Genomic DNA, 115,343 nt, shown 5'->3' on the forward strand with positions numbered 1-115,343 from the left:
GCATGTTGCAGTGGGGCCAGTGTTATAGCCGGCGCTGATCGTTCCCCCTGCAGCGTGACCCGCATGCGCACCACCAAGGTCCGCTCCGGTCGCGCCCGGAAGCACATAATCGCAAAGCGATGTGCCGAAGCCCGGCTTCGAGAAGACGATCGGGTCCGACGGATCCGACGCGGCAGTGAACGACGTGGCTGCCGGAGCGACATGCTGCGCCATTGCAGGACTCATCGCCGTAGCGCTGATCAGCGCGGCCATGCAAAGCATGGAAAGCTTCTTCATGATTATTCCTTTCCCATATTCACGGCTAATTCTGCCGCTTTCAAATGACTGCTGAGCCGAATTGCCCTGCAATCGCACCACCCCTCGCGAGGCGATTCCTTGATTTATGAGATCCACGCCCTCCCCAACTTCTCGGCGCGGACGATCACCTTCCACGCAATCGACCGCAAAATTGGGAATGGTCGCTATGGAATGGATCAGAACTGCTTGGTGACGTTAAACCCGATAATTCTGGGATCGAGAGTGAAGACGTTGGTCGTCAAACCGCTGTCATCACTGTTCAAAAAAGCGTCGGTGATCGGAGTCTTGTTGAAAAGATTCTTCACATAGAATTGCATCGCGAAGCCGCTATCGGGGCGTTCGAGCGTAATCGAGACATTTGCATTATCCCAAGCCTTCAGTCGGTCGGCGACGGTGTTATATACCCGGGCCCAACTCTTTGCCTGGCGATAGTAATCGCCTCGTAGCGTTAGATCCCAGTCGTCCAGCGGAAGTGTGTACTGAGCCCCAAGATTGAATGTCCAATGCGGCGAGTTAGGCAGCTCGTTTCCGCCAAGATCGGCATCAAATCCCCTACCCTGGTTCGGTGCATCAACGGCTGGATCGTAGGTCACTCCCGTAAGGATACTGAACAGAGAGCTCGGGTTGTAATTGCCAATCCACGATCCCCCGCAAAGCGGGACCAAATATGACGTCGTAGAGCTTCCAAAGGGGCTGGAGAGGATTTGTTCCACCACTGATTTCGGCGCAATGCAGTTCGATGCAAGCTGCATCCAGGGCTTCACGACCATCCACTCGTCGTTGCCCTGGGTCCGGTTCATAACATCGATCGACGTCATGCCGTTGGCAATGCGCGTTCCGAGATAACCCAGATTGGTGTTGACCCGGAACCTTGGAGAAGGGCGCCAGATCATCTCAAGCTCGGCGCCCCAAATTTCGGCATCGAAATTTTCGTTCAGCGCCAGACGATCGACAATCTGCGAGACCTGATAGTCTTTATAATCATAATAGAAAGCATTGGCGTTTAGCGTCAGCTTGCCGCCGTCGAAAACATTCTTGGTGCCGATCTCGAACGCATTTACGCTCTCAGGACGGAAAGTTTCTGGCTGCGGGAAAAATTGCAGCATCTCCGGATTTCCATCGATGCTCGGCGGGTTTGCACCGCCGCCCTTGTACCCTCGTGAATATGACGCATAAAAGAGGCTATCGTCGGTAATCCCAAGATCGGGGCTCCAATCAACCACGAAACGTCCAGTCACCCGACCCCACTTTTGGACGATATCCGGCGAAATTCGATAGCCGCGCCCGATATATCCACTGCCGGCAAATCCGGACGTCAGAAGCAATTGCGATTTGATCGGTGTCGCCGTTTTTTTGTCGTCAGTATACCTCAGGCCAGCTGTCACTTTTAGATTGTCGGTCGGCTCCCAGTAAACCTCGCCGAAAATCGCCTTCGACCGAGTTTGAGCCAAATTCCGGCTTCGGAAATAATTATGACCATCGCCATCGATCTCCGAAATTGGATTGGGGTCGATATAGATGCAGGGCTCCAGTGGGTCACCGGTGTTACACGGGTTTACAGGGTTTCCTGCTGCACCATCGTTGAAGATCCCTGTCGCAATTGCGGTGAACGCATTGCTGAAAACATAGTAATCCTCATCGATCTTAAATTTCAGATAATTCACCCCCAGATTGAAATTCAGCGGACCGTCGAACGACGATTGCAGCCTCAATTCCTGATACCACTGGTCGCTATGAGATTTCACCATATCGACCGCGATCAAACGGTTCGAAGAGCCCAATTGAGGATCCACGAAAATTCCCCCGGGCGTAATTCCGTCCGTGGGATTTTGGATATTTCTCGTCAGATAAAGACCAGCGGAATCGTTAAAAACGGGCCCGGAATTGAAGCGATTGTAATCCTGCGTCGAATGATAAAAATCCTTCGTGTACGCGGTCTGACTGGTGAACGTGATCGTTGGAGATACATCGAATTCAACATTCAGCTGATAAACATCATTTTTCGCCCGGAACGTCGGATCATAAGCCGTCGCGATCTCACGCAAATTCTTCGACTGCGTCAGGCCAGCATAAGGGTCGTTGCCCATCAGATAAATCGGTCCGCCGACGAATTGGCCATTTACGACGCGTCTGCCGAGCAAGACCTGTGTCGATGCGGCTTGAACATAGGGCAGCGAAAGACCGTTCGGAACGCCATAAGCCTCATCGGTATAAAGCGATCCTGGCACGCAACCTTGACTGAGGGCTCCCCGGGGCAACGGGAGATTGCTTATATCGACGGTCCCAACACTCGTCGGCCCCGGGTCATTATGACAGAGCTGCTTCCCCGTCCGAGACCGATTATCATCTTCCTCGAAGTGCTCCCAAATCGCGTTCACCCGAAAACGATCGCTTGGCTCCCAAGCAGCGCTAACGCGCGTCGACCAAAGATCTCGTCCGTTCACATTCTGATTTGTAAGGGTATTGAAATCATACCCCTCACGCTTCGTCCAGGCGCCGGCAGCACGCACGGCCAGCGTGTCGCCCAGCGGAACGTTCAACATTCCGCTGAGGCGCGTGGTTTCATAATTGCCGACTTCACCCTTCACCCAACCATCAAAATCGCCGAGCTTGGGCTTGGCCGAGATCATATTGACGACGCCGCCCGTCGCATTGCGGCCGTAAAGTGTGCCCTGAGGGCCGCGCAGCACTTCGACGCGCTCGACGTCGAAATATTCCTGCTCGAATAGGCGATTGCGGAGCAGCGGCGTGTTGTTGAAACTGATCGCCACGGCTGGATCGGACGTAACCGAGAGCGCCTTCGTACCGATGCCACGGATCGAGAAATTGTAGCTGGCGAAATTGGTTTTCGAGAAGCTGACATTTGGAACCGCCCGAACCAACTCGCTGCCGCCCTCGATCTTCTGTTCGTCCAGGGACTTTGCCGAGAATGCCGACACCGAAATCGGCACGTCCTGAAGCGCCTCGGTCCTCTTTTGCGCCGTAACGACAATTTCCGACCCGTCAGAGATATCCGTCTTGGACGCCGACGTCGCCGGCGCAGGAGGCGGCGCGAGTGCGGCAGCCTGCTTCTGCACTGCCACGACTGTTATTATGCCTGACCCAGCAGGGCCTTTTCGCGTCGTGAGACCGGTCCCCGACAACAGTGCTCGAAGCGCACGGTCAACGGGCATGCTTCCACGAACGGTGTTCGTGCGCTTCCCACGCACCGAGACACCGTTCGCCACCAACTGGATGCCGGCCTGCTTCGCAAACAGAGGAATGCTTTTTTCTGCGGGCTGCGAAGGGATATCAAATTTGCGGGTCTGCGCTTGCACCGGGCTGGCAACCATCATGGCAGCTACGGCCACCACACTCGTCATACTGTTTACAGAAAAGTTCGACCTAGCAAAACCCGGCATTCCAGCTTCTCCCCCATATATGAGGAGCCACTTTTGCACCCCTCTAAGTATATAGGATGCACGGCGGGATTTTTTCCGATGCTTGGGGAAGAAAAATAATTACGTACCAGATGGTACCAGTCGCGTTTGATTAGCCGTAAGTTCCACACGCGCACCAATAAGAGCGGCTATGGACTTCGCAAAACCTTCCGGATTATCTGTGCGAAAATATCCGACAATGGGCGTCCGGCTCAGAACGGGATCTTCCACCACCAATTGATGGCGGTTGTATCGGTTAAGTTCCGCAACTGCATAAGACAGCGGCTCGCCATTAAGCGCGAGCCCTCCCGAGCGCCATGCAAGCGCGCGCTCAATCTCATCGTCGGCCGCGACGGCAACAATCTTCGATGCGGATACTGGGACGAAGCTTCGCTGACCTCCCTTCAACCGAGTTCGCTCAGATTCGCGGCCTACTCGCCATGTTTCCACCACGCCCTTCGTCACGAGCACGTCGACGCCATCTTCGTGGCGTCGGACGGAAAAGGCCGTTCCGATTGCTTTGACGCGCACATCGCCCGCGTCCACAATGAACGGTCGAGATTTGTCATGGGCGACTTCAAACCAAGCTTCGCCATCTTCCACGACGACATGGCGCTGTGCGGGCTCGAGAGTCACAGTAATCCGGCTAGCCGTGTTTACCGTCGCGATTGATCCATCCGCCAGCGGAAGCTTGCGAACTTCTCCGACCGTCGTCGAGAACGCTTCGTTCGACGGCATCATGAACATCGCGAGGCCAGCCGCAATCGGCGCAACAATGAAGCTGGCTAACAAAAATTTTCGCCGCCTGAATCGAGGGTGTGCAGCCGGCGCATCGTCATTCGCAGGGGCTTCAGCTCCCGGCTCGCCTAAAGCCCGCGCCCGATCCAGATAGACTAGTGCGGCTTCTGCGCGCAGCAGTGCCCCAGATCGCCTTCCATCCTCGGCCAGCCAAGCATCGAACTCGATCTGGTCGGAGGTATCTAGCTGCCCACGATCTCGCCGGATTGCCCAACGCACGGCAGCGTCTTCATCCTCTGCCATGATGGTCTCGTATCTCGTCATCGACTTTTCTAATTGAAGTTCGCTGCTCGGAGCAGTCATCTGCGATCGCTTTCAGGATCAGCTTCAGGCCCCGCATCGCTTGTTGCTCAACGGTATGTTCGGCAATTCCCAAACGCTCAGCGATTTGACGTTGGGGCACCCCTTGAACTCGACGGAGTTCGAAAATCTCTCTGCACGTCGCGGGGAGATCCTCAATCAGCTTCCTGACGCGCTCAAGCTCTCGCCTGGCTCCGGCCCGTCGTTCCGGTCCCGGATCGTTATCCTCGATCGCCAGCGTCTCCGCCTCCGTCAGACTATCGATTGCGACAATTCGATTTCGGCGTATGCGCTGAAGAACAACCATTCGTGCCGTCGTGAACAGATAAGCTCTTCCATCTCGAATATGTGCAATGCTTTCTAACTGAGCGATCGCGAGGTAGGCGTCCTGGACGATATCGTCGATTTCTTCCGCAGACACCGCCATCCACTGCAATCTCGAGCGAAGTGATCCCTCGTGCGGAATCACGTTGCTCGCCACCCAGGCGATGATATCAGATCGGCTTTGGGCCAACCTTCGTCCTTCCTTCCTCAACAAATCATCGTCATATACAAAGATGCACGGCGCGACGAATTCCGATGCTTTGACCTCAGTAAGTCGAAAAAATATCCATAACACGACCTCGCCCATATTCGGCTCAGCGCTCATTGATGAGGCCAGATTGCGACGGTTGCGGCGATGCTTGGCGGACAGTGCACCGGGTCAAAGCGAGTACGGCCTGTGGTTTGCGAGCCGCACGTCGCGCGAAGCTCAATTTGCATCTGCCAACGTCGAGCAAGCGCCAACAGCTATCGCATCGCTCGATTTGCTCAAAAATAGCTGAGAGATCGCTGTTGCGATGCTTAACAACCGGATCGACACGGCAACTTCGAGGACGCGATCAAAGGGCATGAATAGCAGACACGCTAACGCCCGTTGCTATGAAGTGCGCGACCGTAGTAACTTGGGCCCAGCTTCCGGCGATCACAAACTCACGCTCGGCCCCCAAGGGCACCAAAACGCATAGGGGAACCTTGTATTCATTCCGACAACGCCGCTAACTCGTTGATTTATAACACCGTGAACAAAAGGTGATTTGTCGGAACGCCCATTGAAATCATTGGATTTTCTATGGACTCTTCTCGATTCCCGCCAGCAGATCGGCTGACGCAGCGCCCCGAAATGGAAGAGAATGGGAGACTGGCATGAACTTTGAATGGGCAAAGCAGTGGATCAACTCGTTCGTCGACGTCGATGCCGCAATGGAATATTATGCGGACGACTGCGATTTCAGGGACTTCCCGCTCGAGCACATCTTCCTCAACGACAAGGCAGGACTTGCGCGGGCTTTCATACCCTTTGGAAATTCGGATCCGGAGAATGGCAGGGGCATCCACAGTTTCGAGGTCACCGAATTTCGCGGCGACGAGAAGTCGGCGATAATCTTGTGGCGCTGGACCGCGCGCGAGTGCGACAGCTTTTTCGGTCTTCCAAACCCCGGACGAGCCGAAATCAGCACCGTGGGGATGAGCTATCACGAATATCGCGACGGCAAGATCGTACGGGAATATGTCCATTCCGATCAAATCCACGTCGTTCAGGCACTCGGCTATCCGGTGTCTATTCCGCACTATTGGAATGATCAGGATTTCGCCTGAAATCCGCCAAACGAGTTGGCGCGCTCGCCGCGCCGCTATCTCCCAAGCACTGGCCGGGCACGAGATGCCCGGCCGATTTTTTCGGCAACTGGGCATCTGTACGCTGCGGATGCCGCAACCGGTGCGCCGCGTCGAACTGCAAGCGGCTCGGTCGTGAACTAGGTCGCCCGATCAGTCGGCACCCGAAAGGCCGCCATATTCCTGCTGCATTCCTGCTGCAGCGCTGGCTGCCCTCCCCGCGCGGCGCATCCAGACGCAGCGGGAATTCGTCACGCAGCAGCGTGGCTGTTGAGGTCCGGGGCCATGCCTTCCGGTCCGGATCGGCCTCGGCCGTACTCGCAAGCAGGAAATCGGACAGTTCCTGCTGCGCGCTGCGGAGGTGATTTAAGAGCTTCTTGCGAGTGATGTAGCCGCCGACCAGCGCAGCGGGCATAGGGTCAGGACCCATTAATTGCACGTTCGAGACGTCGAAATGGAGGTCGAGCGGCAAGCGAGCCCCCCGTTTGTAGCGCTGATCTGGATCGGGCCTACTGAAGTCTGCCTTGAAGGTTTGCAAGCCGGCGCTGAATCTTCTGGTCCTGCGATTTTGCGAGCGAGGCCTGGGCAGCGCGCAACGATGCTTCGGCTGCTTTCGTGTCGCCCCCTCCAAGAGCAATTTCACCCATCGCCAGATCGACGATACCTCCGAAATCCGGCTGGCCGGTCAGTTCGGCGACTTTTTTCCTGTCCAGCCCGGCCAGCAATTCGCCGGCCTGTGCGTAATCGCGATTGGCCAACAGGCATTCGGCCGCGTAGTAGCGGATTGCGTGAGTGAGGGGATAATCCGCGCCAAACGTCTTACGGACGCTGCGCAAGGCCTGGGATGCGAGCTCCGCACCTTTGCGGCGCTGCCCTGTCTGGCAAAGAGCCGAGGCATAATCGATCTGCCCCACCAGAGCCTGATGCGATTCCGGTCCGGCCTGCGCCGACGCCCCTTGCCACACGTAGCGGGCCTCGTTCGCCGCGTCTTCGTAACGCCCCAGGGCGGCAAAGCTTTCAAATCGGGTTGAGCGCAGGGCGAGGGTGAAGCGATGGTTGGCGCCCAAACGCTGCTCCATTGCTGCAAGCAAGGGCTGGCTGTCCCTAATCACGTCATCATGCTTGCCGAGCATCGACAATGCGTTCAGCCGGTGCTGGCGCGTGACGAGGGTGTCGGGATGGTCAATTCCTCGCACGCGTTCGGATTCGGCAATCGCTGCGCGCGCCAGGGGTTCGGCAGCCTCGGGCCGACCAAGGCGCATCAGCACGAGCACGAGCGATGATTTGGCTTTCAGAAGCTGGGTTGGCGATGCGGCCTGTCGATCGCCGGTGCCGATGGCAACAGCCCGCCGAAATGCGCGCTCGGCCAGCGCCAGGTCGGCCATATAGCCATAGGCACCTTCTGCCTGCGCGAACGCGAAGCCGACCTTGCCTCGCTCGGCGCGCGGTCCAAGGCGCTGGCGTTCCGCAGCCAGCGCGCGGCCGGCTTCCTCGAGGCGTTCGGCTTGGCCCGAAACGCTGTTCATATGGGCCAGCGCCAGGCGGCCAAGCACGGCATCGTCGCTGTCTGCTTCGCCTGCCTGACGGAACAGATCTGCGCTTCGCGCGAACTCGGATCGGGCGGTGTCGAACTCTGCGCGGCCGTAAAAGGCCCGGGCCAGCGCTCCGTGAAGCCGCGCAGCAATGCCGGGTTGACCCTGATAGCGCCGTGCGATGTTCGCGCTCGCGCGTTTCATCGCTTCCGCCACGGTTTCGTCCGCCGCATTGGCGCGGGCGGGATCGACGCTGCCCAAGACATCTTCGGCGATGAAGCTGTAGCTGGTGTCGGCCAGCCTTTGCGCGGCAATGGCCTGATTGCGCTGTGTCCAGGCATAGGCCCCGAAGCCACCGCTCGCGACCAGCCCGACGACGAGACTGCCGACGGCCGCCCGGATCCACGGCCGACGTTGCGCACGCCGAGCCTCCGTTTCTTCCCGCGCGGCCAGTTCGGCCGCTTGCCGCGCCGCCGCTGCCAGATTGTCGCGCCGCCTTTCCAGCTGTTCGATCCTGTCGGCGAGCTGGTCTGCGCTGGCAATACGCTTTGCCGGATCGCCATCGGCGGCCTGCCGGATATCCTCGCGCAGCAAGGGATCGGCCACGTCATCTTCCCAACCCGGCGCCAGAGCCCTGGCAAAGTCGCCGACAATGAGCTGATACAGGATCAATCCCAGCGCATAGATGTCGCTCTTCGCCGTCGGCGCGGCGTCGGCGGCCAGCTCGGGCGCGCGATAGGCCAGCGTACCCGAACGGGGTTCGTCCTTGCCGTCACCGGTGTCGAGCGAACCGGGGTTGGTGATGTTGAAATCATCGAGCACGGCATCGTCGATCAGGCGCCCGCTCCCGAAGTCGGCGAGCCGGATGACAACGTCTTGCCCGCTATACGCGATCAAGATGTTGGCGGGCTTCAGATCCTTATGCAGCACACCGAGTTGGTGAATGCTTGCAACCGCGCGTGCGATGCGAGCAGCAACATCCAGGCGTTGGTCGAGGGGGATGGTCTTGAGATCACCGGCTGCATCGGCCCAGGCGATCAGGTCATCGCCGCCATAGGCATATTCCAGAAAATAGGGCGAAGCCTCGAAATTCCATTCGAGCAACGCAGGAAGCGGGGCCTCGCTGCCCATCCCGGCAAAGACGACGCGCGACAATGCGGCTTCGCGTTTGAGCGCCCGCAGCCGATCGGGAGCGTCGGCAAATTTGAAGACGCGATGCTCGTTCGTCTTGTCGTGATGCCCAAGCCAGACATCGTTCGCGCCGGTTTCGCCGAGCGCGCGCGTGAGCTTCCATTGCTTGCGCCCGGGAACGCCATCGCCCGCCTTGAAGACAAAGCGCGGCGCGAGGGGCGATTCGACGCTTTCGACCTTGACCGTGCAGGTGAGACGGTAGCCGACGCGCGGTACGGTTTCGACGATATTGTCCTGCCGCGTGCCGAGCGCCTTGCGCAGTTTGGATATCGCGGTGGGCAGCGAACCCTCGACCACGGTGATCCCTGGCCAGACCGCATCGAGTATCTCGTCCTTGGTGACGACCTCACCCGCGCGCAGCAACAGTTCATGGAGCACCTCGAGCGGCTTGCCTTCCAGCGCGACCGCCGCTCCGTTGACCCGCAACGTCCAGCTTGCCTCGTCGAACTCTGCCCCGGCGAAAAACCAGCGGCGGCGACGACGACGAGAACCACTGTCAGACGGCATAAGCTTTCCCCCTGCTATGACTTTAGAAATTCTTGAGAATCCCATCAAGACTTTTGGGTGGCTGCCGACCATTTGTCGGGGGTGGCTTTAATCGAGAGGGGCGATGCGATGGCTAAAGAGGCTCATTTTTCCACGACAGAGACTGAACAGGGTGTGCAGTTCGACGTCGTTCCGGCGTCGATGCCAGCGTCTTTTGGATGCATGATGGCCTTCCTTTACATGATAGCCGGGATTGGCGGGCTGGTCGCGCTGAGCGGACTGGTTGCCGGCGGAGAGGGTGGGGGCGCCTTGGTCGGGGGCCTGTTCGTAGCGGCCGTTCCCGTTGCGGGAATCCTGTGGTTCAAGCGGATGAACGCACGATATGAGCGTGTTCCGGTGCAGATGGTCGTGAACGGCAACGGCATCACGATCGGCGCGCGCTTTTTTCGATCCGAAGACATCCGCGAACTGGTCGTGAAACTGCCTTTCGATCATGGCGGTGCCGAAATGACCCAGTACCACAGCGGCGTAGCCAGCACCGCAGGTGCCGCCACGGGCATGGAAATACGCAATCGGTCCTATGCGCTGATGGCGCGTCTGAAGTCGGGCAGCGCGAACGAGGTTTTGGCCTTCGGCCTTACCTACAACGTCGCCTGCTCCCTCCTGACCGACGTCAACGCAGCGCTGTCCGGAAAATACTGACCCGCTGAAAAGGGAGTGAGCAAATGGAACATCCTGTGAGGAAAGCCAGCGCAGAGCGCATTGTCGCAAGGCTGCTTTTGTCTGGAGCCTTGCTGCATCTGACCGCCTGCGGTCAGCCAACAGCTGAAACCCCCGACCAGGCCACCAAAACTGCGGCATCCGACCCGGCGGCAGCAAAACAGACCTCAAGGCCTTTGCCCCGACATATCCTCGCCTGGGCAGCGAATATGCGCCGCGAATGCCTATCGGTTGGCGGGACACCTCAGCTCACCTCGGAGCCAGTCCCCCAACTCGTGGCCGATTTCAACAGTGACAGGAAGGAAGACTTTCTGATCCCTGACGGGTTCATGCAATGCGACGGCGCGCTGACCTATTTCACGTCAGGGCAGGTGCCGAACTACACCATCTTCGTGTCCACCGAAAAAGGCCATGACGAAACGGGCATTTCCTCGCTCGATGTCTCTGCGGCAAAGTTCAGCGGTCGCGACGTTCTGATCCTGTCGACTGGTGGGCCAGGCGCATACGAACGACCTTATGACCGCTATGCCTTCGGATGGGACGGCAAAAAAATGGCGCCATTGGCATTCTACGATGCAAAGGGAGGCCGGGTTAACGAGGATGGTTCGCCATGGCGTAGCGGCGCGGCGATATCCACGGCCTTCCCACCCATCCCCAAAGGCTATTATGCTGCTAACATGAGTTGCGCACGGGCGCACAGCGCCCAGGCGGCAAGCGACGGACCCGCCAGCCTTGTCCAATTCGATGACAGTGCGCTGACATGGTTCGATGGCGGTCCGGAGATCCGAGGTTTTGAATCGCTCGGAAACAATCGTTTCCGCATTCGCGCCCGCTCGTACGGCAATGGCGATGACACCAAAGGGACGAGCGCAGATTTCGTCATTCGGGTCACCGGCGCGTCAACTTTTGTCACCGAACCTGGATCATTCCTCTTCGACGGACAGGAAAGCTTCATTCACTGCCCTACCAACACCGTGCCGAAGGCCGTGCGGGACTGGTTCGAGGGCTGATGTGGGGCATGGTGGAAAGTACCGCCATTGGGAGCGATATATTCCTTAAAACACGGTGGCAGCCCCGGCAATGCGACCCAACCGAAGGTTGAAGGAGCCTCGACCGGCAACCGTTTGCTGCACCGGAACGCAAATCACTGAACGAGGAGATGCCTGTGAAGCACCCTATTGCACTGACGACGACGATCCTCGCGCTTGCCGTATTCGGTGCCTTGGCGCCGACCGCCTACGCAAAGCCCGCGCCCGCGCCGATTCCGATGACGCCCGGCCTGCCTCTTGCGGAAGGCGCGTGGGTTGACGTCAAAAGCAAATGCAACAGTGCGCAAGAGACCTGGGTCTATAACGGCACGACCTTTGGCAGTGCCAACCTGAACCCCTACGTGGGCAGCGGGTTCGACCCGGTCGACAATCTTGTCCGGATGAAGGACGGGTTTATCCGTATCAACGGCGGTCCGTGGGAGATCAAAGCTCTGCCCGACGGCCGGGCAATCGTCCGGACCTATTCTCTTGCCGAGGGGGAGATAGATCGGAGCATACTGCGCCGATGCGAGCCTGCCACCCTCCCCCCAACCGTGCGGACCAGTGTCGAGCGGGGTCTTGTTCGCACGGCCCGGCACCCGGTCTACGTGCCGGGCCGTGCGAACGGGAACTGGACCATCGCCCTGGACGGAACGACAAAGGCCGCGCAATTTTCGGGCGACGGGTTGATCGAGACATTCGCCCTTTCCTGCAGGGACGGCAAAGACGCCGGCCCCGACAAGGTCCAGCTCAGCCTGCGCCTTACCAAGGCCGCGCCGGTCACCGCTACCAGACTGGCACTTGTCTACCACGACGGGGGAAGCCTCGCGCTATCGACCGCGCTTTATCACCTTGCCGAAGGCGACCGCTGGATTGGTCCGGCCGATGACGGCCTCGCCGATACGCTCGACATATCGAGCCGCATCATCGTCGACATGGGGCCGGCGGGAGCCGAAGAGATACCTCTCACGGGCTCAAGCGCCGCCATTCGTCAGGCACTGGCCTCGTGCTGGCGTTCACGACGTTGAGACAGGGGGAGCAAAAATGAAGCACAACGACCAACTGGCGCGAAAAATGGCACTTGTCCTGACGCCTGCTTTGATCGCGGGCGCATCGCCCGCCCATGCCGCCTGGCAATCCGCCCGCACCGACGGCGGCATGGCGGCCTTCAACAATGACGGCAAGCCCGCGGTTCCCGCGCTGATCGCCACCTGCCAGAAAGGAACGGTGTTTCTATATGTGAACCTAGCCATGGACCCGGAACAGGAAAGCCGGACGATTGGTTTCAAAGGGCAGTCGAGCGCCCGCACGAGCGACGAAAGCTTCGTTCGCGATGCAACCACCGGAAGCTGGGTTACAAGGCCCAGTGCCGCGACGCTCGCATTGTTCAACGATGACGAGTTCACGCTATCCGTGATGCTGAACGGCCTCAGCATCGCGGGGGTCACAACCCAGGGATATAATGACCAAGGACCCGACCCCCAGAAAGGGGTCAATGCAGCCCTGCGTCCCGTGTTTGCGGCTTGCCCCGGCTGGCGCCAGCAGAGCTCTGCGGCGCTTGCTCCGGCATCGGTGGAGCAGCCAAGCGACGGCAAGAAATCCAAGCGGAAGAAAGCCGTCAAGCCGATGCCGCCCAAGCCATTGCCGCCGACACCGATATCCGGACCTCGAGCACAGGCTGCCAGCCCACCCTCGCGCATTCCCCTCGCGATCGGCTACTACGCTTATGTCGAGGGCACATTTTCAACTTGCGCTAAACCGGTGATCACGCCGCGGTACTTCGACGGGACGCGCTTTTGGGAAGAGTCGGACCTGACCGATCCGGATCATAGATATTCATCGCAGTCCGTAAAATGGGAAATGGTCGCCCCGAACCGCTTTCGCATTACGTTGCGCGATCGTGACGAGAACGGCCAGTGGGGTCGGCACCTTTCGTTCAGTGAATATGTTATTACCGGTCCGCAGTCCTTCACGTTCATTGGCACGATCGGCGCGCCGTTGACCTTCAACGAGAGGCACCAGCTTTGTACGCCGTCCCAACTTCCGGCCAAGGCGCGATGGTACAAAGAACGGCCGTAAAGACGTGCATCTGTCGGACACGGTCGGCGCTCTGGGTGCGCTCGCTCTTGCCATGAGAATGTCATGCGAACCAGTAGCCGCATCGAGGGCGGCGGATCGGCCGCTTGCTGTTGGCCAAGAAAAAGCCGGCGTCCCAGCGCACCAAAGTCGCATTCGTCCGCAGTGACCTGACGAACCGCGTCGCGTCATCGACGGCCAAGCCGGGTCGTTCGGTCCGTTCGCGCAGCGCGTCGACGGTGACGGTGACGGTCTTTAGACCCGCTTCTGACAGTCCCTCCGCGATCGGCACGCCTGACACACGCCTGCCCCGACAACGTCGCACGCCATGTCGCGTATCAACGGCTGCACGGCGATCGCAGAACGACGCCGTGCCGACCAGATCGACTGGCCGGTTCGGAGATCGCGATGATGCGTCGCCGACGCGCGGCTCACTCAGGCAAGGTCGCGAACTTTGGGTTCGCGTGCCCAGTGGCGCCTCGTTCCGACATCGGCAAATTTGTCGATCGCAATGACGCCGCCGTCCTTTTCGACCCCGGCCTTGTCGAGCAGCTGCTGCGTTGCGTCGTCATGTGCGATCGTCTTGCAATGGCCAAAGGCATCCATGAACCACTGAACCGCCGCGCCCTGCTCCGACAGCGCCTTGGCCTGTTCGTCGGTGAGGATCGACGCGACCGCGTCGAACAATACCGACGGCGAGCCCGCGAGCTGGCCGTCGGCCTTGAGCGTGCCGCCCTTCACCTTGATCCCGCCAACCTTGGGCGCAACGAGAAAGGCGGTACCACCGGCACCTTCGATAACGGCTTTCAACTTGTCGATCGCCGCCTTATCCGACCCCTCGGCGAACAGGATCGCGACCTTGCGGCCCTCCATCGTGTCGTCGGCATTTTTCTGGATCGAAAGCGCATCGGAGGGTTTGAGATCGACTGGCGCGCGCGCGGCCTTTTCCTTTGCCGGCAGGTCGATCGCGAGGCCCGCCGCGACACGCTTGGCTAGATCCTCGTCGATGTTGCGTACCTGCCCGACGACGCGCGCCCGGACATGATCGAGCGTCACCTTCGACAGCTCGAACACCAGCGCGGAGGCGATATGCGCCTGCTCATTCTCGGTCTGCGACAGATAGAAAAGCCGCGCCTGACTGAAATGATCGGCGAACAGCTCGGCGCGGATGCGCAGTTTCTGTGTTGGATCGTTGCGCTCGTCGTTCGTCGCGAACGTCGTGAAGCCGGCCTCGGCGCTCGCGCGCGGTCCGCCATTCTCGCCCGCCTCGGCGAGGCTGTTGGGTTCATAATTGGCGCGCCCGGTCGGGACGAGCGTCTGCATCATCCCGTCGCGCTGGAAATTGTGAAACGGGCATTTGGGAGCGTTGATCGGAATCTGATGGAAATTGGTCGTCCCCAGCCGCGACTTCTGCGTATCGAGGTAGGAGAAGAGCCTGCCCTGGAGCAGCGGATCGTTGCTGAAATCAATACCGGGGATGATATTTGTCGGCAAGAAGGCAACCTGCTCAGTCTCGGCGAAGAAATTGTCGACGTTGCGGTTGAGCGTCATCCGACCGACGATCTCGACAGGTATATCCTCCTCGGGGATCAGTTTAGTCGCATCGAGCACATCATAGGGCTGCTTCTCCGCAAACGCCTCGTCGAAGACCTGCACACCGAGATCCCACGCCGGGAAATCGCCCGCGTCAATTGCTTCGAACAGGTCGCGGCGGTGGAAATCGGGATCGGCACCGGCGATCTTGACCGCCTCGTCCCACGTCGTCGACTGGATGCCGAGGACCGGCTTCCAGTGGAATTTGACGAATTTCCCCTCGCCCTTTTCATTGACGAAACGGAAGGTGTGGACGCCGAACCCCTCGATCATGCGGAAGCTGCGGGGGATCGCACGGTCGGACATCGCCCACATGATCATATGCATCGCCTCTGGCATCAGGCCGATGAAATCCCAGAAGGTGTCGTGCGCACTCGCCGCCTGCGGATAGCCGCGGTCGGCTTCCATCTTAACGCTGTGGACGAGGTCGGGGAATTTCATCGCGTCCTGGATGAAGAAGACCGGGATGTTGTTGCCGACGAGGTCCCAGTTGCCGCTGTCGGTATAGAGCTTGACCGCAAAGCCGCGCACATCGCGTGGGGTGTCGACCGAACCCGCGCCGCCCGCGACGGTCGAGAAGCGGACGAAGACGGGACAGGTCACGCCCTCCTTTTGCAGGATCGATGCCTTGGTAAGACCGGGGATCGCCTTGGTGCATTCGAACACACCGTGCGCGCCAGAACCACGCGCGTGGACGATCCGTTCGGGAATGCGCTCATGATCGAAGTGAAAGATTTTCTCGCGAAGGACAAAATCCTCGAGCAGCGTCGGCCCGCGCTCCCCGGCGCGCAACGAATTCTGGTTGTCCGATATACGATGCCCGAAATTGTCGGTAAGATAGGCGGCCGGATCGGCGACCCCATCTCCGACGTCCTGATGCAACTCATCGCCATTGCCCCGGCTGTCGGTCGGCGTAATCTGACGCTCTCCCGGCTGATGGTCGCGAAGGGTGTGGTCGGTCGCAGGGGACGGCGTAGGCTTCTTGGCCATGATCGGTTCCTTGGGTCTGAGGAGATTGAGTCTTCAACCCCCCGCTCGCCGCTAAGTTTCGCCGAGCTCTGCATTCCGTCCTAATTCTGGTCGGCCATCACATGCCCGTCCTGTTCGCGGAGCCAGTTGTGGAGACGCGTCGCCGCCATCGCGCCCTGCCCCGTGGCGACGCTGATCTGGTCCAGGCCTTCCACGACGTCGCCCGCCGCATAAACGCCGGGAAGCAGTCCGTCCGAAAAGGCGCTGAACGGAATACAGCCGTTAGGATCGGTCAGCGGCCCCAGCATGGCGGCAAGTTCACTGCGCGGCGTCGACCCTAACGCGGGATAGACCGTGTCGAACCGGCGCGGCGCGGCTTCCCCCTCGATGGCCACAAGCATCGCGTCCTCAGTAGCTTCAAGTCGCAGCACCCGGCCTTCGAGAACATCGACACCGCTCGCCGCGAGTTCGCGCCGCTGCGCTTCGGTGAGCGCAACCTGCCATTTCGGGATCAGCGTGACGTCGCTCGAATATTGCCGCAGGAACATCGCCTCCGCGGCGCCATGCACGTCGGAGCCGAGGACCGCGATCCGCTCGTCGCTATGTTCGAAGCCGTCGCAGATCGGGCAATAACGTAACACGCCGCTTTGAACCGCCGCATTATGATCGCCGCTGTCGAGCTGCGCCAGATTGGTATCGACGCCGGTCGCGAGGATCAGCCCGCGCGCATCGATGGTCGCACCGCTATCGAGCCGCGCACGAAAAAGTGCTCCGTCCTCGTCCCGAGCGATCTCGACGACACAGCCCTCGACTATCTCGGCGCCGTAGCGCACCGCATGCTCGGTCATGCGCATAAGGAGATCGGCCCCGACAATCCCGTCCGGAAATCCGGGGATGTTGCGCGAACGCGGGACCCAAAGGGCGCGCGAACGCCCGTCATGTACGACGCGCACCCGTCTCCGGTAGCGCGCGAGATACATCGCTGCGGTCAATCCGGCAGGCCCCGCGCCGACGATCAATATATCGAGCGCCGCCCCTTCGCCGGCCGAAAGCGAATTCATCCTACGGCCCGTGCCGAATAGTCCATGGCGGCGAGGATTTCCGAAATCGCGACGAACGCAAAGCACACCGAGCTGTCGGCCACACCATAAGGCAGGAAAATATCGTCGCCGACGCGGATCGCTCCGCAGGTATAGACGACATTGGGGACATAGCCCTCGCGATCCTCGTCGGCGGCAGAGAGGATGGGGTTGGCCGTCCGGCCGATGACCTTCGACGGATCGGCCTTGTCGAGCAGCACCGCGCCAATCGCATATTTGCGCATCGCGCCGACGCCATGCGTCAGCACCAGCCAGCCTTCGTCCAATTCGATCGGCGCACCGCAATTGCCAATCTGAATAAGCTCCCATGGGAAGCGCGGCTCGAGCAGCAATTCGCCGCCCTCCCAATGATCGATCGTGTCCGATCGCAGGAGATACAGATTCTTGCCATCCTGCCGACCAATCATGCAGAACTGCCCGTCGATCTTGCGCGGGAACAGCGCCATGCCCTTGTTGCGCCCTGCCCCGCCCTTGATCGGGGTCAGCGTGAAATCCTTGAAGTCACGTGTCCGAAGCAGCTCCGACTGAATGTCGCGGCCGCTATAAGCCGTGTAGGTCCCGACCCACTCGCTCTTGCCGCTGTCGCGCTCGAACTCGAGCAGCCGCAGATCCTCAAGCCCGTTGCGCTGCGCCTCGGTGATCGGGAAAATCACCGTACCCGAGATCGTGCTGTCCTTCTGGCGATAGAGCGATACGACATCACTAGGCTTGTCTTCGCGGTGCGGACCCAGCATCGCTGCGGTGGCAAAGCCCGGTTGCGGCAGCAAGGTCAGTTCGCGGTCGCGAGTGATGATCCCTTCGCGAAAGGCGATCGTCGAAATATGCCCCTCGCCGACCGCGCGCAGCGAAAGCAGGATACGGATGCATCCTTCCTGCAGCCCGCTCTGATCCGGATGACGCACGACGCTGGGGTTCATCAACGCGGCCGCAGCATAGCTATATTCGTGACAGAAATAGGCGCCGATCAGCAGCCGGGTTTCGCGTTTGAGTGCCAAGCCTTCGAGTCCAAGTTTGGGTTCGATCTCGTCGAAACGATCCTCGAACACCTTTTCGATCTGCCAATGGCGATCGGCGAAATCGCGCAGCACGACGCTGAGTTCGGCACGCACCGTTCGCGGATCGAGCGCAACAATCTCACGCGCCAGCCGCTGCACACGCTCGAGATCGGGGCCCGACGCCTGCCAGGCCAGATGGAAGGGCCGCACGACGACGCGCGTCGGATCGGCGTGCAACCGCAATTCATGCTGGACGAGATGCAAGCTAATATCCTTTCAGCCGACCTTACGGACGAAATCCCGAATGGCATAGGTCGCATGCTGATAGGCGAGAACCGACTCCGCGCCCTCATTCAGATTGAGCCCCCGCGGATTTATGCCGTCCTTGCTGGTGCCCGTGAGCGCATCGCCGACGATTGCGCCGCGATCATTGGCCCCGGTAAACCATTCATAGGCCCGTCGCGCGTGCGCCAGCCAGATATCGTCGCCGGTCACGTCATAGGCGGCCGAAGCGGCATCGATCGCCGCCCAGACTTCAAGCGGTTGCTGGTCGAACGGCCGCGGCAGCGCATAGGCATAACCAAAACTGTCTGACCCGACGGGGCGATAATGACCCTGGGGCATAATCTGAACGTCGTTGATCCACCGCAGCGCCTCGACGCCGCACGCCGTGACGTCCGGACGCTCCAGCCGCACACCCGCGCGCAGCATCGCTTCGGCCAGGCGGCAATTGTCATAGGCGAGCACCGCTTCGAACCATCGCCAGCCAGGTCGCGCTGCGGCTCCGTATAGCGCGAGCAGCCGGTCGGCGCCGCTGCGCAGTAACCGGTTCGCCAGATCATGCTCAGGATGCGCCGCGAGCACGAAGTCGGCGCCGAGCATCGCAAAGGCGATCGCACGCGGCGACCCGAAATCCAGCGCGGACGCCGCGGTATGCTCGAACAGCTCAAGCGCCCACTGCCGCAGCCCCGGTTCGCGCGCATCGCGCGCCGTTGCGCCGAGTGCCCAGAGGGTTCGCCCGCAGCTATCCTCGGACCCCACATCCTCGAGCCAGTTGCGTCCGAAGCCCATGAAGTTGCGAAATTCGCCGCGGTCCGGGTTCCAGGCGTGCTGCACAAACGAAGCAAAGACCGAAGTCAGTTGCCCGCACCGGCCGAGCGCATCGTCGTCCAGCCGATGCATCAGCATCAGCGCGCGCGCATTGTCATCGACGCAATAGCCGTGTGCGCGATCGGGGATCATGTGAACGCTGTGCTGCAAGATGCCAGTATCGTCGCAAATGCGCAGGAAGCCGGCGATGCCGATCCGGTCGGGAATGGGCCCAGCTTTCGGCACGACGCGGCTCTCCGCGATCAGCGCGCAGGTGCGCTCCGCGAACACCGGCCAGATCATCTCGCGGCCGCGGTCATAGGCGCGGCGTTGCAGTGTGCGCAGCCGGTCGGCGTCGCCGAGCAGATAGCGGATCTCGTTCGCGATCGCTTCGCTATCGTTGAAGGGTACCAGCACGCCATGATCGTCGGCGAGCAGCTCAACCGCATGGACATAGGGCGTCGAAATCACGGCCTTGCCCAGCGCCATCGCATAGGAGAGCGTGCCCGACGTCGACTGCTGGGCCCCGGTATAAGGCGTCACATAGATGTCGGCGGCTTCGAGAAGATCGAGCAAATCGTCGGTGTCCATGAACGCATTGATCCAGCGGACATGCGCATCGACCCCGAGCGAGACGGCGAGCGCCTGGAGCCGGTCGCGATAGGCCTCGCCTTCATGCGCCAGCAGATTGGGATGCGTGGCACCCGCGATACAATAGAGGAACTCGGGGTGATCTTCGACGATCGCGGGCAATGCCTCGATAACCGCCTCGATCCCCTTGCCCGGAGACAAGAGCCCGAAGGTCAGTGCGACCTGTTTGCCCGCGAAGCCGAACTGCGGCTTGAACTGCGATGCGCGGCCAAATGGGCGGTCGGGAACGCCGTGCGCGACAAGTGCTATTTGATCTTCATCGGCCTGATAGACGCTGCGCAGCAGATCGCGCGAGCGTTCGGACATCACGACGAGCTTGGTCGCGCGCGCTATCAGACGATCCATGACGCGGCGCTGATCGGCGTCAGGCTTGGCGAGCACCGTGTGAAGCGTGACGATCAGCGGCGCGGAGACCCGGTCCACGAGTTCGAGCACCATATCTCCCGCCAGCCCGCCGAAGAGGCCGAACTCGTGCTGCAGCCAGACGATGTCGGCGCAGCTCGCCTCGATCTGTTTCGCCGTGTCGATGAAGCTGTCGACGTCGCCCTCGGTGATCGCGGCACGAACCACCTGGTCGAATATGGTCGGGGTCGCTGCGGGTGCCATCGCATAGACATCGACGGCTATCTCCGGCGCCGCCGCCGCGAGCGATGCATGGATATCGGCGGTGAAGGTCGCGATGCCGCAGCGCCGCGGAAGGAAACCGCCGATCAATGCGAGCCGGATGGTCGGCGCGACTGAGGGACGGAGCGATTGGCAAGCCTCAAGGCCTTCGTCGAACGACGTGCGATCGGGAGCTTCGTACACAGGTTTTACCTTCCAAAATGAAGCGGCAGAAGGCCTCACCCAAACAGATTGATTATGTTGGGACGCGCGGCGATTTAGCTGCGGCGCGTCCGGAAATAGAACAAATCAGCGGGGCTTTGGTTCCGCCGGACACCACTCCGCGCCAAAACCTCGGTCATTTCAGGCAAGTGATGATCGATGCGATAACCGCCAGCGTTTCGAGCGGATCGCGCACACAAATCGTGTCGAGCCCGAGCGTTTTTGCGGGATGACCATTGCCGCCGGGGAAAATTGCGTCGCCGATAAACATCATCGCGTCGAGCGGGATGCCGCTCTCATCGCGGAGTCTGATCAGCCCATAGGCCTTGTCGACCCCTTCGCCGGTGATGTCGATCGACATCGCGCCGCCCCTGTTGATCGATAGGCCGGGAAGACGCTGGCGAAGGTCATGCTGGATGATATTGCGCTTCGCAAAATCCGGATCCCATTTCTCTCCTTCGCGTCGATTGGCGCTTGATGGCCGGCGCCAAGAAGGTGATCTGGCTGCGCTTCGCGGTTCTCCGGCCGACGTGAATCGTCCGATCAGGATATGTCACAAAACGAAGCAAGTCCCGCAATCTATTGAGAAATACGCCACGGTCCATCGCGATAACCTCACCGATGACGAGGAATATGCTGGCTTAATCACGCCGCGGAGTCAGCATGGCGAGTAGGTCGAGGTTAACCTCGCCGCAACAGCAAGGGGTCGCTCGCCATGTCAAGTCTGTACATTTCGCCCGCCGGATCCGGAGACAAAAGCGGTCGCGACGTCAACAATGCGGCCTCAATCGGTTCGCTCAACACGCTGATCGGCAAAGCGGGTCCGGGGGGGGAGGTTTTGCTGCTGGCCGACCAGGGCGACTATAATGTCAACGGCATCCTCGGCATCACGCGCGGCGGTGCGGACGGCCAGCCGGTGGTTGTGCGGGGCATCGATTCGGACGGCAACGCCATGGCCGCGCATTTCACTGGTTCGCGCCCCGCCGACTGGCAGGCGGGCGATGCCTCCGGAAACGAGCTGTTCAAGCTCGGTACGGGGGCGGACAATCTCGAATTTCGCGATCTGCGGATCGATAATGTCGGCACGGCCTTTCGCGTCACCGCCGATATCGCCAATCTCCATATCGAGGATGTTGACGCGAACAATGTCCGCCGCTTCTTCGAAGATTATGCCAGCGCGCCGTCGGGCACTGCGACGATCACCGGGCTGACGATCCGTGACGTCGACGTGCAGGGGTTCTCCCGAACGGCGATCCGCCTCCAGTACGATACCAATAATGTGGTGATCGACAATGTGACCGCGGACATGGCCGGACAAACGGGCGACGACCTGCCCGCGGGCGTCCATCTCGACGGCACCGTCCACGATGTCACGCTCAATCGGGTGGTCATGGAGAATATCCAGAGCACCGCCGGCGCCTATTATAACGGCGACGGCTTCGCGACCGAGCGCGGCGTCTATGACATACGCTTCATCGACACGGTCGCGCGCGGCAATAGCGACGGGGGCTACGACCTTAAGTCGAGCGACACATTGATCGTCCGCGGGCTCAGCGAGGAGAATGGTCGCAACTACCGATTCTGGGGCGAGGCGACGATGATAGATTCGGTGGGCCTGAACCCGGTGCTGCGCGGCGGCATCTCCGAACAGAATCAGCTCTGGCTCGACGACGACGCCAACGTTACCGTTATCGGCGGGCGCTTCGACGATGCCGGATCGCGCACCAAGGTGATTTCCTCGCATGGGCGGCTCACCCTGCAAGGCGTCGAGATCACCCGTTCCGAACTCTCGACGCTTGCTACCCGCGATTCACTCCCCGGCCTCGACGGCATCGAGACAATCCGCGAAACGCTCACCGTCGATCGGGGCGCCGCCTCGCCCGGCGCGACCGGATATATCGCGTTGATTCCCCTGCCCGTGGTTCCGGCGGCGGATGCGCTGTTTGGCACCGCGCGCGATGACATCTTCCTTGTCGACGACAGCGGCGACCGGATCACCGAGGGCGCCAAGGCGGGGTTCGACCGGGTCGAGACGACGCTGGGCAGTTACACGCTCGGGGACAATGTCGAGGCGTTGATCCGCCGCGGCGCTGCCGATTTTGTCGGCAATGGCAACGCACTGGCCAATGTGATGATCGGCGGGGCGGGCAGCGACGCATTGAACGGGCTCGGCGGCAACGACGAGATCGCCGGCAATTCGGGCGATGATATACTCGCGGGGGGCAATGGCGAGGATCTGCTCTGGGGCGAGGCGGGTGCCGACATGCTGATCGGCGGTTGGCAGTCGGACACGCTCTCCGGCGGCACCGGCGCGGACCGGCTGGTCGGCGACCAGGAATGGCTGAACAGCCTGGGCGCCAATGACCGGCTCGACGGCGGCGACGATGCCGACCTGCTGATCGGCGATGCCACCAATATCTATGGCAGCGGCAAGGGCGGCAGCGACCGGCTGACTGGCGGCGCGGGGAACGACATATTGATCGGCGACGGCGACGTGATGAGGGATAGCGCCAAGGGCGGCGCGGACACGCTGGAGGGCGGCGACGGCAATGACTGGCTCTATGGCGACGGCCGCGAGTCTACCGCAACGGTCGCGGGTGGCGCGGACAAGCTCTACGGCGGCAGCGGCACCGACCATCTGATCGGCGGTGGCGGCAACGACCTGCTTGCGGGCGGTGCAGGCGCCGACTGGTTCGTCTTCGCGCCTGGCTCGGGTGCCGACGAAATCAGCGACTTTACCTCAGGCGCGGACCATATCGATCTCAGCGCCTTCGACATCGCCTATGAGCAACTCGCATTCATGTCGAGCGCCGACGGAACCCGCATCACCATGGGGACGGACAGCATCTTCGTCCGCGGCGCGCAGAGCTTTTCGCCCAATGATTTCGTCTTTGGCTGAGGCTCAGCCGAACACGAAGTCCGCCTGATCCAGCGCGGTGACGCCGCGCACGAAGATCGTATCGGTGCCGCCCAGCTGGATCGTCACCCCCGCGCTGCTCGTGGTGAAGCGCAGCGCTTCATAAGCGATATCGAAGGCGCTGAGGTCGATCCGGTCGGACTCGCCGCCGCCGCGGGTGAAGTCGGTGATCTCGTCGGCGCCCGATCCGGGCGCGAAGACGAAGCGGTCGCTCCCGCCGCCGCCGGTCAGCCTGTCAGCGCCGCCGCGCGCGCCAGCCGCCATAGTCATCGCGTCGCCGACCAGCACGTCGTTGCCGAGCCCGCCGATCAGCGTGTCGGCGCCGCCAATCCCGCTTGCGGTCATGCTCATCCCGTCGCCGACCAATATGTCGTCGCCGTCGCCGCCATCCAGCGTATCCCGCGCGGCAAGCGACGAGACCCATTCGGTATCACCAACCAGAAGATCGTTGCCCGCGCCGCCATAGAGCCGGTCGGTCTGCTGGCCGCCGTACAGCGTGTCGTCACCATCCTCGCCGGCGAGCATATCCTCGTTCTTCCCGCCATCGAGCCGGTCCGCGCCAGCGCCTCCGCGCAGCGTGTCGTTGCCGTCGTCGCCGGAGAGCGCATCGCCGCCTTCGCCGCCGGTCAGTATATTGGCCCCCGCGCTGCCGAGCAGCACGTCGGCGAAGGCCGAACCCTGCGCATTCTCGATACTGACCAGCCGGTCGCCCATCGCATCACCGCCAGTCGCGGTCTGGGCGCGCAGGTTGACCAGCACGCCGCCCAGCGAGCCCGCATATTCCACCGTGTCCGACCCCGCGCCGCCGTCGAGTATATCGCCGCCCGCCCCGCCGCGCAGCACGTCGCCGCCGTCTCCGCCGTTCAACCGATCCTCGCCGCCGCTACCAACAAGGAAATTGTCGAGCGTATTGCCCGTCATCGTCGCGCCGATCGTCCCGGTATAGACCAGTTCCTCGATATTGGCGCCGAGCGTGTAGCTGGTCGCGGCGGTGCGGATCCGGTCGCGTCCCTCCCCCGCCGCTTCGATCACCTGGTCGCCGGCCTCGTACACAACATAGAGGTCGTTGCCGGTGCCGCCGCGCAGCAGGTCGTTGCCGCCACCGCCGTCAAGCTGGTCGTCGCCGGCGCCGCCGAACAACAGATCGTCGCCGCCCCGCCCATAGAGGATGTCGCCGACCAGCACATCGTCGCCGCCGGTGATGCTGTCGGCATAGTTGGAGCCGATCACGGTCTCGATGTCGACCAGCCGGTCGCCCTCGGCCTCGCCGCCGCGATTGACGTTGGTGACGAGGTTCACGGTGATCGCGGCGGATTTGGTGTAATCGACCTGGTCGCGTCCCGCCCCGCCGTCGAGCAGGTCCGCGCCCGCGCCGCCAACCAGCTTGTCGTCGCCGTCGAGCCCGTAGAGTGCGTCATCCCCTGCCTTGCCGTAGAAGCCGTTGTCGAGCGCATTGCCGGTTCCGGTAAAGCCGCCGCTGCCGGTATAGCTCAAATCTTCGACGCCATCGGCGAGCGTCAGCGACGACAGGCTGGTGCGCACGATATCGACCCCGCCGCCGATCGTCTCGGTCACCTGGTCACCGGCATTGTCGACGACATAGGAGTCGTCGCCGGTGCCACCGATCATCGCATCGGCGCCGGCGCCGCCATCGAGCATATCGTTGCCCGCACCGCCCTCCAGCCGATTGGCGTTCGCGTCGCCCGTCAGCGTGTCGGCAAAGGCGCTGCCCACGACGGCCTCAATCCCGGCGATACTGTCGCCCTGCGCATCGCCGCCCGACACCGCGCCGGTAGCGAGGTTGATCTTCACGCCGATAGCGCTGTTCGAATAAACCACCGTATCGAAGCCGCCCGCGCCGTCGATCCGGTCGCCGCCCGCACCGCCGACGAGGATCTGATCGCCGCCATCGCCGATCAGCGTATCGGCAAAGCCGGTGCCGATGAAACGCTCGATCCCGTCGAAGCGGTCGCCCTCGGCATCGCCGCCGCTGCTCGCGCCGGTCTGGAGGTCGATCGAGACGGCACCTGTATTGGCGCTGTAGTCGACCGTATCGATGCCGTCTCCGCCGATCAGCATATCGGCGCCCGCGCCGCCCTGAAGCAGATCGTCGCCGCCGCGCCCTTCGAGCCGATCCGCGCCCGCGCCGCCATATAATGTCTCGTCGGCGCCCACCCCAGCCAGCACATCGTCGAAGACCGAGCCAACCAGCGCCTCGATGCTCAACAGCCGGTCGCCTGCCGCATCGCCGGTTCCACCCTGCACCGACAGGGCAAGGTCGACCTGCACCGCCACCGCCGAGCCCGAATAATCTGCCGTATCGAGGCCGTCGTGCCCATCAAGCAGGTCCGCGCCCTTGCCGCCGACCAGCAGATTGCCGCCAACGTCGCCGTTCAGCACATCGTCGAACGCCGAGCCGATCAGCCCCTCGATCGCGACGAGCGCCACCCCGGCCGAAGCCGCGCCCGCCGCAAGGTCCGCCGTCACTGCAGACCTAGAGGTCGAAAAGTCTGCCATATCGAAGCCCGCGCCGCCGTCGAGCCGGTCCGCTCCGCCGTTGCCGACCAGCCGGTCGTCGCCTGCGCCACCCGACAGCAGATTGACCGCGCCATCGCCGACCAGCACGTCGCCAAAGCCGCTACCGACCAGATTCTCGATGTCCGCCAGCACATCGCCTGCGGCATCGCCGCCGCTGCCGGTGCCGCCCAGCACCGCGTTAACCGCTGCGCCGCTCGCCGAATAATCGGCGGTGTCGATCCCCGCGCCGCCGGTCAGCCGGTCCGCGCCCGCGCCGCCGGCCAGCACATTGTCGAAGGCATCGCCGGTCAGCACATCGCCGAAGGCCGAACCAACCAGCCGCTCGATTGCCTCGAGCCGGTCGCCTTGGGCATCGCCTCCAGTGCCGGTGCCGGTAGCGAGATCGACCGTGACCGCCGCACCACTCTCCGAATAGTCCGCGCTGTCGAACCCCGCACCCCCGATCAGCGTGTCGGCACCCATGCCGCCAACCAGCAAATCTTCGCCGCCGCGTCCCTCGATCCGGTCGTCTCCCGCGCCGCCGCCGAACCAGTCCGCGCCTTCGGTGCCCGAGAGCGTGTCGGCAAAGCTCGAGCCGTCCACGGCCTCGATACCGACCAGACGATCGCCCGCAGCCTCGCCGCCGCTCGCCGCGCCGTCGGCCAGATCGACGACGACGCCCGCGCCGCTGCTGCCATAATCCACACGGTCGAACCCGCCACCGCCGTTGAGCAAATCCGCACCCGCGCCGCCGTCGAGCATATCGTCGCCGGCACCGCCCGAAAGCGCGTCGTCCCCCGCACCGCCAAACAGCCGGTTCGCGCCCGCGTCGCCCGATAGCGTGTCGGCAAAAGCCGAACCCTCGACATCCTCGAACCCGTCGAACAGGTCGCCCGCAGCATCGCCGCCGCTGGCGGTAAGCCGCATCAGATCGACCCGCACCGCAGCATCGCTGCCCGCGTAACTCAGCAGATCGCGCCCGGCGCCGCCGACCAATATGTCGGCGCCCGCCCCGCCGGTCAGCACATCGTCGCCGGCATTGCCGACCAGCATGTCTTTGCCTGCACCGCCGATCAGCAAATCGACACCCGCGGTACCGCCGATCAGGTCGTCGCCCGCGGTCCCCGCCGCAACCACCACGCGCTGCCCGTCCAGCGTCAGCATCGACCCCGTACCCTTCTTCCAGGTCAGCGTGCCCCCGCCAGTGGCAAGGCCATAGTCACGCACGGTTAGCGCCCCATTCCTCTCGGCGAGGTTGAACAAAGTCGGCGAGCCGGCATCGGAGAAGAGCGCCCCGTCGATCGTCGCATTGGCGCCCTCGGCCAGCCAGATATGCTCGCGATTGCCGCCAGCCAGCGGCGCGCCGGCATCGAGGCTGACGGTGTTGCTGAGCTGCCCGCCCGTGCCCCACAGCCGGATGTTGCGGCCGTTGCCCGAAACGATCGCGCCGTCCACCACGATATTGTCGCTTTTCAGGTCGAGCCCGCCATCGCTGTTGCCGGTGGCGATCACGTCGCGCAGCGTGATGTCATAGGTGCCGCGTTCGGTCGCAAAGCCGTCGCCGTTGCGATAATCATTCACCGTGTCGAGCGCGTTGCGCATGGCGACGCGATCGATCGTCACATCGTGCGCGGTGCCGGTGATGTGGACGCCGATCGCGAAATTGTCGCCGTCCTGGAACAGGCTGTCGCCGCGCACATCCTCGATCAGCACATTATTGCTGTTATACTGGACCCGGATCGCGCCCTTCGAATAGCCATCCACGGCGACATCGCGGATCGTGAGCCCGGAGATCGTCGCGCTGGCATTGGCGCCGGAGACCATATTGTCGAAGAAGCGCGAGACGTTGGCGGCATCGACATGCTCGATCGTGAGGTTGCGCACATCGGCGCCAACGCGAAAGGCCGTGCCGACATTCTCGAAGGCCAGATCGCTGAAACGCAGATTGTCCGCGCCGCCGAGCAGCCGGAAGACTTCCTCGCCCGAGGGATTGGCCGGGTCGAAGGGCTCGGGCCGCGTGCCGGCGATCGTCGCCGCCATCGCATTGCCCGCGCTGTCTACCCCGCGGATCGTCACCGGCGCGCTCGCCGTTCCGCCGCCGACGATCGCCAGCGGCCCAGTCGGCGCGGCATAGTCGCCCTGATCGGCGAGCAGCAGCACCTGCCCGCCCGGCCCCGCCGCTGCGATGAGCTGCGGCAGGTCGTTCAGCGTCGCAGCGTTCGCCGCGCTCGAGCCGTCGCCCGAACCGCTGCCGGTCGGCGAGATGTAAAGGGTGGGCATGGCAGGGCTCCCGTCATAAGCCTGAAAACATACCCCCCACTTGATCGCGACCAGACAGCCCGCGACGGCAGCCGGGTCAACCATATGCTGCACCTGCGAACGCCGAATTGCCCCTTTGCTCCGACGACCGGAGCGGCGGCGCCTTCGCTCGCCAGATTTTGGCCGCTACCAAGGTTCGTGCCGGACGATCCCCATTGCCGCACCCCGCAGATTTCAACACCTCGAGAATCCGATCGGAGACCCACCGTGCAGCAGGACCTGTCCCTCGGGACGTCGGAGCCGCCTGTGGACAGCGGGCTCGCCGCCTTCGCCCAAATCCTTGCGATGCACCGTATTGTCGCCGACCCGGCGGAGCTGCGCCACAGCCTGGGCCATGCCGATCCCGTCGCCGCATCCGACCTGCTGCGCCTCGCAAAGCGCATCGATGGCGTCCGCGCCCGCGCCACGACCGCCAATTTCGAACGGTTGCGGCGCCTTCCCATGCCGGTGATGGCCAGCGGCGCGGAGGGCTGGTTCGTCATCGGCCGCGTCGGCGAAGACGCCGTCGCGGTCCAGCGTCCCGGCGACGCGATCGAGCGCTGGGACCGCGCCGCGCTGGAAGCCCGCTGGTCGGGCGCGCTGCTCCTCGTCGCCACGCGCGATTCCGCGCAGGTTGCCGCGCCCGCCTTCGACATGACCTGGTTCATTCCCCAGATCGTCAAATACCGGAAGCTGATCGGCGAGGTGCTGTTGATCACGCTCGCGCTCAACCTGCTCGGCCTCGCCGCGCCGCTCTTTTTCCAGAATGTCGTCGACAAGGTGCTGGCACACAACAGCTTGGCAACGCTGCAGGTGCTCGCCATCGGGCTGGTGATCGTTTCGCTGTGGGAAGTCGCGTTCGGCTGGCTGCGGACCCGCCTCTATTCGGAAACGAGCCAGAAATTGGACGTCGAGCTGGGCAGCCGCCTCTTTCGCCACCTGCTCCGCCTGCCGCTCGCCTATTTCGAAAATCGGCGCGTCGGCGACACCGTTACCCGTGTCCGCGAGCTGGAGACGGTGCGCGAGTTCATGACGAATGCCTCGCTCACCGTCCTGATCGATCCGCTGTTCACGATCGTCTTCATGGTCGCGATGTGGCTCTATTCGCCCCTGCTCTTCGTCATCGTCGCGCTCACCCTCCCCGCCTATGTGATCGTCTCGCTCGTCGTGACCGGCCCTTTGCGCCGCCGACTCGACGAGAAGTTCGCGCGCGGCGCCGCGAACAATGCGCTGCTCGTCGAGAGCGTCTCGGGGATGCAGACGCTCAAGGCCGCAGCGGTGGAACCGCAATGGCAGGACCGCTGGGAACGCCAGCTCGCGGCGTACAGCGCCGCCAACCAGCGTGTGATCAACCTCGGCAATTCGGGCAGCCAAGCGGTTCAGCTCATCTCCAAATTGAGCCTTGCCGCGATCCTGTTCTTCGGCGCGCAGCAGGTGATCGCCGGCGCGCTGACGGTCGGCGGGCTGGTCGCGTTCAACATGTTCGCGCAGCGCGTCTCGGGTCCGGTCATCCGCATGGCGCAGCTCTGGCAGGATTTCCAGCAGGTTCGCCTCTCGGTCCAGCGAATGGGCGACATCCTGAACACCGGCACCGAACCCGGCGCCGGATCGCGCACGACTTTGCCCGCGCTGCAGGGCCATATCCGCTTCGAGGGTGTCCGCTTCCGCTATGCCGCCGAAGGCCCGTGGACGCTCGACGACATCGACCTCGATCTGCCCGCCGGCGCCACGCTCGGCATCGCCGGCGCCTCAGGCTCGGGCAAGTCGACGCTCACCAAATTGCTCCAACGCCTCTATCTGCCTGCGAGCGGCCGCGTGCTGATCGACGGCGTCGACATCGCCCAGATCGATCCTTCATGGCTGCGCCGCCAGATCGGTGTGGTGTTGCAGGAGAATATCCTGTTCAACCGCTCGATCCGCGAGAATATCGCGCTCGCCGACCCCGTCACGCCGATCGAGCGCGTGATGACCGCCGCCCGCCTCGCCGGCGCGCATGATTTCATCCTGGAACTGCCGCGGGGTTATGACACGATCGTCGAGGAGCGCGGCGTCAATTTCTCGGGCGGGCAGCGGCAGCGCCTCGCAATCGCGCGCGCGCTGATCACCAACCCGCGCATCCTGATCCTCGACGAGGCGACCTCGGCGCTCGATGCCGAGAGCGAGGAGATCGTCCAGCGGAACCTCAAGGCCATCGCCGCCGGGCGCACCGTGCTGATCATCGCGCATCGCCTTTCCGCGATCCGCCAGTGCGACCGCATCCTGACGCTCGACAAGGGGCGCATCGTCGAGAGCGGCACGCATGACGAATTGATCCGCCTCGGCGGCCGCTATGCCGCGCTCCATTACCGCCAGATCGGTGTTCAGGCGGGAGCCCCGACATGAACGCGATCAAACGTCACTGGACCGCCGTCCGCGACGCGCTCGACAATGAACGGGCGCGATCGCGTGGGGTTTTGCGCACCGAGGAGGCGGATTTCCTTCCCGCCGCGCTCGAAGTGGTCGAGTGCCCCGTTTCGCCGACCGCGCGGGTCACCGCTTGGGCTTTGCTCGGGCTGTTCGCCGCCGCGCTGCTCTGGCTGGTCCTTGGCCGGGTCGACGTCGTCGCGTCGGCGCCGGGCAAGCTGGTCCCCGCCGACGACGTTCAGCTGATCCAGCCCGGCGCGGCGGGGATCGTCCACGCCATATTGGTCCGCGACGGCCAGCGCGTCCGCGCCGGCCAGCCGCTGGTCGAGCTCGATCCCACCGTCTCCGACGCCGATACGGCGCAAGCGAGCAAGGCGCTGGAGACCGCGATGCTCGACGCCGCGCGGCTGCGCGCCATATTGTCCGCGCTCGACGGCCAGGGTCTCAGCTTCACTCCGCCCGCCGGAACCGCGCCAGACGTCGCCGCCACCCAGATCGCGCTCGCGCGCGCCCAGCTCGCCGAGATCCGAGCGGGCAGCCAAACGCGTGCCGCCGACACCGAATCCGCTCGCGCCGCCCGCGCCGAGGCGCAGATCCAGGCAGCCAAGCTGAGCGAAACGCTGCCGCTGCTCGACGAACAGATCGCCGCCAACGAAACGCTGCTCGAAAAAGGCTATGTCTCGAAGCTGCGCGTGATTGAGATGCGCCGCCAGCGCCTCGTCGCCGCGCGCGACCGCGACGCCGCGCTCGCCACCGCGCGCAAGGCGGAAGCGCAAATCGCGGTCGCCGGCGGCAATTCGAGCCAATCGACCGCCGAGGCGCGCGCGCGCGTCCTCGCCGAACTCGCCAAGGCGGAAAGCGACGCGCGGCTGCGCAAGGAGGAGCTAACCAAAGCGACGAAACGCAGCACCCTCCAGCGCCTCGTCAGCCCCGTTGACGGCACGGTCACGCAACTTGCTGTCCACACCGTCGGCGGCGTGGTCGAGGCGGCGAAGCCGATTATGATCATCGTGCCCGTGCGCGGAAAGCTGATCGCCGAAGTGACGATCGCCAACAAGGATGTGGGATTCGTCAGCGTCGGCCAGCCGGTCGCGCTGAAGGTCGAGGCCTTTCCCTTCACGCGCTACGGCGCGGTGCCGGGCAGGCTGGAGCAGATCAGTTCGGATGCCGTTCAGGACGAAAAGCGCGGCCTCATCTACACCGCGCGGGTAACGCTCGATCGCGCGACGATCGTGCGCGACGGTAGGGCGGTCCCCCTAACCCCCGGGATGGCGGTCACCGCCGATATCCGCACCGGCCGCCGTTCGCTTGCTTCCTATCTGCTGAGCCCGATCGACGAGATGCGCGCGACAGCCGCGCGGGAGCGCTGACGCCATCTCCCGCGCGGAATTCGCAAATTGAGAGTGGATCAGGGAAGCGTGCGACGCCCACCCCTGCCAAACACAAAGCCGACCACGACAAGGACAACCGCCACAACAAGCAAAATCTTGGCGAAGTCCGCAGAAAGCCCGGCGATGCCGCCAAAGCCGAGCAGTGCCGCGACCAGCGCAACGACCGCGAAAATGATGGCCCATCTGAACATAATATTCTCCTTAGAGGGCGCATGCCTCATCTCGCTCCCGCGTGTAACCGCAGAAGTGGCGGAGGATCCCGCCGCATCATCCTGTCTGGATAAGCGGTCAACGCCGGTTCGACGCTAAAGTTCCTGCGATGCACAGGCGTCGGGCCAACGCCACGCACGCTATCAATCGAAAACCTCGACCTCGCGGGTCTCGCGGATATCGAGCGATGAGGACCCGGCACGAATCCGGTAGCGGCCTCGCCCATGAGCCTCCATTGATATGGCCGCTCGCCCGTCGTTCCCCCGGCACTCCCCCAGCGCGGCCGAAAGCATAGTGGTTGCCGGGCAATGTCACTTTGCATCGATACCATTTTGACCCTTACGCGTGCACCCGACCCGCAAGGAACGTTCCGGCGCGCGGGGGATTGGTCCTGCATGGACACGCGCTCCGGTCAGATGGCCCCCGTGGCCGGCTCTTCCACCACCCCCTGGACCGATCGGCCCCGGCGCTGGGCGAAGACCGCATGGACGCCCGCGTGGCTCGCAAAGCGTCCAAGGCCGCTACGGATCGCGATACGCACCGTTGCAATCATCCTGCTCACGCTGTTTGCGATCTGGCTGATTCTCTTCATCACCAAGGGTCGGTTCCTGAAAGGCCCTTTCGAACGCTTCGCCACGTCGCAGCTTGAACGGCAGGTCGATATAGGCGGCGATTTCCAGCTCTATTTCGCGCCCTTCAACGTCAAATTCTACGCCGAGGATATCCGCATCGCGAACCCCTCATGGGCGCGCGAAAAGCAGTTTTTCATGGCGAAGACGGTCGACACAAGGGTTGCCACGCTGCCGCTGATCTTTGGCAACCGCATCCTGCGCTTTGCCGATCTCGACGGCGCGCGGGTGGCGCTTGAATGGGACAGCGGCAACAGGCGGAACAGCTGGACTTTCGGCGACCCGAACCGCCCTCCCGAGCCGCTCGAGCTGCCACGGATCCAGCGCGCCGCGATCACGCAGAGCGGCCTCAGCTACCGCGATCCCAAATTGCGGCTGTTCGCCGACATCGATATCGACACCATCCGCGCGTCCGGCACGCGTATCAATGACGATATCCGTTTTTCCGGGCGCGGGACGATGCACACGCAGCCGTTCACCCTGTCCGGCGGCCTCTCCTCGCCGAACGAAACCATCGTGGGCGGCAAGAATGACCTGACGCTTCATGCCGTCGGGCTCGGCAATACGCTCGACGTATCGGGCACGTTGCCCGGTCCGACCGAACTCGAGGGCGCCGATCTCAAATTGCAGTCGCGCGGCGGCAATCTGTCGCGCCTTTTCGACTTCCTCGGCGTCGCGATCCCCGATACCCGCCGCTACCGCGTCACGTCGGCGCTGACCTATGAGGATGAAGTCTGGAAGCTCACGGGTATTAAAGGGATGTTCGGCGACAGCGACCTTGCCGGCTCGCTGGCGGTCAGCCAGCCGAAAGGGCGGGTCTATCTGAAGGCCGATTTGACCACCCGGTCGCTCAACATCATCGATGCGGGACCGTTCGTCGGCTATGATCCGCAGCGGCTCGACAAGATGGGAACCGGCGGCACGGTCGAGACGGTCGGCGGCCGCCCGCGCGTGCTCCCCGACGCCCCGCTGCGCGTCGAGGCGCTCAGGCGGTTCGACGTCGACCTCCGCTACCGGGCCACCAGGGTGCGCGCAAAAAGCTTTCCGATCAGCAATGTCGACCTGACACTCGCACTCAAGAACGGACTAATGGAGCTCAAGCCGTTCAATTTCGTCGTTGCCGGCGGGACGGTCAAAAGCGACGTGGCGATCGACGCACGCCCCGCCATGGTGCGCACCGAATATGATATCCGCCTGTCGCCGACGCGGCTCGACACCTTGCTTGCCGGCTTCGGAGCCGAGCAGTCGGGGACGACGGGCACGGTCAGCGGGCGCATGAAGATGGTGGGCTTCGGCGACAGCGTGCACCAGTCGCTCGCGACGTCGAACGGCCGCATCGCCTTTGTCCTGCCGCAGGGCACATTCTGGACGCGTAATGTCCAGCTCGCCGAACTCGACTTCGGAACGTTCGTACAAAAGATGTTTCAGGACAAGCTCAAGAAACCGGTCGAGATCAACTGCGGGGTGATCGCCTTCACGGTCCGCGGCGGCGTCGCAGCGGCCGACCCAATCCTGATCGACACCAAGAAGAATGTGATGATTGGCCGCGGCGGTTTCTCGTTCCGCAACGAGGCAATCGACCTGGCGGTCCGCGCCGACGGCAAAACCTTCAGCCTCTTTTCGGGCCAGTCGCCGGTCGGCGTCGGCGGCTATTTCGCGGCGCCCAAAATCGATCCGGTGAGCGACGAGCTCGCTGGACGCGCGGGGGCCGCGCTTGGTCTCGGCTTACTCGCCGGCCCCGCGGCGCTGGTCATCCCGTTCGTCGATGCCGGCGATGCCAAGGCGGCGCAATGCGGCCCCATCCTCGCCGGCGCCACCGCGCAGGCGCAACGGACGAGCAAAGGCAAACCGCGCGACGATGTCGGCAAAGGCACGACCGCCAAGTCGGAAGACGGCAAGCAGAGCGGCGACGAAGGGAAAAAACAGCGCAAGAAGTTCCTCGGCATTTTCTAATGCCGGTTCGTCGATATTTTGCGTGTGCAGCACGGCGCGCGGTCGCGGCTTAGGCGTCCCGGGCAAGCGCAAGCGCGCCGAGCGGACCTGCACGCGAACGCAGGCCGGGCGGCTGGAGGAAATTGTCGATATCCTCGGAAACGAGCGCCGTAGCCGCATAGCCCGCGAGACTGTCGATCAACATGCAAATGCATTTGGTTCCGCCGAGCTCGACCCCCGCGAGCACCCTAAAACTGGTCCTTCAGCATCTCGCCGATCGAATTGTTGAAATGGCTCTCCATCGCGGCGCGCGCGCGCGCGGGATCGCGCGCAGCGATGGCCTCGGCAACCTCGCGGTGCAGCGCGAGCGTCTCGTCGCGCTCTTGACTGGTGCTCCGTCCAGCCCAGGCGCGCGGGATCGCCACCGCCATCAGCTCCTCGAACGAGCGGACGATTTGAAGGAATAGCTGATTGCCGCTCGCCTCGGCGATCGTCTGGTGAAAAATCGTGTCGGCGGCGGTCCGCGCCGCTTCGTCATGCTCGACCGACAGGCCATGCGCTGCGGTCAGGATCGCGCGCGCCTGCTCGTCGGTGCGGTTGATCGCGGCGAGTTCGGCGGTGCGCAGTTCGAGCGTGCGGCGCACCTCCCACACGTCGGCGAGCGACACCTGCGCGGTGTTGACCGCATGCCCCATCGACGCCGCCATCACCGATCCATCGATCGCGCCCACGCGCGGCTTGCGCCCATTGCCGACGTCGACCAGGCGAAGCGCCGCGAGCGCGCCGAACGCCTCGCGCATCACCGGGCGGCTAACGCCAAGCCGCGTCGCAAAGCTCCCCTCGCCCGGCAGCGTGTCGCCGACCTTTAGGTCGTTTGTCCGGATGAAGTCGCGCACCGATTCGACCGCGCGGTCGACAAGCGAACCCCGGCCGGACGGATCGAGCATCCCGCTCATGCCGCCACTCCGACCCGCCGCATCGCGGTCGGCGCCATGCCGAAGCGACGCGAAAAGGCGCGCGTGAAGCTGGCGTTGTTGAGATAGCCGCAGCGATAGCCAATGCTCGCCACGGGCAAATCGCTCGCCGCAAGCATCTGTCGCGCCTGACGCAGCCGCCGATCGCTCAGCGCCTCGGCAACGCTGCATTGATAGAGCTCGCGAAACCCGCGCGTTAGCTTGTCGCGATTGATCCCGCAGCTTTTGGCAATGTCGTCGATCGTCAATTTCTCGTGCCAACGGGTGTCGACGATCCGACGCGCCGCCGCGATCCGCGCGATGTCGCTTTCGGTCAGGCTTGGCTGTCCGTCGACAGGGATGAGGGCGCCGGCGCGGAGCGCGGCGAAGAATTGGCAAAGGAGTTCGATGCTGCGCGCGAGGCGCAGCGTGTCCGCCGCCGCCTCGTCGCAATCGGGCGCGACGATCGACTGGCCGAGCGTGCGCAGGTCCGACGGCAGGAACCAGCGCGCGTCGGCGTCGGGCAGGTCGCTGAACAGGCGGCGGCACGCGGCGCGCGATACGGCGAAGACGAGCAAATGCCCTTCACTCTCGAGTTCGCGAAAGGTCAATGTGCGGACGACGGGTTCACCGATGTCGCCGAAGCCAAGCAGCAGCGCATCGGGGGGCAGCAACAGGCGGTCGCATGGACCACGGCCGACAAAGGTGGTCATTTCGGGCGACACGATCACCGGATGCTTGGACATATGCTCGGACGGCATGGCATGATTCTCCCTGCCCATCTGCATAAACCTATCTTACAGCTTTCGCAATACCTATCTGATAGGTTCAGGTGCCCGCCGCATCGCGAGCAGGAAGGCGAAGAAAGACAGCCCGCTGACGATGACGCCGACGAGCGCCAGCGCCTCCGCAAGCATCGCCTCGCCGCCCATCAGCGCACTGACGCGCGTCACCACCCACGGTGCGAGACCGAAGCCGATCAGCCCCGCGATCGCGATGAAGGCGCCGATGCAGAGACCGCGCAGTTCGTTAGGTAGCAGCACGGTCAGCGCGACCGAGACGACGAGCCCGGTCACCGCGCCGCACATCGACATCACGCCGAGCGCGACGGCAAGGCCGGTCACGCTGGGCATCAGCGGGAACAGCGCCGCCGGCACCCCGATCCCCGCCGCGATCACCGCACCGAGCAGGATGCCGCCGCGGCGGTGGCTTTTCTGTCCGATATCGGCCGAAATCCCGCCAAGTACCGCGCCCGCGACGCCGGTGCCGAACAAAAGAGCGCCGACCCAGCCGGCGAACTGCTGCGGCTGGAGCCCGAAGTCGCGCGACAGCACGGGCGCGACCCAGACCGTAGCGGCGACGTCGGCCATCACGACCGCGACCTGTCCCGCGAAGAGCGGCCCGAGAAAGCTGCGGCGCGCCCAGAGTTCGGCAGCGACGATGCGGAAAGGCGCATCGGGGCTCGCCTCGACCTCGCGCCGTTCGGGTTCGCGCAGGAATAGCAAGGGCAGCAGACACAGCGCGCTGATCGCGGCGAGCAGCACATGCGCGCCGCGCCACGGCGCAAGATCCGCGAGCCAGCCCGGCGCCGAAAAATCCGCGAGCAGGCCGAACAGCCAGCCGGTGAGCGCAAACCCGAGCGCGACGCCAAGCGCTTTGCCGAGGTTGACGATCAGCATCGCGCGGCCGCGCTGTTCGGGCGCGCAAAAATCGGCGCAGAGCGACAGCGCCGCGGTGAGCGAACCCGTCGAGCCGATGCCGACGAGCATCCGCGCCGCAGTGAGCAGCCCCGCGCTCGGCGCAAAGGCCGTGAGCAACGTACCAAGCGTCCAGAGCACGGCCAACCCGATCGTCAACCGCACCCGGTTGCGGCGATCGACGAGGATTCCGATCGGGATCGAGAAGAGCACCATCGGCACCGCTGCGCCGAGCCCCTGGATCAACGCGAGCGCGTCGTCGCTGAGCGCCAGTTCGGCCTTGGCGCTTTCCTGGATCGTGCCGAAGCTGCCGAGCGCGGTGAAACCCATCGTCGTCACCAGCGCGAGCAGCAGCAACGGGATGAGCGTCGCGGGCGCGGTCAGGCGCGGCGCCGGCGTGGCGAACGGTTCGGCCTGCGTCGCCATCACAGGGTAAAAATCTTACCGGGATTGAATAGATTCTGCGGATCGAGCGCGCGCTTGATCATCCGCATCTGTTCGACCGCATCGCCGAGTTCGGCGACAAGCCACGCCTGTTTGCCGATGCCGATGCCATGTTCGCCCGTGCACGTCCCGTCCATCGCGAGCGCGCGCTCGACGAGCCGCGCGTTGATCGCCTCGACCTCCGCCATTTCGTCGGGCACGTCGGGGTCGATCGAGAAGATCACATGGAAATTGCCGTCGCCGACATGGCCGAGGATCGTCGCGGGGACGCTCGATTTGTCGAGATCGACATGCGTCTCGGCGATGCATTCGGCGAGGCGGCTGATCGGCACGCAGACGTCAGTCGCCCAGCCGATCGCGCCCGCACGCATATTGACCGCGGCGTAATAGGCTTCATGTCTGGCGCGCCACAATTTGGTGCGCTCCTCGGGCAGGTTCGACCAGTTGAAGGCGCTGCCGCCATTGGACTCGGCGAGCGCTTTCACCGTCTCGACCTGCTCGGCGACATTCGCCGGGCTGCCGTGGAATTCGAAGAACAAAGTCGGCGCTTCGGGATAATCGAGCTTCGACCAGCGGTTGACCGCGATCATTTGCTTCGTGTCGAGGATCTCGACGCGCGCGAGCGGGACCGCGCACTGGATCGACTGGACGACGGTATCGACCGCGCCGCCCAAGGTGTCGAAGCTGCAAACAGCGGCCGAGATGGTGTCGGGAACCGGATGCAGGCGCAGCGTCACTTCGGTGATGATGCCGAGCGTGCCCTCGGAGCCGACATAGAGCCGGGTCAGATCATAACCCGCCGCCGATTTGCGCGCGCGGCGCGCGGTGCGGATCACCTTGCCCTGCGGCGTCACGATTTGCAGGCTGAGAACCGCATCCTTCATCGTGCCGTAACGCACCGCGTTGGTGCCCGACGCGCGCGTCGACGCCATGCCGCCGATCGTCGCATTGGCGCCGGGGTCGATCGGGAAGAAGAGCCCCTGATCGCGCAGATGGACGTTGAGTTCCTCGCGGCGCACGCCGGGCTGGACGACACAGTCGAAATCCTCGGCGTTGACCGCGATCACCTTGTCCATCTGGCTCATGTCGAGCGAGATGCCGCCGTTGACCGCGAGCGCATTGCCCTCGATCGACGTCCCCGCGCCGAACGGAACGATCGGGATGTCCGCGGCCGAACAGAGCGTCACCAGCGCGACGACATCGTCGGTCGAATGCGCAAAGACCACGGCGTCGGGCAGCACGGGAGCGAAATGGGACTCGCTCGATCCATGCTGCCCGAGCACCGCTTGGCCGCGCTGGAAACGGTCCCCGAACCGCCCTTCCAGCGCCCCCACCAAGTTAGCGGGAAGCGGTTTGCGCCCTCCCGGATGCTCCGTTCCCGCCATGGTCAGAACTTCAGGCTTGCGCGCACGCCATAACGGCGGCGGTCGCCGGTGATGCCGAGGTCGGAGGCAGGAAGGCCCGCGAGCGCCAGCGTCGTCTGTTCGATATAGCTTTCGAAATACTCCGTGTTGAAGATGTTGTTCGCGAACAGCGCCACCTCGACCGGGCCGGTGCGGTACGCGATCGACGCATTCGTCAGCCAATAGCTGTCGAGGAGGGTCGGCGTCGTCTCGTTGAGCGTCGCGGCAAGCCGCTTGCCCTTGCCAACCAGCCCCGCGCTCAGCGTCACGTCGCTGTCGCCGCCCATCTCGATCCGGTAATCGCTCGAAAAGCTCGCCGTCCAGTCGGGCTGGAAGGTCAGCCGGTCGGACGACAGCAGGCGGCCGGTCGTCGCGGTATAGGCACTGTCGTCGGTGATGCGGGCGTGCATCCAGGTTAGCCCGCTGCGCAGCGTCCAGGCCTGCACCGGGCGCACCATCGCTTCGAGTTCGATGCCATAGCTTTCGACGTCGCCGGTGTTGAGATCGACCGTGACCAGCCCGCCTCCAGCAGCGGGAGCGATCGAGTTCAGCCCGATATAATCCTTGTAATCGCTATAGAAGACGGCGCCCGACAGGTTGAATCCCGGCGACGAATATTTCGCGCCCGCTTCATAGGTCCACGCGGAGTCGCCCCGATAGGTGCGCGTCGGCGCGGTGGGGGCGTTGAACCCGCCACCGCGATAGCCGCGCGCGACCGAGACATAAGTCATCAGGTCGGGGGTCCATTTGCGCGTGATCGACAGCTTGGGCTGCCATTCGTCAGACTTGATCGTCGCGGTCGGGACAATGCCGCCCGCCGTCGCGGTGCCGAGCACCGTCGTCGTCGCGCTGACCACCGACCCGTTCGCGGTACGGCTCTCATGATCGAAGCGCAGACCGGCAGCGATTTCCCAGTCGAGGCCGGGCTTGAAGAAGAGCGTACCGAACGCCGCATAAGTATCGCCGACATTCTTCACGCTCGTGGTACGCAGGATCGAAACCGGCCCCAGCACCGGATGCGTCAGGCTGATCGTGTCCTGCCCGCGCGCGCGGACCATCTCGTTTGAATAGAAGACGCCGAACAGGGTCGAAAACTGGTCCGACCATTCGCTGTCGAGGCGCGATTCCAGCGTCATCGTGCGCAGGCTGTCGCGCGCGACCGTCCGCACCGTGTCGGTCGGCCCGAAATCGCCTTCGCCGTCCGGGGTGAAGCCGTTGCGCATATCATAGGCGCCTATGACGCTGAGCTTCGACCCGCCGCCAAGGTCGGCCTCGGCGCGCGCGTTGAAGCCGCGATATTTGTACGAGACGCGGTTGATCGTGTTGAACTGGACGTCGCGCGAATAATCCTTAGGGCCCGTCACGCGCGAGTAAGGCGTGTTCACCCCGTCGACCCAGTCGTAATAGCCCTTGACCGTAAGCGCGAAGCCATCCGAAGGCGTCACCCGCAGCGTCGCGTTGACGCTGTCGGTGTTGAACGGATTGGCATTGCCGCCAATGACGGTGTTGGTCAGGAAGCCGTCCTGCTGACGGTGCGCGGCGGCGACGCGCAGCGCGATCTTGTCGGTTACGATGGGGCCCGAGACTGAGCCCGACACCATCCATGAATCGTCGGGTCCGGCATAGCTGCCGTTCGCCCGGACCTCGAAATCATTACCCGGCTGGCGCGTGATGACATTGATCGCGCCGCCCATCGTGTTCTTGCCGTACAGCGTCCCCTGCGGCCCACGCAGCACTTCGATGCGCTCGACGTCGACCAACGGGTTGTTCAGATAGGCGGTGTTCGGCTGATAAATACCGTCGATAAACAGCCCGACGCCGGGCTGGACGCTCTGCACAAGCGTCACGCCGACGCCGCGGATCGAAACGAAGGCGCGGCCGGTGCCGTCGCTGTTGATGTTGAGGCCGGGCGAAAGCACCGCCGCCTCGCGCACCGAGTTGAACCCGCGCGCAATCAGCGTGTCGCCGGTAATCGCGGTGGCGGCGATAGGAATATCGTTCAACGTCTCTTCGCGCTTACGCGCGGTCACGACGATCGTGCCCTCGTCTTCGGCTTCGGCGGCCACCTGAGTGGCCGCGTTATCCTGAGCAAAAACGGGCGCGGCGCCCAAGGTGGCAACCAGCACGAGCGTCGAAACAGCGGCAAATCGGAATTTGGTCATCAGGCATCCCCAAAAACGGCGGTCTCGGCCGCCCGTGGAACCTATATGACAGCTATAAGACCTATATGAAAGGTATGTAGGTTGTGCCGATCCGCAGACTGGGTTTGCAGCAGCCCATTTCCCAGCCCCACATTCCGTTGGTGTTGAGCTTGTCGAAGCACCGTTCTTTCTGGCGCCCCCAAAAGAGAAGGGCCGCCCTTGGACAAGCTCAAGGCGAACGGAGTTGAAAGATCGGAGCCGGCCCTCTTGGCCTACCAGCAGCTGTAACCGCCGTCGGCGAGCACGACGCTGCCGGTCATCAAACTCGCCATGTCCGACGCAAGGAACAGGATCACCGACGCGACTTCCTCGGGCTCTCCCAGCCGCGCCTGCGGCGTCCCGTCGATCCAGCGGCGGTACATTTCGCCCTGTTTGTCAGCGAAAGCGTTGAGCGGCGTCGCGATATAGGTTGGCGCCACCGCGTTGACGCGCACCCCGCGCCCCGCCCATTCGGCGGCGAGGCTCTTGGTCAGCTGGTGCATCGCCGCCTTCGAAGCATTGTAATAGCTTTGCGGCTGGGGGCGGTTGACGATGAAGCCTGACATCGACCCGACATTGACGATGCTCCCCTGCCCCGCTGCGAGCATGTGCCGCCCGAAGGCGCGCGCGCACCAGAAGCTGCCGTTGAGGTTTACGTCGAGCACATTGAGCCAATGTTCGTCGGCGACATCCTCGGCCGCTGTTTCGCTGCGGGCGATCCCGGCATTGTTGACGAGGATGTCGATCCGGCCGTCGCGTGCGAGCATTGCGGCGGCGGCGGCATCGACCGCGGCGCTATCGGTGACGTCGAGCACTTCGGCGAAGACCGCATAGCCCTTGGCCGCGAGATCGGCGACCGCGCGGTCGAGCGCGGTGGCGTCGCGATCGGCGATCGTGACCTTCGCGCCGGCTTCGGCCAGCGCTTCGGCGGTCGCGAGGCCGATTCCTTGCGCGCCGCCCGTAACAAAGGCCGTGCGCCCACCCAAGCGCAGCTTGTCGAGATACATCGACTTACTCCGGAACGAAGGCGGCGGCGGCCATCATGGGTTCGTGCAGCGCCTCGCCGCGCGTCATCTGATACACCATCCGGTACGCCCCGAACTCGGGCCAGGGCATCGCACCCGTCCGCGCGAACCCGGCCCACAGGTCGTGAACCCGATCGGCAAGCGCCTGCGGCGGGTCTATCCCCGCCAACCCGCGCGGCCCGGTGACGGTCGGCAGCGTCTTGAACACGAACGGCATCTCGATCCCGTGGCACGCGCCCAGTTCGCCGGCGCACGCGGGCGAGCGCCAGTCGAACTCGTACATCCACGTCTTGCCCTGATGCGCCGAGGCATATTGGCGCGCCGGCCAGCGGAAGACGAGGTCGTTCATCGCTTCGGTCAGCGCCTCGCCGGGCCGCACGCCCGGCTGCTTGTAGCCATAGGCCTTCAGCACCGCCGTCGCCTGCGGATGCGACCGCCCGAGAAGCCAGCGCGCCAGCAGCCCGCCGATCTTCTTGCGCACCCCCGTCGGCACGAAATAGAGGTTCATCTCCTCGGCATTGCTGCCGATGACGACTTCCACGTCGCGCCCGGCCCCTTTGCGCAGCGCGTCGATCGGCTTTTCGGGCAGCACATCGTCGCCATAGACCGGAATGAAACGGCTGATCCCATACACCGGCTCGCGCCCGTCATTTCCGCGCAAATCGACCGCCCAAGGCTTTGCCACCTTCTCGATCGCATCCATCGCCGCGGCATGCGTGACGGTGCTAAAACCCCCGGCGTCGGGGCTGACACGCAATATTTTCGCCAACTTCCGCACCAACCGCTGCGCCACTTCGATCTCGCGCACCATCGCGCCATGGCCGCTCTGGATGATCGCCCGAGCGAACAGGCCCTTCGCCAGCGGCGAGGTAATCAGGTCGGCGATCGCCATCGCGCCCGCGCTCTCCCCGAACACGGTGATCTTGGCCGGATCGCCGCCAAAGGCCGCTATATTGCGCTGTACCCATTCGAGCGCGAAGATCATGTCGCGCAGGCCCAGATTGGTCGGCGCGCCGGGCACCGGCAAAAAGCCATCGATCCCCATACGGTAGTTGATCGCGACACAGACGATGCCCGAGGCAGCAAAGGCGCTACCGTCGTGGACCGACGCATCCTTGCAGCCGCCGACAAAGCCGCCACCGTGGATAAAGACCATCACCGGCGCCGCCGTGGCATCCTTGGGCGCCCAGACATTCAGCCGAAGATAGTCGCCATCGCTGCCATCGCTGCCCGGACCGACGAGCGGCGTCGGGTCGACCATGGGGAAAGGCTTGATCCGGTGCGGCGCCGCGGGGCCCGGATCATCCATATCGCGCACCCCCTCCCACGGAAGCGGCGGACGCGGACGTTCGAAACGCTCGGGAGGCGCGGCGTAAGGGATGCCGAAAAACCGCACGACAGGGCCATCGACGCGCCCGCGTATCGCGCCGCTATCGATTTCGATCGGCGCACCATATTGTTCTTCAGCGATCATTGCGTCGGCATATCATCTGGTACGGCTACGCGCCTATGCCCGCCGATATGCCCAACGGATGAAGAAATATGCCCGGACACGGGAGCGGAGCCGATGCCGCGCCCCCGCGCGCCTAGAACCGCACCCGGAAACCCGCGCTCCCCTTCAGATTATATCCCGCGCCGAAGTCGGCGATGGCGGTATCGCCCGAAATTTCGGTATAGAGCGTGAAGCGGTCGTTGCCCCAGCTGTAGCTGCCGCCGAGCCCCAGTTCGCCCGACAGGCGGTGGTCGCGGTTCGCAATCGTCGTTGCCGACACATCGGCAACCGCGCCGTCGAGCCATTCATAGCTGAGGTTCATCACGCTATAGAGGCGCGTGCGGCGGACATCGCCCGCCGGGCCCTTCCAGCTCGTCTGGTGGTCGATCGCTATGCCCCATCGGGTCTTCAGGCTTTCGCCCTTCGCCGCCGAAACCGACGCATCGGCCGGATCGGCGAAGCGGTCGAAATCGACCTTGGCAAAGCTCATCTGGACCTGCGGCGTGACCGAGAGATTCCGCCCGATCGACGTCTGCTTGCCGAGTTCGAGGCTGAACGCCTGGCCGTCCCCCTTGTTGCCCTGTGCGAGCGAGCCGAGGATGTTCGATTCGAGGTCGCTGTCGAACCAGCTGAGCTTGGCCTGACCGTCGACGTAAAAGCCCTGCGGCCCGTACCAGGTCATCGTCGCGCCGACACCATAGCCCTGCGTGTCGATGCTGCCGTTACCGAAGATCGACGTCACGGCGCTGTCTGCCTTGCCATAATGCGCGGTCAGCCCGCCGATGAGTGCTGCACCGTCGCTGCGCTGGCTTAGCGTCGCGTCGAGCCCGAGCTGCGCCTGCCACTGGTCTACCTTGCGATCCGCGCCGCTGGTCGAGACGAGCGCGTCCGGACGCTGACGTTCGGATTCGAACCGGCCCCACAGGCCCGCGCCGGCGACCGGCGACGCGGCCCATGACCGGTTGCCGACGCGCTGTTGCAAGGTCGGCAGGCGGTTCAGCGACTGCAGCGCCCCGACATAGGCCTCATAGACCGGGACACCCGGCTGATAGAGCGGGCCTTGCGGATTACCGGCCTCATCGAGCCGCGCCGAACGCAGATACCAGTCCCCGTCCTGCGGCGTCGAGATGCCGTTCTTGTAGAGGCGATAGCCATAGGCGCCCGCGATCACCGCCTGCTGGCCGCCGAACAGATAGTCGCCGTCGAGCGCGAAATTTCCGTTCGATGCACCGGCGACGTCGACGATCTTGATCCCGTCAACCGTCTGCGCGCCGAGGCCGCCGCGATTGATCACCGCGACCCGCGTGTTCCCCGACGTCGCGCCGCTCACGATCAGACGATCGGTCGCCGATGTGTCGCCGCCAAGCGCAGCTTCGATCTCGAGAACGCCGCCATTGCCCGCATAGTCGCCCGTGACGGTCAGCGAACCGATGCCGCTGCCCGGTGCGACGATGCCCGCATTGACGATGCTGCCGACGCGGCCCGCGCCGTCGAGACGACCCGCCGAACCGACGCTCACCGCGCCGCCGAGGCTTCCCTGCACGGAAAGCGTGCCGCCGGCGACCGTCGTGCTGCCGCCAAAGCCGCTGTTGTTGCCAGTGACAAGCAAGGTGCCCGCGCCATTCTTGGCCAGCACCCCAGCGCCCGATAACAGGCCATGATAGGTGAAGACCGTATCGGCAGCGGCCGCGATCGTGCCCCCGCTCGCGACGACGATATCACGCGCGCTGGTGAGGTTGGCGCTCGTTTCGAGCGTGCCGCCATCGAGCGTCACGGCGCCGCTCGTGGCGCCGAGGTTTGCGTCGTTCGAGATGCGGATCGTACCGCCAACGATCTGGGTGCCGCCGGTGTAGCTGTTCGTACCGCCGAGGACGAGCGTTCCCGCGTCCGATTTGACGAGCTGAGCCGCACCGCTGAGCGACGAATTGATCGTCGCGGTGAAGCCCGCGCCCGCGCTGCTGCCGTCGCCGACGCGGATCGTCGCGGTCGCATCGGTCAGGGTGATGCCGCCGCCCGTGATGACATAATTGTTCGCCGCGAACTGCATCCCGGCCGCCGACACGGCGCCAAGGCCATTGTCCACGGTGACGGTACCGCCGGTGCCGCCGAAGATGGCGAAGGCGCCGTCGGTATAGCCTGCGTTCACCGCGCCATTCTCGCCGGTCCAATTGTCGTTGCCGGGGCTCGCCTGCCACACGCCACTGCCGCCGTTGACGACGCCATTATTCTTGGGCCCGGCCGCGCCATCCCAAAAATTGAGCGTCAGTCCCGCCGAATTGACGAGGTTCACTTGCCCCGCGATCGACGTCTGGACGACCGCATTCGCCCCCGTTGGCAGCGTGCCGAGCGTGACGCCATTGTTAGTCAACGTGCCCCCATAGTTGAACATCCGATAGACGCCGACGTCGAACGCGCCACCGGTCGGAACGCCGACGTTGATCACGCCGTCGAGCACCAGATTGCCGCCCACGTTGACGAGATCGTTGAGCGCGCCGCCCACGATCCCAGCCGCGCCGAACTCGAAATCGAGCTGCGTTGTCGCCGACAGTGACAAATTGCCGCCGATCGTCAGCGTTCCCGCCGAGCCCGCGCCCGGTGCGAGCGTCGCACCATTGGCCAAAGCGACATTGCCGCCGATCGTGCCGATGCCGCCCAGCGTCGCGCCGGCGAGGACATTCGTCGTCCCGGCGGCGGCAGCGTAATTGCCGTTCACGAACATCGTGCCGGCGGCGACCGTTGCACCGCCATAGGTGCCGCCGCCACCCAGAACCAGCATACCGTCGCCGCTCTTGGTAAAGCTGCCCACGCCCGACAGCGCGCCCGCAAGCGTCAGCGTCGTTCCCGCGTCGGTGCGGAAACCGCCGGTACCGATCAGGTCGACGCCGCGCGCCAAGCTGAAGCTCGCCGTCGTTCGCAGCGTCCCGCCGTCGAAGCGGATCGTCCCGCCGCCCAGATTGGCATCGGCGCCGATTTGCAGCGTACCGCCGTTGATCGACGTTCCGCCGGTGTAGCTGTTGCTGCCCGCGAGCACGAGCGTCCCCGCATCGGTCTTCACCAACCCGGCCGCGCCCGTCAGTTCGGCATCTATCGTCGCAACATAGGCTGCGCCGGCCGCGGTGCCGTCACCGACACGGATCACCGCCTGCGCGCCATCCAGCGTCAGCGCGTCGCCGGTGATGCGATAACCGCCCGTCGCGAACTGCATCCCCGAGGCGCCGACCGTGCCCAGGCTATTGTCGATCGTCACCGTTCCGGCCTCGCCCGAGAAGATGGCGAAGGCGCCGTCATCATAGCCCGCGTTGACCGCACCCGTGACGTCGGCCCAATTGTCGTTGCCGAGGCTATTTTGCCAGACGCCGTCGCCGCCGTTCACGGCATTGTCGAACTTCGGCCCAGCCGCGCCGTCCCAGAAGTTAAGCGTCGCCGATCCCTTGTTGATCAGGTTCACTTCGCCCGCGATCGACGTCTGCACCTGCGCATTGGCACCCGCGGGCATCGTCCCGAGCGCGAGGCCATTGTCGGTCAGCGCCCCCGCATAGTTGATGATACGATAGAGGCCGATATCGAACGCACCGCCCACCGGCACCGCCACGTCGAGCGTGCCGTCGAGGACGATATCCCCGCCGACGTTGACGACGTCGTTGAGCGGACCGCCGACATCGTTCGCGCGGCCGAATTCGAAGCCGAGCGTCGCGCCCGCGGCGAGTGCGAGATTGCCGTTGATCGTGAGCGTACCCGGAGCATTAGCGCCCGGAGCGAGCGTGGCGCCGCTGTTGACGAACACATTTCCGCCGATGATGCCCGACCCGCCCAGCGTCGCGCCCGCGCCAACATTGGTCGCGCCCGTCGCCGCCGACTGGTCGCCATTTACGAGCAGGGTGCCTGCACTGACGCTGGTTGTCCCGGTATAGCTGTTGCTGCCGGTAAGGATCGTGGTGCCCGAACCATTTTGGTCGACTGCACCGCCACCCGAAATCACGCCCCCGAAACTATGGGTGTCGGCGCGGCTGAAGACGAGCAGGCCGTTGTTGACAATGTTGCCCGAGATCGAGCCCGAGATGCCTCCATCGCCCAGTTGCAGCGTACCCGCCGATATCGTCGTGCCGCCCGTGAAGAGATGGTCGCCGGTTAGGATCGTCCTTCCCGAACCCATCTGCTCAAGCGAACCGCCGCCCGAAATCAGTCCGGCGAAAGTCGTATCGTCCGACCGATTGAACGCGAGCACGCCGTCGTTGACGACATCACCGGCGATCGCGCCACTGGCGGCGCCGCCGCCAATCTCCAGCCGCCCGGCGTGGATCGCCGTATCGCCGGTGTAAACATTGTTTGCCCTCAGGACGAGAGTTCCCGCGCCGTCCTTGGTCAGGCTGCCCGCGCCCGAAACGACCCCCGCGAGCGTCAGGCCCGCGTCGGTCAGGAAGGTCGCGTCGCCTGCGAGGTCCACCGCACGGTTCGAAACCATCGCGGCCGTCGTGTGCAAGGTGCCACCGCCAAACGACAGTCCGCCCGCCGCGTCGCCAAGGTTGGCGTCGGACGAAATGCGGATGGTGCCACCGTTGATCGCGGTGCCGCCGGCATAGCTGTTGGTGCCCGACAGATTGAGCGCGCCTGCATCGGTTTTCACCAGCATCGCCGTCCCCGTCAGGTCGGCGCCGATCGTCGCGGTGTAGCCCGCGCCCGCGGCGCTGCTGTCGCCGACCTGGACGAGCGCCTGCGTGCCGGTGAGCGTCAGCGTATCGCCGGTCACGACATAGCCGTCGCTAGCGAACTGCATCCCCGACGCGAGCACCGCGCCGCCACTGTTGTCGATCGTAACCGTTCCGGGCGCCGCTGCGAAGACCGCGAAACTATCCTGCGCATAATCGGCGTTGATCGTCCCGTTCGCGTCGGTCCAGTTATTCGCGCCGCCGGCGATACGCCACACGCCGTTGCCGCCGTTGAGCACGCCATCATGCTTGGGTCCGGCCGCGCCGTCCCAGAAGCTGAGCGCGAGGCCCTGCGTGTTGACGAGGTTCACCTGACCCGCGATCGCGGTCTGCACCGAAACGCCCGCGCCGCCGCCGGGGATCGCGCCCAGCGCCAGTCCGTTGTCGGTCAGCGCGCCGCCATAGTTGAACACGCGATAGATTCCGGGACCGAAGGTGCCGCCCGTCGACACCGACACGTCGATCGTCCCGTCGAGGACCAGATCGCCCCCGACATTGACGAGATCGTTGAGCGCGCCGCCTGCGACATTCGCCTGCCCGAATTCATAGGCAAGGATCGACCCGCCGGCGAGCGACAGATTGCCGTTGATCGTCAGCGTCCCCGCACTCTCGCCGGGCGCAAGTGTGGCGCCATTCTGCACATCGACGTTGCCGCCGATGATTCCATTGCCGCCAAGCGTTGCGCCCGAGAAGGCCGTCGTCAGCCCGGTCGCCGCCGACTGGTCGCCGCTGACGAGCAAAGTGCCCGCGTTGACGAGGGTGGCCCCCGCATAGCTATTGGCGCCGGTCAGCGTCAATGTGCCGAGACCGTCCTTGGTCAGCCCGCCCGCGCCAGCGAAGCGCGGCGCCATGCCGATATTGTGACCGTTGGTGTCGATGATGCCGCCGTTTGTGCCGAGCGTAATGTCGTTCGCACCGAAATCGACGAAGAACTCGCCTTCATCCTGCGTCGCGCGGAGCACGCCGCCGTCGAGCGAGAAATTGACCGTCCCCAAACCGCCACCGATCTGGCTGGTCTCGACAACACCGCGACTCCCGGTCGTGCCCGCAATGGTCACAGATCCGCTGGACCCCGCCGCGACGCCGAGCGCGACGCCGCCGTCGGCGCGGACCAGCCCCCCGTTATCGACCAAAAGCGAGCCCGTACCATCATTGCCGACGGTCATCGAGAAATCGGTGACCAGCCAGCGCGACCCGGCGCCAGTCACAACGACGCTGCCGGTGGAATTGGCCCCGATATAACCCTGATTGCTGGTGACGCTCGCGCCGTTCTCGATACGCAGGGAGCCGGTGCCAAAGCTGCCGACATTCAGCTGCTGGGTGTTGACCCATGAGGTGCCGGCCCCGGATATGATCGCGTTGCCGTTTCCGGAGGCCCCGACGATCCCGTCGTTGCTGGTCACCGTCGCGCCATTTTCGATGCGCAGCGTGCCCGCACCAGACAGGCCGACGTTGATCCGTCCGCTGTTTTCCCACAGCGAGCCTGCGCCGGTTACGAGAACCTGTCCGACGCCGTCGGTACTGGCGCCGATCTGGCCGCCGACGCTGACGACCTTGCCGCCGTCCGTGATGTTCAACGTCCCGTTGCCGTCATAGCCGACGAGCACATCGCCGTTGTTCGTCCAGGTCGAGGCGGCGCCGTTGCCGCCGACACCCGAGACATTGACGATACCCTGGCTGCCGGCGTTGGAGCCGATCCAGCCCGACTGGTTGCTGACCTGGGCGCCCGCTGTAATGTTCAACGTGCCGGTGCCGAACTCGCCGACGACGATGTCGCTTGCCCCGGTCCAGGTCGAGGCATTGCCATTGGCATCCTGGCCCGAAACATTGACGGTCCCCTGGCTGCCGACATCGTCGCCAATATAAGCGAGATCCGCGACGGTCACGATGCCGCCATCGAGGATGTTCAGCGTGCCGGTGCCGAGGCGGCCGACACGGAGCATGCCCGCGTTGGTCCAGGTCGAGGCATTGCCGCTGCCGTCGGTACCCGTGACAGTGACGATGCCCTGCTCGCCGGCCTCGCGGCCGATCATGCCGGCCGCATTTGTCAGCGTGCCGCCGTCCGCGAGCCGCAGTTCGCCGCCCCGGACGTTGGTTTCGCCCACGAAATTGTTGTCGCCCGTCAGAATGAGCGTTCCGAGGTCGGTCTTGATGACGTCGCCGATGCCGTTCAGGTTCGACGCGATCGTCGCGGTGTAATCCGCGCCGCCAATCGAGCCGTCACCGACGCGAATAATCGCCTCCGATTCAACGAGCGCGATATCGTCGCCCGCGAGGACATAGCCGTCGCTGGCGAACTGCATCCCCGATGCCGTGACCGCGCCGAGCGAGCCGTCGACGGTTACCGCGCCACCGACACCCGAAAAGACCGCGAAGGCCGCGTCGGTGAACGGGGCATTCGCCGACCCGTCGAACTCGGTCCAGTTGTCATTGCCGCCTGCCGCCTGCCACAGGCCGTCGCCGCCCGTAATCGTCCCGTCGTTCTTGCCCCCGTTTACGCCGTCCCAGAAGCGCATGGTGAGGCCGGTGGTGTTCACCAGATTGACCTGGTTCGCGACCGAGGTCTGCACGAAATAGCCCGCATTGACCGTCAACCCGTTGTCGGTCAGCGTCCCGCCATAGTTGATGACGCGATAGACGCCCGGATCGAAGCTGCCGCCGGGAGGAACCGAAACATTGAGCGCGCCGTCGAGCGTCAGGTCGCCACCGACCTCGATCAAGTCGTTAAACGCACCGCCGACGACATTCGCCTGGCCGAAATCGACGTTGAGCGTTGCGGCCGCCGCGAGGGTCAGATTGCCAGCGATGGTCAACCTGCCCGGAATCCCGCCGACATCGCCCGGATTAAGGTTACCGTCGAGGATGTCGACATTGCCGCCCAGCGTGCCGGTGCCGCCGAGTGTGCCGCCGGTCGCCACACTGACGCTGCTCGCCCCGCCGCCGAGAATGCCGTCGACGAGCAGCGTGCCGCCCGCGACCGACGTCGTGCCGGTAAAGGCCGAGCTGTCACCGGTCAGGCGCGTGGAGCCGGCCGCATGATTGATCGAACCCGCGCCCGACATGCTGTTGGCGAAGAGATAGTCGGGGCCGGTGTGGTTGAAGTTCAGCGCGCCCGCGCCGAGGCCGAATATGATGTTGCCGTCGATGAAGCCGGCTGCCGCAGCGGCACCGCCCTCGACACCGCCGATATTCACGGTGCCGGTCGAACCGGCTTGGGCCGCAATCTGGAGGCCTGAGCCGGCGATCGCACGGCCGTTGTCGGCAACCGTCAGGACGGCAGTGCCAGTCCCGCTACCGATAATCAGGTCACCGGTCGTGGCGAAGCTGGAGCCCGTGCCCGACACCGTCAGGTTGGCGGTCCCTGGTGCCGCCCCGAGGGTCGCGGACGCAAAGCTTGCCACGCCGCCCTGATCGACCGCGAAACTGCCGGCGGTCATCAGCAGCGCGCCGGCGCTCGTCCAGTTGGAGTCGGCACCGGTGATCGCCACGGCAAGCGGGATTGTGTTGCTGGTCGCGGTGCCGATCTGGCTGTCGCCGCCGGTGCGCAGCGTTCCGCCCGCGCCGATCATCAGGCTGAAGGGGCCGTTGAAGACCGTGCTCCCCCGGATCCCGCCCGACACATCGGCCAGCGAGTTCGCGCCCGTGATGTTGATCTGTGTAGAGACGGGAGACACAGCGCGCACCGCTACGTCGCCTGCCGTGACCCGGAGCGTGCCGCCATTGGTGACATTCATGATGACCGAGCCCGTGCCGGCGAGATTTGCGCTGCCGATGGCGGTGGTGCTGAAGACCGAGTTCGCACCGTCAATGCTCAGCGTCGAGCGGCCCAAGCTCGTGCTGCCCCCGGACGTTACCCTTGCCCCGCCGACGATGCGAAGCTCGCCGCCCGAGCCGTTGATGAGCGTGCCACCGCCATAATTGCTGTCGCCGGTCAGCGTGGTCACGCCGGTGCTGGTTACCCATAGAGTGCCGGTGCCAGTAATCGAGCCGGCATAGGTATAGGCGTTCGAGCGATTGAAGGTGAGGCGGGCATTGTTGACCACGTCGCCCACGATCGAACCGGTCGTGCCGTCAAGGCCGCCAATCTGCAGCGCACCCGCCTCGATCCTCGTGCCGCCGGTATAGCTGTTCTCGCCAGCGAGCGCGAGCGAACCGTCGCCGAGTTTCGTAAATCCGCCGCTCCCTGTCATGGCATTGAGGACGCCGTTCGACGTTGCGGCATTTGCAATGTCGATTGCACCGCCGTTCGCGCCCAGAATGTAGGCGTGCGCGTTGACCGAGTTAGCGCCCGTCATCCGTAAGGTGCCGCCGTCGAGCGTGATCGCGCTACCAGCATCGCCGAGGAAGCTGTCATTCTCGACCGAAATGACGCCGCCCTCGATCCGCGTGCCGCCGGTGTAGCTGTTGGACCCCGTCAGTACGAGCGTGCCGGCATCGGTCTTTACCAGCTGGGACGCACCGGTGAGATCGGCGCTGATCGTCGCGGTGAAGCCTGCACCCGCCGCGGTGCCGTCGCCGACGCGAATGATCGATTCGGGGCCGACCAGCGTCAGCGGCGCGCCATCGATCAGATAACCGTCGGTCGCGAACTGCATTCCCGTCGCCGTGACCGCGCCGCCGCTGTTGTCGACCGTGACGGTGCCCGGCATGCCCGCGAAGATGGCGAAGGTGCCATCGGCATAGGCCGCGTTGACCGCGCCGTCGGCGCCGGTCCAGTTGTTGTCGGCGCCGCCGAGATGCCAGCTGCCATCGCCGCCGTTGACCATATCGTCGAATTTGGGTCCGGCGCCGCCGTCCCAGAAGCTGAGTGCAAGGCCCTCGCTGTTGATCAGGTTGACCTGTCCCGCGACCGAGGTCTGGACCGTGACATTGCTCCCGGCCGGCATCGATCCCAGCGCGAGCCCATTGTCGGTGAGCGTCCCGTTATAGTTGAAGACGCGGTAGATGCCGCCGCCGAAATAACCGCCACTCGACCCCGTGACGTTGATTGTCCCATCAAGTGTCAGATTGCCGCCGACGTTGACCAGATCGTTAAGCGCGCCGCCCGCGACGCCGGCTTCGCCGAATTCGAAGTTCAGGATCGAACCGCCCGCGAGCGTCAGGTCGCCATCGATATTGAGCGTGCCGGGGCTGTTGCCGGGTGCGAGGATGCCGCCGTCAAGCACATTGACGCTGCCGCCGATCGTCCCGCTGCCCGCAAGCGTTGCGCCCGACGCCACCGTTACAAGGCCCGTCGCCGCGGATTGGTCGCCATTGATGCGCAGCGTGCCCGCGTTGACATTGGTCGCGCCAGCATAGCTGTTGTTGCCGCTCAGCGTCAAAATGCCCGTGCCGGACTTGGTGAGGCCGCCCGCGCCCGAAATCAGGCCGCTCAGCGCGAAGGTCGTACCGGCATCGGTCAGGATGGTGCCCGCGCCGGTCAGGCTGGTGCTGCGCGCGCTCGAAAAGGATGCGGTCGTCCGCAGCGTGCCGCCGGAGAAAATGAGACCGCCCGCCGCGTCGCCGAGGTTCGCGTCGGCCGACACCTGCAAATTACCCCCCAGGATCGACGTCCCGCCGGCATAGCTGTTGACGCCCGAAAGCACCGTCGTGCCACCACCGATCTGCCGCACGGCGCCGCTGCCCGATATGATTCCGCCGAAGTTGACGAGGTCGGAACGGTTGAACACCAGCACGCCATTGTTGACGACGTCGCCGACGATGCTGCCCGTCGCCCCGCCATTGCCGAGCTGAAGCGTGCCCGCCTCGATCGTCGTGCCGCCGGTGTAGATATTGGTGCCGGTGAGGACAGTCGTCCCCGTCCCCGCCTGTCGCAGCGAGCCGGTGCCGACGATCTGGCCGCCATAGGACAATAGGTCGCCGCGGTTGAAACCGAGCGTGCCGAAATTGTTGACGAGGGCACTCGCGATCGAACCCGTCGTGCCGCCACCCCCGACGAACAACGTGCCGCCGTTGATATTGGTCGATCCGGTATAGCTGTGGTTGCCGGTCAGCACCCACGTGCCGCTGTCGTTCTTCGCGAGCGTGGTGACGCCTGTCCCCGCGTTGCCGATCGCGCCCGCGAGCGTGTTGTTGCCCGTGTTGGTGCCCCCAAGCGCGATCGTGCGCGCCTGATTGTTGCCCGCCAGCGTCACCGGTCCCGTGTCGGTAAAGACGATCGCGCCCGTCCCCGACGATTCGATGAAGGTCACGCCCTGCGACAGGGTGAAGAGGCGGTTGGTCGTGTCGCCGCTGCCGGTGTAGCGCAGCGTCGAGCCATTGCCGATGACGAGGTTCGAAGCGGCGGCCGTCGAGGCGCCGATACTGCTTGCGACACCGCCGTCGGAGAGCTTGTCGACCGCGAGCACGCCGCCGTTGATTGTCGTCACGCCGGTGTAGGTGCTGCCCGAATTGGTCAGCACCCAAGTGCCCGCGTCATTCTTGGCAAGGCGGGTGACGCCGGTGCCGTTGTTCGTGATCTGTGCACCGAAAAGATTGTTGCCCGTGTTGGTTCCGCCGAGCGTCAGCGTCTGAGCGGTGTTCGCGCTCGCAAAGGTCAACGGTCCCGCGTGCGTGAAGGCGATCGCGCCGGTGCCCGATGCATCGAGCTTGCTGGTCGCCGAGGCGCCGAGCGTGAACTGGCGGTTCGTGCTGCCGCCTGTGCCGATATATTGCAGCGTTCCCCCGCTCAGTACGAGGTTGCTCGCCGCCGACGAGGACGAACCGATCGAACTGTTCGCACCGCCGTCTTCGAGACAGGTAACCGCGAGCGTCCCCTGATTGATGACGGTGGTCCCGGTATAGCTGCTGGAACAGCCGGAGAGCTGCTGGATGCTGCCGCCATTCTTTATCAAACCACCGGCACCGCTGATCGCTCCGCCGAAATTGGCTGCGACAAGGCTGCCGCCGAGATTGATCGTGAGCGTCGCTCCGCCAAGAGCGATATTGCCGCCCAGCGTGCCGCCGCCCGCGAGGGCGGCAACGCTGTTGCTGTATCCGTCGAGGTTGAACAGGACGCCCGCGGTATTGTCGAGCGACAGCCAGCCGCTGCCGAGCGCCGTTGTCGAGCCGGCGCGTAGCGTACCATTTACAACGCGCACATTGCCGGTCGAATTATTCACGCCGGACAGGAGCAGCGTTCCGGCACCGTCCTTGAAGAATAATCCGCCGCCGGTAACCGCGCCGGAAAATTCCAGCGTTGTCCCCGCATCGACGACATTGAGGACGCCATTTCCGAGGAGCGTAAAGCCGCGGTCGGTCGAGGCGCTGGCGCCGGTATAGGCGAGCGTCCCGCCCGCAAAGGCGAGGTTCGATGCGGAAGCCGACGATGCGCCGATCGCGCTCGCTTGCCCGCCGTTCGCGATGCAGTCTATTGCGAGCCCGCCGCTGATCGTCGTGACGCCGGTATAGTCGTTATCGCAGCCGCTGATCGTCTGTGTATAGCTGCCTGCACCGCGGGTGAAGCCTCCGGTGCCGGTGATCCGCCCCGTAAAGACTCCTGGGCCGCCAGCGGTGGTCAGCGTTCGGCCGCCAAGGTCGACGAGGCCGCCGCCGATGATCGCTGCGACATTGATATCATAACCGCCGAGATCGAGCGTCGCGCCCGTGTTGACGGTCATATAGCGCCCGCCCGGGCCAAAGGCGCGCGCCGACCCTGCACGCAATGTCCCCGCGGTAACTAAGGTTTCGCCAGCATAGCTGTTCGTACCGCTGAGAACGAGTGTACCGGCCCCGTCTTTGACGAAGTGCCCGGCTCCCGTCGCCACGCCGCTGATCGTCAGCGTCGTTCCCGCCTGCGCGACGTCGATCCGGCCATTTCCGCCCGCCAGCGTGAAGCCGCGGTCGGTCGCGACGTTACCGCCGGTATAGCGCAGCCGGCCGTCGGTGGTGAGTATGATGTTCGCAGCGTCATTGCTTGCAGCCCCGAGACCGCTCGCGGTGCCCCCGTCGGCCAGGGTGTTCACGGCGAGCGTGCCGCCAGCGACTGTCGTTACGCCGACATAATCATTTGCGGCGTTGGCGAGCGTCAGCGTACCTGCACCTACCTTGGTAAAGCTGGCATCGTCGGCGCTCGTCACGAGGCCGGAGAAGGTCAGGTCGGTTCCCGCCTGCGTCACGTCGATCGTACGCGAGATCCCGCCATTGACCAGCGTGAAACCGCGATCGCTGCTGGCGGTGCCGCCCGTATATTGCAGCGTCCCGCCCTCGATCACGAGGTTGCCCGATGCCGCCGACGACGAACCGATGCTCGACGCAACGCCGCCGTTCGCGATGCTCGAGACCTGCAGGATGCCGTCGGTCAGCGTCGTCGTGCCGGTGTAGCTGTTCGTTCCCGACAGCGCGACGCGGCCGGCTCCCCCCTTCGCGAAGGAGGTTACGCCGCCACCGTCGACGATCGCCGATGCGATCGTGAAAATGCCGCCGCCATTATGCTGGATGCCGAGCGCCCCGCCCGCGACACCGCTGGTGAGCTGACCGCCGGTGATCGTCTGGTTCGCCGTGCCGACACTGGGCGCGATAATGACCGTGCCGTCCACGCCCAGCGTATTGCCCGCACCAACGGTGACCGTCGATCCCGCGGCAGCTGAATATCGCAGACCCGCAAGGTAAACATTGCCCCCGACCGTTCCCAAATAGGGCGAGTTAGCTGCCCCGGCACTGTCGCTGATGATTTCGCCGGTCGCCCAAGTGCCGGCATTATCCTTGTCCGTGTAATCGACCGCGTCGAACGCGACGACATTGCCGCCAACGACCTTGGCATAATCGGATCCGTTGACGGTCGCCCAACCGCCCAGCACCCCATCAAGATTCGACGTCGTGATCGCACCCGCGCCGGGAAGCACGAAATTGACCAGCCCGCCCGTCCGATTGATCGCGCCGAGATTGAGGTTCACCGCGCCGCCCGCGCCGCTGATACCGCGCAGCGTGTTGCTGCCTGCACTGACGGTCAGACCGTTGAACGTCTGGCTGTTGACCTCGCCCGCCGCGCCAAACACGTCGAGTGCGCCGCCCGACAACACCAGATGCGATGCCGACGACAGGATGTTCGATACAGGGCCCGCCGCACCTGCGAAGTCGAGCGCAAGCCTGCCCCCAGCGACCGTCGTCGTCCCGACATAGCTGTTCGCGCCGGTCAGTGTGAGCGTGCCGGCGCCCGCCTTTATAAGCGCGCCGCTGCCCGCGATCTCGCCTCCGAAGCTCTGCGCCGTCGCGGCATTGACCGTCAGCGTTGCACCGCTGAGCGCGACCGTACCGCCATTGCCGGTAAGAGAGGGCGCGACGAGATCGAAACCGCCGAGGTCGAGCATCCCGCCGTTCACGACAAAGCCCGTCGCGTTGCCGAATGCGCCGGCAATTTCAGCACGTAGCGTACCATTATTTACCGTTACGGTACCGCGCTGGGCATTCGCCCCGCGCAGAACCCAGGTTCCCGCACTATCCGCGACGATATTGCCGTTACCCGACATGACGCCCTCGAAGATATTGGTTCCGGCATAGCTGCCGCCGAAAGTCAGCGTATCGGGATTCGGAGTCCCGGCGTTGAACGCGATCGCGCCCGAAAGCGTGAGCGCGCCCGTGCCGTCGTTGCGGATCGCATTGGTCGCGCCATTGACCAGCCACTCGCGGTTGCTCGCGTCACCCGTGCCGATATAGCTGAGCGTTCCGTTGCTGAGCGCGATCGTCGTCCCCGCGCCGAGCGAACTCGCAGCCCCGATGTCGGCAAGCTTTCCGACACGGATTTCGCCGGCGAGCGCCGCCTGTTCGGTAAAAATATTTGCGTTACCGAGCAGAACGTGGCGGCCAGCCGCGGCATTGAAACCGAACGCGCCGCCGCTCAACACGCCGAGCAAGCGGATGTCCGCCGTGTCAGCGTAAAATGTCCCGGCGGTCGAAATATCGACGTCACCGGTGATTTCGAGTGTACCCGTGCCTTGATTGCGGATCAGGGCGGCATTGCCGTTGATATCCCAATTGCGGTTCGAACTGTCGCCATCGCCAATGTAGAAGATGGTGTCGCTATACTGGCTCTGCTGGTTGAAGACGATCGTACCGTCGGCCACCGTCACCGGCGCGCCGAGCGAACTCGCCTCGCCAAGGTTGCCGATCGACGTGAATCGCGCCGAGCAGGTTCCGTTGCAGCCTTGGAAGACGGTGCGACCAGTATAGTCGCTAAGGTTGTTGCTCATCGTGATGCCGCTCGCCGCAAGCTGCACCGACCCGTTGCCTCTTATTTGGGCAGCGCCTGCCCCGGTTCCTTCGAGGATCAGATTGCCACCGTTGCCGATCGTGACCGTTCGCGAGGTGCCCGCACCGCCGATCGACAACCGGACGTTCGAGGCAGCCGCCGTGAATATGTTATTCCCCGCCGCCCCGAGCGCGCTATCGGCGGTCGCATAAAGGCTGCCCGCGTTGATGTTGATATCCCCGGCGAAGCTGTTCGCGCCGCTCAGCACCAGCGCGCCGCCGCCCGCCTTGATCAGCCCGTTGGACCCCGCCAGAACCGAATTGATCGTGGTTGTTCCGGTCCCCGTCGTAATCGTCGAATTGGCCGCGCCCAATGTAATGGTGCCGCCGTTCAGGACATAACCCGCCGAACTGAAAGTGATATTGCCGACCGTTACCGGCGCGCCCACCGTCACCGTTCCCGCGGTTCCGCCAAAGATTGCATTGTCGAGATCGTCATTGTTCCACGGCTCGACAAAGGGACCGCTCACCCCGTCGCCATTGGGGCTCCAGTTGAGGTTGGCAAGGTTCCATGTGCCGGGGCCGCCAGATCCGACCGCGGTGCCGTTGGCATCCCAATATCGATCCTCAGCACGCGCGGACAGCGGGGCGCACGCCAGCACGGCCGCGAGCGAGGCTCCGCACAACAGGCGGCGCGACAACGGCTGGACCTTGCGGATGGAGGGCGCAGGTTGGCTGTCGATTGTCATGATTTTTCCTTCGGGCACGATTCGGGGTTCGTGAGCGGATCACGGGGGAGGATGTGTCTGATGATGAGGGACCGTTTGAGGCAGGACGAAACGAGGGCGATGTCGGGCGCAAAGAGGACAGAAAGAAACGCGTCATCCCCGATCATACGGCCCCCGGTGGCTGTGGCACGGCCCGCAAAACGAGCCTCGCCTTCCCATTGCTGTGCCAGCGCTCGCAAGACGAACGCCCGCACATCTCTTCCCACCACCGACCTTCCGCCGCCGAAGCGGGTCCTTGCGGAAGATCAGGCCAAGCGCATCCCCCGGCAAAAACGGAAGAGGGCACGGCCGCCGACTACAAAAGATTTATTATCAGTTGGTTACTGGAAAGCAGCAAAGGGAGGTATGTCGCGGTATCGATACGGGCAACTGATACCGAGTAACATCGACGCCGCGCAACGGGTGGAGATGCGGCGCTGCTGTGTGCGAGCGGGCTGAGCATTCGCTCGATGCGGTTGCGATCCTTGTAGCGCCGATAATGGGGCTGTTCGAGCGCCTTGCGGTTCGCGCGCGGCGGGCTGATCGGCAAGATGCCCTGGATCCAACAGGCTTTCGCGGACGCGATCACCATCATAGCCCTTGTCGGCGAGCAGCGCCTTGGGCTTCGGCGGCGGCGTAATCCGATGCTTCGCCGCCGGTCAGGAGGAAGCCGAGAGGGCGTCCCCGATTGTCCGAGCGGGCGTGGACCTTGTCTGTAAAGTCGCCACGTGATCGCCCAAAAGCGTTTGCAGCAGGCCATCCCAAGCCCGCTTGTTCGGCCCAGCGCCGGAACCGGACTTAGACCGAGTTCCCCTTGCCATAGCGTTCGTGCATGTCGCGCCAAGGGCAGCCAACCCCCAGCACATGGAGCATCCCGTTCGGGAATCGCTTTTGTCAATTCGGCCTAGAGTAGGAAATCAAGGAGGCCGAAGCGACGAGCGTCGCCTCGGCCTCAAACTGCGTTAGTCGCTTCCGATTGGGTCGCAAAATCAGAATGCGATGCGCGCAGTTACCCGGGCACCATGGACGTTGCGATCCGATGCCAGCGTGCCGGTGTATGCAGCGCCGAGGCGTAACGACCCCGTGGTGTATTCAAAGCCTGCCTCGACCTCGGCAGAATTTTTCGGGATGGCCGTGCCAACGATATCGAATGCGGGCCCGCCCGCTTCGAAACGCGAAACGATGGGAGCGCCGCGATCGTCGAACGCGCGGTTCCAGGCGGCCGATACATAGGGCTGGAAACCCGGCTGTCCCGCATTGAACTGCGCGCGTGCGCCAAGGCTGAGGAAAGTCGTCTTCTGATCGGCCTTGCCGACAGCGAGCGCCGCATTGCCGCCCGTTTCGGTAAAGGCGTCGCTGCCCGTGTCGACATGCGCCAACCTTGCGAAAGGCGTAATCGCGGTGTTGCCGGTGACGATATCATAGCCGATTTCGCCAAAGATCTGCAGCGTGTCGGCATCGCGTTTCGAGTTGAGCGTTTGCGCCAGCGGCGCTACGCTGATGGCGCGCGTCGTGTCGATATCGTGCCAGGCGTAGCTGACGCCGATCGTGCCGCGCAGCCCGCCTGCCGCGCCATAGGTGGCGTGGGCAGCCAGATATTTGCTCTCGACATCGGCACGGTCGTTGCGGCCGCCCAAGTGGAAGTCCGAGCCGCCGATACCCGCCGACAAGGCCGCGGCGAAGCCGTTGCCGCCAATGCCGACGCCCGCGACCAGTCCCTTATGATCGGTGTCCATCGCGAAGTTGCCGCGATTGGCATCGAAATCGCCCCAGCCGCCAAACGCCGAGCCCCAGACGAACGCCCCGCCTTCTTCGGGCGCCTGCATTCCCAACAGCGCGTTACGAAGATGACGACTGTCGTCGGTCAGCCCGCTGATCGTGCTGGCGAGGATTTCGCCCGACAGGTCGCCAAAGCTTGCCTGCGCGCCCGCCGCATTCTGCACCAGCACCGCTTCATAGAGCGGATTGTCGACGCCGAGCGCCTGCACCGCGGTCGCTACGCTCGCCTGGTTAAAGCCCAGCGCGACATCGGCGAAATCAATGTCGTTGCGATAAAGCGACAGCGTCACCGAATTGGCGCCATAGCGCAGCAGCGGATCGAGGAACGCCAGGTTGCTCGTTACCGATCCGAAAGTGCCGGTGATGCCGCCCGCGCCGGTCAGGATCACATAGTCGGTGCGCGGACTATAGGTGCCGTTTTCGGCGAGCACCGCGACGCCCGCAGTGCTGGCGATCGTGACGGCGCCGGTTGCATCGAGCCGGTCGGCCGCGCCCGCGGCATTGGCTTCGACTTCGTAGATCGAGCCGGCCGCGAAGGCGAGATCGCCGTTGACCGTGAGCTGGCCGATCGAGTTGCCCGGTGCGATACGGCCGCCGTCCGCGACGGTGGTCGAACCGACGCTGCCGTTGCCGCCAAGCGTGCCGCCGCTGTTGATAGTGACCGGCGAGACGATCGAGCCGTTGACCGCGAGCGTACCGCCGTTGACCGAGGTCGGGCCGGTATAGCTGCTGTCGCCGGTCAGGTTGAGCGTGCCGCTGCCCTCTTTCACCAAGCTGCCGTCCCCGGCGATATTGCCGCCGAACGCGGTATTGCCGGTTTGATCGACGGTGAGCTCGCTATCGCCGATCACGACGGTCGAACCCGTGTCGCCTTCGAGCGCACCGATCGTCTGGTCCTTGCCGGTGATGTCGAGCGTACCGCCTTCACCCAGGTCGAATTCGGTCGTCGGGTCGATCGTCCCGCCGATGCGAACCGCGCCGCCGAGAATGTTGGTGACACCCTGGAACGCATAGTCGCCCATGAACACCAGCGCGCCGTCGCCCTTCTTGTCGAGCACGCCCGAACCAGAGAAGGCGCCTAGGAAATCATAATCGTCGGATCGGTTGAAGACAAAGCGGCCGTCATTGACGATATTGCCTGCAAAGCTGCCCTCGGTCCCGCCGGCGCCCAGTTCGAAATAACCCGTGCCCTCGGTCTTTACATCGCCCTGGAGCAAGCCGGTAAGGACGAGCCCGCCGTTTGAGATGGTCGTGCCGCCGGTGTGGGCGATATTCGCGGTATCGACCGTGAACACCGCGTCGCCGATCAGTTGAAGCTGACCTGTTCCGTCGATGGTGAGATCGTCGAGCGCGGACACCGTTTCGTCGGTGCCGAAGTTGAGTACGAGCAGGCCGTTGGTGCGAACCGCCGGGGTCAGGATAGGCGATTCGCCCTCTCCGCCAATGTCGATTTCATTCACCCGCAGCGCCGCGCCTTCGTCGATCGACACGCTGTCGAACGCCCCGACAAGGCCCGAAGTCGACCAATATCCGGCGGCGACGTCGAGGTTTTCAAAACCGTCGGCAGCCGAAAGTTGCTGCGCTTCGGTGAGTTCGAGGACGTCGCCGTCGAGCGTCAGCGTATCGTTGCCTGCGCCTGCATCGATCGCGCCGGTGATGGCGCTACCGGTGCGCAGCGTCACCCCGTCGTCAAACGCTCCAAGCTGCACAGCGACGCCCGATCCGCCCGACAAGATGCCCGAATTGTCCAGGCTCGTCTGGGTCAACGACGTGAAAGCAGCTCCGGTTGCGCTGGAAATCGTACCGCTGTTCACCAGCGTCACCGTACCACCAGCATTGCTCTCAACCCCGGTCTGCCCGCCGGTGATCGTGCCGCTGTTGGTCAGCGTCATGGCGCCGTCGGTGCCGTGCCCGAGGCCAACCGTCGCACCGCTGATCGAGCCGCTGTTGTCTACAACCACCGATTCCAATCCAGCGTTGAACTGGACAGCCGTGCCGACTGCGCTGCTGATCGATCCGCTGTTGGCCAGCGTCCCGGTCAGGCCAGCATCCTCGCCATCGAACTGGCTCTGGATAACAACACCGCCAAGCTCGCCGACGACCGTACCGGCGTTATCGACGCTGCCACCGCCCGACAAAATGATGCCGAAGCGGGCGCCGTCGATCGTGCCTGCGGCGCCGTTCGAGACCGTTGCCGCATAGCCGTCAGCAGCCTGCTCTTCGGCGCGGAACATCGAAATGCCGTCGGCGAGCGCCGAACCGCCTCCCGAAATCGCACCGCTGTTCGTGACGCTGCCCCCGCCGATCAGGCGAACGCCGTCGTTCGATTCGCCGGCAATCGTGCCGCTATTTTCCACCGTGGTGCCGGCAGCGAGAAAGACGAGCTGACCGATTTCGTCATCGAACAAATAAGCCGTCGTGATGCCTGCGCCCGCGCCGCTGATCGTGCCGCTGTTGGTCACGCTCGAGCGGGCGGTGCCGATGGTGATGCCCGCGTCGGGCACGGCGTCGAAGCCGTCATATGTGCCTTCGCCGCGGATCGTGCCGGCATTGTCGACAATGAGAGTGCCGCTAGCCGCGCCGTAGATGCCCGACGTCGCGCCGGTGATGACGCCGCTCGCGGCGTTCGTCACCGTCAGGTCAGCGAGCGATCCGTGCGAGACGCCCACCGACTGTTCGCTGGTGATCGTCCCGCTGTTCTGAAGCGTGGCGGTCGACATATCGCTGCCGAAGCCGATCCCATAACCATTGCCGTCCTGGCCCAGCGACTGCTGCGGCCCCGTGCCGGTGATCGTGCCGCTGTTCACAACATTGGCTGTCAGGCCGCTGCGATCCTCGCCCGGATCGGTGTTGAGCGCGGTGCCCTGAATGAAGATGCCGCCGACAACACCTGTAATCTGGCCTGCATTGGCGACGTCGCCGCCGCCCGAGAGAATGATGCCGAACCGCGTCCCGCTGATTTCGCCGCCATCAGCGTTGGCGACCGATGCGCCGTAATTCTCATTGGCTTGCGCAACATAGGCAAACATCGAAATGCCGTCGGTGAAATCACCGGCCAGACCGCGGATTTCGCCGCTGTTTTCAACGCTGCCGCCACCGATCAAGCGGACGCCGTCATCATTTTCACCAATGATCGAGCCGCTGTTGACCACGCTGGTATTGATCGCCCGCCCCTCGGTCTGACCGGTCGCTGCGTTGAAGTAGTTGGCCGTCGTTATTCCAAGGCGATTGCCCGAAATCGTGCCGCTGTTGGTAATCGAGCTGCCGCCGTCGGTGATCGTCACGCCCGCGTCGGGCGCGGCATTCACGCCTTGGTTGGTTCCGTTGCCGCGGATGGTCCCGGCGTTGGTCAGGGTGAGCGCACCCAGCACGGTTTCGATCCCCGACGCAGCGCCAGTGATCGTACCGCCTTCGGCGTTGGTAATCGTAATTGCCGTATCGCTGGTTGTGTTTACGGCAACGCCATCGCTGGCGCTTCCGGTAATTTCGCCACTATTCGTAACCGTGAAGCTGTCGAACTCGCCAAAGCCGACCACACCTTCGCCAAACAACCCCGCGCCGCCATTGCCACCGACGATCGACCCGCTGTTGGTGATGGCGCCGCTCACCGGCGTGCCGCCAAGCCCGTTCTGGATGAGGATACCCGCACCGCCGCCCGCGATAGCGCCGGAATTTTCAACCGTGCCGCCGGAAGACAATGTAACGCCCGAGCGAACCCCTGTAATCGTGCCCTCGGCGCTGTTGGTGACGAGCGCGGAAAATGTTCCCAAATCCTGGGTCACCAGCGCGAACATCGATACGCCATCGGCCTGCGCGTTCAGTTGCCCGCTGATCGTGCCGCTATTGTTGACGCTGCCCCCGCCCTGTAGCCGGACACCATCGTTGTTGAGCCCGACAATCGAACCGCTGTTGTTGACCGTGGTATTGATCGAACGGTCCTCGACCACGCCCGGGCTGACCTGGAACGGGTTAGTGGTGATCCCGAAAGTGGCGCCCTGGATTGTACCGCTATTGTCGATAACGGCGTCGGGGGTCGTGATGTTGATCGCGGCTTGCGTGTTGCTGCGGATCAAGCCGTCGTTGTCGACGGTCAGCGTGCCGGCGTTCGACGTGATCGCGGGCCCGTTGCCCGTAATCTGGGCGCCGACCTCGTTATTGATAATCAGATCGCCACTGTTGAGCCCGATGAGGCCGCTCTGTTGTCCAGAGATCACGCCGCTGTTGTTGATGATCGCCGTTTCGAGCGACTGATTGGCGAGCAGGCCAAGGAAACCACTGATCGTGCCGCTGTTGTTGAGTGTTGCGGTGCGACCGGGTTGGTTCGCATTGGCGGTCAAGATAACGCCAAAGGGCGAAACGTTCGGCGTCGCCGGGTTGAACGTGCCGGTGCTGCGGATGATCCCTTCGTTATCGATCGTGCCGCCGCCCGACAGCAATACACCGAACAGCTGGCCCTCGATCAGGCCCGACTGGGTATTGGTGACCGAACCGATGCCGGTCACGCCCTCGGCAACCGCCTCGGGGAATTCGGCGATAACCACGCCCGTCGCCTGAACGCCGGCGGCGCCAAAAGCCTGAATGGTGCCGCTGTTGACGACGTCGCCACCGCCGATCAACGCCACGCCGCTCCCCGCTTCGCCGCGGATCAGGCCCGAGTTGGTCACGGTCGTGTCGGCCGCGAGCGCCTGCGGCGGCAGATCGTCGCCCGCCTCGTCTTCGCCGAAGAAATAGGATGTCGTCACCCCGTTGGCGGCGCCGCTGATCGTCCCGCTGTTGGTGACGGTCGAACCCGGTTGCGACATCACGACACCGCCGCTCGGGCGCTGCTGGATGCTGCCGAAGTCGGTGCCGTTGCCGCGGATCGTGCCCGCATTGTCGACCACCACCGCGCCATTGTCGGCGTAGACGCCAATGATGCTGCCCTCGACGGTTTCGCCGTCGGCCACGGTGACTTCCAGCGTTCCGGGCTGGTCGTTGTGAATGCCGAACGCTTCCTGCGCCATCGCAGGCGACGTCAGATGGGCAATCGACAGGCCGACGATCGCGCTGGTCGTCAGAAGGCGGGTTTTCGAAACAGGCGTCATGTGTAGTCCCCTCGGCATGGCAGGCGAAGAAAGGGTTCGCCGGAGAGCTGATGCTCTCCGGCCGGTCCACCCCACCTCGAATTTTTTGCGTCCCCCAGCCGATGGACGGATTGCCATCCTCGGCTTTGTGCGCGTTGCCTAGGTGCCGGGGGCCCTCAACGTCTACCCAATGTTATTTAGGGTGAATTTGCGACAAACCGTTGCGACGGCCCTTGCGCCCGGACGTCAGACCCCGTTACGGGAAGGGATCACCGGGGGGTGGGTCGAGATAGTTGGCGAGCGCGCGAGGCGCGCGCGTCGGAGACGCAATGACGCGTTCGATCCCCGCCTCGGCGCGGGGGCGCGATGAAAATATTATTCGCAATTTTTGGTCTTCTGTGCCTTCTCGTCGCGCAACCGGCGAAGGCGGAAACTGAAAAGCTACCGCAACTTGATCTGCGGGCAGGCGAAGATGCGCCGGAGATCGCTCCTTTCGTACGTTTCGCCAAACGACCGGGTACAGTGCGGACGCCTCAATTGAACGCCATTCTGGCGGGGTCTCTTCAACATATCAAAGGGTCGACCATCCATTTCGGGCCGCCGGGTACTCGGACCGTCGTCTTGCTGAAAGTCCGCAATGCGAGCCGCGAGCAGGGAAGCTGGATTCTGACCACCGGCCGCGGCTCGCTCAAGCATTTCCGGCTCTATGAAGCCGAGGGAAATCAACTCTCATTGATTGTCGACGGCACCGATCCGCAGGTTGCCCGGCAGAATCTCGGCACCTATCAGGCATTCAGCTCGGAACTCGTGCTCGCCCCGCGTCAGGAGAAACTGGTCGTCATCGAGTTCGTTTCCGAAAATTCGACCTACATGCCCCTCCGGATCGAGAGCTATGGGACCTTCTTCAAGGACCGGCGAGCCAATATATCGATGGTGTCGGGTGTCGTTGTTGGCGCGCTGACTCTGCTCCTCCTCAATTTTCTATTTTTCTCGATTACCGGATTCAAAGAGTTTCTGTGGTTAGCGGTTGCCGAAGCCTTTTTCGCTCTGAACACGGTTCACTCGGAAGGCTATATCACCATCTTCTTTCTGTACGACAGGCCGCTGACCGGGGTTGCCGTCGAAGACTTCTTCAAATGCGGATTTGCAGGAGCGATGGCGCAATTCTGCCGAAGCTTTGTGAAGACGGCGGATAATTTCCCGAAACGCGACCTGGTGCTTCGAGCGCTCATTCTGTTCGCCGTCGCGGTTATGCTGGTTCAGCCGGGGCTGTCACTGTACCCGGCCGAGGTTCGGTTTTTCCTCCACATGTCGGGATGGCTCGTCGCGGTCGCCGTCGCGCTCTTCCTGCCCTTCGTCGGTTATGCCGCAATGAAACAGCTCGGATTCCAGCTGTGGCCGCTTTTCGTGGGCTGGGCCAGCCTCGCCTTGTTCATCATATATGCGGCCGTTGCCTCAATGGGCGTCTTCACCTGGCTGCCGATCAACTGGCACTTGGCCGGGCCGGTCGGGCTCTTCGAATCCATCATGGTCACGCTGGCCCTCGGGTTGAATCTCAAGAAAATCCAGCAGGAGAAACTCGCTGCCGACGCCAATTTCGCGCAGTCGCTGGGCGAGCGTCTGGAAATCAGCGAACGGGCGAAACGGCTGGCCGAAGAAAAGGCGTTCGCCCTCGAGACCGTCAGCAGCCAGAACGCGCTGCTTCATGCCTCGGGTCATGACAGCCGACAGGTGATCCTCGCGCTCAATAGTGCGGTCGAGGTCCTCAAACGGCAGGAAGGTACAAATAGTGACTCTTCGCTTGTCGAGATGCTCGAAAGCTCGGCCGATTTTCTGAATGAGATCGTCTCGACGACTATCTCGGGCGCCAACATCGCCCCAGGCGATTCCGATTTCGTCTCGCTCAGCGTTTTTCGGGGTCAGGCACTGATCGAGCCGCTTGCAATGATGTTCAAGGCGCCCTTCGCGAACAAAAAGCTGCTGCTCGAGGTCCGTATTGTGGACGATGTCCAGATAATTTCGGACAAACCCCTGCTCATGCGCGCGCTCGCCAATTTGCTCAGCAACAGCTACCAATATACCGAAACCGGCGGTGCCTGCGTTAGTCTTGAACGCGTGGATGGGCAGGCCGTCATCAAAATCACCGACAGCGGCAGCGGCATGTCCACCGAAGTCGCCACTGCCCTGAACGGCGACGCCGTCACGCGAATTCGCGGTAACGAAAGCATAGCGGGAACCGGTTCGGGTTTCGGATCGGCCAAGCGCATTATCGAAACGCTCAGTGGGAAGCTGGAGATCGTCTCGTCCACGCCAGGCGGCACCGAAATCCGGATCGTCCTGCCCGCGGCCTTCACCGTCATCACGCCGATTTCAGTCGGCGATTTGCAGGCAGGTCTGGCGGCGTGGGCCGTCCTCGATTTCGACCAGCGCGGCGATTTCGAGGCGGGATTGGGATCAGCGGAGGACAAAAGGCGGGTCATCGCCCTTACCTATGATGATACCACGGTTACGCGCGGGCGCCTCAGCCATCTTGTCGCAATGGCTGCAATCAAACCTGCCTGCCGCGAAATGTTGGATCATCCCCTTCTCGCGACGGCGTCAGAGCAGGTTTAATTCGTTCGCGCGATCTACGATTTTACGGTTGTGCGGAGCGTCGAGTTTGCGTCGCAGCTCGGCGATGTGGAAGGAAACGGTGGGCGGCGCGATCGCCAGGCGATAGGCGATCTCCTTGTTCGTCTCGCCTTGTGCCAGATAATGTAGAATGGCCATCTGGCGTGACGACAGGGCAACCGGCGGCTGCTGAAATTTGCCGAGCGCCTCGTCGATGTGCGGAGAAATATAAACTTCACCCGCCAGTGCCGCGTCGCAGGCTGCGACAATATGATCCAAAGGATCCGATTTGCTGACGACCGCGCGCGCGCCGAGTTTGAGCGCCGAATGAATCTCGTTGAGATGCGTTTCGCCCGTCAGAATGATCACCGTCATGTCCCGCGAGCCGACGATTTCGGCGAGAACGTTGATCCCACGCACGTCGGGAAGGTTCAGATCGAGGATAACCAGGTCGACCGGCTGCGACTGGACAAAGGCATTGACCATTGCCCCGCAATCGAGGGCGCCGACCACGGCATAGCGGTCGAGTGACGCGAAGAGGAATCGCAGCCCGCTTTGCGTGATACGGTGATCGTCCACGATCAGAATATTGTGTTTCATGCCCACACCCCACCCATCCCCACTCGCTTTTCTGCGGATTATAGCATCTCTGCAACCCGAATTGATGCGGGGTGCTGCAAGAATTAGGGCCGTCGCCAGACAAACAGAGGCCCGTCGAGTGGCCTTCGACTCGTCCTTGAAACAAAAAGGCCCCACCCTCTTGGGTGGAGCCTTTTGGCCTCGACCGGCCTTACAACGGCTCGAGACTGACCCTCCTGCCCTTCCCGGGTATCAGAGCGGCAGGAACTGAATTGTGGCAGCCCTCGATCGACGCGTGATCCCAAAAAGAGTTTAGGGTCAACCCGAACTGAAGATTGGCCGGTTGTGGCGTGGCGAAGAATAGGCGAATTCAGACTTTCGCATGATCATTCTCCTGTGGGCGAAATGGCCAAGGGGAACGAGCGAACGGCCCCTTTAGCTGTCAGCAGACCGTCTGACCGTTCGACGTCGACGATAGCTGCCAGGGGTCAGCAATATTTCACCCCAGGCGGGCAAAAACAGCCGCGCCTGAGGGAGGTAATTCCCGTTCCTTCTGGCTACTTTCAGAAACGATTGCCGCTGCGAGCAATTCTCCTGTCGTGACAGGTCCGGCAAAGATCGCCTCCATGCCGCGCACGCATACACCCACGCCCTCATCCGCCAGATCATAATGCACCTGTTTCGCCGAACGCCGCGTGACGACCATATCGGCCCGGCGCAGTTCGGCTAGCTGCTGGCTGAGCGCCGGCTGTCCGATCCCCGTTGCCGCTTCGATTTCGCCCACTGTCCGCCCGCCGCGGAGCAGGCAGGAGAGGATCATCAGCCGTTGCGGCTGGGCATAGACGCGCAGCTTTTCAACGGCCTTGTCCGCGAGCGCACGGTCCTGGTAAATCGCGCTCATGGGGCGTCGACCGTACGGCAGAACCAGCCTAGATCGTCGCCTTCCATCATCCGCTCGGGCGGCGGAGCGAGCAACGGCTGGCCGGGACGCCAGCCTTCGGGGGCCAGCACGCTGCCGTCGGCGGTGCGCCGGAGTGCGGCGAGCGTCCTCAAAATCTCGTCGACCGAACGACCGACCGTGTGCGGATAGATGTTGATCGCGCGAACAACTCCGTCGGGATCGATGAAATAGGTCGCGCGAACCGCAGAACTGTCCTGCGCCGCATCATCGATCATGCCATAGGCGCGGCCGACCGCCATGCTCGGATCCTCGACGATCGGAAATTCGATCGCGACGCCAAACTGCGCCTCGATCGCGCGCACCCAGGCGAGATGCGAATAGAGGCTGTCGACCGACAGCCCGAGCAAGGCGCAATCGAGCGTATCGAAGTCAGCCTGTCGCCTGGCGAAAGCGATGAACTCGGTCGTACAGACCGGTGTGAAATCGGCGGGGTGCGAGAAGAAGACGAGCCAGCGCCCGCGATAATCGGCGAGCTTCATCGCGCCTTTGGTCGATCTTGCGCTGAAAGGCGGCGCTTCATCGCCAAGCCGTAGGGAGCGCCGCCCCTCGGTATCGATCTTGTCTATCATAAGTCTCGGTCTTTCATCCCCAAAATCCATGCCGCCGGTGCGGACTTGACGCAATCTTTCTATTCGATTACATAGTTTATGTAAATATGAATTCATGGAGGCAGAAGTGACCGATTCGACCATTGCCCACGCCAGCGCCCAAGTGATCGCAGCCAGGGCGAAACCGGCGGCGATCAAGGCCTTCTTCGACGATGCGACGAATACGGTGTCCTATGTCGTCCACGATCCCGCGACGAAGCGCGCCGCGATCATCGACAGCGTGCTCGATTTCGATCCGGCGGCGGGTCGCACGGGGTTTGCCTCGGCCGACAAGATCGTCGCCTTCGTCAAGGAGCATGACCTCGGCATCGACTGGCTGCTCGAGACGCACGCGCATGCCGACCATCTGTCGGCGGCGCCGTACCTCCAGGAAAAGCTGGGCGGCAAAATTGCGATCGGCGAACATATCGTCACCGTTCAGAACAGCTTCGGCAAATTGTTCAACGCCGGAAGCGACTTTCAGCGCGACGGATCCGACTTCGATCATTTGTGGAAAGACGGCGACCGTTTCCAGATCGGCGAGATCGAGGTCACGGTGCTGCACGTCCCCGGCCACACGCCCGCCGACAACGCCTATGTCATCGGCGACGCCGTCTTCGTCGGCGATACGATGTTCATGCCCGACTATGGTACCGCGCGCGCCGATTTTCCGGGCGGCGATGCCCGCCAGCTATTCCAGTCGCTGCGCCGCATCCTCAAGCTGCCGCCCGAAACGCGCCTGTTCATGTGCCATGACTATCTGCCCGAAGGCCGCGACAATTATATCTGGGAAACGACGGTCGCCGACGAACGCGCCCATAATGTCCATGCACACGATGGCGTGACCGAAGATGAATTCGTCGCGATGCGCGAAGCGCGCGACATCGCGTTGGCGATGCCGCGGCTGATCATGCCCTCGATCCAGGTCAACATGCGCGCCGGTCATATGCCGGCGCCCGAGGAAAACGGCATTCGTTACCTCAAGATCCCCGTGAACGCGGTATGATCGCGGCCTTTCCGCAGGCGATGCCGGTCGAGGGTTTGCTCGGCGGCTTGCTCATCGGTCTGAGCGCCGCGATCATGCTGCTAGGCAACGGCCGGATCGCCGGGGTCAGCGGTCTTGCTGCACGCGCGACCGGGCTCGGAACCGGCAGCGCGCCGCGCGGCATGGCACTCGCCTTCATTATCGGCCTGCCGCTTGGTGCCGCCGTGATCGCCTTGCTGCTTGGCGGCGTCGAAATCCGCTACCCCGCGTCGATCTGGCCGATCGTCGTGGGCGGGCTGTTCGTCGGCTATGGCACCCGCCTGGGCTCGGGCTGCACCAGCGGCCATGGCGTGTGCGGCATGTCGCGGCTGTCGCTGCGCTCGATCACCGCGACCCTGTTGTTCATGGCAAGCGGTATCGCCACGGTCGCGTTGATGCGCGCGGGCGGCCTGCTGTGAAGCGCGTGATTGCGGCGCTGGCGGCGGGCGCGATATTCGGTGCGGGCCTGGCGCTTTCGGGCATGGCCGACCCCCAGCGCGTCCGCGCCTTCCTTGACATCTTCGGCGCCTGGGATCCGACGCTGGCGTTCGTCATGGGCGGCGCGCTGGCCCCGATGGCGATCGCCTGGGCGATCCAGCGTCGTATGGCGCGCCCGATCCTCGCCGGTGTTTTCGACCTTCCCCCTACCCGCGGGATCGACCGACCGCTTGCCGTCGGCGCGGTGATCTTCGGCGTCGGCTGGGGGATCAGCGGCCTCTGCCCCGGCCCCGCGATTGCGGGGCTCGCGCTGGCTCCAAGCCATGCCATCGTTGCGGTTGCCGCAATGGGCGCTGGCATGGCCCTGCACCGCCTCACCAGCCGCTGACCCCAAGCCACGCCTGGAGAAGAGACATGGATATTAGAACAATCAATTTGCAGCTCGGTGTCAGCCCGCAGATTCAGCCCGACGACGTCGCGGCGATCGTCGCAGCCGGCTATCGCTCGATCATATGCAACCGCCCCGACGGCGAGGAAGCCGGGCAGCCGCCTGCCGCTGCGATTGCCGAGGCGGCGCAACGGCATAAGATTGGCTTTGCGCATATCCCGGTGGTTTCGGGCCAGATGACCGGGACCGACGCGATGCTGATGGCTAATGCTCTTGCCGAGTTGCCGTCACCGATACTCGCCTTCTGCCGTTCGGGCAGCCGATCGGAAAAGCTGGCTGCCATGGCGACCGCACGATCGGCGCCGCACGCCGGCGCCGACTATGACATTGTCATCGTCGGCGGCGGCAGCGCGGGGATCGCGACAGCGGCCAGTCTGCTGAAACGGAACCGCAAGCTCTCCATTGCCATTATCGAGCCCTCCGATGTCCATTATTATCAGCCTGGCTGGACAATGGTCGGCGCGGGGATATTCGACGCCGCATTCACGCGCCATACCGAACGCTCGGTCATGCCGCGCGGGGTGGACTGGATCAAAAAGGCGGCAACTGGATTTGCGCCCGATGATGATCGAGTGTTGCTGGATGACGGCAGTTCGGTGTCGTACCGCGTTCTGGTCGCGTGTCCCGGTATCAAGCTCGACTGGGATGCCATTCCAGGCCTGAGCGAAACGCTCGGCAAAAACGGCGTTACCTCCAACTACCGCTATGACCTTGCGCCCTATACCAATCGCCTCGTCAAGAATTTGGAAGGTGGCCGGGCCCTGTTCACCCAGCCGCCGATGCCGATCAAATGTGCCGGTGCGCCCCAAAAAGCGATGTATCTGTCGTGCAATGTCTGGGAACGCAGCGGTGTCCTCAAAGACATTGACGTCCAGTTTCACAACAGCGGCCCGGCGCTGTTCGGCGTTGGGGTCTATGTCCCGGCGCTGATGGAATATGTCGAGCGCTACAACGCACATCTGAATTTCGGATCCAAGCTGGTCGCCATCGACGGCCCCGCGAAGGTCGCGACCTTCGAGCAAAAACGCGGCGATACAGTCACCCGCGTCGACGAACATTTCGACATGATCCATGTCGTGCCGCCGCAGGTGGCGCCCGATTTCGTTCGCAACAGTCCGCTCGCCGCGCCCAGCGGATTCATCGAGGTCGATGAAGCGACGCTCCAGCATGTCCGCTACGCCAATGTCTTCGGGCTCGGCGATGCCTGCTCGGCGTCGAACGCCAAGACGATGGCCGCAGCGCGCAAGCAGGCGCCCGTCGTTGCGGTCAATGTGCTGGCCGCGCTCGATGGCAAGGCGCCGGTCGCCGATTATGACGGCTATGGCAGCTGCCCGCTCACCGTCGAGCGCGGCAAGATCGTGCTTGCCGAATTCGGTTATGGCGGCAAGCTGCTCCCGAGTTTTCCGAACTGGCTGATCGACGGTACAAAGCCCTCGCGCCTGTCGTGGCTGCTGAAGGACACGATTCTGCCGCCGATCTATTGGCACGGTATGCTCAAGGGCCGCGAGTGGATGGTCAAGCCGCACCTGATTGCCGCGAACGGATAGCGACATGATCGACACCCTCCATTTTGCGCTCGGCGGCGTCTCGGGCGCCCTGGTTGGATTCGTGCTGGGCTTGGTCGGCGGCGGCGGGTCAATTCTGGCGGTTCCCCTGCTGCTCTATCTCGTCGGCGTGAAAGAGCCGCATGTCGCGATCGGTACCAGCGCCTTTGCGGTGGCGGCCAATGCCGCGATCGGGCTGTGGAACCATGCGCGCGCGGGAACGGTCAATTGGCGCTGCGGTTTCATCTACGGCTCGGCCGGGGTCGTCGGCGCATTTGGCGGCTCGACGCTCGGGAAGAGCATCGACGGGCACAAGCTGTTGCTACTGTTCGCGTTGCTGATGATCGTCGTCGCGATCCTGATGTTCAGGCGGCGCGGTGACGAAGGCATTGAGGGCGCCCAGTGCAGCCGCGAAAATGTCGGAAAGGTCGCCGGTTATGGGCTGGGAACTGGGGTGTTCTCAGGCTTTTTCGGGATCGGCGGCGGCTTCCTGATCGTCCCCGGCCTGGTGGCTTCAACGTCGATGCCGATCCTGCGGGCGATCGGCACCTCGCTGATCGCGGTGACCGCATTCGGCCTCACCACCTCGTTCAACTATGCGCTGTCGGGTCTCGTCAACTGGCCGCTGGCGGGCGTCTTCATCCTCGGCGGCGTCGCGGGCAGCGCGCTAGGCACCCGCGCCTCGCGCGCACTTTCGGCCGACAAGGGCAAACTCAACACCGTCTTTGCCGCCTTTGTCATGATCGTCGCCCTCTACATGCTCTGGAAGAGCTGGGGGGAGATCGGCCTATGATCCCGGCGAAGATGTGAAAACGCGAACAGCCCGAATATCAAAAGGAAAATATCATGACTCTCCACATTGGCGACATTGCGCCCGACTTCACTGCCGACACCCAGAACGGACCGATCAGCTTTCATGAATGGGCCGGCGACAGCTGGGTCTTCCTCTTCAGCCATCCAGCCGATTTCACGCCCGTCTGCACGACCGAGATGGGCCGCACCGCCCAGCTCGCGCAGGAATTTGACAAACGCAACACCAAGCCCCTCGGCCTTTCGACCGATACCGCCGAAGAACATCGCAAGTGGATCGAAGACGTCAACGACACCCAGCACACCGACCTCAAATTCCCGATCCTGGCCGATGCCGACCTGTCGATTGCCCGGATGTACGACATGATCCACCCGCAGCAGAGCGAGACGGCGGCGGTACGTTCGGTGTTCATCATCGACCCTGCCAAGCGCATCCGGCTGACGATGACCTATCCCATGAGCGTCGGTCGCAATTTCGACGAGATCTTGCGCGTGATCGATGCGCTGCAACTGGGCGACAAGTTCCGGATAGCGACGCCGGCCGACTGGTCGGCGGGCAAAGAGGTCATCATCCCGCCGTCGATCAAGGATGAGGAAGCGGTGACGCTGTTTCCGCAGGGCTGGACGACGCACCGGCCTTATTTGCGCACGACATTGGTCGCATAAGTCAACCATGAGCCGAGAGGGGGATCGAGATGTTCACACGCATTGAACGCTGGCTGGAACCAGGCACACGGTCGAAGGCGCTGATCGATCCACTTTTCCGCATATTCACCAGCCTGATCTTTATCGTCGGCGGCCTCGGTCATTTTGGCCAGCATCGGATGATGCTCGAACGGATGAAGCAATCGCCCTGGGCGGGCATGGTCGACAGGATTGGCGATCCTTCGGTCCTGCTCTGGCTTTCGGGGATTGCCTTTGTCGTGGCGGGGTTCACACTGGCGATCGGTTTCATGACGCGGGCCTCGGCCCTGATTATATTCGTGACACTCGTACCGGTCACGATCACGACGCATCTGGTACCCGATCCCTCGCATGTCGGCCCATTGTTCAAGAATATCGCCATATTGGGCGCGCTCCTGCTGATCTGGGCGCGCGGACCCGGTGCCTATGCACTCGATAATAAGGGATTTTGACCGATGATTGAGCAAGACTGGGCCATCATTCTTGCCCGTGTGCAATTCGCCTTCACGGTCAGCTTTCACTTCCTGTTCCCGGCGTTCACGATCGGGCTGGCGAGTTTCCTAGCCGTGCTCGAAGGGCTCTGGCTCAAAACCGGCAAAGGGGTTTACGCGAATCTCTATCGCTATTGGCTCAAGATCTTTGCCGTCGTATTCGCGATGGGCGTCGTGTCGGGCATCGTCATGTCGTACCAGTTCGGCACAAACTGGTCGGTCTTTTCCGACAGGGCCGGGCCGGTCATCGGACCGTTGATGGCCTATGAAGTGCTAACAGCCTTCTTTCTGGAGGCGGGCTTCCTCGGCGTCATGCTATTCGGCATCAACAAGGTCGGTCGCAAGCTTCATTTTGTCGCGACACTCGCTGTAGCCGCAGGCACGTTCGTCTCCGCTTTCTGGATCTTGTCGGTCAACAGCTGGATGCAGACGCCGGTGGGTTTCGAAATGGGCGCGAACGGACAATTCCTGCCCGGCGACAGCTGGCTGACGATCGTCTTCAACCCAAGCTTTCCCTATCGCCTCGTCCACACCGTCCTGGCCGCTTATCTGACGACAGCCTTTGCGGTCGGCGCAGTGGGGGCATGGCATCTCCTGAAAGACCGGCAGAATCCCGGCGCGCGAAAGATGTTCTCGATGGCGATGTGGATGGCGGCGATCGTTGCACCGATCCAGATATTCGCTGGCGATATGCATGGCCTCAATACGCTCGAGCATCAGCCCGCCAAGGTGATGGCGATGGAAGGACATTATCAAAGCCACCCCGACGGCGCGCCGCTCATCCTGTTCGGCATCCCGAACAGCAAGGAGAAGCGCGTCGATTACGCCATCGAAATACCGAAGGCTTCGTCATTGATCCTGAAGCACGATCTGAATGCTCCCCTCGCTGGACTGGACACCATCCCCGATGCCGACGAGCCTCCGGTCGGGATCGTCTTCTGGGCGTTCCGCATCATGGTCGGCCTGGGCTTTGCCATGCTGGGCATCGGAATGTGGAGCCTGACCGCCCGCGCCCGCAAGAAACTCTACGACTGGCCGTGGCTGCACCGCGCCGCGGTCGCGATGGGTCCGAGCGGTTTCATCGCCGTACTCGCCGGCTGGGTGACGACCGAAGTCGGACGCCAACCCTTCACCATCTATGGCCTGCTCCGGACCGTGGATAGTGCATCGCCGCTCGATGCGCCGGCGGTCGCGGCATCGCTCGTCGCCTTTGTCATCGTCTATTTCGCTGTGTTCGGGATGGGCATCTGGTATCTGCTTCACCTGATGAAAAAGCCGCCCGAAGCGCATGAAGCCGCGCTCGACGGCCTGCCGATCCGCTCCGCCGGAATCACGCCCGCCGCCGCGGTTATCGAAGGAGACATCGCATGATCGATCTCACCGTCGTCTGGGCCGCGATCATCGGCTTTGCGATCATCGCCTATGTCGTGATGGACGGCTTCGACCTTGGCATCGGCATCCTTTTTCCCTTTTTCAAGGTGGGCAAGGATCGCGATACGGCGATGAACAGCATCGCACCGGTGTGGGACGGCAACGAAACCTGGCTGGTGATGGGGGTCGGCGGACTGCTCGCCGCCTTTCCGCTCGCCTATGCGATCATCCTCCCGGCCCTCTATGCACCGATGATAGCGATGCTGCTCGGCCTGGTATTTCGGGGCGTCGCCTTCGAATTTCGCTGGCGGGACCCGGCGCACCGCGAATTCTGGGATCGCGCGTTCACGACAGGCTCGATCGTGGCGACCTTCGCGCAGGGAATCGCGCTCGGCGCGCTTTTGCAGGGGATCACCGTCGAAGGCCGCGCCTATGCCGGCGGCTGGTGGGAATGGCTTTCGCCGTTCAGCCTGTTGACCGGCTTTGGGTTGCTGACCGGCTATGCGCTGCTTGGCGCCTGCTGGCTCAACTGGAAGACCGAAGGCGGTTTGCAACGCCAGGCAGTGACCTATGCCGGCCGCCTCGGCATCGCGTTGTTGCTGATGATCGGCGCGATCAGCCTCGCGACGCTGACCTTGGAGGCACAATATTACCAACGGTGGCTAAGCTTTCCGGGCGTATTGGCGACGGCGCAGGTGCCGCTGGCGACGCTGATCATAACCTTCCTCTTCTATCGCAGCTTGCGACTGAAAAAGGATGCGCAGCCCTTTTTCTGGGCGCTGACGCTCTTCGGTCTGTGCCTGATCGGCCTTGGTGTCTCGATCTGGCCCGACGTCATCCCCGCGCGCGTCACTATCTGGGAAGCCGCCGCTCCGCACCGCAGTCAGGTCTTCATGCTGGTCGGCGCATCGATCATGGTGCCGATCATCCTCGCCTACACCGCCTGGTCCTATTGGGTGTTCCGCGGCAAGGTGGGCGCGGATGGATATCATTGATGACGGCGCGCCTGAAACGGATTGGCTGGTTTGTCGCAATTTGGGCCGCAAGTGTCTTGGCGCTGGCGACAGTGGGGTTGATAATCAGAGCCGTTCTGCGCGCATGATTGGAACCAGTGATTTGATCCCGCGATCGTGGTGCTTAGGAGCGGGTTCGCCGAGAATGGCCGTTAGGGGTCTGGCAGCCGTTGTCGTGCGGAAAGCGAAAGCAGACACCCGCCAGCACGTAATGCAAACAGGCAAGGTACGACGCGATTCCGAGTTTCGATCTTTCGCGGTGCGCGGCGACTGATCGTAAACTGGGCTCGTCGCCCGTTGCCGGTCCGTTTTACTCGTCGGCTCCAGCGGTAGGACCGAATTGCACTGACGGAGATACGATAGTGCCGGTGATCAACGAAACCCCAGAAAATTACGCAGGTCGGGGATAAGGCCTATGTCCGCCGCATCGTCGGCAAGGCTGGTTTCGGCAATGACCAATCACGATCTGCGGCTCGAAACTGGCGATCGAGCATGCTTATTCGGGGCGATCGCCACCCCGGCGGGATGGTGCCAAGTTTTGACCGGAAATGGTGCCCCTGGCCGGACTCGAACCAGCACTCCTTGCGGAACCGCATTTTGAGTGCGGCGCGTCTACCAATTTCACCACAGGGGCACGGCGCTTGCAGCGCGGCGCATCCCCTAAAGCGAAGCGCCGCTTTTTGCCAAGCTATTTCTTGAGTTCTTTCGCCAGCGTCTTTGCCGTCGCCTTGCCATAGGGCGGCTTGAAACCCGCGAGCCCCGCGACGTCGAGCTTGGGCTGGCGGTACACCGCGCGCGCGTGGCTGAAGGTGCGGAATCCGTCGACCCCGTGATAATTGCCCATGCCCGATGGCCCGACCCCGCCGAACGGTAGATCCTCCATCGCGTTATGGAACAAGACGTCGTTGACCGTGACGCCGCCCGAGATCGTCCGCGTCAGCACGCGGTCTTCCTCGCTCTTGTCCTGCCCGAAATAATAAAGGCCGAGCGGTCGGTCGTTGGCGTTCACATAGTCGATCGCGTCGTCGATATGCTTGTACGTCTTCACCGGCAGGATCGGCCCGAAGATTTCTTCCTGCATCACCTTCATATCGTCCGTCGGATTGCGGACGATATGGAGCGGCATCTTGTGGCCGTTCGAGCTTGCGAAATCCTCAGCCCCCGGATTGATCTCGATCACCTCGGCGCCCTTTTCGCGCGCATCGGCGAGATAGGACTGCAGCCGATCGTAATTGCGCGTGTTCACGACCGACGTGTAATCATCGTTGGCGAGCAAGGTCGGATAAAGCGCCGCCGCGCCCTTGGTGACGCGGTCGATCACCTCGCCCTCCTGATCCTCGGCCACCAGCAGATAATCGGGCGCGAGGCAGATCTGTCCGGCGTTCATCATCTTGCCGAGCGCGACGCGCTGGCCGACAAGATCCTTGTTCGCGCTGCGCCCGATAAAGGTCGGCGACTTGCCGCCGAGTTCGAGCGTCACCGGCACCAGATTGTCCGCCGCGGCGCGCATGATATGTCTGCCGACGCTCGTCGCGCCGGTGAAGATCATATGGTCGAACGCCAGCTTCGAGAAGGCGACGCCAACCTCGGAATCGCCGGTGAACACCGCCATCTCGCTCTCGTCGAAATAGTTGGGCACCAGCCGCGCCATCAGCGCCGACACATTTTCGGTAAACTCGCTCGGCTTGATCATCGCGCGATTGCCCGCCGCGAGCACGCCCGCCATCGGGACGAAGACCATGCCGACGGGGAAATTCCACGGCGCGACGATGCCGACGACGCCCTTCGGCTGATAGACGACCTCGGCCTTGGCGCCGAGCAGGCCGAGCGGAAAGGTCGGTTTGCGCTTCTCGCCCTTCGACCAGTTCGCCATATGCTTTTTCGCATGCTTCAAGGCGCTGACCGAAGGCATGATGTCGGTCATCAGCGTCTGTTCGCGGCTGCGGTGCCCGAAATCCTCGCTCACCGCCTTGGCGAAATCCTCGGCATGGTCGACGAGCATCGCGATCGCGCGGTCGATGCGGTCGGTGCGGACGGCAAGGCTTTCAGGCATGGCGGCGGTGAAGCTTGCTTTCTGCGCCGCGAGAACCGCGTGCATGCGCGCCGTTTCGCCGGCGATATCCTTGATCGCGGTTGCCATGACCTAATCTCCCCGTTTCCAGTTTGCACGACTTCACCATGCCCCGCAGCCGGTTGCAAGTTGAAACCTGCGTGCCCAGGGCGATCGAGAGGTCATGGCTCGATACTGATGGCGCGGGATCTGAGCCGGGCGGCGAGCGGACGGTCGGGAAACGTTGAGAGTTTCAGACGCCGTTAGGCGTCAGAAAGTCTTCGATGCCCGAACCGCGGGGATCATAGACTGAGCTATGGGGAAAGCTGCTTTGCGCGAGGCACGGGGTAGCCAAGAGCTGTCAAAAAGCAGCCGGACATGAGAGCGGACCGGCAGCTTTTATGTCGCGAGAGCAGACGTCTGAACTGAGACAGTCTGATTTTGGGCGTCTGGCGTCTGCTTTTCGGCAGGGCGAGCGCAAGCGTGTCCGCTTCCGGACGCAGGGCTGCGCCGGCTATGGGAGTGGATGAGCCGTGCCGGGTCACGGCGCCTGTGTCCCGGATGATGACGGCGCGGGTGGCGGCGCGCGGGCGAGGTAGCGGCGTTCGAACACCTCGATGATCACCATGGTGCCGCCGCAGCACGGGCAGAGCGGCCGGGCCTCGGGCTCATTGATCGGGTCGGCGGCGGGCGGCGGCGCGACGCTGAGCAAACGGCGGGCGCGTTCGAGGTGAGCCTTGCGCTGTGCGCTGGCGAGGAGCCCATAGTGGCGGATGCGGTGGAATCCGCGCGGCAGGGCGTGGAGCAGGAAACGGCGAATGAACTCGTCAGCGGCGAGGGTCATGACCTGCTGGCGGTCGGCGCCGGCCTCGCGATAGTTTTTATAGCGGAAGGTGACGCCGGCATCGTCGAAGCGGAGGAGGCGGCTGTTCGATATCGCAACGCGGTGGGTGTAGCGCGACAGATAGGCGAGCACCGCCTCGGGCCCAGCGAACGGCGGCTTGGCATAGACCACCCAGCGCTTCTTTCTGACGGGTGAGAGATGCCGCAGGAATGCGCGCCGGTCGGCGAGCTGCGTCATGCCGCCGAAGAAGGCGAGCTGCCCACGGTCATGGAGGGCGCGCAGCCGGGTCAGGAACAGGCGGCGGAACAGGGCGCCAAGCACGCGCACGGGCAGGAGGAAGGCCGGACGTGCGGATATCCAGCGTGTCCCATCGCGGGAGATGCCGCCGCCGGGCACGATCATGTGGATGTGCGGATGATGGGTCAGCGCCGAGCCCCAGGTGTGGAGGACGGCGGTGATACCGATCCGGGCGCCGAGGTGCCTGGGATCAGCGGCGATGGTCAGCATCGTATCGGCAGCGGCCTTGAACAGCAGGTCATAGACGAGCGCTTTGTTGTAATAGGCGATCGCGGCGACCTCGGCAGGCAGGGTGAACACGACGTGGAAGTAGCCGACCGGGAGGAGGTCGGCCTCGCGCGCTTCGAGCCAGCTGCGCGCCGCAGCGCCCTGGCACCTTGGGCAGTGCCGGTTGCGGCAGCTGTTATAGGCGATCCGCCAGTGCCCGCAGTCGGTGCAGGCCTCGACATGACCGCCGAGCGCGGCGGTGCGGCAATGTTCGATCGCCGACATGATCTTGAGCTGATGCAGGCTCAAATGCCCGGCCTGCGCGGTGCGATACGCGGGACCAGCGCTGCGGAAGATATCGGCGACCTCGAGTGAGGCGCGCACCGCCTTAGCCGTCAGGCGCCTCCTCGTCCGGCGCGGCCAGCGCAAGCCTGTCGAGCGGACTGACGACCGACCGAACGGTCTTCGTTGCGACCTGCGCGTAGAAGGCCGTCGTGTTTATCTTGGCGTGGCCGAGCAGGACCTGGATGACGCGGATGTCGACGCCATCTTCCAGCAGGTGCGTGGCGAAGCTGTGGCGCAACGTGTGCGGTCCAACCCGCTTGGCGATATCCGCGGCCTCGGCGGCCTCGACGACGACCCGGTAGAGCTGGCGCGTGCTGATATGGGCCGCTGCGCCCTGTCCGGGAAAGAGCCAGCCGTCGCGACGCAAAATGCCCTGCTGCCGCCCGGCGCGCCACCAGTCACGCAGGAGCAGGAGCAGGCCCTCGGGCAGCATGGCGTTGCGGTATCGCCCGCCTTTGCCGCGCTCGATCCGCAGCAACATGCGCTCGCTGTCGACGTCGCTGATCTTGAGCGCTGCCACTTCGGCCACCCGTAGGCCCGCGCCATAGGCCACCGACAGCGCGGTCTGATGCTTGAGGCAGCGTGTCGCATCGAGCAGGCGCTTCACCTCGGCCATGGTCAGCACGACCGGGATCTTGCGAACCTGCTTGGTGCGGATCAGCTTACGCGCGAGATCGGGGCGGTCGAGCGTGTGCGTGAACAAGAACTTGAGCGCGCTGACGATGCTGTTCATCGTTGGCGCCGGCACGCCAGCTTCGAGCTGCTCGAACTGGAACTGGCGGATATCCTCGGCGGTCGCGGTGTGGGGAGAGCGCTGCAGCCAGGTCGCGAACCGTCCGACATCGCGTAAATAATTACGCTGCGTCTCCGGTCCGAACCTGCGCATCGCCATGTCGTCCAGCAGGCGCTGGCGCAGCGGGCTGATCGGGCTAATCTGAACAAGCTCATTCATCGTTCGACTCCTCGGTTGAAGAAGTCGAAAAGGTCTGCCTATGCCGGCCGACGTTCAATCAGACGCGGCGCTCGCTGGACGGCTTTACATCGAGGCTAGCGCCAATCCACGCAGTGGTTCGTGCTCCGACCGATAGTTGCCGTTGAAGGACTTGCTCTCTCCCCTTCAGGGGAGAGATAAGAAGGCTTGCCGGTTTTACCGGCTAGCCGCAGTTGAGAGGGGCTTGAGCTGCTTCCGCCCCCTCTCCCAACCCTCTCCCCTGAAGGGGAGAGGGCTACGTCCGCTCCCCACCTCTTTCCGGTCGTTCGTCGGAACTCAGTGACACTGCCCATACTTACCCCCAGACGCCCTCCGGAAAAACCGCTTTCCTACAATATCCCGCTATGGTTCAAGGTTATCGATGATCAGCATCCTTTTAATTCCAGCGCGATCCACTCCCCTTTCACCCCGGGCAGAAGCTCGACAGGAATGTCATTGGGCTGAACTTCACTGAACTTTGACGCTGCGGCACCAGATTTCACGGCCCTCCTTCCGAAGTAAGCAGGCCTCGCGATCGGTTTGCCTCCCCCTTTCGCATTTGCAGCATTTCGGCTAATCGACCGGCCGACGTATCTTTCCCCTACGGAGTCTCTCGATATGACCGCCACCGATCCCGTCGTTTTCCTCTCCTATGCGCGCACCCCGATGGGCAGCATGCAGGGCAGCCTGTCGGACGCGAGCGCGACCGATCTCGGCGCGACTGCGGTCAAGGCTGCGGTCGAGCGCGCGGGCGTGTCGGGCGACGATATCGAGCGCATCTATATGGGCTGCGTCCTTCCCGCCGGCCTCGGCCAGGCGCCGGCGCGTCAGGCCGCGATCAAGGCAGGCCTGCCCAAGTCGGTACAGGCAACGACCGTCAACAAGGTGTGCGGTTCGGGCATGCAGACCGTGATCATGGGCGCCGAGGCGCTTGCCGCAGGCAGCGTCGACCTGATCGTCGCGGGCGGCATGGAATCGATGACTAACGCGCCCTACCTGCTCAAGAAGCATCGGGGCGGCGCGCGCATCGGCCATGACACCGCCTATGACCATATGTTCCTCGACGGGCTGGAGGATGCCTATGAGGCGGGCCGCGCGATGGGCACTTTTGCGCAGGATACCGCCGACGCCTATCAGCTCAGCCGCCAGTCGATGGACGATTATACGCTGACGTCGCTGAGCCGCGCCAAGGCGGCGATCACCGACGGCGCCTTTGCCGCCGAAATCGCGCCCGTCACGATCGCCGGCCGCAAAGGCGACGTCATTGTCGACACCGATGAAGCCCCCGGCAAGGGCATGCCCGACAAGATCCCGACGCTGAAGCCCGCCTTTGCCAAGGACGGCACGATCACCGCCGCGACCAGCTCGTCGATTTCGGACGGCGCCGCCGCGGTCGTGCTGACGCGCCAGTCGGTCGCCGACGCGAAGGGCGCCAAGCCCGTCGCCCGCCTCGTCGCGCATGCGGCGCACGCACAGGAACCCAAGGATTTCACCGTCGCCCCCGTCGGTGCGATCAACAAATTGCTCGCCAAGACCGGCTGGTCGATCGGCGATGTCGACCTGTTCGAAGTCAATGAAGCCTTTGCCTGCGTCGCGATGTTCGCGATGCACGATCTCGGCATCCCGCATGAGAAGATCAACGTCCATGGCGGCGCAACCGCGCTCGGCCACCCGATCGGCGCCAGCGGCACGCGCATCATCACGACACTGATCGCGGCGCTGCAACGCCACGGCAAGACGCGCGGCATCGCCAGCCTCTGCATCGGCGGCGGTGAAGCGACGGCGGTTGCTGTCGAATTGATCTAAATCGCTATTCCAAAAGGTTGCACGGCGCCGTCGCAAGACGGCGCCGTTTCGTCGTTTTGGCCGCGACAATTTGCGACACTAATGTCCTGAAAATAAACGGCGCATTCCGGCTCCGTTCAATTCGAATCGCCTAATCCTTGTTTCAGTCATCGGGCAATCCCCCTCCCCCTGACGGAATGAAAGGATCAACCAATGAAGACCAGATTTCTCACCGTCGGCCTGATCGCAGCTTTGATGGTCCCCGGCGTCGCCGCGGCCCAGACGCGCGGCGAGGTGCGCGACAGCCGCCAGGACGTGCGCGAAGAACAGCGTGAGCTCCGCCAGGCAAAGCGTTACGGCGATCGCGGCGACGTTCGCGAAGAGCGCCGCGACGTGCGCGACGCACGCCAGGAACTGCGCGAAGACAAGCGCGACTGGCGCCAGGATCGCCGCTATTCGAACTATCGCGCGCCGTTCAAATATCAGTCGTTCCGCGTGGGTTCGACCCTGCGTTCGAACTATTATGCGCCGGCCTATCGCCCGGCCTGGGACAGCCGTTGGGGCGTGCCGCGCGCCGGTCGCAACCTGACCTATGTGCGTCATTACAACGACCTGCTGCTCGTCAACGCGCGCAACGGACGGGTAGTGAAGGTGTACCGCAACCACTTCAACTGGCGCCGCTGAACGAAAATAGTCTTTTGTTTCAACGAGGGTCGATGGGAAACCATCGGCCCTTTTGGCCGCCCGGCGATTGTCATTGCCGCTCCCCCGCGAAGGGCATAGCCTGTGGCCATTCTACTGGGGAGAAATCGACATGAAAAAGCTGGTCCTGCTTGCCGCGCTCACCGCTCTGTCAGCCTGTTCGCAAAAAGCTGCAGAATCGAGAGACGCCGCCGCGACGCCAACAGAAACCGCCGCGCCCGCGCCGACAGCCAATCCGGGCACCGCGCCGGGCAGCTATGACGTCAAACTGGCCGATGGCACGGTGGCTTCGACGGTCATCAACGCCGATGGTACATATGTCGACACCGACGCGACGGGAAAGACCGTCAAAAAGGGCAAGTTCGCGCACAAGGACGGCGAGGATTGCTTCGATCCCGACGGCGACGAAGCCGAGGAATGCTGGACCTTGTCGCCCGCAGCCGCCGATGGCAGCTTCACCGCGACAAATCCGGAGGGCACAACCGTAACCGTCACGCCCAAGAAGAGCTGACCGGGCAGCAGGACCAGCGACCGCCCGATATTCGGAGCGAGCTCAGTCGCCCCATATATGGTCGGTCTGGATCCAGCCCTTGCGGCCTTTGACATCGAACCGGCACCAGCCGTCCTCGCATTCGGTGATGCGGCCGACGACGCCCGGCTCGGCGCGATAGGCGACCGCCGCCGAGATGCTGGCGTCTTCGCGCATCGGCCGGATGTCGCCGGTGACGATCGCGGTGCGTGTCCGGCTCAGGAGCCGTGCCGCCATCCAGCCCCGCGTCCCGTCGGGATCTTCGATCTTGCGCCAGGTTTCAAAGCGCGCAACGACCTTTACCGGCAGGTCCTTGCGCCGATATTCCCAGATTACCGGCACGTCGGGCGACGGCCCCTTGCGCATCCGCGCCTCGTCGACGCTGATCGACGCCCAATAGGGCAGCTGGACAGGGTCGGATTGCGCCGATGCCGGTCCCACGACGGCAAGGCTGAGCAATATCATTGCAAATTTTCGGCTGGTCATCGCCAACCCTTGTCAAAATCGGCGGGACTTATCAACCGGTCGCGCGACGCAAACGGCCCGCCGTCCACAGTTATCCGCGCGGCTCCCCCTTGACCCTCAAGCATCGGCGCGCTCTATCGGCGGCCATGCCCGATTCTTCCCGCCCGAAACGCCCGCGCGTCATCGTTACCCGCCAGTTGATGCCGCATGTCGAGGGGCGCATGGCCGAATTGTTCGATGTGTCGCTGTCGGCGCGCGACGAGGCTTTCACCCGCGACGAGTTGAAGGCGGCGGTTGCCGATTGCGACGTGTTCGTCCCGACCGTGACCGACGAGATAGACGCGGATATCATCAACGCCGCGGGCGACCGGCTGAAGCTGATCGCCAATTTCGGCGCCGGGGTCGACCATATCGACCTGTCGGCGGCGCGTGCGAAGGGCATCATGGTGTCGAACACGCCGGGCGTCTTCACCGAGGACACCGCCGACATGACGATGGCGCTGATCCTGAGCGTGCCAAGACGCCTTGCCGAGGGCGAGAAGCTCATGCGCTCGGGCCAATGGGCGGGTTGGGCGCCCAGCGCGATGCTCGGCCACCGCGTCGGCGGCAAATTGCTCGGCATCATCGGCATGGGACGCATCGGCCTCGCGGTCGCGCGCCGCGCGCGCGCCTTCGGCCTCTCGATCCACTATCACAATCGGCGCCGCCTGCCCGAGGCCATCGAAGAGGAATTGGGCGCAAGCTATCACGCCAGCGTCGATACGCTGCTGCGGATCAGCGACGTGGTGACGATCCACTGCCCGCACACTGCCGAAACGCATGAGATGGTCAACGCGGCGCGGATCGGCGCGATGAAGCCGACCGCCTATCTGATCAACACCGCGCGCGGCGAGATCGTCGATGAAAAGGCGCTGGTTGCGGCGCTCCAGACTGGCCGCATCGCCGGCGCCGGGCTCGACGTCTACACGCACGAGCCCGCGGTCGACCCGGCGCTGCTCGCGCTCGACAATGTCGTGCTGCTCCCGCACCTCGGCTCGGCGACGATCGAGGGGCGCGAAGCGTCGGGCGAAAAGGTCATCGCCAACATCCGCGCCTGGTGCGACGGCCACCGTCCGCCCGATCAGGTGCTCGAGGGATGGGCCTGAGCGCCACCCCCAAAGCGATCAATCCCCCGTCAAAATCCGGTCGACAAGCTGCTTCACGGTCGGGGTGAAGTTGTTCGAATAAAAGGGATCGGTCTTGAAATTGAATGCGGCATGGCCCGCAAACATCAGATTTTGTTCGGGATCGCCGCCGTGCGCGATGTCCTGCAGCGTCTTCTGGATGCAGAAGCTGCGCGGGTCGGCGAGATAGCCGGTCGTGTAGTCGTCATGGTCCTTCCACGACGAAAAACCGCAATGCGACAGGCAGCCCATGCAATCTGTCTGGTCCTTGCGGATCACCGCCTTGTCGGCTTCGGTGACGAAGACGACGGTGTTGTCGGGGGTCTTCAGCGCCTCGGTATAGCCTTCGGCCGCCCAGTCGCGGGCGCGGGCGCGGTCGTGGGGCGTGACCCAGAAATTCTTGCCCTTCACCCCGACGTCGAGCTGGACGATATGATCGCCGGCTTCCTGCTTCGAGTAAGGAATCTGGCGCTCCGAGCGCGCCTCGAGGTCGCGCAGAAACGGTGTACGCACCGCGCTGGAGTAGAAACCCGTTGGCGAGAAGCGGTGGAGCAGCACGTCGCCGTCGTCGAGCGTACGGAGACGATCTTTCCACTGCTGCGGGATCGGACTTTCCTCGGTCAGCAGCGGACGCGTCCCGTATTGGAACGCGATCTGGCCGAGTTCGGGATTGTCGATCCAATTCTCCCAGTCGCGCAGATACCAGACGCCGCCCGCCATCACGATCGGCACGCTGTCGGCGATCCCCTCGGCGCGCATCGTTTCGCGCACGGCGGCGACGCGCGGATAGGGATCCTGCGGCACCAGCGGGTCTTCGGCGTTCGACAGGCCGTTGTGACCGCCCGCGAGCCAGGGATCTTCATAAACCACCGCGCCCAAAAGATGCGGCACCTTGTGATAGGCGCGCTTCCACAGCGCGCGAAAGGCGCGCGCCGAACTGATGATCGGCAGGTACATCACATTGTGCCGCTCTGCGATTTCGCTGAGCTTGTACGGCATGCCCGCACCGCAGGTAACGCCCGCGACCATGCCCTTGGTGCGCGCGAGCACGCCTTCGAGAATTTGCTGCGCGCCGCCCATTTCCCACAGCACATTGATGTTGATCGCGCCCTTGCCGCCCGACACTTCATACGCACGCTCGACCTGCGCGACTGCGCCATCGATGCCATATTGGATCAGCTCTTCATGGCGTTCCTTGCGGGTGAGCGCGTGATAGACTTGCGGGACGATCTTGCCTTCGGCGTCATAGCTGTCGGCGTTGACTGCCGACACGGTGCCGATACCGCCGGCAGCGGCCCAAGCGCCGCTCGACATATGGTTGGTCGCCGACACGCCCTTGCCGCCCTCCACCAGCGGCCAGACTTCGCGTCCGCCGTAAAGGATGGGCTTCAAACCTTTGAACATTCTAAATCTCTTTCTCTCCACCGATCGCGTCCCGCGTACCGGCCCCCGGTGCCGGTTCCGTAAACGGAACACGGCCGTGAAAGTCAATGGTTGCGCCGCCTAATCCCCGGAGAAAAGGCGGCGTCCTGCAAGTGCCCGACCATAGAGATTTTCATAAGCGGCGACCATGGTAGATTCGTCGAAGCGTTCGGCCGCGATGCGGCGATTGGCCTCGCCGATCGAACGCCGCAACGCGGGGTCAGAAGCCAATGCGGCCAATGCGGCGCGAAAACCCTCTTCGTCGGCGGCGATGAACGGCCGGTTCTCCTCCGATACCATCGCAGCGATGTCGCCGACATCGGGGCTAGCGACCGGCAACCCCGCCGCCATCGCCTCGATCACCGCAATCGGCGCCTGTTCGCTTTGCGAGGACAGCGCGAGGATGTCGAAGTGGCCGATCCACCGCGCCGGGTCGGCCATGAAACCGGGCAACACCAGCCGCTCCGCGATGCCGCACGCGGCCGCTTCGGCGGCGATGCCGTCCCGCTCGATCCCCTCGCCGACGATCGCCAGCCGGACGTTGCCGGACAGCGTCGCCGCCGCGCGAACGAGGCGCGGCAAATCCTTGACCTTGCGCAGTCCTGCCACGGTGCCGACGATGATTTCGCCGTCGCGCCGATCAAGCCCGGGAATCGCGACCGAGGGCCCGGCGGCATAGGCGGCGACATCGATCCCGTTGCGGATCAACCGCGTGCGCCGCTCTGCGCCCCACTCGTCCGCCGCGATCCGCTGGAGCAATTCGGAGGGTACCGCCAGCGCGTCGGCGGTCGGCAGCGCAAGGCGACGAAAGCCGTTTCGCTTCCAGTTGCGCTTGACGCTTTCATCTTCGTTGAAGCCGTCCTCATGGTGGATCAGCGGCGGCAGATCGCGAAAAGGCGCAAAGATGCGGTGCGCCATCACGCCGTCCATCGATCCCCAATTATAGCTGAGCACCAGATCGAACTGCTGCATGTAACGCGCGAGGTCGCGGTAGCGGGCGGGCCCCGGCTTGCCGTGCAACGGCGGGGCATCGGCAGGAAATGCGACGTCGATGCCCGGATCGATTGCGTCTCGCGCGCCCATCGCCTCGGGCACCGCCGACAGGATGGTGTGCCGCGCGCGCGGACCCATCAGGTTCATCAGCCGGACCGCGCGCGCCTCCTTCCCGCCCAGCGAGAAGCTCGAATGAAGGTGCAGCAGCCGCGCAGGTGCGTTGACGCCGTTCACGCGGCAGGCAGCTCCGCAACCCACGCGTCGATGGCCGCCAAAGCTTGGGGCTCGTCCATTGTCGGCGCATGCCCGACCCCGGGCACCTCGACCAGCCGCGCGCGCGGCAATTCGGCGGCCATCTTTTCGCCCGCCGAGCGCGCAAGAATGTCCGAAAGTTCGCCGCGCAGGATCAGCAGCGGGATATCGCCCAGCGCGCGGTACACCGGCCACAAATCGGCCGCGGCATCACCGCCGCCCGGCACGCGCAGCGGCGCCGCGATCTGCTTGTCGTAATCGGTGACGATGCGCCCCTCGGCGGTCAGCCGGTGCGTGCGCTTGGTCAACCGCAGCCAGTCATGGATTTCATATCCCGGATAGATCGCGCCGTTGAGTTCGGCGAAGGCGCGCGCCGCGTGCATCCACGTCGGCTGGCTGCCGCCCGCGCCGATATAATCGCGGATCCGCTCGAGCCCCGCCGCCTGGAGTTCGGGCCCGACGTCGTTGAGCACTGCGCCGACGAGCCGCCCGGGCAGCGCCGCCGCCATCAGCATCGCGACCAGCCCGCCGAGCGAGGTGCCAATCGCGGCAAAGCGGTCGATCCCGAGCTCATCGAGCATCGCGACGACATCCTGCACATAGGTGAGCGGGACATAGGTCATCGGATCTTTGGCATAGGCGCTTTCGCCCCGGCCGCGGAATTCGATCACGATAACCTTACGATAGCCGGCGACATGCGGCGCCAGCGCCTCGAAATCACGCGCATTGCGCGCGAGGCCCGGCATGCACAGGATTGGCGGGGCGCTTTCGGTCCCGTCCGGCCCGGCATAGACGCGCGCGTGCAGCCGGACGCCGTCGGACGACCACCAATATTGGTCCGACCAGTCGCGGCGCGCATCCTGCTTTGCATCCTGCTGGGCCAATATGGCGTCCCCTTGATTGGCTTTAAGGTAATCCCGGCGTGCGGGACTCGTCCCGCGTCTATCGCCAACCGCGCAGCGCCGCGCAAGCAATCCGTCACATGCCGCTGCCACAGGTTGCCGCCGCCCGCTTTCACCGATAAGACCGCTGCGACCATGAGCGAGACATTGATTTCATTCGAACCCGCAACCGGCGAAGAGCTCTGGCGCGGCCCGATCAGCAACGTCGATGCCGAGGTCGAAATTGCCCGCCGCGCCTGGCCCGAATGGGCCGCAAAGCCCGTCACCTTCCGCACCGAGACGCTGCGCCGCTTCGTCGACCGGGTGAAGGCCGAGGGCGAAGCGTTCGCCGACCTGATCGCGCGCGAAACGGGGAAGCCGCTCTGGGAAGCGCGCACCGAGGTCGAATCAGTCTGTAACAAGGTCGATATTTCGGTCAAAGCCTACGGCGAACGCACGCCCAATCGCCGCATCGAGGGCGCGATGGGGCTGCGCAACGCGGTGCGCCATAAACCGCACGGCGCACTCGCGGTGCTCGGCCCCTATAATTTCCCCGCGCACCTGCCCAACGGCCACATCGTCCCCGCGCTGATCGCCGGCAATTCAATCCTCTTCAAACCCTCCGAAAAGACCCCCGCGGTCGGCGCCAAGCTCGTCGAATTGCTGCACAGCGCCGGGGTGCCGCAGGAAGTGCTCCGCCTCATCGTCGGCGGTCCCGAAACGGGCAAGGCGCTTGCGGGACACCCGGGCATCGACGGCCTGCTCTTCACCGGCTCGGCGCGCACGGGCCTAGCACTCAACCGCCAGTTTGCGGGCCAGCCTGGCAAAATGCTCGCGCTCGAAATGGGCGGCAACAACCCGATCGTCGTGTGGGACACCGCCGATATCCGCACCGCGACGATCCTCGTCGTCCAGTCGGCCTTCCTCAGCGCCGGCCAGCGTTGCAGCAACGCGCGGCGGCTGATCGTCCGCGACAGCCTCGCCGACGCACTGATCGAGGAGGTTTGCAGCCTCACCAACCGGCTGATCGTCGATCACCCGCACGCCGAGCCCGCGCCCTATATGGGCCCGGTGATCGACAATGAGGCTGCCGACGCGCTGACCGAAAGCTTCCTGATCCTGATGTCGAACGGCGGCAAGGTGATCCGCCACATGACCCGTCCCCTCGCAGGCCGTCCCTTCCTCACCCCCGGCATCATCGACGTCACCGCGATGCCCGAACGGCCCGACGTCGAGCTGTTCGGTCCGCTGCTCCAGGTGATCCGCGTCGACAGCTTCGAGGCGGCAATCGCCGAGGCGAACAACACGGCATTCGGCCTGTCCGCCTCGCTTATCGGCGGCACGCCGCAGCTTTATGACCAGTTCTGGGCGAACGCCCGCGCCGGTGTCATCAACTGGAACCGGCCGACCAACGGCGCCTCGTCCGCCGCACCCTTCGGCGGCATCGGCCTGTCGGGCAATCATCGCCCGAGCGCCTTCTACGCCGCGGACTATTGCGCCTATCCCGTGGCGTCGACCGAAAGCGATACGATGCGGGCCTCGATCGGCGTCGGATTGCGCGATCCCGAAGGCTCGCAGCTGGTGCTCAAGACCTACAATTAGGTTTCTTTCGTCATGCCGGACTTGATCCGGCATCCATTCCAGCGACGGAAGCATGCACCCCGGATCAAGTCCGGGGTGACGAAGAGGGGGCGCTCAATTTTACCTTCACCGGTGTCAAAAAAGCCTGCTTTGCCATGCGGGCGGCCCCGGCCCATTTACGGTGCATGGAAAAGACCCTGCCCTCTCCCGGCAAGCTGTGGCTGGTCGGCGCCGGCCCCGGCGACCCCGACCTCTTGACGCTGCGCGCGGCGCGGCTGCTTGAAGGCGCCGATCTAGTCGTCCACGACGGGCTGGTCGGCGAAGGCGTGCTTGCGCTGATCCCGGCCCATGTCGAGCGGATCAGCGTCGCCAAGCAGCGCAGTCGCCACACGATGAAGCAGGACCTGATCAACGAACTGCTCGTCCGCGAGACGCTGGCGGGCAAGCAAGTCGTGCGCCTGAAAGGCGGCGATCCGTTCATTTTCGGTCGCGGCGGCGAGGAGCTCGACGCAGCGCGCGAGTCCGGCGTCGCGGTGGAGGTCGTCCCTGGCATCACCGCGGCGGCGGGTTGCGCCGCGCAGGCGGGCCTCCCCCTCACCCACCGCGAAGACGCCAGCGCGGTCAGCTTCGTCGCCGGTCAGTGCAAGGATCTGACCGATCAGGACTGGTCGGGCCTTGCGGGCCACGGCCGCACCCTCGTCATCTACATGGGCCTCGCGACCGCCACGGCGATCGCGGACAAGCTGATCGCCGATGGCGTATCGCCCGATTTGCCCGTTGCGGTGATCGAGCGCGGCACGACCGCCGACGCCCGCGTCCTTCGCACCCTGCTCACCGATCTCGGCGATCTGGTCGCGCGCGAGAAGGTCCAAAGCCCGTCGCTCATCATCGTCGGCAAGGTCGCGGCGCGCGCAGACGCGCTCGACTGCCTCGGTGCGCCGGGCGTCGCCGCTCAAATAAGGGATTTCATATGAAGCTGCTCACGGGCAATGACCTGAAAACAGGATTTGTCACCTGGTGGACCGGCGCCGACTGGTCGCTCCATATCGAGGACGCCGCCGATGTCGGCGAACATGGCGAGGCGATCCTCGCCGCCGAGGAAGGCGCGCGCCGCGTCAACGCCCCCTATATCATCAACGGCGAGCAAACCGCCGACGGTCCGCGCCCCGCGCATATCAAGGACCGTATCCGCGCATTGGGGCCGACTGTGCGCCCCGACCTGACATTGAAACCCGCCGATCCCGCGGCCGGCGACTGGGTGATCTGACATGTACAAATATGACGAATATGACCATGCGATGGTCGATGCCCGCGTCGCCGAGTTCAGCGACCAGGTGCGCCGCCGCCTCGCCGGTGAAATCACCGAGGACCAGTTCAAGCCGCTTCGGCTGATGAACGGCCTTTATCTCCAGCTTCACGCCTATATGCTGCGCGTCGCGGTGCCTTACGGGACTCTCGACAGCCGCCAGATGCGCATGCTCGCCCACATCGCGCGCAAATACGACCGCGATTACGGCCATTTCACCACGCGCCAGAATATCCAGTATAATTGGATCAAGCTGGAGGACGCGCCAGCGATCCTCCAGGATCTGGCCTCGGTCGAGATGCACGCGATCCAGACGAGCGGCAATTGCATCCGCAACATCAGCTCCGACCAATGGGCCGGCGCCGCCGCCGACGAAATCACCGACCCGCGCCCGTGGGCCGAATTGCTCCGTCAATGGTCAAGCTTCCACCCCGAATTCAGCTATTTGCCGCGCAAATTTAAAATCGCGGTGATCGCCGCCGACGAGGATCGCGCCGCGATGCGCCTCCACGACATCGGCATCCAGATCGTCGAGAAGGACGGCGTTCACGGCGCCGCTTTCTATGTGGGTGGCGGCATGGGCCGCACCCCGATGATCGCGCCGCTGATCAAAGAATTTGTGCCGCTCGACGACATGCTGAGCTATGCCGAGGCGTGCCTGCGCGTTTACAACCGCTATGGCCGCCGCGACAATATCTACAAGGCGCGGATCAAGATCCTGATCCACGAGCTGGGCGCCGACGAATATCGCCGTCAGGTCGAGGAGGAATTCGCGCATGTGAAGTCGCTCGGCATCGACCCGCCCAAGGCCGAGTTCGACCGCATTGCCAAGCAATTCGCGCCGCCGCCGCTCGATACCGCGGCGCCCGACGCCATCGACCGCAGCGATCCTGACTTTGCGGTCTGGGTCGACCAGAATGTCGCGAAGCACAAGGTTACGGGTCATGCGATCGTCAACATCAGCCTGAAGCCCGTCGCCGGCATCCCCGGCGATGCCTCGTCCGCGCAAATCGACCTGATGGCCGACCTCGCCGAGACATACAGCCATGACGAGCTCCGCGTCACGCACGCGCAAAACATCGTGCTGCCGCACGTTCGCAAGGCCGATCTCTACGCAATCTGGCAAAAGCTCGACGAAGCGGGGCTCGCGACGCCGAACCTCGACCTGATCAGCGACATCATCGCCTGCCCCGGCCTCGATTATTGCAGCCTCGCCAACGCGCGCTCGATCCCGGTCGCGCAGAAGATCGCGTCGCGCTTTTCGGACCTCGGCCGCCAGAAGGAACTGGGCGAGCTCAAGCTCAAGATTTCGGGCTGCATCAACGCCTGTGGACATCACCACGCCGGCCATATCGGTATCCTCGGCGTCGATCGCAAAGGCACCGAGAATTACCAGCTTTTGCTCGGCGGATCGGGCGCGGAGGACGTGTCGCTCGGCACGATCACCGGCCCCGGCTTCGACGAGGACGGCATCGTCGACGCGATCGAGCGCGTTACCGACAAATATCTTGCGACACGGACCGATGGGGAGCGCTTCGTCGACACCTATCGCCGCGTCGGCATGGCCCCGTTCAAGGAGGCGATCTATGGTTGAGCATCTGCAAGCCGATGGCGAAGAACCCTGCGTCACGCTCGATGCGTTCCTAGAACAGTCGAACGCGACCGCGGTGCGGCTCGAATCCGATGAGGATGCGCGCGCGCTGATCCCCTTTCTCGACCGGCTGAAGCTGATCGAGGTCGCTTTCCCGAAATTCCGCGACGGCCGCGGCTATTCGTCAGGGCGCATCCTGCGCGAGGCCGGCTTCACGGGCGAACTGCGCGCGCAAGGCGACGTGCTGGTCGACCAGATCGCTTATATGAAACGTTGCGGTTTCGACAGTTTCGCACCCGAAAAGGCGCTCAATCCGGCCGATGTCGAGGCGGCGCTATCGCGCTGGCCCGAACATTATCAGGGCGCCGCCGACGGTGCGGTGCCGATCTGGAAATTAAGGCATGGCTGACGTGAAGGTCTCTCCCCCCCAAAACTCCGACCGCACCCGCGACCGGATCGACGTGGCGCCGCGCTTTACGCAGGCCGACGTCATTCGCCTCAACAACCTGTTCCGCGGCCAGGACGCCGCCGAAGTCGTCGCGAGCGTGATCGGCGCGGGGCTGCTCGGCGAAACCGCGATCGTCTCCAGCTTCGGCGCCGAAAGCGCGGTTTTGCTGCATCTGGTGAGCCGCGTCGCACCCGACATGCCCGTACTGTTCCTCGATACCGGAAAGCATTTCCCCGAGACACTCGCCTATCGCGACCAACTGGCCGCGAAGCTGGGGCTGAACATCGTCAACCTGACGCCCGATTCCGAGGAACTCGCGAAGAAGGACGCGACCGAACTGCGCTGGTCGTACGATCCCGACGGCTGCTGTGAAATCCGCAAGGTGAAGCCGCTCGAAAAGGCGATGGCCGATTTCGATACATCTATCACCGGGCGCAAAGGTTTCCAGTCATCGACGCGCCAGGGCCTCGCGCGCTTCGAACTCGACGGCACCACCGGCCGCCTCAAATTCAACCCGCTCGCCAACTGGACGCGCGACCAGCTCGATGAATATTTCGAGGCGCACGACCTGCCGCGCCACCCGCTCGAGGCCGAAGGCTATCCCTCGATCGGCTGCTCACCATGCACGTCGAAGGTAAAGCCCGGCGAAGACCCGCGCTCGGGCCGCTGGCGCGGCTGGGACAAGACCGAATGCGGCATCCACACCGAAGTCACGCCGCTCGGTGACGATCCGGCGAACGACCCGGCGTTCTGAACAGAGTTTGTGCCCCTGCGAAGGCAGGGGCCCATCTTCTGCCCGTCCAACAAAGCGCGGCTTTCGATTTGGAGACCTCGTGATGGGCCCCCGCCTTCGCAGGGGCACAACGCGCGATTAATCTACTCATAATCCTCGAACGCCTGGCTGTCATCGGCAAGGTCGCTGAACTTCGTCGTCTTCGCCTCGAAGTGCATGCGGATCTTGCCCGTCGAACCGTGGCGCGATTTCGCGACGATCACTTCGGCAAGGCCGAAGACGCGCTCCATCTCAGCCGCCCATTCCTCATGCTGCGCGTGGATCTTGACATCGTCGCCCTCGACCGGGCGCTTGGGCTCCTTCGCCGCAACATAATAATCCTCGCGGAACACGAAGAGCACCATGTCGGCGTCCTGCTCGATCGACCCCGATTCGCGAAGATCGGAAAGCTGCGGGCGCTTGTCTTCGCGGCTTTCCACCTGACGACTGAGCTGCGACAGCGCCATCACGGGGACATGAAGTTCCTTCGCCAGCGTCTTCAAACCACGCGAAATTTCTGAAATTTCCTGTACGCGATTGTCGCCGCTCTTTGATGAACCCTGCAGCAGCTGGAGATAGTCGACGATGATGAAGCCGATACCGTGTCGTCGCTGCAAACGCCGCGCGCGGGTACGCAGGCCGGCAATGGTCAGGCCCGGCGTGTCGTCGATGAATAGTGGCAAAGTCTGAAGCTGTTGTGCGGCGCGGCTCAACTGCTGGAACTGCTCCTTGCTGATCTTGCCCATGCGCAGCGCTTCGCCCGATACCCCCGATTGCTCGGCGAGCACGCGCGTCGCGAGCTGATCGGCCGACATTTCGAGGCTGAAGAAGGCAACCTTCGCGCCCATATTCTTCTCGGGCGGGATGCCATCGTCCTCGTCGCGGCGAAACCGCTCGGCGGCATTATAAGCGATATTGGTCGCGAGCGAGGTCTTGCCCATGCCCGGGCGTCCGGCAAGGATCATCAGGTCGCTATTGTGCATGCCGCCGATCTTGGCGTTCATGCTCGCGATGCCGGTCGTGATCCCCGACAGATGGCCGCCCGAATTGAGCGCGCGCTCGGCTGCCTGCAGCGCAACGAGACTCGCCTGGCTGAAATTCTTGACCGACCCCATCTCGGCCTCGCCGCCCGCGACGCGGTAGAGCGCGGTCTCGGCTTCCTCGATCTGCGCCTGCGGATCGACGCTTTCGCTGGTGTCGAGCGCATTTTCGACGAGCGTGCGGCCGACACCCGCCAGTTCGCGGAGCAGCGCGAGGTCGAAAATCTGGCGTGCAAAGTCGCGCGCGCCGATCAGGCCGGCGCCGCTGCCCGTCAGCTGCGCCAGATATCCCACGCCGCCGACCGCCTTAATCGCCTCGTCGGCCTCGAAATAGGGCTTCAGCGTCACCGGCGTCGCGATGCTGTTGCGCTCGATCAGCGCCATCGTCTGTTGAAAAATACGGCCGTGGAGCGGTTCGAAGAAATGTTCGGGGTTGAGCGCGACGGGCAGATCCTCGACGACTCGGTTGTCGATCAGAATCGCGCCGAGAAACGCAGCCTCGGCCTCGATATTGCGCGGCATTTGGCGCTCGTCCCCGGCCGGGGACGTCGGAAGTCGTACGACATCAAGCATGACGCCTTCATGCGACGGTAGCCTCTAACAAGCAATGGAATGATGACGGGCGATCATCATCGCTGTGGGTCGCCCTGTGCATAAGTCGTCCCTTGCCCTTCGCCCCGCGCCAAGTAGAAGCACAAGCAGCATGGCCGACGCAGATCCTTCCAAACAGCGCATCATTTCGGTCGAACTCGACGAGGGTTCGATCGTCTGGCGCAATCCCGACGTGGAACAAGAACGCCGCGTCGCGATCTTCGATCTGATCGAGGACAACAAATTTGTGCCGCAGCGTGGGCACGATGACGGCTATGCCGGGCCATACCGCTTGATGCTGCGTGTCGAAGAAGGCCGGCTGATCTTTGAAATATCGCGCGAAGACGGCTCACCGCTGGAGGCCATCATTCTCGGCCTCGGGCGTTTTCGCCGCCCGATCCGCGACTATTTCGCGATTTGCGACAGCTATTATCAGGCAATCAAGACATCGACCGCGCAGCAGATCGAGACCGTCGACATGGCGCGGCGCGGCCTGCACAACGAGGCGGCCGAGATGCTGATGGACCGCCTCGACGGCAAGATCGCGGTCGATTTCGCGACGGCGCGGCGATTGTTCACGCTAATCTGCGTGCTGCACATCAAGGGTTGAGCATGGCGACGGGGGCGATCAGGGGCAAAAGGCCGGGCAAGGCCGGCGGCAATTGGCGCGCGGCCATCGCGCGGACGCTGCGCAAGATCGGCGGGGCCATCGTGCTGCTGCTCCTCGCCGCCGGGCTCGCGCTGTGGTGGGCTGCGCGCTGGACCCCCGACCGCACGCTTTATCCGACCCAGGGGGTCACGATCGACGCGGGCAATGGCGACGTCCATTGGGGATCGATCAAGGCCGCGGGCGCCGATTTCGCTTACATCATGGGGACTGACGGCTCGGCGGGTGTCGATCGGCAATTCGCGCGCAACATGGCCGCGGCGCGCGAGGCGGGCGTGCAAGCCGGCGCGATCCATCGCTACAGCCTCTGCCAGCTTGCCACCGACCAGGCGGCAAATTTCATCCGCCATGTGCCCCGACGCGCCGACGCGCTGCCCGCGGTCGTTTGGCTCGATTATGACGACCGCTGCCCCGACCGCCCGACCCGCGCGCTGCTCCTGTCTGAACTCGCCACTTTTCTTGCGCAGATCGAAGCGCATATGGGCAAACAGAGCGTGATCGCCCCCGGTCCCGCGTTCGAGGCCGACTACAAGGTCACACAGGGTATCGCACGCACCACCTGGCTGCGCCGCGACTTTTTCGAACCCGATTATGGCGCACACCCCTGGGCAATGTGGCAGGCGAATGATTATGTCCGCCTGTCGGGTGCCGCGGGCACCGTCGGGTGGAACGCCCTGCGCCCGGAAGGAGAGATGCGATGACCGAGGACCGCGAAGCGCTGATCGAGGCCGCGCGCGACGCCGCGAGCCGCGCCTATGCGCCCTATTCGGGCTTTCATGTCGGCGCCGCGCTGCTGCTCAAAAATGGCGATATCATCACCGGCGCCAACGTTGAGAACGCAAGCTATGGCCTCACCCTCTGCGCCGAAACCGTGGCGGTGGCGAAGATCGTCAACGAGGGCTGGATCGGCGAGCTTGCCGAAGTCGCGATCGTCGGCGGACGCCCGCACGGCGACGAATTGCTGGGCGCCGACCCGGTCAACCCATGCGGACGCTGCCGCCAGATCCTCAACGAAGCCGCCGAGCGGTCGAAGGTCGATATCCTGGTCCACTGCGCCTCGGCCGACGGCAAAGAGGTGATGACCTACCGGCTCAGCCAATTACTGCCCGCCGCCTTCGGTCCCAAGGATCTGGGCCTCATCCCCGACTGACCGCTTGCGCAAGCCCGACAGGACCGACAAGAGACACCATGGCCATTCTTTCTGACCGCTGGATTCGCGAAGCCGCCCAGACCCAGGGCATGATCGAACCGTTTGTGGAGGCGCAGCGCCGCGACGGCTGCATCAGCTACGGCCTCTCCTCCTATGGCTATGACGCGCGCGTCGCGCCCGAATTCAAGATTTTCACCAATGTCGATTCGACGATCGTCGATCCCAAGGATTTCGATCCGAAGAATTTCGTCGACCGCGAAACTGACGTCTGCATCATCCCGCCGAACAGCTTTGCCTTGGCGCGCACGGTCGAATATTTCCGCATCCCGCGCGATGTGCTCGTCATCTGCCTCGGCAAGTCGACCTATGCGCGCTGCGGCATCATTGTGAACGTCACCCCGCTCGAACCCGGCTGGGAAGGCCATGTGACGCTCGAATTTTCGAACACCACCCCCCTGCCCGCCAAGATTTACGCTAACGAAGGCGCGTGCCAGTTCCTCTTCCTGCAAGGCAACGAGCCTTGCGAGATCAGCTACGCCGACCGCGCGGGCAAATATATGGGGCAGCAGGGCGTCACGCTGCCCAAGCTTTGATATCGCGACTTACGCAAACGCGCTTGCCCCCACAGCGAAAATTGATAACGTTCCCATAAATCAAAAATGGGATGAGGTCATGAAATTCCGGGTCGCCGCATTCGCGCTCGCAGCGCTGCTTTCCTCCACCACCGCCCGCGCAGAGGGCTTGCTGAAAGTCGAAGGCACACAGATCATCGACGACAGCGGCAAGCCCGTCATCCTGCGCGGCATGGGGCTCGGCGGCTGGATGCTGCAGGAAGGCTATATGCTGAAACTCGGCGAGGTCGGGCAGCAGCATAAAATCCGCGCCAAGCTTGTCGAACTGGTGGGCGAGGAGCGCACCGCGACCTTCTACCGCGCCTGGCTCGACAACCACACGACCGAAGCCGACATCGACGCGATGGCGAAATGGGGCTTCAACTCGGTGCGCCTGCCGATCCATTTCGACCAGCTCACCCTCCCCGCCGACAAGGAACCCAAGCCCGGTGAGGACACTTGGCACGAAGAAGGGTTTCAGCGCATCGACCGCCTGCTCGAATGGAGCAAGGCGAACGGGATCTACCTGATCCTCGACCTTCACGCGGCGCCCGGCGGCCAGGGCAACGACCTCGCCATTTCCGACCGCGATCCCGCCAAGCCGTCGCTGTGGCAGAGCGAGGAAAACCTGCGCAAAACCGTCGCCCTGTGGACCAAGCTCGCCGCGCGCTACAAGGACGAGCCATGGATCGGCGCCTATGACCTGATCAACGAACCGAACTGGAGCTTCGCGACCCCCGGCAAGGGCAATGGCTGCGACGAGACGGAGAACAAGGCGGTCTGGAGCCTGCAACAGCGGATCACCGCCGCGATCCGCAAGGTCGACAAACAGCATATCGTCATCATCGAGGGCAATTGCTGGGGTAACAATTACAGAGGGCTGCCGCCGGTGTGGGACGCGAATATGGTGCTGAGCTTCCACAAATATTGGAACCGCAACGACGACGCGAGCATCGCCGAGATCAAGGCGCTGCGCACGCGCACGAACCGTCCGATCTGGCTCGGCGAATCGGGCGAGAACAGCAATGGCTGGTATCGCGACGCGATCGCGCTGGTCGAAGGCGAAGGCATCGGCTGGAATTTCTGGCCATGGAAGAAGATCGGGTTCAACCAGCCGCTCGAGATCGTCGCCGGCGATGGCTGGATGCAGATCGTGGCGTGGATGACCGGCAAGGGCCCGAAACCCGGCGCAGACGAGGCGTTCGCCGCGATGATGCAACTCGCCGAAAACGCGCGCTTCGACAAGAACATCCCGAAACCCGATGTCATCGACGCGATGATGCGTCAGCCGCACGACGTCACGACCCGACCCTTTGTGCCCCGCCTGCTCGACAAGGCGCCACTGACGATCCGCGCAGCCGACTACGACCTCGGCCCTCCCGAGGAGGCCTATCACGACACCGTCGATGCCAATTATCACGTCGCGACGGGCGGCGAGCGGACGCCGTGGAACATCGGCATGACGTATCGCAACGACGGCGTCGATATCGCGCGCGACGCCGACGGCAGCCTCTATGTCAGCGATTTCGTCACCGGCGAATGGATGCGCTATAGCGCCGAGGTGGCGAAGGCGGGGCGCTGGACCATCACCGCGCGCGTGCGATCGGCAAAGGGCGGACGCATCGGCATCGACGAGCGCGGCGTCGCGGTCCCCGCGAGCACCGGCTGGCAAATCATCAAGCTCGCCGATGTCGACTTGCCCGCCGGCCCCGGCACCGCCACGCTGCGCGCGATCGACTGCACCGACTGCGAGGTCGCCGAACTGGTCTTCACCCCGCGCTAGCGCGGAACCCATCGCCTCCCCGCGCGTCCTGTCAGCACAAGCGGCGGGGGCATCGTTTGGAGGACGAAATCCATGTCCATGATCGCTGTCTTTATCGGCCGCCTGTTCATCGCCGTCATTTTTATCGTGTCGGGCATCAACAAGTTGATCCATGTTTCCGATACCAGCGCGATGATTGCGACGTCGGGCCTGCCCGGTGGTCTTGCCATCCCGGTGGGCCTGTTCGAGTTGATCGCCGGGGTTTGTATCGCGCTTGGCATCGCGGTGCGGCTGTGGTCGATCCTGCTCGCGGGCTTTGTTCTCGCCACTATCCTCTTCTTCCACCGCGAGTTCACCGACCCGATGCAGGCAATGGCGGCGATGAAGAATCTGGCGATCGCCGGCGGGCTGCTTTGTCTGTTCGGTTACGGTCACACGCGCTGGAGTTACGACGCGCTGCGCCAGCGTCGCCGCGATGAGCTGGCCACGCATCGCGCGCAGCAGCACGCAACCGACGCCGAATTGCGCGCCGCCCGCGCCGAGGGCCGCGCCGAAGCCGTCGGCGCGCCTGTGGTCGTCGAAAAACGCCCCTTCTGGCGCCGCTGACGCTTCGCGCTTGGCAAGCTTCGCCACCTGCGCTAGCCTCCACTTAACGTTTACGTAAAGGGAGGATAGCCATGGCTGCGGCCCGCGAGTTCGACATCATCGTCTATGGCGCGACAGGCTTTACCGGGCGGCTCGTCGCCGAATATCTCGCCGAACATTATGCCGGTCGCAAGGATGCGCCCAAATGGGCGATGGCGGGGCGCAGCGCCGCCAAGCTTGCCGAAGTCCGCGACCTGATCGGTGCGCCCACGGACACGCCGCTGATCGTCGCCGACGCGAGCGATCCGGCGAGCCTCGACGGGATGGCGGCGCGCGCGCAGGTCATCCTGACCACCGTCGGGCCGTACCAGCTCTACGGCAGCCCGCTCGTCGCCGCCTGCGTGAAAGCGGGCACCGCCTATGCCGACCTGTGCGGCGAGCCCGGCTGGATGCGCGAGATGATCGACGAACATCAGGATGCGGCGAAGGCGTCGGGCGCCCGCATCACCTTCAGCTGCGGCTTCGACTCGATCCCCTTCGACCTCGGCGTCCTTTTCCTGCAGGCCGAGGCGGTCAGACGCCACGGCAAGCCCGCGCCGCGCGTAAAGGGCCGCGTACGCAAAATGGCGGGCAGCGCGTCGGGCGGCACGATTGCCAGCCTCACAGAAACGATGAAGGCGATCGCGCGCAAACCCTCGCTCGCGCTGCTGCTCAAATCTTCTTTCGCGCTCACCCCAGGTTTCGAAGGACCGTCGCAGCCGACGGGGCTGATCCCCGAATATGACAGCGCGACCGGCACCTGGACCGCGCCCTTTGTGATGGCGGCGATCAACACCAAGAATGTCCATCGTACCAACTTCCTGCTCGGTCACGCATGGGGCGCTGATCTTGTTTATGACGAGATGATGATGACGACGATCGGCGACGCCGGGAAAGCGATGGCCGAGGCGATCGCGAAGGCGAACCCGTTCGGCGAAGCCAAGCTCCAGCCCGGCGAAGGACCGAGCAAGGAAGAACGCGAAAACGGTTTTTACGACATCCTCTTTGTCGGCGAATATCCCGACGGGACGAGCGTTCGGGCAAGCGTCCAGGGCGACCGCGATCCCGGCTATGGCTCGACGTCGAAGATGCTCGCCGAAACCGGCATCGCTTTGCTCGCGAACAAGGGCGAAGGCGGCGTGTGGACCCCGGGCGCGCTGCTCGGCGATGCGCTGATCGCTCGGCTGACCGAGCACGCCGGGCTGACGTTCCAGATCGAGGAATAAGTACAAGATGACGACCTCTCCCAGCGCGCTCGACGCGCTGCTTTCGACGCTGCGCACCGAAGAGGGCGTGGCCAAGGCGCATATCGACGAAGGATGGATGCAGGGCCGTACCGCTTACGGCGGGATCAGCTCGGCGGTCGCGCTCGCGGGCACGATGGCGCTGCATCCGAGTGAAACGCCGCTACGCTATGCGCAGATCAGTTTCGTCGGCCCGGTCGGCGGCGATTGCATCGTCGAAACGCGCGTGCTGCGCCAGTCGAAATCCTCGCTGTTCATCGACGCGGGTGTGTCGAGCGATCAGGGCTTTGGCACCGCCGCGGTCTTCGCCTTCTCGGGCGACCGCAAAAGCCATCTCGATCATGATCGCCTGTCCATGCCCGACGCACCAGCCCCTGAAACGCTGGCACCGGTTCCCGATCACCACGCGCGCCCGTCCTTCGTCCGCCACTTCGACATGCGTCCGACCTCCGGCCCGCGCTTTGGTTGGAAAAGCGACGTTGGCGAATATCTGACCTGGGTGCGCTTCGTCGAGGAGCCGGTGTGCCATCCCGCGGTTGCGCTGCTCGCGATGGGCGACGCGCTTCCCCCGGCCGCGATGGCGCTGTTCCGCGAGTTCGGCCCGATCAGCTCGATGAACTGGACCGTCAACATGCTGACCGGCACGCCGACGACCGACGACGGCTGGTGGCTGCTCTCGGCCAAAACCGCCTATGCGCGCCACGGCCTGTCGGTGCAGGACATGATGCTGTGGAACCGCGCGGGCGAGCCGGTGCTCAGCGGCAGTCAGGCGATCGCGATATACGCCTGATATCGACCTGAAACGCCATTCTCCGGTCTGAATATTTCGGACCGAAGCTGCCCTTCTGTCATCGTCACCCGTGACGTGATCCAGGGTCAAGTTCGGGATGCCGAAAGTCCAGCTGCGACCGCTAGCCGACGGGCAAATTTCGGGAAGCGGCCTAGCCATCATTTTGAACGCTTCGGCCAGCGTGACGCCGAACCAACGGAACGATCGGTGCGAACGGCCGTTGCCCAAATATCGAAACTAAAATGAGGGTGGTTCGCCCTCGCCGTCGGAGAGAGATAATGAAAAATCTTCTGAAAATTTTCGCAATTGGCAGCTCGATATTTCTGATGACTGCCTGCAATACGATCGACGGTGCTGGAAAAGACGTTGAATCTGCGGCCGACTGTGCTGATGGAGTGAAGGGCAACTGCTAGGCTGCGGCGCCGCGCTCTATGCTTCGTCATTCCCGCGAAAGCGGAAATGACGAAGTAGGGAACGGCAGATACTCATCCCCAAGCGGAACTTTCTATCATCGACCGATGGCGGCGTACGCTGGCTCTACGGTAGTACCGGTAACGCAATCACCGCGTCGAGCCCGCCGACTGCTCGGTTGGACAGTGTGAGCGTCCCACCCTCGCCTTCGGCGATATCGCGCGCGATCGAGAGGCCCAGCCCGGCGCCTCCGGTCGCGCGGTTGCGCGATTGCTCGCCGCGCGCGAAGGGTTCGATCAGCGTCCTGATCTGCACTTCGGCCAGACCGGGGCCATCATCCGATACGATAATCATTGCACGGCCATGCTCGACGCGCACCGACAGCCTCGCGCGCACTCCATAGGCCACGGCATTGTCGGTGAGATTGCGAAGCGCCCGCTTGAGTAGCATCGGACGCGCCACCACGATGGCGCCGGCCATATCGCCGACCGCGACATCCTGCCCGCGTTCCTGATAATCGGCCGCGAGCTCACCGATCAGTTCGTGGAGCGGAATGCGCTCCTGCGCCTCGGTCCCCGCGCCCGATCGCGCCAGCGCCAATATGTCGGTCAGCATCGCGGTCATTTCCTCGATGCTCGCGATCATCTTGTCGCGAAGCCTGTCATCCTCGACCGCCTCGACCCGCACGCGCAGGCTGGCGAGCGGAGTGCGAAGATCATGCCCGACCGCGCCGAGCATCCGGTCCTTGTCCGACAGCATCGTCGAAATCCGGCCGCGATAGGCGTTGAAGGCGCCGATCAGCTCGCGGACGTCGGATGGCCCCTCCTCCTCGAGCGGCTCGGCATCGCGAAGCGCCGGATTGGCGCGCGCCGCGCGCGTCAGGTCGCGCAGCGGCCGCGCGGCCCGCCACGCGATCAGCATGATCGGAACCAGCAACAACAGATAGAGCGAGAGCGTCTGCCATACGAGAAAACCTTGCAGCCGGGTACCGCCCGCCGCGATCCGCGTCCGCACCGCGAAATAACGCCCGTCGACCTCCGCAACGACGATGACGGCCCGATCAGGATAGGCGGGCCGGCGCAGCCGCCGCCGATCGCGCGGCGGGAGCGCCCACGCATCGACCATGGCGGCTGGGATATTGGTCTCGCCTAGCAACCCTTCGACATAGGCGGCAAGGTCGGGCACCCGAACCGCGCCGGCGGGCATCGGGGGACGCTGATCGGAGATCACCAGTTTCTGCGCACGCTCGCGCGCTTCGTGCCGCTCGCGTTCGTTGCGCGGCGGCCCGAAGTCGCCGCGCCGATCGCGCTCGATCGCATCGATGATCCGCGCAACCGCCATGCCGCCGCCGTGCGCCAGGCTTTGCTGCCGCATCCCGCGCGACAACAGCACGAAATTGATCGCCTGCGCGACGAACAGCATCACGGCGACGGCGAAGACGAGTTGGCCGATCAAGCCCTTGGGCCACAAGCGCAGTTTCACGCTGCGGGTCCCATGCGCTTCACTTCGCACGCGAGCGTATAGCCACCGCCCCACACCGTCTTGACGAGCTGCGGATGCGCGGCATCGACCTCGATCTTCTTGCGCAGCCGGCTGACCAGATTGTCGATCGCGCGGTCGAAAATATCGGCCTCGCGCCCGCGCACCATGTCGAGCAGCCGGTCGCGGCTCATCACCTGCCGCGGATGGCGGACGAGCGCATGCAGCAGATGATATTCGCCCGACGACAGCGCGACCTCATTGCCCTCGCCGTCGATCAATACGCGCTCAACTTCGCGGAGCACCCAGTCGCCAAAGGCGTAATAGGTGCCGCCGGGATCAAGAGCGCGGCCACCCTGCTGGGTGCGGCGCAGCACGGTGCGGATGCGCGCGACCAGCTCGCGCGGATTGAAGGGTTTGACGACATAATCGTCGGCGCCGATTTCCAGCCCGATGATCCGCTCGGTATCCTCGGCGCGCGCGGTCAGCAGTATGACCGGGATGCTGCTCGTCTCGCGCAAATGGCGGGTCAGCGACAGGCCATCCTCGCCGGGCATCATGATGTCGCTGACGACCAGATCGACCCCCTGCGCGCGCAACACTGAGCGCGCTTCGGCGGCGCTCGCGACGTCGGTGACGGCAAAGCCCTGCGCGGTCAGATATTCGCTCAGCGGCTCGCGGATCGAGGGTTCGTCGTCGATCAGCAGGATGCGGGGCGCGTCGCTATCGGTCATCGGGTTTCCGTCAAAAAGAGATGCTAGTTCGCCCACCGGCCGCGGGGGCCGATGGGCGATAGCTGACAGGGACCGGCAACAAAGGCAATGCCGGGAGGGGGAGGAAGGCCCTCCGCTTTGTGCCCGGCTCCTGCCAAATCGCTTATTCGCTAGCGGGAGCGGCCGCAGCCGCGCCGCGCTTGGCGCGCCATGCGCCGCGTTGGGCCCGACGTTCCTCGGCGGTCACCTGACCGTCCTTGTTCGCGTCGGCGGCATCGAAGCGCGCGAGTGCCGCGGTCTGGAACTCGGCCTGGCTGATCGCCTTGTCGCCGTCGGTATCGGCTTTGCCCATCATCATGCCGTGATGACCGCCGCGCATGCCGTGGTGACGCTTACCTTCGCCGGCTTTACGGGCTTCGGCACGATTTTCACCGCGTTCGGCGCGCTTCGCCGCACGATCGGCGCCATGCTTATCCCATTCGGCCTTGCTGATGCTGCCATTGCCGTCGGCATCGAGGCTGGCGAACATCTTGGCCTGTCGTTCGGCGTGCTGAGCGCTGCGGTCGGCGGCGTCGAGCTTGCCGTCTCTGTTCGCATCCATCTTGGCGAACATCTGCGCGGCCTTGGCCTGTGCTTCGGTGCGGGTCTGCACCGCATTGCCGTCGGCGCCGGGCGCGGCGAGAACGGGCACCGCCACCAAAGCGGCGGCGAGCGTAAAGAGCGATATTTTCTTGTTCACGTAACGAACTCCTTCATAGGGTCTTTCCGGAAATGAGCCGGAACCCGATGAAGCCGTTCTAGACGCGCTTTGTCCCAGTGACGTGCCGGATCGACGGAAAATTGTCGCAAATTGTCGCAAAAACCCCCTGCCGTTCATTTCGCCGCAAGCGGAACCGGGAGCAGATAAGTCATCCCCTTGGTGAAGCCGCGCGGCGCGACCGACACATGGTCCTCGTCATTCAGCACGTCCGCCCGGATTTGTAGCCCCGGATAGGCGCGCCGTTTCAGCATTTGGACCAGCGCATCGCTGTCCCCAACCATATCCACGCGCTTGTTGAATCGCGGATCGGCGGTACGCGCCGCTTCATATTCGCCGGTATAGACATAAACTTTCGCCGACATGTCGCGGTGTGCTGCCGCATAGGCCTTTTCCAGCGCGAACATATGCCGCTTGCCGTACCAAAGCGACGGGCTCCCCAGGATATAGCCGCTGAACATTTCGGGTTCGGTGAACAATATCTGTGTCCCCAGAAGCGCACCGTAAGAATGGCCTAGAAACAGCTTTTGCCGGGGATCGGTACGATAGCGGCGCGCAACAAAAGGCAGAACCTGATCGCGCAAATAGGTCTGGTACGCGGCGCCCCCGCCGTGGACCGCGTCGGTCGGCGCGTCGCTCGGCCCTTCGGCGGTCGGGGTATAGTCTCGCCGCCGACTCTGCACCGGATCGTCGCCCTTGGCATAGGACAATCCGACCAGAATGAACTCTTGCACCTTCGGGCCTTCGACGTTCAATCGCCGCGCAATCTGCCGAACGACCGGGAAGGCATAGTCGGCGTCGGTGACGTAGAGCACCGGATAGACGCGTTGTGGATCCTTTCCATAGGAGGACGGAAAGCTGACGAAGACCTGATAAACGCGGCCCGAAACCGGGTCAGGCACGTCCCAAACCTCGCTTCCCAGCAAGGCATACGGCTTCCCTTCGCCTTCCTGAACGACCTGCGCCGCGACGTCGTTGCCATCGGCATATCCTGTAGCTGCACCGCTACATCCCCAAAGCAGCGCCACGCCCAAGGCTGTTGCGGCCCCATATCCCCTTGCCATCGCTGTCGAATCTCCCCCGCGCATCGCTCCCGGGCCGCCAATCAACAATCAGCGAGCGGCTGGCAATGGCACCGCGCGGCTGAACGGGTTGGCCGTTCACGCTGCGCGGCAGAGCGTTGCAAGAGGGCAACCCGAGCCGGTCTGGCTGCCCTCCGGCGAATATGGCCCTATGGGCTTACGGGGGAATCTTCGTCCTTGTCGGCGACTAGGATGATCGCGCCGACGCCTACCAGCAGGCCGACAAGCCCGATGATCCAGCTTGAATTGCCCTCCAGTTCGTTTTGACCGTCCACAGCCGAGGCCGCGCGCGCGGTTGGAGCCGCCGATGCGACGACAGGCGCGACGATCAAAGAGGTCGCGGCAAAGGATATTGCGATTTTCCTGAATATGGCCATGTCATTCTCCGTGACCGGGGGAAATTACCCCGTCTTCCCAACAACGTGCGGCAGCATCCATCGATCCACCGACAACGGGGCCCGCGGCTTCGGTTCGACCGTGAATTGCCACGGGTTGGAGGATCGGACGACAGATTGTCGACCGGCGCAAATCCCACCACCGCCTTGGCTTCGGCGCCCAAATGCATCGAACGTTCGCGAGCGACCGTCGCGAATTCCTCGGCGATCATGCACAGATTGTCCTGTGCATAGGCGTAGCCGACGCCATAGCCCGCGCCGCACAATCCTTGGGCCGTGATATGGGGGATGCCGTAACTCGCGCAGACGATCGTCGCGTCGTATCGCTCCTTCGCCTCCGCCGGCATGATGAACAGCACACCCGCAAGTGCCGCCGGCATCAGATATTGCGACATCGATCCCCCTGTCGGCCCGCGGTCGCGTCCATTAATCTGACGAAGGGTAAGTTACTGACGGGAAGGCCGAAATCGAGTGCCGATTCGCGGCTGGGGGTATGGACCAAAGGCATGGGCCAGGACCGGTCGCACCAGCCGGAAACAGGTAAGCCCCGTCGCATTTCTGCGGCGGGGCTCCCTAGGTTCCGTCCGAAGACAGGAACCAGATTCTACCTTCTCTTTCGATCGGATAGAAACGTGAAACGCGGCGGGCACCAAAAGGTTCCCGCTGCGTTCGATTTTTTAGGTGATTTTCTTCGCGGCGGCCGACCCGAGGACGAGGAACAGGACGACGAGCGCAAGGCCGACGAAGAACAGGATCTTGGCAATACCCGCCGCGGCGCCGGCGACGCCGCCAAAACCCAGAACAGCGGCAAGCAGCGCAATCACTGCAAAGATCAAAGCCCATTTGAACATCCGACGTCTCCTTCGATTACCCAGAGCAGGACGCGCAGCACCGGTTTCGCAAGCCAGCAGAAACAGGCTTTCGAAAGAAGAAACGACCGGCGGCCGCGCCTCAAGTCTCTGATTGATGTGTACGAAGGTGAAACGAGGAATGCGGAGGAAGGTTCCTGCCGTCGCTGCGCGTCCCGAACGATATGCTCTTGCCTATTCGGCTCACGGTGCGTTTATGCGGGCAACGATCGAGGGAGTTTTCATGCATATATCGTCTTTGAACCGGCTGCTTGCGGCGGCCGCATTTGCCTGCCTTATTCCGGCTTCGGCCATCGCCCAACCGGGCGACGCGGCACCGACGCAGGGAACCGCCTGGCTCAACAAACAGATGGCGGCGCTCGCCGAGCGCCACGGCGCCGACGGCTGGCGCGTGACGCCGAGCGGACTGCGCTGGCGCCGGATCGCGGGCGATGGCAGGGGCGCGCACCCCGGCCCGGCCGATAACGTCACCGTCCATTATGTCGGCACCTTTGCCGACGGCCGCGAGTTCGACAGTTCGGTTCGCCGCGGCGAACCGACGAGCTTCCCACTGAATCGCGTCATCGACGGCTGGCAGGAAGGCGTGCAGTTGATGGGCGTCGGCGACAAGGTCGAATTCGCGATTCCCTGGCAGATCGCCTACGGCCCCGACGGCAAGGGTCCGATCCCCGGCGGCGCGACCTTGTTGTTCACGGTCGAGCTTTTGGGCGTCGAGCCGGCCGGTTAAGTCGGCGCGGGCGCCTCAGGAGGCAGCCGCCTTCGCATAGGAGTGGACGTGCAGGCGCGGGAAGACCGCCTCGAGCGGCTTGGTGTCGGGCAGCACATAGACATATCCACCCTTCTTCTGGAAAAGCGGGCGGACGCTCTTGCTGTAGAATAGCGACGGGACGTTGATGCAGCCAAAGGTGATGCGGTTATCCTCGATGTCGGGCGAGAGCATCCGCTGGCGTCGGCGTTCCTTCCGGTTGCCCGTCGGGATCGGATGGAGCGCAACGGACGTGGCATAATCGACCCAGAGCACGCGTTGCTTTCCGGCTGCCATCCCGAATTTGGCGAGGAAGCGTCCTGCGGGCGTCGTCCGCTCGGCGGGGCCGATCTCGGCGAGATTCTTCGAACCGATCCCGGGAGTGGCTTCATCGCCGACCGCGACGCCGATCAAAATCGGAACTTGGCCGAGCGATTTCCCTTGAGCGTCGAACAGCAGGAGCGACGCCGCCTGCTTGTCGACGATGATATAGGGCAAGGCGGCATTGTCTCCCGACGCAGCGACCCAATCGGCGACGCGCGTCGCGGCCTCCGATCGAACGGCTGCGTCTTTGGCTTCCGCTCCCTTTGCTTCCGCCGTCGCCAATTCGCGCGAAGGAGGCGGCTCTGCCGATCGCGCGGACACCGAAGCGGTCAACGCGAACCCTGCAAGCGCAAGACAGACTTTGATCATAGGATGATGCACTCGACTGAAACGGTCGCCGTCGCCCGAAAGCGACGGCGATATAAATCACGGTTGATCAGCGCTTGCCGTCAAAGCGACCTCAGTTGCGCGGCCGCTTCTGCTGCGCCTGCATCCGCTGCTCGATGCCATCGACCCGGCCGGTGAGCTGATCGAGACGCTGACCATTATTCTGCGCCTGCCCCGATGCGGCCTGCGCTTCGGTCAAGGCCTGTTTCGCCGTGGCGTCGGTGGCCTGCAATTGCTGTTCGAGCGCATCGACCCGCTGGCTCACCACCGCGACCTGCTCGCGCACGAAGCCCTTGGTGGCACAGCCGCCCAAAGCCAGCGAGCCGACCAAAATCACCACCGCGGGTGCCAGTTTCTTGACAGATGGGGACATCGAAATTCTCCTATTCGCTAATGCCCCCCTCGCGATCGGTCCAAGCCGAGCGCCGCCGCGCGAACAATGCGATTCTGTCCGGCTGTGCATCGGTTCGGGTGGATGGATGTGGATGGATAACGCCGGCATGTTGCGGCAAGTTCCGGGGCTCAGCGCGCGCTCGCGCGGCCAATCGAACTCGCCGGTTCGCGCATATCGATGTCGGGTTTTGGTGGAGCGGGTAGCGGGAATCGAACCCGCCTAGCTAGCTTGGAAGGCTAGAGCATTACCACTATGCTATACCCGCATCTCCAAGGTCGGCGGCGATTGCCATTTTGCCCGCCCGCAGTCAAGCGACTCATTGAGAACATTTTGGCAACATGCTAAAGCGGTGCCGTGCAGGACGGCGAAGACCATAGCCCCGAGGACGCTGCGGACATTCCGGTCCGCAAGATCATCCACGTCGACATGGATGCCTTTTACGCGTCGGTCGAACAGCGCGACGACCCATCATTGCGCGGCAAACCCGTCGCGGTTGGAGGATCGTCGCGGCGCGGCGTCGTCGCGGCGGCAAGCTATGAGGCGCGCAAATTCGGGGTCCGCTCGGCGATGCCCAGCATCACCGCGAAGCGCCAGTGCCCCGACCTGATCTTCGTGCCGCCGCGCTTCGACGCCTATCGCGAGGTGTCGCACCAGATCCGCGCCATCTTCCACGATTATGCCGACGAGGTCGAGCCGCTGTCGCTCGACGAGGCCTATCTCGACGTCAGCGCCGACAAGGCCGGGCTGGGCAGCGCGACCGCGACCGCGAAACTGATCCGCCGCCGCATCCGCGACGAAACCGGCCTCACCGCCTCGGCCGGCGTGTCGTACAACAAGTTCATCGCGAAACTCGCGTCGGACCAAAACAAGCCCGACGGCCTTACCGTCATTCCGCCGGGCCGCGGCGCGGCGTTCGTCCAGACGCTGTCGATCCGCCGCTTTCACGGGATCGGCCCGGTCACGTCGGCGAAGATGGAGGGGCTCGGTGTCTTTTCGGGCGCAGATCTTGCGGAAAAAGACCCGATGTGGCTCGCCGAAAATTTCGGCAATAGCGCCGAATGGCTCTATAATCTCGCCCGCGGGATCGACCATCGCCGCGTCAAGTCGAACCGGCCGCTAAAATCCTTGGGCGGCGAGCGCACCTTCTTCAACGACCTGATCACCGACACCGAAATCCGCGAGGCCCTCGCGCATGTCTGTACCGTCGTGTGGGACCGCGCGGCCAAGAAAGGCGCGCGCGGTCGCACCGTGACACTGAAGCTGCGCTACGCCGATTTCCGGACGATCACGCGCGCCAAGTCGGTCGGGGCACCGATCCTCGACGGCAATTCGCTGCTCGCCACGGGCGAAGCGATCCTTGCCCCGCTGCTGCCGACCGAACAGGGCATCCGCCTGCTTGGCATCACGCTGAGCAAATTCGAGGGGGAAGAAGATGACGAGGAAGACGGAA

Annotated in this window: 85 protein-coding genes, 2 tRNA genes and 2 pseudogenes (2 of these 89 only partly in view); 42 read left to right on the top strand and 47 right to left on the bottom strand. The window is 63.8% G+C overall.

Translation table 11 applies throughout. The features are described 5' to 3' along the window. The 4 genes from SKP52_RS10745 to SKP52_RS10760 all read right to left on the bottom strand — a co-directional run. Positions 1-276, bottom strand: the 5' portion of a protein-coding gene (locus SKP52_RS10745) for a hypothetical protein (RefSeq protein WP_039574687.1). Its footprint begins 246 nt before the window's first position; 276 of the gene's 522 nt are visible here — the first part of the coding sequence; its start codon is at positions 274-276; its stop codon lies off the left edge, out of view. A gap of 197 nt (positions 277-473) precedes the next feature. Then, complete coding sequence (locus tag SKP52_RS10750) at positions 474-3,698, bottom strand: TonB-dependent receptor domain-containing protein (RefSeq protein ID WP_228383894.1); 3,225 nt, start codon at positions 3,696-3,698, stop codon at positions 474-476. Positions 3,699-3,797: 99 nt separating this feature from the next. After that, positions 3,798-4,757: a FecR family protein gene (locus SKP52_RS25245; RefSeq protein ID WP_160292390.1), complete on the bottom strand. Its 960-nt coding sequence runs from the start codon at positions 4,755-4,757 to the stop codon at positions 3,798-3,800. Then, positions 4,744-5,463 (bottom strand): RNA polymerase sigma factor, encoded by a 720-nt coding sequence (locus tag SKP52_RS10760; protein WP_052208104.1) that lies wholly within the window; start codon positions 5,461-5,463, stop codon positions 4,744-4,746. Before SKP52_RS10760 ends, SKP52_RS25245 begins: the two co-directional genes overlap by 14 nt. A 34-nt stretch (positions 5,464-5,497) precedes the next feature. On the opposite strand from SKP52_RS10760, the gene SKP52_RS26930 reads away from it, so the two are divergent. Both SKP52_RS26930 and SKP52_RS10765 read left to right on the top strand, forming a co-directional pair. Beyond that, the gene (locus tag SKP52_RS26930; RefSeq protein WP_228383895.1) at positions 5,498-5,638 is read left to right on the top strand and encodes a hypothetical protein; all 141 of its coding nucleotides are present in this window, start codon (positions 5,498-5,500) and stop codon (positions 5,636-5,638) included. A gap of 361 nt (positions 5,639-5,999) precedes the next feature. Next, positions 6,000-6,452, top strand: a complete 453-nt coding sequence (locus tag SKP52_RS10765) for a nuclear transport factor 2 family protein (protein ID WP_052208106.1) — start codon at positions 6,000-6,002, stop codon at positions 6,450-6,452. On the opposite strand, the gene SKP52_RS26085 is transcribed toward SKP52_RS10765, so the two are convergent. Together SKP52_RS26085 and SKP52_RS24580 are read right to left on the bottom strand one after the other, a co-directional pair. After that, positions 6,415-7,008 (bottom strand): hypothetical protein, encoded by a 594-nt coding sequence (locus SKP52_RS26085; RefSeq protein ID WP_148309092.1) that lies wholly within the window; start codon positions 7,006-7,008, stop codon positions 6,415-6,417. The two genes, SKP52_RS10765 and SKP52_RS26085, sit on opposite strands and share 38 nt — an antisense overlap. Beyond that, positions 6,980-9,700 (bottom strand): protein kinase domain-containing protein, encoded by a 2,721-nt coding sequence (locus tag SKP52_RS24580; RefSeq protein WP_160292392.1) that lies wholly within the window; start codon positions 9,698-9,700, stop codon positions 6,980-6,982. Before SKP52_RS24580 ends, SKP52_RS26085 begins: the two co-directional genes overlap by 29 nt. A 57-nt stretch (positions 9,701-9,757) precedes the next feature. On the opposite strand from SKP52_RS24580, the gene SKP52_RS10775 reads away from it, so the two are divergent. The 4 genes from SKP52_RS10775 to SKP52_RS10790 all read left to right on the top strand — a co-directional run bounded on the left by SKP52_RS10775 (position 9,758) and on the right by SKP52_RS10790 (position 13,506). Next, on the top strand, positions 9,758-10,381 hold the full coding sequence (locus tag SKP52_RS10775) for a hypothetical protein (protein ID WP_148309093.1): 624 nt from the start codon (positions 9,758-9,760) through the stop codon (positions 10,379-10,381). A gap of 23 nt (positions 10,382-10,404) precedes the next feature. Beyond that, entirely contained in the window at positions 10,405-11,409 is a 1,005-nt protein-coding gene (locus SKP52_RS10780; protein WP_148309094.1) for a hypothetical protein, read from the top strand. Positions 11,410-11,564: 155 nt separating this feature from the next. Further along, the gene (locus SKP52_RS10785; RefSeq protein WP_148309095.1) at positions 11,565-12,455 is read left to right on the top strand and encodes a hypothetical protein; all 891 of its coding nucleotides are present in this window, start codon (positions 11,565-11,567) and stop codon (positions 12,453-12,455) included. Between the two features lie 16 nt (positions 12,456-12,471). Next, positions 12,472-13,506, top strand: coding sequence for a hypothetical protein (locus SKP52_RS10790; RefSeq protein ID WP_039574697.1), 1,035 nt, complete (start codon positions 12,472-12,474; stop codon positions 13,504-13,506). Positions 13,507-13,567: 61 nt separating this feature from the next. On the opposite strand, the gene SKP52_RS10795 is transcribed toward SKP52_RS10790, so the two are convergent. The 6 genes and pseudogenes from SKP52_RS10795 to SKP52_RS10820 form a co-directional block, all read right to left on the bottom strand. Next, the gene (locus tag SKP52_RS10795) at positions 13,568-13,795 is read right to left on the bottom strand and encodes a hypothetical protein (protein ID WP_148309096.1); all 228 of its coding nucleotides are present in this window, start codon (positions 13,793-13,795) and stop codon (positions 13,568-13,570) included. 143 nt (positions 13,796-13,938) lie between these two features. After that, positions 13,939-16,086 carry a catalase gene (locus SKP52_RS10800; RefSeq protein ID WP_081997295.1) on the bottom strand — a complete coding sequence of 716 codons (2,148 nt, stop codon included), beginning with the start codon at positions 16,084-16,086 and terminating at the stop codon, positions 13,939-13,941. 80 nt (positions 16,087-16,166) lie between these two features. Continuing rightward, positions 16,167-17,126, bottom strand: a complete 960-nt coding sequence (locus tag SKP52_RS10805) for an NAD(P)/FAD-dependent oxidoreductase (RefSeq protein WP_039574701.1) — start codon at positions 17,124-17,126, stop codon at positions 16,167-16,169. Continuing rightward, the gene (locus SKP52_RS10810) at positions 17,123-18,424 is read right to left on the bottom strand and encodes a glycoside hydrolase family 130 protein (protein WP_039574702.1); all 1,302 of its coding nucleotides are present in this window, start codon (positions 18,422-18,424) and stop codon (positions 17,123-17,125) included. The genes SKP52_RS10805 and SKP52_RS10810 overlap by 4 nt, the downstream gene beginning before the upstream one ends. A 12-nt stretch (positions 18,425-18,436) precedes the next feature. Next, the gene (locus tag SKP52_RS10815; RefSeq protein WP_228383896.1) at positions 18,437-20,707 is read right to left on the bottom strand and encodes a glycosyltransferase family 4 protein; all 2,271 of its coding nucleotides are present in this window, start codon (positions 20,705-20,707) and stop codon (positions 18,437-18,439) included. Positions 20,708-20,861: 154 nt separating this feature from the next. Further along, a pseudogene (locus SKP52_RS10820) lies at positions 20,862-21,237 on the bottom strand (HAD hydrolase family protein); the annotation flags it as partial. Positions 21,238-21,440: 203 nt separating this feature from the next. Between SKP52_RS10820 and SKP52_RS10825 the strand changes: the two are divergent. Continuing rightward, on the top strand, positions 21,441-23,624 hold the full coding sequence (locus SKP52_RS10825) for a calcium-binding protein (RefSeq protein ID WP_039574703.1): 2,184 nt from the start codon (positions 21,441-21,443) through the stop codon (positions 23,622-23,624). A 3-nt stretch (positions 23,625-23,627) separates the two neighbouring features. On the opposite strand, the gene SKP52_RS27220 is transcribed toward SKP52_RS10825, so the two are convergent. Beyond that, entirely contained in the window at positions 23,628-28,439 is a 4,812-nt protein-coding gene (locus tag SKP52_RS27220; RefSeq protein ID WP_160292393.1) for a beta strand repeat-containing protein, read from the bottom strand. A 324-nt stretch (positions 28,440-28,763) separates the two neighbouring features. On the opposite strand from SKP52_RS27220, the gene SKP52_RS10835 reads away from it, so the two are divergent. Together SKP52_RS10835 and SKP52_RS10840 are read left to right on the top strand one after the other, a co-directional pair. Further along, positions 28,764-30,839: a type I secretion system permease/ATPase gene (locus tag SKP52_RS10835; RefSeq protein WP_267128058.1), complete on the top strand. Its 2,076-nt coding sequence runs from the start codon at positions 28,764-28,766 to the stop codon at positions 30,837-30,839. Continuing rightward, positions 30,836-32,230 (top strand): HlyD family type I secretion periplasmic adaptor subunit, encoded by a 1,395-nt coding sequence (locus SKP52_RS10840; RefSeq protein ID WP_039574706.1) that lies wholly within the window; start codon positions 30,836-30,838, stop codon positions 32,228-32,230. Before SKP52_RS10835 ends, SKP52_RS10840 begins: the two co-directional genes overlap by 4 nt. Before the next feature lie 38 nt (positions 32,231-32,268). On the opposite strand, the gene SKP52_RS25250 is transcribed toward SKP52_RS10840, so the two are convergent. Further along, positions 32,269-32,442, bottom strand: a complete 174-nt coding sequence (locus tag SKP52_RS25250) for a DUF1328 family protein (RefSeq protein WP_039574708.1) — start codon at positions 32,440-32,442, stop codon at positions 32,269-32,271. 414 nt (positions 32,443-32,856) lie between these two features. Here SKP52_RS25250 and SKP52_RS10850 point away from each other — a divergent pair, with 414 nt between their 5' ends. Continuing rightward, positions 32,857-35,043 (top strand): AsmA family protein, encoded by a 2,187-nt coding sequence (locus tag SKP52_RS10850; RefSeq protein WP_228383898.1) that lies wholly within the window; start codon positions 32,857-32,859, stop codon positions 35,041-35,043. A 49-nt stretch (positions 35,044-35,092) separates the two neighbouring features. Here the strand turns inward: SKP52_RS10850 and SKP52_RS27225 are convergent, their stop codons facing one another. The 11 genes and pseudogenes from SKP52_RS27225 to SKP52_RS10905 form a co-directional block, all read right to left on the bottom strand. Continuing rightward, entirely contained in the window at positions 35,093-35,227 is a 135-nt protein-coding gene (locus tag SKP52_RS27225; protein ID WP_267128049.1) for a hypothetical protein, read from the bottom strand. Between the two features lie 43 nt (positions 35,228-35,270). Further along, positions 35,271-35,978, bottom strand: a complete 708-nt coding sequence (locus SKP52_RS10855) for a FadR/GntR family transcriptional regulator (RefSeq protein ID WP_052208112.1) — start codon at positions 35,976-35,978, stop codon at positions 35,271-35,273. Continuing rightward, a complete protein-coding gene (locus SKP52_RS10860; protein WP_160292394.1) occupies positions 35,975-36,736 on the bottom strand; it encodes a helix-turn-helix transcriptional regulator in 762 nt (253 codons plus the stop codon). Before SKP52_RS10860 ends, SKP52_RS10855 begins: the two co-directional genes overlap by 4 nt. A 54-nt stretch (positions 36,737-36,790) precedes the next feature. Beyond that, positions 36,791-38,098: an MFS transporter gene (locus SKP52_RS10865; protein WP_039574709.1), complete on the bottom strand. Its 1,308-nt coding sequence runs from the start codon at positions 38,096-38,098 to the stop codon at positions 36,791-36,793. Next, positions 38,098-39,501, bottom strand: a complete 1,404-nt coding sequence (locus SKP52_RS10870) for an FAD-binding oxidoreductase (RefSeq protein WP_039574711.1) — start codon at positions 39,499-39,501, stop codon at positions 38,098-38,100. Before SKP52_RS10870 ends, SKP52_RS10865 begins: the two co-directional genes overlap by 1 nt. A 2-nt stretch (positions 39,502-39,503) precedes the next feature. Beyond that, the gene (locus SKP52_RS10875; RefSeq protein WP_039574713.1) at positions 39,504-41,681 is read right to left on the bottom strand and encodes a TonB-dependent receptor; all 2,178 of its coding nucleotides are present in this window, start codon (positions 41,679-41,681) and stop codon (positions 39,504-39,506) included. A 251-nt stretch (positions 41,682-41,932) separates the two neighbouring features. After that, positions 41,933-42,706 (bottom strand): SDR family NAD(P)-dependent oxidoreductase, encoded by a 774-nt coding sequence (locus SKP52_RS10880; protein WP_039574715.1) that lies wholly within the window; start codon positions 42,704-42,706, stop codon positions 41,933-41,935. A 4-nt stretch (positions 42,707-42,710) separates the two neighbouring features. Next, complete coding sequence (locus SKP52_RS10885) at positions 42,711-44,198, bottom strand: carboxylesterase/lipase family protein (protein WP_052208114.1); 1,488 nt, start codon at positions 44,196-44,198, stop codon at positions 42,711-42,713. A 112-nt stretch (positions 44,199-44,310) separates the two neighbouring features. Beyond that, positions 44,311-59,835: an autotransporter-associated beta strand repeat-containing protein gene (locus SKP52_RS26090; protein WP_052208116.1), complete on the bottom strand. Its 15,525-nt coding sequence runs from the start codon at positions 59,833-59,835 to the stop codon at positions 44,311-44,313. Between the two features lie 437 nt (positions 59,836-60,272). Beyond that, positions 60,273-60,738 (bottom strand): annotated as a pseudogene (locus SKP52_RS27545) (transposase); the annotation flags it as partial. A 104-nt stretch (positions 60,739-60,842) separates the two neighbouring features. After that, on the bottom strand, positions 60,843-66,716 hold the full coding sequence (locus SKP52_RS10905; RefSeq protein WP_039574716.1) for an autotransporter domain-containing protein: 5,874 nt from the start codon (positions 66,714-66,716) through the stop codon (positions 60,843-60,845). 516 nt (positions 66,717-67,232) lie between these two features. Between SKP52_RS10905 and SKP52_RS10910 the strand changes: the two genes are divergently transcribed. Next, positions 67,233-69,308, top strand: a complete 2,076-nt coding sequence (locus SKP52_RS10910) for a sensor histidine kinase (protein ID WP_228383901.1) — start codon at positions 67,233-67,235, stop codon at positions 69,306-69,308. Here SKP52_RS10910 and SKP52_RS24590 read toward each other — a convergent pair. From SKP52_RS24590 to SKP52_RS10925, 3 genes are all read right to left on the bottom strand, one after another. Then, the gene (locus SKP52_RS24590) at positions 69,294-69,905 is read right to left on the bottom strand and encodes a response regulator (protein ID WP_052208118.1); all 612 of its coding nucleotides are present in this window, start codon (positions 69,903-69,905) and stop codon (positions 69,294-69,296) included. The genes SKP52_RS10910 and SKP52_RS24590 overlap by 15 nt on opposite strands. Positions 69,906-70,383: 478 nt before the next feature. Next, complete coding sequence (locus SKP52_RS10920; protein ID WP_039574719.1) at positions 70,384-70,785, bottom strand: ArsR/SmtB family transcription factor; 402 nt, start codon at positions 70,783-70,785, stop codon at positions 70,384-70,386. Further along, positions 70,782-71,414, bottom strand: coding sequence for a peroxiredoxin (locus SKP52_RS10925; RefSeq protein ID WP_039574720.1), 633 nt, complete (start codon positions 71,412-71,414; stop codon positions 70,782-70,784). The genes SKP52_RS10920 and SKP52_RS10925 overlap by 4 nt, the downstream gene beginning before the upstream one ends. 94 nt (positions 71,415-71,508) lie before the next feature. Between SKP52_RS10925 and SKP52_RS10930 the strand changes: the two genes are divergently transcribed. Genes SKP52_RS10930 through SKP52_RS25355 form a run of 10 tightly spaced genes read left to right on the top strand, consistent with a single transcriptional unit; the run spans position 71,509 to position 79,344 of the window. Then, positions 71,509-72,438, top strand: a complete 930-nt coding sequence (locus SKP52_RS10930; RefSeq protein WP_148309100.1) for an MBL fold metallo-hydrolase — start codon at positions 71,509-71,511, stop codon at positions 72,436-72,438. Then, positions 72,435-72,875: a YeeE/YedE family protein gene (locus tag SKP52_RS10935; RefSeq protein ID WP_039574722.1), complete on the top strand. Its 441-nt coding sequence runs from the start codon at positions 72,435-72,437 to the stop codon at positions 72,873-72,875. The genes SKP52_RS10930 and SKP52_RS10935 overlap by 4 nt, the downstream gene beginning before the upstream one ends. After that, positions 72,872-73,282 (top strand): DUF6691 family protein, encoded by a 411-nt coding sequence (locus SKP52_RS10940; RefSeq protein ID WP_039574724.1) that lies wholly within the window; start codon positions 72,872-72,874, stop codon positions 73,280-73,282. Before SKP52_RS10935 ends, SKP52_RS10940 begins: the two co-directional genes overlap by 4 nt. A 26-nt stretch (positions 73,283-73,308) precedes the next feature. Beyond that, a complete protein-coding gene (locus SKP52_RS10945; RefSeq protein WP_039574725.1) occupies positions 73,309-74,889 on the top strand; it encodes a bifunctional protein tyrosine phosphatase family protein/NAD(P)/FAD-dependent oxidoreductase in 1,581 nt (526 codons plus the stop codon). Between the two features lie 4 nt (positions 74,890-74,893). Further along, complete coding sequence (locus tag SKP52_RS10950) at positions 74,894-75,679, top strand: sulfite exporter TauE/SafE family protein (RefSeq protein WP_039574727.1); 786 nt, start codon at positions 74,894-74,896, stop codon at positions 75,677-75,679. A gap of 53 nt (positions 75,680-75,732) precedes the next feature. Continuing rightward, positions 75,733-76,362: a peroxiredoxin gene (locus SKP52_RS10955; RefSeq protein ID WP_039574729.1), complete on the top strand. Its 630-nt coding sequence runs from the start codon at positions 75,733-75,735 to the stop codon at positions 76,360-76,362. Between the two features lie 29 nt (positions 76,363-76,391). Next, positions 76,392-76,832, top strand: coding sequence for a DoxX family protein (locus SKP52_RS10960; RefSeq protein ID WP_052208120.1), 441 nt, complete (start codon positions 76,392-76,394; stop codon positions 76,830-76,832). 3 nt (positions 76,833-76,835) lie between these two features. Further along, on the top strand, positions 76,836-78,242 hold the full coding sequence (locus SKP52_RS10965; RefSeq protein WP_039574731.1) for a cytochrome ubiquinol oxidase subunit I: 1,407 nt from the start codon (positions 76,836-76,838) through the stop codon (positions 78,240-78,242). Further along, positions 78,239-79,237 carry a cytochrome d ubiquinol oxidase subunit II gene (cydB, locus tag SKP52_RS10970; RefSeq protein ID WP_039574733.1) on the top strand — a complete coding sequence of 333 codons (999 nt, stop codon included), beginning with the start codon at positions 78,239-78,241 and terminating at the stop codon, positions 79,235-79,237. Before SKP52_RS10965 ends, cydB begins: the two co-directional genes overlap by 4 nt. Next, positions 79,237-79,344 carry a DUF2474 family protein gene (locus SKP52_RS25355; RefSeq protein WP_081997299.1) on the top strand — a complete coding sequence of 36 codons (108 nt, stop codon included), beginning with the start codon at positions 79,237-79,239 and terminating at the stop codon, positions 79,342-79,344. The genes cydB and SKP52_RS25355 overlap by 1 nt, the downstream gene beginning before the upstream one ends. A 460-nt stretch (positions 79,345-79,804) precedes the next feature. Here the strand turns inward: SKP52_RS25355 and SKP52_RS10975 are convergent. The 4 genes from SKP52_RS10975 to SKP52_RS10990 all read right to left on the bottom strand — a co-directional run bounded on the left by SKP52_RS10975 (position 79,805) and on the right by SKP52_RS10990 (position 83,950). Further along, positions 79,805-79,889, bottom strand: a tRNA-Leu gene (locus SKP52_RS10975). Between the two features lie 54 nt (positions 79,890-79,943). Next, positions 79,944-81,395 carry a coniferyl aldehyde dehydrogenase gene (locus tag SKP52_RS10980; protein ID WP_039574735.1) on the bottom strand — a complete coding sequence of 484 codons (1,452 nt, stop codon included), beginning with the start codon at positions 81,393-81,395 and terminating at the stop codon, positions 79,944-79,946. A 451-nt stretch (positions 81,396-81,846) separates the two neighbouring features. After that, positions 81,847-83,037 (bottom strand): IS91 family transposase, encoded by a 1,191-nt coding sequence (locus SKP52_RS10985; protein WP_039574394.1) that lies wholly within the window; start codon positions 83,035-83,037, stop codon positions 81,847-81,849. Between the two features lie 4 nt (positions 83,038-83,041). Then, complete coding sequence (locus SKP52_RS10990) at positions 83,042-83,950, bottom strand: tyrosine-type recombinase/integrase (RefSeq protein ID WP_039574391.1); 909 nt, start codon at positions 83,948-83,950, stop codon at positions 83,042-83,044. 636 nt (positions 83,951-84,586) lie between these two features. Between SKP52_RS10990 and SKP52_RS10995 the strand changes: the two genes are divergently transcribed. The 3 genes from SKP52_RS10995 (at position 84,587) to SKP52_RS11005 (ending at position 86,966) form a co-directional block, all read left to right on the top strand. After that, a complete protein-coding gene (locus SKP52_RS10995) occupies positions 84,587-85,774 on the top strand; it encodes an acetyl-CoA C-acyltransferase (RefSeq protein ID WP_039574737.1) in 1,188 nt (395 codons plus the stop codon). Between the two features lie 192 nt (positions 85,775-85,966). Continuing rightward, complete coding sequence (locus SKP52_RS11000; RefSeq protein ID WP_039574738.1) at positions 85,967-86,437, top strand: DUF1090 family protein; 471 nt, start codon at positions 85,967-85,969, stop codon at positions 86,435-86,437. A 130-nt stretch (positions 86,438-86,567) separates the two neighbouring features. After that, on the top strand, positions 86,568-86,966 hold the full coding sequence (locus SKP52_RS11005) for a hypothetical protein (RefSeq protein ID WP_039574739.1): 399 nt from the start codon (positions 86,568-86,570) through the stop codon (positions 86,964-86,966). Positions 86,967-87,008: 42 nt separating this feature from the next. Here the strand turns inward: SKP52_RS11005 and SKP52_RS11010 are convergent, their stop codons facing one another. Next, complete coding sequence (locus SKP52_RS11010; RefSeq protein WP_039574740.1) at positions 87,009-87,470, bottom strand: SH3 domain-containing protein; 462 nt, start codon at positions 87,468-87,470, stop codon at positions 87,009-87,011. A gap of 125 nt (positions 87,471-87,595) precedes the next feature. On the opposite strand from SKP52_RS11010, the gene SKP52_RS11015 reads away from it, so the two are divergent. Further along, on the top strand, positions 87,596-88,594 hold the full coding sequence (locus SKP52_RS11015) for a 2-hydroxyacid dehydrogenase (RefSeq protein ID WP_039574741.1): 999 nt from the start codon (positions 87,596-87,598) through the stop codon (positions 88,592-88,594). Between the two features lie 18 nt (positions 88,595-88,612). Here the strand turns inward: SKP52_RS11015 and SKP52_RS11020 are convergent, their stop codons facing one another. The 3 genes from SKP52_RS11020 to SKP52_RS11030 all read right to left on the bottom strand — a co-directional run bounded on the left by SKP52_RS11020 (position 88,613) and on the right by SKP52_RS11030 (position 92,163). Further along, positions 88,613-90,016, bottom strand: a complete 1,404-nt coding sequence (locus SKP52_RS11020; RefSeq protein WP_039574742.1) for an NAD(P)H-dependent flavin oxidoreductase — start codon at positions 90,014-90,016, stop codon at positions 88,613-88,615. A gap of 99 nt (positions 90,017-90,115) precedes the next feature. Then, positions 90,116-91,261: a glycosyltransferase gene (locus tag SKP52_RS11025; RefSeq protein WP_039574745.1), complete on the bottom strand. Its 1,146-nt coding sequence runs from the start codon at positions 91,259-91,261 to the stop codon at positions 90,116-90,118. Further along, complete coding sequence (locus SKP52_RS11030) at positions 91,258-92,163, bottom strand: alpha/beta fold hydrolase (RefSeq protein ID WP_039574746.1); 906 nt, start codon at positions 92,161-92,163, stop codon at positions 91,258-91,260. The genes SKP52_RS11025 and SKP52_RS11030 overlap by 4 nt, the downstream gene beginning before the upstream one ends. A 153-nt stretch (positions 92,164-92,316) precedes the next feature. Here SKP52_RS11030 and astD point away from each other — a divergent pair, with 153 nt between their 5' ends. The 6 genes from astD (at position 92,317) to SKP52_RS11060 (ending at position 97,840) form a co-directional block, all read left to right on the top strand. Continuing rightward, positions 92,317-93,762: a succinylglutamate-semialdehyde dehydrogenase gene (gene astD / locus SKP52_RS11035; protein ID WP_039580716.1), complete on the top strand. Its 1,446-nt coding sequence runs from the start codon at positions 92,317-92,319 to the stop codon at positions 93,760-93,762. Positions 93,763-93,926: 164 nt separating this feature from the next. Next, a complete protein-coding gene (gene cobA / locus SKP52_RS11040; RefSeq protein WP_039574747.1) occupies positions 93,927-94,715 on the top strand; it encodes a uroporphyrinogen-III C-methyltransferase in 789 nt (262 codons plus the stop codon). Further along, on the top strand, positions 94,712-95,008 hold the full coding sequence (locus SKP52_RS11045; protein WP_039574749.1) for a DUF2849 domain-containing protein: 297 nt from the start codon (positions 94,712-94,714) through the stop codon (positions 95,006-95,008). Before cobA ends, SKP52_RS11045 begins: the two co-directional genes overlap by 4 nt. A 1-nt stretch (position 95,009) precedes the next feature. Then, a complete protein-coding gene (locus SKP52_RS11050; RefSeq protein ID WP_039574750.1) occupies positions 95,010-96,641 on the top strand; it encodes a nitrite/sulfite reductase in 1,632 nt (543 codons plus the stop codon). After that, positions 96,634-97,047, top strand: a complete 414-nt coding sequence (locus SKP52_RS11055) for a DUF934 domain-containing protein (RefSeq protein WP_039574752.1) — start codon at positions 96,634-96,636, stop codon at positions 97,045-97,047. Before SKP52_RS11050 ends, SKP52_RS11055 begins: the two co-directional genes overlap by 8 nt. Beyond that, the gene (locus SKP52_RS11060) at positions 97,040-97,840 is read left to right on the top strand and encodes a phosphoadenylyl-sulfate reductase (RefSeq protein ID WP_039574754.1); all 801 of its coding nucleotides are present in this window, start codon (positions 97,040-97,042) and stop codon (positions 97,838-97,840) included. The genes SKP52_RS11055 and SKP52_RS11060 overlap by 8 nt, the downstream gene beginning before the upstream one ends. 122 nt (positions 97,841-97,962) lie before the next feature. On the opposite strand, the gene SKP52_RS11065 is transcribed toward SKP52_RS11060, so the two are convergent. Next, entirely contained in the window at positions 97,963-99,471 is a 1,509-nt protein-coding gene (locus SKP52_RS11065) for a replicative DNA helicase (protein ID WP_039574756.1), read from the bottom strand. A gap of 130 nt (positions 99,472-99,601) precedes the next feature. Here SKP52_RS11065 and SKP52_RS11070 point away from each other — a divergent pair, with 130 nt between their 5' ends. From SKP52_RS11070 to SKP52_RS27230, 9 genes are all read left to right on the top strand, one after another. Continuing rightward, on the top strand, positions 99,602-100,099 hold the full coding sequence (locus SKP52_RS11070; protein WP_039574758.1) for a UPF0262 family protein: 498 nt from the start codon (positions 99,602-99,604) through the stop codon (positions 100,097-100,099). A gap of 2 nt (positions 100,100-100,101) precedes the next feature. After that, positions 100,102-100,857 carry a GH25 family lysozyme gene (locus tag SKP52_RS11075; protein WP_039574760.1) on the top strand — a complete coding sequence of 252 codons (756 nt, stop codon included), beginning with the start codon at positions 100,102-100,104 and terminating at the stop codon, positions 100,855-100,857. Continuing rightward, complete coding sequence (locus SKP52_RS11080; RefSeq protein ID WP_039574762.1) at positions 100,854-101,306, top strand: cytidine deaminase; 453 nt, start codon at positions 100,854-100,856, stop codon at positions 101,304-101,306. Before SKP52_RS11075 ends, SKP52_RS11080 begins: the two co-directional genes overlap by 4 nt. Positions 101,307-101,344: 38 nt before the next feature. After that, the gene (gene dcd / locus SKP52_RS11085) at positions 101,345-101,899 is read left to right on the top strand and encodes a dCTP deaminase (RefSeq protein WP_039574764.1); all 555 of its coding nucleotides are present in this window, start codon (positions 101,345-101,347) and stop codon (positions 101,897-101,899) included. 79 nt (positions 101,900-101,978) lie between these two features. Next, entirely contained in the window at positions 101,979-103,700 is a 1,722-nt protein-coding gene (locus SKP52_RS11090) for a cellulase family glycosylhydrolase (protein WP_039574766.1), read from the top strand. Positions 103,701-103,772: 72 nt separating this feature from the next. Continuing rightward, positions 103,773-104,285 (top strand): DoxX family protein, encoded by a 513-nt coding sequence (locus tag SKP52_RS11095; RefSeq protein ID WP_081997300.1) that lies wholly within the window; start codon positions 103,773-103,775, stop codon positions 104,283-104,285. A gap of 71 nt (positions 104,286-104,356) precedes the next feature. Beyond that, on the top strand, positions 104,357-105,529 hold the full coding sequence (locus SKP52_RS11100) for a saccharopine dehydrogenase family protein (RefSeq protein WP_039574768.1): 1,173 nt from the start codon (positions 104,357-104,359) through the stop codon (positions 105,527-105,529). A gap of 7 nt (positions 105,530-105,536) precedes the next feature. Then, positions 105,537-106,337, top strand: coding sequence for an acyl-CoA thioesterase (locus SKP52_RS11105; protein WP_052208126.1), 801 nt, complete (start codon positions 105,537-105,539; stop codon positions 106,335-106,337). Between the two features lie 278 nt (positions 106,338-106,615). Further along, positions 106,616-106,750 carry a hypothetical protein gene (locus tag SKP52_RS27230; protein ID WP_267128050.1) on the top strand — a complete coding sequence of 45 codons (135 nt, stop codon included), beginning with the start codon at positions 106,616-106,618 and terminating at the stop codon, positions 106,748-106,750. Between the two features lie 124 nt (positions 106,751-106,874). Here SKP52_RS27230 and SKP52_RS11110 read toward each other — a convergent pair whose 3' ends face one another. The 7 genes from SKP52_RS11110 to SKP52_RS25360 form a co-directional block, all read right to left on the bottom strand. Next, positions 106,875-108,230 (bottom strand): ATP-binding protein, encoded by a 1,356-nt coding sequence (locus SKP52_RS11110; protein ID WP_039574770.1) that lies wholly within the window; start codon positions 108,228-108,230, stop codon positions 106,875-106,877. Further along, on the bottom strand, positions 108,227-108,961 hold the full coding sequence (locus tag SKP52_RS11115; protein WP_039574772.1) for a response regulator: 735 nt from the start codon (positions 108,959-108,961) through the stop codon (positions 108,227-108,229). Before SKP52_RS11115 ends, SKP52_RS11110 begins: the two co-directional genes overlap by 4 nt. A 142-nt stretch (positions 108,962-109,103) precedes the next feature. Then, the gene (locus SKP52_RS11120) at positions 109,104-109,679 is read right to left on the bottom strand and encodes an EF-hand domain-containing protein (RefSeq protein WP_039574774.1); all 576 of its coding nucleotides are present in this window, start codon (positions 109,677-109,679) and stop codon (positions 109,104-109,106) included. Positions 109,680-109,813: 134 nt separating this feature from the next. Then, on the bottom strand, positions 109,814-110,725 hold the full coding sequence (locus SKP52_RS11125) for an alpha/beta hydrolase (protein ID WP_228383902.1): 912 nt from the start codon (positions 110,723-110,725) through the stop codon (positions 109,814-109,816). A 203-nt stretch (positions 110,726-110,928) separates the two neighbouring features. Then, the gene (locus tag SKP52_RS26640) at positions 110,929-111,156 is read right to left on the bottom strand and encodes a hypothetical protein (protein WP_148309102.1); all 228 of its coding nucleotides are present in this window, start codon (positions 111,154-111,156) and stop codon (positions 110,929-110,931) included. After that, positions 111,108-111,569: a penicillin acylase family protein gene (locus tag SKP52_RS27365; protein ID WP_039574778.1), complete on the bottom strand. Its 462-nt coding sequence runs from the start codon at positions 111,567-111,569 to the stop codon at positions 111,108-111,110. The genes SKP52_RS26640 and SKP52_RS27365 overlap by 49 nt, the downstream gene beginning before the upstream one ends. A gap of 282 nt (positions 111,570-111,851) precedes the next feature. Continuing rightward, entirely contained in the window at positions 111,852-112,025 is a 174-nt protein-coding gene (locus SKP52_RS25360; RefSeq protein ID WP_039574779.1) for a DUF1328 family protein, read from the bottom strand. A gap of 241 nt (positions 112,026-112,266) precedes the next feature. On the opposite strand from SKP52_RS25360, the gene SKP52_RS11145 reads away from it, so the two are divergent. Beyond that, positions 112,267-112,770, top strand: a complete 504-nt coding sequence (locus tag SKP52_RS11145) for an FKBP-type peptidyl-prolyl cis-trans isomerase (RefSeq protein WP_052208947.1) — start codon at positions 112,267-112,269, stop codon at positions 112,768-112,770. Positions 112,771-112,785: 15 nt separating this feature from the next. Here SKP52_RS11145 and SKP52_RS11150 read toward each other — a convergent pair whose 3' ends face one another. From SKP52_RS11150 to SKP52_RS11160, 3 genes are all read right to left on the bottom strand, one after another. Further along, a complete protein-coding gene (locus tag SKP52_RS11150) occupies positions 112,786-113,481 on the bottom strand; it encodes a L,D-transpeptidase (protein WP_039574781.1) in 696 nt (231 codons plus the stop codon). Positions 113,482-113,572: 91 nt separating this feature from the next. Further along, positions 113,573-113,872: a hypothetical protein gene (locus tag SKP52_RS11155; RefSeq protein WP_039574782.1), complete on the bottom strand. Its 300-nt coding sequence runs from the start codon at positions 113,870-113,872 to the stop codon at positions 113,573-113,575. A gap of 212 nt (positions 113,873-114,084) precedes the next feature. Further along, positions 114,085-114,158: transfer RNA gene (locus tag SKP52_RS11160), tRNA-Gly, on the bottom strand. Positions 114,159-114,319: 161 nt separating this feature from the next. Here SKP52_RS11160 and dinB point away from each other — a divergent pair. Beyond that, positions 114,320-115,343: the 5' portion of a DNA polymerase IV gene (dinB, locus tag SKP52_RS11165; protein ID WP_267128059.1), read on the top strand. It continues 35 nt past the right edge of the window; only the first 1,024 of its 1,059 coding nucleotides appear in the window; the start codon lies at positions 114,320-114,322; its stop codon lies off the right edge, out of view.

The sequence above is a fragment of the Sphingopyxis fribergensis genome (genome assembly GCF_000803645.1).
Lineage (GTDB): Bacteria > Pseudomonadota > Alphaproteobacteria > Sphingomonadales > Sphingomonadaceae > Sphingopyxis > Sphingopyxis fribergensis.

Coding starts and splice junctions, on each gene's coding strand:
- SKP52_RS10750 (WP_228383894.1), bottom strand. CDS start 3,698: ATGCCGGGTTTTGCTAGGTCGAACTTTTCTGTAAACAGTATGACGAGT.
- SKP52_RS25245 (WP_160292390.1), bottom strand. CDS start 4,757: ATGGCAGAGGATGAAGACGCTGCCGTGCGTTGGGCAATCCGGCGAGAT.
- SKP52_RS10760 (WP_052208104.1), bottom strand. CDS start 5,463: ATGAGCGCTGAGCCGAATATGGGCGAGGTCGTGTTATGGATATTTTTT.
- SKP52_RS10765 (WP_052208106.1), top strand. CDS start 6,000: ATGAACTTTGAATGGGCAAAGCAGTGGATCAACTCGTTCGTCGACGTC.
- SKP52_RS24580 (WP_160292392.1), bottom strand. CDS start 9,700: ATGCCGTCTGACAGTGGTTCTCGTCGTCGTCGCCGCCGCTGGTTTTTC.
- SKP52_RS10780 (WP_148309094.1), top strand. CDS start 10,405: ATGGAACATCCTGTGAGGAAAGCCAGCGCAGAGCGCATTGTCGCAAGG.
- SKP52_RS10790 (WP_039574697.1), top strand. CDS start 12,472: ATGAAGCACAACGACCAACTGGCGCGAAAAATGGCACTTGTCCTGACG.
- SKP52_RS10800 (WP_081997295.1), bottom strand. CDS start 16,086: ATGGCCAAGAAGCCTACGCCGTCCCCTGCGACCGACCACACCCTTCGC.
- SKP52_RS10805 (WP_039574701.1), bottom strand. CDS start 17,126: ATGAATTCGCTTTCGGCCGGCGAAGGGGCGGCGCTCGATATATTGATC.
- SKP52_RS10825 (WP_039574703.1), top strand. CDS start 21,441: ATGTCAAGTCTGTACATTTCGCCCGCCGGATCCGGAGACAAAAGCGGT.
- SKP52_RS27220 (WP_160292393.1), bottom strand. CDS start 28,439: ATGCCCACCCTTTACATCTCGCCGACCGGCAGCGGTTCGGGCGACGGC.
- SKP52_RS10835 (WP_267128058.1), top strand. CDS start 28,764: ATGCACCGTATTGTCGCCGACCCGGCGGAGCTGCGCCACAGCCTGGGC.
- SKP52_RS10840 (WP_039574706.1), top strand. CDS start 30,836: ATGAACGCGATCAAACGTCACTGGACCGCCGTCCGCGACGCGCTCGAC.
- SKP52_RS25250 (WP_039574708.1), bottom strand. CDS start 32,442: ATGTTCAGATGGGCCATCATTTTCGCGGTCGTTGCGCTGGTCGCGGCA.
- SKP52_RS10850 (WP_228383898.1), top strand. CDS start 32,857: ATGGACACGCGCTCCGGTCAGATGGCCCCCGTGGCCGGCTCTTCCACC.
- SKP52_RS27225 (WP_267128049.1), bottom strand. CDS start 35,227: ATGTTGATCGACAGTCTCGCGGGCTATGCGGCTACGGCGCTCGTTTCC.
- SKP52_RS10855 (WP_052208112.1), bottom strand. CDS start 35,978: ATGAGCGGGATGCTCGATCCGTCCGGCCGGGGTTCGCTTGTCGACCGC.
- SKP52_RS10860 (WP_160292394.1), bottom strand. CDS start 36,736: ATGCCGTCCGAGCATATGTCCAAGCATCCGGTGATCGTGTCGCCCGAA.
- SKP52_RS10865 (WP_039574709.1), bottom strand. CDS start 38,098: ATGGCGACGCAGGCCGAACCGTTCGCCACGCCGGCGCCGCGCCTGACC.
- SKP52_RS10870 (WP_039574711.1), bottom strand. CDS start 39,501: ATGGCGGGAACGGAGCATCCGGGAGGGCGCAAACCGCTTCCCGCTAAC.
- SKP52_RS10875 (WP_039574713.1), bottom strand. CDS start 41,681: ATGACCAAATTCCGATTTGCCGCTGTTTCGACGCTCGTGCTGGTTGCC.
- SKP52_RS10880 (WP_039574715.1), bottom strand. CDS start 42,706: ATGTATCTCGACAAGCTGCGCTTGGGTGGGCGCACGGCCTTTGTTACG.
- SKP52_RS10885 (WP_052208114.1), bottom strand. CDS start 44,198: ATGATCGCTGAAGAACAATATGGTGCGCCGATCGAAATCGATAGCGGC.
- SKP52_RS26090 (WP_052208116.1), bottom strand. CDS start 59,835: ATGACAATCGACAGCCAACCTGCGCCCTCCATCCGCAAGGTCCAGCCG.
- SKP52_RS10905 (WP_039574716.1), bottom strand. CDS start 66,716: ATGACGCCTGTTTCGAAAACCCGCCTTCTGACGACCAGCGCGATCGTC.
- SKP52_RS24590 (WP_052208118.1), bottom strand. CDS start 69,905: ATGAAACACAATATTCTGATCGTGGACGATCACCGTATCACGCAAAGC.
- SKP52_RS10920 (WP_039574719.1), bottom strand. CDS start 70,785: ATGAGCGCGATTTACCAGGACCGTGCGCTCGCGGACAAGGCCGTTGAA.
- SKP52_RS10925 (WP_039574720.1), bottom strand. CDS start 71,414: ATGATAGACAAGATCGATACCGAGGGGCGGCGCTCCCTACGGCTTGGC.
- SKP52_RS10930 (WP_148309100.1), top strand. CDS start 71,509: ATGGAGGCAGAAGTGACCGATTCGACCATTGCCCACGCCAGCGCCCAA.
- SKP52_RS10935 (WP_039574722.1), top strand. CDS start 72,435: ATGATCGCGGCCTTTCCGCAGGCGATGCCGGTCGAGGGTTTGCTCGGC.
- SKP52_RS10945 (WP_039574725.1), top strand. CDS start 73,309: ATGGATATTAGAACAATCAATTTGCAGCTCGGTGTCAGCCCGCAGATT.
- SKP52_RS10950 (WP_039574727.1), top strand. CDS start 74,894: ATGATCGACACCCTCCATTTTGCGCTCGGCGGCGTCTCGGGCGCCCTG.
- SKP52_RS10955 (WP_039574729.1), top strand. CDS start 75,733: ATGACTCTCCACATTGGCGACATTGCGCCCGACTTCACTGCCGACACC.
- SKP52_RS10960 (WP_052208120.1), top strand. CDS start 76,392: ATGTTCACACGCATTGAACGCTGGCTGGAACCAGGCACACGGTCGAAG.
- SKP52_RS10965 (WP_039574731.1), top strand. CDS start 76,836: ATGATTGAGCAAGACTGGGCCATCATTCTTGCCCGTGTGCAATTCGCC.
- cydB (WP_039574733.1), top strand. CDS start 78,239: ATGATCGATCTCACCGTCGTCTGGGCCGCGATCATCGGCTTTGCGATC.
- SKP52_RS25355 (WP_081997299.1), top strand. CDS start 79,237: ATGACGGCGCGCCTGAAACGGATTGGCTGGTTTGTCGCAATTTGGGCC.
- SKP52_RS10980 (WP_039574735.1), bottom strand. CDS start 81,395: ATGGCAACCGCGATCAAGGATATCGCCGGCGAAACGGCGCGCATGCAC.
- SKP52_RS10990 (WP_039574391.1), bottom strand. CDS start 83,950: ATGAATGAGCTTGTTCAGATTAGCCCGATCAGCCCGCTGCGCCAGCGC.
- SKP52_RS10995 (WP_039574737.1), top strand. CDS start 84,587: ATGACCGCCACCGATCCCGTCGTTTTCCTCTCCTATGCGCGCACCCCG.
- SKP52_RS11000 (WP_039574738.1), top strand. CDS start 85,967: ATGAAGACCAGATTTCTCACCGTCGGCCTGATCGCAGCTTTGATGGTC.
- SKP52_RS11005 (WP_039574739.1), top strand. CDS start 86,568: ATGAAAAAGCTGGTCCTGCTTGCCGCGCTCACCGCTCTGTCAGCCTGT.
- SKP52_RS11010 (WP_039574740.1), bottom strand. CDS start 87,470: ATGACCAGCCGAAAATTTGCAATGATATTGCTCAGCCTTGCCGTCGTG.
- SKP52_RS11015 (WP_039574741.1), top strand. CDS start 87,596: ATGCCCGATTCTTCCCGCCCGAAACGCCCGCGCGTCATCGTTACCCGC.
- SKP52_RS11020 (WP_039574742.1), bottom strand. CDS start 90,016: ATGTTCAAAGGTTTGAAGCCCATCCTTTACGGCGGACGCGAAGTCTGG.
- astD (WP_039580716.1), top strand. CDS start 92,317: ATGAGCGAGACATTGATTTCATTCGAACCCGCAACCGGCGAAGAGCTC.
- cobA (WP_039574747.1), top strand. CDS start 93,927: ATGGAAAAGACCCTGCCCTCTCCCGGCAAGCTGTGGCTGGTCGGCGCC.
- SKP52_RS11045 (WP_039574749.1), top strand. CDS start 94,712: ATGAAGCTGCTCACGGGCAATGACCTGAAAACAGGATTTGTCACCTGG.
- SKP52_RS11050 (WP_039574750.1), top strand. CDS start 95,010: ATGTACAAATATGACGAATATGACCATGCGATGGTCGATGCCCGCGTC.
- SKP52_RS11055 (WP_039574752.1), top strand. CDS start 96,634: ATGGTTGAGCATCTGCAAGCCGATGGCGAAGAACCCTGCGTCACGCTC.
- SKP52_RS11060 (WP_039574754.1), top strand. CDS start 97,040: ATGGCTGACGTGAAGGTCTCTCCCCCCCAAAACTCCGACCGCACCCGC.
- SKP52_RS11065 (WP_039574756.1), bottom strand. CDS start 99,471: ATGCTTGATGTCGTACGACTTCCGACGTCCCCGGCCGGGGACGAGCGC.
- SKP52_RS11070 (WP_039574758.1), top strand. CDS start 99,602: ATGGCCGACGCAGATCCTTCCAAACAGCGCATCATTTCGGTCGAACTC.
- SKP52_RS11075 (WP_039574760.1), top strand. CDS start 100,102: ATGGCGACGGGGGCGATCAGGGGCAAAAGGCCGGGCAAGGCCGGCGGC.
- SKP52_RS11080 (WP_039574762.1), top strand. CDS start 100,854: ATGACCGAGGACCGCGAAGCGCTGATCGAGGCCGCGCGCGACGCCGCG.
- dcd (WP_039574764.1), top strand. CDS start 101,345: ATGGCCATTCTTTCTGACCGCTGGATTCGCGAAGCCGCCCAGACCCAG.
- SKP52_RS11090 (WP_039574766.1), top strand. CDS start 101,979: ATGAAATTCCGGGTCGCCGCATTCGCGCTCGCAGCGCTGCTTTCCTCC.
- SKP52_RS11095 (WP_081997300.1), top strand. CDS start 103,773: ATGTCCATGATCGCTGTCTTTATCGGCCGCCTGTTCATCGCCGTCATT.
- SKP52_RS11100 (WP_039574768.1), top strand. CDS start 104,357: ATGGCTGCGGCCCGCGAGTTCGACATCATCGTCTATGGCGCGACAGGC.
- SKP52_RS11105 (WP_052208126.1), top strand. CDS start 105,537: ATGACGACCTCTCCCAGCGCGCTCGACGCGCTGCTTTCGACGCTGCGC.
- SKP52_RS27230 (WP_267128050.1), top strand. CDS start 106,616: ATGAAAAATCTTCTGAAAATTTTCGCAATTGGCAGCTCGATATTTCTG.
- SKP52_RS11115 (WP_039574772.1), bottom strand. CDS start 108,961: ATGACCGATAGCGACGCGCCCCGCATCCTGCTGATCGACGACGAACCC.
- SKP52_RS26640 (WP_148309102.1), bottom strand. CDS start 111,156: ATGGCCATATTCAGGAAAATCGCAATATCCTTTGCCGCGACCTCTTTG.
- SKP52_RS27365 (WP_039574778.1), bottom strand. CDS start 111,569: ATGTCGCAATATCTGATGCCGGCGGCACTTGCGGGTGTGCTGTTCATC.
- SKP52_RS25360 (WP_039574779.1), bottom strand. CDS start 112,025: ATGTTCAAATGGGCTTTGATCTTTGCAGTGATTGCGCTGCTTGCCGCT.
- SKP52_RS11145 (WP_052208947.1), top strand. CDS start 112,267: ATGCATATATCGTCTTTGAACCGGCTGCTTGCGGCGGCCGCATTTGCC.
- SKP52_RS11150 (WP_039574781.1), bottom strand. CDS start 113,481: ATGATCAAAGTCTGTCTTGCGCTTGCAGGGTTCGCGTTGACCGCTTCG.
- SKP52_RS11155 (WP_039574782.1), bottom strand. CDS start 113,872: ATGTCCCCATCTGTCAAGAAACTGGCACCCGCGGTGGTGATTTTGGTC.